Raw genomic sequence first — 115,343 nt, forward strand, 5'->3', positions numbered from 1 at the left:
GCAACTTTACATTAGGTTTGGGGATAGACTCAAGCTCAATAGAGGCTTTTAGGGTTAGATTAATTATCCACTGACACAGTTGGAGTTACACTCCCGAACGTTTAGCGGTTCCTAGTGCGCTATTGAACCACTATTGATCATCCTCATAAGTAAAACGAGCGCGGTTTTGCCGCGCTCGTTTTATTATTCGTTCCTGTTTTGCTTATCGCCAACCTCCGCCGAGTGCTTTATAAATCACGATTTCGTTGAGCAGTTCTTCTTTCTGAATTTCAACCTGATCAATTTCTGCAACGATGGCATCCTTCTGCGCTGTAATGATGTCTAAGTAAGACACCCTGCCCGCTATAAACAATTCATTGGCGGCATCGACCGCCCCGCGCAGCGCCACAACTTGATCTCGAATATGCTGCTCTCTATTGAGGATAAACTCCTGTGTATTTACTGCATTGGAAACCTCATTATAGGCTTGCAAAACCCGCTTTTCATATTCCAGAAAGCTGAGTCCGTACGTAGCCTTATACGTTTCATATTGGCTTCTTAATTGCCGTTGATTAAAAAGAGGCGCCGTAAGCCCGCCAAGCAAACCATAGGTTAGCGATTTATCGAAGTCCACAAGCTTACTGAAGCTAAAGGTTTGTAAGCCCATATAAGGAGATAAAACCAACGTAGGCAAAAAGGACGCCTTCGAAGCTTTAACATCTTGTTCCGCACCCAAAAGTAGAAACGAGGCCTCCCTAATATCGGGACGAGCAGCCAACATCTGGAAAGGGGTACCCACCTGCAGCTTTTCGAACAGCCGCTTATTGGCAAACCCGTCTGCGGAACGTTCAACCGGCTGGTTGTAGCGGCCTACCAAATAATTAATATGATTTTCTAAAATTGCAATCTCTTGCTTGACCTTTTCACGTTCCGCTTTTGCACCAGCTACGATTGCCGTAAATTGGCGAACACCCAACTCCGATTTACGCCCAGCTTCTTTCTGTAAAATGGAGATTTCCAAGGCGCGCTCGTTAAGTTCAATATTACTATCAAACACCTTGATTTTTGCATCCAGACTTAGCAAATCATAGTAAGCAGAGGCTACGTTAGTCACCAGCTCCGTCTCGATCAACCTTCTCGCTTCATTCTCTGCCAATAAGGAGTTAAACGCAGAATTTTTCTGGCTCTTAAGCTTACCCCAAAGATCCAGCTCCCAGGAGGCGCGCACACCGATGAAATAATCAGGAACCGCCGGTTCAGGAATTTTCTCATCATCCCGAAGGTTTTCAGAAAAGTTGGAATCGTAGTTACCAATCCCGGCTTCGGTATAAAACCCATACTTCCGCAAACCCGCTTCCGCGGCCAAATCTAAGCTCGGTAAGAGGGCCGCCTTGCGCTGTTTGAAACTTGCTTGCGCAATCTCGATACGCTTAATGGCCTGCTGCAAATCATAATTATACAGCAAAGCGGAGTCAATAAGCATTTTCAAATGCACATCCGTAAAGACTGCTTCCCAAGGTTGGTGAGCGATAGTGCTACTATCCATGTCCGCAGTCAAGCTGTCAAGGGAAAAAGCTGTAGGCAGCGATTGCACCTGTTCCTTCTCCAGCTGTTTAGGAACATTGCAGGACACGACGAAGCCAAGAAACAGCAATAGGGTGGCCACCGCCGGAATAGTCTTCTTTTTCTTTTTTTCGCGTGATACCAGAACGAATAAACCGGGGATAATAATGACGCCTAGTAGCGTACCGATTACCATACCTCCGACAGAAGCTGTACCGATGGTTCGGTTACCAATGGCACCGGCACCGGAAGCCACCATAAGTGGAATCAAACCGGCAACAAAGGCAAAGGAAGTCATCAAGATTGGTCGCAACCTCGCATAAGCCCCCTCGATAGAGGCCTGGATGATACCCATGCCCTGCTTCTGTTTTAACACCGCATATTCTACAATCAGGATTGCATTTTTACCCAATAAACCAATCAGCATGACTAGGGCCACCTGCGCATAGATGTTATTTTCCAACCCAAAAATCTTCAAAAACAAGAAAGATCCAAACACACCCGCCGGCAAACATAAAATGACAGGAAGAGGTAACAAGAAACTTTCGTATTGAGCGGAAAGCAATAAATACACGAAAACGAGACACAATGCGAATATATAGATTGCTTGGTCGCCGGAGATCACCTGCTCACGCGTCATCCCAGACCATTCTATGGAATACCCCTGCGGCAGGTTTTCTGCTACGCGCAAAACGGTCTCGATGGCTTGGCCGGTGCTAAAGCCGGGCGCTGGTTGTCCGGTGATCATGGCCGATGTAAACATATTGTATCGGGTAATCTGTTCTGGTCCGTAGATTCGTTTCATCGTGATGAATGAGGAATAGGGCACCATCTCGCCATCCGACGTTTTAAGATATAACTTCAAAACATCCTCCGGTGTCTGGCGGTAATTGGGGTCTGCCTGCACCATGACCTTGTACATCTGACCGAACCTAATGAAATTCGTAGCATAAAAACTGCCCATTAAGGTCTGCAGCGTGTTCATAGCATTCTCCACCGATATGCCTTTTTTCGCCGCTAAATCGTAATCGATATTTAACATATACTGTGGGAAGGACACGTCGAATCCAGAGGAAGCACTTTCTATCGCATCTGTTTCCGTTAAATCGGCCAAAAACTGGTCTAACACCTCAGCCGTTTTACCCAGATCTTCATTGCCACTTCGATCCAATAGCCGCAACTCAAATCCGGAAGCATTACCAAATCCCGGTACGGTGGGTGGCGGAAAGAATTCAATTTCGGCATCGGCAATATGCGCGGTCTTCAGCCGAAGTTCATTGATCATATCGTCAACGGTCTCCGCACGCTGATCCCATGCTTTTAAATTGATCATCCCCATGCCGTATGATGCACCGGAAACTTCCGTCAGTATGCTGTAACCCGCTAGCGTGGATACGGTCTCAACCGCCTCGAGATTTCGGGCGATAGCGTCCACTTCGTCCAATGCTTTCTCTGTCCGATCGACAGTAGCCCCGGGCGGTGTAGTCACGCTGACATAAATCATACCTTGATCTTCGGTAGGAATAAAGCCGGAAGGCAAAACACTGCTGGCTCCCCAGGTTACCACGAAAAACGCCACGAGCAAGCCAATCGTTATTATCCTTCTACCAACGATCCTGGCTAAAAGGCTACGGTAGCGTCCGGCCGTCTTATCATACGCAGCATTAAATGCTTTAAAGAATCGCGCCAGTAAACTGTTAGACTCCTTCTTATCGTGTGGAGAGCGTAAAATAATCGCACATAAGGCGGGTGTCAACGTCAGAGCATTGATTCCTGAGATCACGATGGCGGATGCCAGTGTTAAGGAGAACTGCCGGTAAAATATCCCGACGGGGCCAGATAAAAAGGCCACCGGCACAAACACGGCAGACATCACGAGCGTGATGGCAATAACTGCAGCGCCCACTTCTTTAATAGCGGCTAAGGTCGCTTCCATCGGTTGAAGATGTTCTTCCTCCATTTTTGCATAAACGGCCTCTACCACCACAATCCCGTTATCGACCACAATACCGATGGCCAAGACAAGCGCAAATAACGTTAATAGGTTGATGGAAAAGCCCATCATCAACATGAAAAACAGCGCACCAATTAAACAGACAGGCACCGCCAAGATGGGAATAATCGTGGCCCGGAAATCTTGTAGGAATATAAAAACAACGAGGAATACCAAGATAAAGGCTTCGATCAGGGTTTTCACCACACTGGAAATGGACGCGTCCAAAAAGCGGGATACGTCATAGCCCATCGTATAGGTCATGCCCGACGGAAAATTTGTCGTTTTCAATTCCTCCATGCGATCTTTTACCCGCTGGATAACGTCTTGGGCATTCGATCCCGGCAACTGTTTTACCATGATGGATGCTGACGGACGACCGTCCGTTTTGGAAACCATTTCATAATCCAGCGAGCCGAATTCTACATCGGCAATATCACGCACGCGGATAATGGAGCCGTCTGCATTGGCACGAATAGCGATGTTGGCATATTCTTCTGGTTCGGAAAATTTCCCTGGATAGCGAAGCACATACTGTTGCATGTTGGTGGTCTTATCCGAACTGATACCGGTCTGCCCGGGTGCAGCTTCGATGTTTTGCCTGCGCAAGGATTCGATCACTTCATCCGTAGAGATTTGATAGGCTGCCAAACGATCTGGCTTTAACCAAACGCGCATGGCATAGTCGCGCATCCCCATAATCTGGGCAAAACCAACACCTTCGATACGTTTTAGCTCCTTTAAGATATTAATATCCGTAAAGTTGTAAATGAAGCGTTCATCAGCCGTTTCATCCGATGTATAGATATTAAGATACATCAGCATACTATTCACTTCTTTCTCGGTAGTGACACCCGCCCGAATAACTTCTTCCGGAAGCTCATCCAGTACGGTAGTAACCCTATTCTGGACGTTAACCGCCGCAATGTCGGGATCCACGCCGACCTGGAATGCAACCTGAATTAATGTCGTACCGTTATTGGTTGTCACGGTATTCATGGATGTCATGCCGGCAACACCATTAATTGCTTTTTCAAGCGGAATGGCAACCGCATTTGTACTTACATCTGCATTGGCGCCCGTATAGTTTGCTGTAACAACCACAGAGGGTGGTACAATATCGGGAAACTGCGTGATCGGTAAGCTAAACAATGCCAGTAATCCCAGCAAAGTAATAAATATGGATATGACCAGCGATAATACTGGCCTTCTTATGTATGTTTCAAACATAGACTAAAACTCGTAAAATGTGTAACCTTCTATTTCTGTGCTATGGGCTTAATTTTCATACCGTCACGAAGGCCTTGTACGCCTTCATACACAATACGGTCATTTGCATCCAGACCGTCCGTAACGATATAATAATGTCCCACACGCTGCCCGGCAATAAATGGTTTCATTTTTACGGTTGCATCATCCATCACGACGTAGACATATGCTTTATCCTGAATTTCAAAAACCGACTTCTGGTGTACGAATTGAGTAAGACCTGTGGATATCGGCACCGCGATTTTACCGGAGGAGCCATGTTTTAACAAACCGGCCTCATTCGGAAATTTGGCGCGCAATGAAATGGAACCTGTGGTTGGTTCGAACGCGTTATCCACCAAACGGGCTTCACCCGTATGCGGATATTCTTGACCATTGGCCAACTCCAGCTTGACCTTCCTTTTAAAATTGCTGCTGCTAAACGTTGAGTCGGTAGCCAAGTTGAGATATTCGGCCTCAGAAATATCGAAATAGACATTTAAGTCGCTGACATCCGACAGGCTTGTTATAAGCGCACCTTCTTCTAAAAGTGATCCGGCTTTCAACAAGATCCTATTGATCCGTCCGCTAAATGGGGCTCTGATGAGTGTACGGGCTAAGCGAGTTCCAGTCTGATTGACAACAGCCTTGGCTTGCGCAACTTTGGATTGCGCAGCTTTATATTGCACAGCAATAAGCTCCTGTTCCGTTGTCGAGACGATATCTTTTTCAACAAGTTTTTGAGTGCGTTCTTTTTCCAGTTCCACTTTTTTTGCTTCAGCAATTGCGGTGTTTAACGCCGCTTCTGCCTTCGCATGATCCGCTCTGTACTCTTCGTCATTTATCCGAAAAAGAACCTGTCCGGCTTTCACCATTCGGCCTTCATCAACATAGATCTCTTCCAAAAAACCACTTAACCTCGAGCGCAGCTCAACATTTCGGGTGGCCTGTATGTCGGCTATATAATATTGATAAATAGTCGTATCCATGGTTAACAAACCACCAACGGGGACTTCACGTAAGGACGTAGATTTATTTTCGGCACTTTGTCCGTTACAACTGGCAAATAGCCACAGCATCCCCACGACGGGGAAAAACAAAAAGGATTTATTCATTTACTTTTTTTGTTAAAAACATATAATCACACAGGGATAAGACCCAAGAACTAACATCAACTCTTCGCCGTTGATGCCCAAAGCTAAACCTAGAATTAGGAAACTATTCGGAATAGCCGATGATTAAAATGGTTTTAACCGATATAAAAAAGCATAATAGCCGGGAATGATTTGACGCTTCTTCGCGTCATACACGGGGTGCTTTTGGTCTTGGGTTGGGGGCCTGAACAAAAACAGGGTACCCAAAATAAGCACAAAAATAGGAAGGATATAATCGGAATACGGAATGGCACGATACTCTTCGTACCTGATCTCTACATCATCAGTCTCTTTGTTGACCGGCAGGTCAAGCACATCATCCAGCACAAACTCTAAAAGGGATTCCCCATTTAAAAGATAATCATCTTCAATCTCAGGAATATTTGCGCTAGCTTCATATCCAAGGATATTTAGATAGCTCAACAAAACCAAAAAATGAATCAACTTGTGTAACATGCTTGACAAAACTAAGAAGCCTGTATCATGCTGGCAATGCCTATTTGTAAAAAACCTGTTAAAAGAGAAGCAGATTGGTCAAAAAAATGTTACATCGTGGCTGTCAAGACGAGATGGTGCGGACAGCCACGACTTATACCTGACTTTGCTTCGGTGGGAAACTCGACATATACAGTTTCTCCAATGGGCTAGTCGTATTGGTTTTCGAGGCGTAAACGTGTTAGCGTTTTCCGCCTCCGGCAACTTTTGCAATAATCCAAACAATAATCGCGATGACCACGACCACTAGAATAACACCAGACCAAACGCCAGCTTTAAAAATATCGCCTATAAGTTGACAACTCGTTAACATCGTGATTGCAAAAGCGAACACGGTAAAATAAGAGAATCTTTTCATCGTAGTTTTTTTATAAAGAACAACCGCGTGCGGAAAATGTTGCGCGCAAAACACTTTTTGTATCTAATCTAAAAAAAACAGCCTGAAATATACATTTCAGGCTGTCGCTTATTTTATAATTCTAATTGCTGATTTTACTCAGCGCGCAAGATTTTTGCGGCTTCCACCATGGATTCCAAGGCTGCTTTGGTTTCTGGCCAAGCTCTCGTTTTCAAACCACAGTCTGGATTTACCCAAAGTTGCTCTGCAGGAACTACGGCTTTTGCCTTCCGCAATAAGTTCACCATCTCTTCGGTACTAGGCACACGTGGCGAGTGAATATCGTAAACGCCAGGTCCAATATCATTTGGATATTTGAAATCAGCAGCGAAAGCATCCAACAACTCCATTTGTGAACGCGAAGTCTCGATCGTAATCACATCAGCATCCATAGCGGCGATATCTTCAATAATATCGTTAAACTCAGAGTAACACATGTGCGTATGGATTTGCGTATCGTCATCTACATTGGATGATGAAACACGGAAAGCACGTACCGCCCAGTTTAAATAATCTTGTTGATCAGCTTGACGCAATGGTAAACCTTCACGGATCGCAGGCTCATCGATCTGAATGATTTTGATTCCTGCTTTTTCCAAAGCCTGTACCTCATCCAAAATAGCCAACGCAATTTGGTAGGTTGTCGTCGAGCGAGGCTGATCGTTACGAACGAATGACCATTGCAAGATCGTAACCGGACCGGTTAGCATTCCTTTTACAGGACGATTGGTCAACGATTGCGCATAGGCAGACCAGCGCACCGTCATATCTTCCGGACGGTATACATCTCCATAAATTACAGGCGGTTTAACGCAACGTGAACCGTACGACTGCACCCATCCATTTTTCGTGAAGGCATAGCCGGCTAATTGCTCACCGAAATACTCGACCATGTCGTTACGCTCGAACTCGCCATGCACCAATACATCGATGTCTAGCTCCTCTTGCAAACGAATCGTTCTTTCTGTCTCTTCCGCAATTTCTTTATCGTATTCTTCTTGGCTGATAGCGCCTTTTTTAAGATCTGCTCTCCACTTACGCACATCTTTGGTTTGTGGAAATGAACCGATGGTCGTTGTTGCAAAGGATGGTAAGTTGAACTTCGCTTGCTGTGCTTCTTTACGCGCTGCAAAAACCGACGTACGTTTTGCGTCCTCGTCTGTGATGTTGCTTACACGCTCTTTGACTTCCGGTTTGTGGATCAACGGTGAGGTACGGCGACTTTCAGCAGCAGCTTTATTCGCTTCGAAGCGTTCGGCTGTTTTGGAGTCGACTTCACCATCAGCCAATACCGCTAGATCTTTTACTTCTGCCAGTTTTTGCTTCGCAAAAGCTAACCAGTTTTTTACTTCTGCGGGCAACGACTCTTCATTATCCTCATTGTCCAAATCAAAAGGCACGTGCAACAACGATGAGGAAGGAGCGACCCATACGCGTTCAGCACCTAAAGCATCCACCGCTTGCTTAATTTTACTTAATGACTTCTCGTAGTCATTTTTCCAGATGTTTCTACCTTCGACAACACCAAGGGAAAGGGTTAATGACGCTGGAACTTTTGCTAAAACGCTATCCAATTGGTTTTCACCACGCACCAGGTCAAGATGAAGGGCATGAACAGGAAGGTTCACGGCTGTGTCTTCGTTATCGCGAAGCGCTTCAAAATAAGTTGCTACAATTAATTTTACACCTTTCGCGGCTGCCGCCAATCTTTCGAAAACAGTCGCATAAAGACTACGCGTTGATGCATCAACATCCAAAGCCAAAAATGGCTCGTCGATTTGTACATACTGCGCACCCGCTGCTGCCAATTTCGTTAAAATCTCTTCGTAAACAGGTAAAAGCGCATCTATCAAATCAATTCGATTGAAATCAGCCTCTTTCTCTTTTCCTAATAGCAGGTACGTAATAGGCCCGATCAATACTGGCTTTGTTTCGATACCTAATGACTTTGCCTCGTTATATTCGTTTAAAAACTTCTCCGAAGTTAATTTAAAGGTTTGTCCTTTCGTAAATTCCGGTACGATGTAATGGTAATTGGTATCAAACCATTTCGTCATTTCCATCGCCGTAACGTCAACACCATCCTCCTGAAAACCCCGCGCCATGGCGAAGTACAGATCCAAATTGTATTGACGGTCAATTTTGTCCAATAAGGAGTTATAGCGTGCTGGAATAGCTCCTACGGTCAACGACAAATCCAACACTTGGTCATAAAATGAAAAGTCGTTAGAAGGAATCAGGTCGATACCTGCATCCTGCTGTGTTTTCCAGTTGTTCTCACGAATGTTGAGCGCGGCTTGCAATAAGTCATCAGCGTTAATCTTCTTTGCCCAATATGCTTCATTAGCCTTCTTCAATTCGCGGAATGCACCTACGCGAGGATATCCTAAATTGTTTGTTAATAACATAAATGTGTTTGTTAAATTTTTCTTTCCTTAAATATTGCTGCTTGGAGAGAAGGACACTAGGACTAGTGATCTCAGCTTATCTTTCCCCAGCTTATCCGGAGTAGAATGTAGCACCTTGTCTAGTGACAGGTTGCTAAGGCTTCAGCGGGTCTATTCCCTCGGCCTTTCTCTATAAGCGGTGCTAAGATAAGAATTAAGTTTTGATATAACAAAATCTATTTACACAAATCGTATAATACCTACCGGTACAGGATGGTATTTTCGCGAATAGTGCGTATCTTCGTCTGTTAAAATTTTAAACCGTCGTTTACATGAGTAAGAAAATTCTCTATAAGTACAATCCAAAATATCCGTCCATTGCAGATCTTAAGAGCAAGGCTAAAACGCGAATTCCTAAATTTGCATTTGATTATTTGGAAGGTGGTGCCAATGAAGAGTTAAACCTCGTAAGAAATGAAAGCGATTTCGACGATATCTTACTTAAGCCGCAATATTTACATGTCGCGGGTGATATCGATATGTCGGTCGAACTATTCGGGCGACGTTACAGCGCCCCCTTTGGGATTTCTCCCATTGGCCTACAAGGCCTAATGTGGCCTAATGCACCTGAGATTCTGGCCAAAGCAGCCGCTAAACATGACATCCCATATACGCTAAGTACTGTTTCTACAAGCAGCATCGAGCGCATCGCGGAAGTTTCAGATGGTAAAGCTTGGTTTCAACTTTACCACCCTACTGAAGACCGGTTACGCGATGACATCCTTCGCCGCTTGAAAGAGGTAGAATGCCCAGTATTGGTTGTGCTGGTAGACGTTCCGTCCTTTGGATTGCGATACAGGGAGATTAAAAGCGGACTGTCCATGCCTCCGAAAATGAACATAGCAAATGTGGTACAAGCGATGTTAAGACCCTTGTGGGGCATAAAAACCTTGCAACACGGAATCCCGTCTTTTGCGACCCTCAAACCTTATATGGAAAAAGGCCTGGACCTCAGCCAGCTTGGGCAGTTTATGAACCGCACGTTTACTGGGAAAGTAAACGTCGAAAAGGTAAAAGCAATCCGCGACATCTGGAAGGGGCCGTTGGTATTGAAAGGTATCACGACAGAAGAAGATATGCAGGCATCCATTGATATTGGTGTTGATGGCGTTATCGTGTCTAACCACGGTGGTCGACAAATTGACGCAGGCGAATCTTCTATCAACTCATTAATCCGTTTAGCGCAAAACCCATTGTATACCGGAAAAGTTAAGATCATGCTGGATGGCGGTATCCGCTCGGGTGTAGATTTGGCAAGAGCCCACGCCGTGGGCGCCGACTTCAACTTTATGGGGCGACCATTTATGTATGGCGTAGGTGCTTTGGGCGACGAAGGTGCAGAACACACCATCAATCTCTTCAAAGCGCAGCTTTATCAAGTTATGCAGCAGCTGACCTTGGAAAACATCAGTCAGTTTCCGGGGCGTCTTATTCAAAAATAGGCATACGACACATCCTTTGATTAAAAACAGCATGGCTATACAAGGCTTCTCCGAGTATAGCCATGCTGTTTTTTTAGACACGAGGCTCTAAAAATCAATTTGTATCTTTGCCCCATGATAGTTGCTGAACGATACCACGATATTTCCTGCGGCCACCGGGTCGTTGGCCACGAAGGAAAATGCCGCTTCCTGCATGGACATAACTACCGTATACACTTTACGATAGCCGCCGAACAGCTGGACGAGATTGGAAGGGTGGTTGATTTTTCAGTGATCAAATCAACCCTATGTGCATGGCTCGAAGAGCACTTCGACCATAAGTTTTTAATTTGGGAAGCTGATGAGTTATTGCCACAGCTGCAAGCTATTACCGAAGACAGCCTAGTTATCGTGCCCTTCAACCCGACAGCAGAAAATATAGCCCGTTATCTGGTAGAGGAAATCGGCCCGCAACAACTACAGGCACATGCCGTGACATTGCTCTCCTGCAAAGTAGAGGAAACGGCGAAATGCTCGGCTACCTTCACGCGAACTTCTTAAAAGCTTGAGCTAGCGCAGCTCAAGCAATACCGGGCAATGATCGGAGTGTATTGCGGTAGGGATAATCGCTGCGGATACCAAACGCGTTTCAAGCGGTTTGGATATCATGTTGTAATCGATACGCCAGCCCAGATTCCGCGCTCTTGCTCCCGCGCGGTAGCTCCACCAGGTGTAATGGTGAGGATCCGGATTCAGGTGTCGGAAGGAATCGATATATCCTGAATGGATAAAGTTTTCCATCCATTCGCGCTCCGCGGGCAAAAAGCCAGAACTATTAGCGTTTGATTTTGGGTTATGGATATCGATCGCCCGATGACAGATATTGTAATCGCCCGAGATGACCAGGTTAGGTTTCTCGGTGAGAAGCTTATCGCTGTATTCCTGAAAATCGGCTAAAAATTTATACTTAAAATCTTGACGAATATCACCGGTTGTTCCAGACGGAAAATAAACGCTCATTACGGATACATCGTCAAAATCTGCGCGAATCATCCTACCCTCAAAGTCATAGTCTTCATGGCCACATCCATACTCGACGTGCTTTGGTGTGATCTTGGTAAAGATAGCCGTACCACTATAGCCCTTTTTTTGCGCTGGGTACCAGTAGTGCTCGTAGCCCATCTCCTCTAAAAACAAAATCTCGGGAATCTGGTCTTGACTTGCTTTGATCTCTTGCAGGCAAATAACATCGGGATTAACTGTCTTCACCCAGCCTAGCCAATCTTTTTTCAAAGCGGCACGTAGGCCATTCACATTATAAGTAATAATTTTCATTAATATTTTTTTGAGGAAAACAGATCAAAAAATCGCGTAATCACATCGGTCTTTGGCGGCAGTCCAGCAGCCTCGCGTTCCAGGTTCAATGCTTCCCGACGTGTCAACAAGGTCATTGACATGCGTACATCCTGAACCGGACGATCGCTGTCATCTGTTTTTACCGCCGCAATATTGTCTATTGTTTCCACGCCGTTCAGTAACTCGCCGAAAACCGTATAGTTACCATCCAAATGGGGAGTACCTCCTACTGTCGTATAGGCTTTACGCTGTGCATCGCTAAGCTTCTTCCCGTTCAAGCGAAATTGCTCGAGCGAATCAAGCCCTGCGTTGCTAAACACTCGGCCCTGCACCAGGTAAAACTGAGATCCAGAGGATTGCTTAGCGGGATTGTTATCACGTGCCGCCCCAATAGTCCCCTTTTTATGGATAAGCCCTTCCTGCATTTCTGCCGGAATGGTATAATCCGGCCCGCCATTGCCAAGGGCTTGCTTCTCGGCTGCATATCTCGAGTCTGGATCGCCGCCCTGCACCATAAAGTTGTGGATGACACGATGGAAAAGAAGACTATCAAAAAAGCCGTTATCAACTAATTTGACGAAGTTGTCCCGGTGTTTAGGCGTTTCATTGTAGAGCTTTAATAAGCAATTACCCTTATCTGTTTTAATGACTACGTAATGGAAGACTGGCGTCTTCGCAAAAACTACGCTTCCAAAAAACAGCGTAAAAACGATGGTTAAAATTTTTCTTAAATGTTGATTCATCATGCTGCTTAATTGGTATACGTATCTTCGAAATAGTCTACGATTAATGACTTTATAATAAGTTCCTGCTCTAACAGCGTATAGTTCGGGATGGGTTTAACAAGTTCCCAGTGTGGCCAACCTTCCTCGTCCAACCCCCTGAGCTCATAAAAACCCATTGCACTGAACAGACGGCAGGTTGCGATGTGCATCAGCTCCTCTTTCTCGCGCTTGGAGAACGTTTGTGGTCCTTTGCCGAGCTCCTGTACACCAATTAGAAACAACACCACCTTGAGGTCTGGCGTGTCCATATCGAATTCCGTCGCTAATGTGCGCTGCAATTCACTCCATTTTTTATTTACTTCTGCTATTTTCATTTTTAATGTGCTATAGCCCGTGTAGGGTGGCCTGCACACAAAAGTAGGAAATTATTAAAGACTTTCTACTGTAAGCTGCCCGGCCGACCGCAGTCCTGCCAGAAAAGCCATCAGATAGATGAGCGGATAGTCCGCTAACGGTAGTGTTCACTCTTTAGCTCGTCAATAAGCTCCTGGCAACGATCTGCAATAAGCTGATAAACGGGTTCAAATTGTGTTTCATCAAAATACGGATCAGGAACAATACCTTCCAGCAAAAACATTTTTACCTTGTTGCGATCTGCCTCGTGTCGAGCAAGTGAGAGCACATCACGGTAGTTCTTATCATCCATCACAAAGATATAGTCGTATTGATCAAAAAACGTCTGCGCGAAATGGCGCGCACGTTGTGCAGATATGTCCACGCCATATTTTTTAGCTACGCTGACAGAACGCCTATCCGGTGCGTGCCCGATATGCCAATCACCCGTACCGGCAGACTCTACTATCCAATCCAAACCATTCTCGCGAACGAGGTGCGCCAATATACCGTGAGCAAGTGGTGAACGGCAAATATTGCCTAAGCAAACCATTAGAATTTTCATTCGGCTAAAATAGCATATTCTGGAAATAAAAAGGGCAGACCGCTCGCGCGATCTACCCCTAATCTAATCAACCAAATCTTCAATTAATACTCAATCGGAAAGTTGAATTCCACCGTTCCACTTTCGGATACACCTGTAATACGGACGATGTTGCGTTTTGTACTCGCTAGCGCAGACTCTACGTCGTCTACGTTATTCACCGGCTTACCGTTTACATGGGTAACCACCAACCCTTTTTCCACACCGAAATATTCAAACATGCCTCCGCGGTGTACTTGGGTAATCACCACACCTGAATTCGCGCCAAATTTCTTTTTCTGTGCATCAGATGCAGGCGTGAAGCTTGCTCCTAATTTGTTAAAAATTTCTGTCGCGCTTTTGCTGCTTGCCTCTTCTTCGGCAGACTTCTTCGTTTCTTGCGCTTTCAACGTTAGGTTCACTTCTTTCTCTTTACCATCGCGTTTGTAGGTCAATTTTAATTTGTCGCCAGGGCTCAACCTTGCTACGCGTTCTTGCAAGTCTGCTGAAGACAAAATGGTAGCTCCATCAATTTTAGTGATAATATCACCCTTCTTGATCCCTGCTGCCGCTGCAGCACCATCTTTAACCGTGTCAAAGACGTACAAACCATTAACATCCTCGAGATTAAATTCTTTACGGATACTCGCATCCATTTCGCGGAAGTTGATGCCCACATAACCGCGCTGTACCGCTCCGAATTTTTTGAAATCGTTAACGATCTTTTTAACCAAATTCACAGGGATCGCAAAGCCATAGCCGGCATACACACCTGTTGGAGAAGCAATCGCAGCATTGATACCGATCAATTCGCCTTGCGCGTTAACTAGCGCTCCACCACTATTACCCTTGTTAATAACAGCATCGGTCTGGATAAACGACTCTACAGCGGTACGTACCAGCGGCTCCTGCGGCTGTCCGTAGCCGTAAGGCGATCCTTGCCCCTGACCCTGCTCACCTAAAATACCGATCTGACGGCCTTTTGCGCTGACAATACCTGCCGTCACAGTTGATTGTAAACTTAACGGATAACCAACTGCTAACACCCACTCGCCGATCCGTACATTATCCGAATCACCGAATTTCACAAACGGCAGATCCTTTGCATTTACCTTCACGAGTGCCAGATCAAAATCCGGATCACGACCAATAACTTTCGCTTCTAATGTACGTTGGTCCGTCAACTGCACTTCTATTTTATCCGCGTCTTCCACGACGTGGTTATTTGTCACGATATATCCATCGGGAGACACCAGCACCCCCGACCCCGATGCCATAGCCTGGCGAGGCTGTGCACGTCGTTGCTGCGGCATACCAAAAAACTCTTCGAACATATCAAACGGCGAACCGCCCCCACCGCCACGTTGCGAGTTACGAGCTGACATCGTTACCTTAAGGTGAACTACACCGGGCGACACCGATGCTGCTGCCTGTGTAAAATCTGGGTTCCCCGTCGATGACACAATCTCCGCACCTGGATTGTTTGCAAAATAAACTTTCTGTTGCTCTTCGAAAGTCATCTTATCCATCTGCTTGTTCTCAAAAAACTTATACCCCCCAATTGCCACGGCTCCACCGACAAAAGCCGTCAATAAACTTACTCCTATCTTCTTCATGTTACTATTTGCTATAAATCTCTATATTAAAAAAAATCTTTAGTTTTACGTTGTTTAAAGGTTAGGTCAAATGTAATACCATTAGAAATGTTGTGTCTACTTTTGGCAGTTAAAAAATGTTAACTAAAATGCCGATACGAGCTTTTTAACATCATTTAACAAACGAAACTTCTTTTGTAACAAGAATATTAATTTTAATCGAAAATTTCAAGCAAATGAGCGGAAAACTGCTTTTCTCGAAATACCAGGGAGCTGGCAATGATTTTATCCTAATCGATAACAGATCGGCTATATTCGGCCCCACAGATGTAGATTTTATTAAAAAGCTCTGTGATCGAAAATTTGGGATAGGTGCGGACGGACTGATGCTACTTCAAGATATAAAAAATTTTGATTTTGAGATGTTGTACTTTAATGCCGATGGTCGGGAAGGAACGATGTGCGGCAATGGAGGACGTTGCATTGTCGCATTTGCCAGAGACTTAGGCATAATCAATAGTGAAACTGCCTTTTTGGCAGTGGACGGCGATCACGACGCCAAAATATCAGCTAACCAGGTAGACCTGGGTATGATAGATGTGCAGCAGGTCACAACCGATGGTGAAGCGTATGTACTGAATACCGGTTCGCCGCATTATGTATCGTTCGTCGAGAATCTTTCCGAACTGGATGTGTACACGGCGGGATATAGGATCCGAAATAACGAACGCTATAAAGAAGAGGGCATAAACGTGAACTTTATTGAAGCGGAAGGAAACGGCTATTTCGTTCGTACGTTTGAACGCGGTGTGGAAGACGAGACGCTGGCTTGTGGTACCGGCGTTACTGCAGCAGCAATGGCAGTCGCAGTGCAACAACAATGGGAAGGAGATATCGAGATTCCGATACGCGTACTGGGCGGACAACTGTATATCAGCTTTAATAAAAATGGTTCGCATTTTACCAACGTGCGTTTGAAAGGACCAGCAGATTTTGTATTCCGAGGGGAAATTACTCGGTAGTTCGACAAAACATCAACTGTTTTGGAGATAAAGCAGATGTTTTGCTCCAATTTATGTATATTAGAGCCTTTTTTTAGGGCTCTATTTCATTTAATGCAACAGGTCGACAATACATTACCATTTAAATTAGTTTACGCTTTAGGAGAACATCCTTACTTGGGCTTTCTGATCGAACCCCACATCGTCCAGTTAAACCCCAACGGCTCTTACTCATTAAGCTATAAGCGTATTTTCACCAACACCGCTGGTGATTTTGCGGCCGCATTGGACGAAACCGATCGCCAACTGATTCAACTGCTTGATGAAATAGAGCAGACAAATATCATCAAACGATACAATAAGAAGGCCATGCGACCGGTCGATTTTTTTGGTAAAATCTTTGATCAAAAGATCTTTGCCTTCATTCGCCCCAAGATCGAACAGAAAATGCTTTCGGTATTGGCCCTTCTCCCCGGAAAACCACTCTTTCTAATGAGTAAGGATGGCTATCCCGCCGATCAGCCGCTACAGATCGCGACACAACCAACATCTATCCTCTTTCACTTTAGACGGAATGACGAAGAAACGCGTTATTTCCCGACGCTGAAGTATGAAGGAAACAGGCTGGATTTCATGTACAAAGGCGCGCAGGTCGTGATTAATAAACAAGCTTGGCTGCTGCTGGAAAACACCCTATACCATTTTGATCAGGAAATTGACGGCAAAAAATTAAGTCCATTCCTTCAGAAACGCTATATCGCGGTGCCACGCTCGACGGAGAAGAAGTACTTTGAAACCTTTGTAACCGGGCTGATCGAAAAGCATAATGTCTATGCGGAAGGCTTTACGATCAAAACACACAAAGAAAATGCGACACCGCTTTTAAAGTTGTTCTATGTCTCGTCAGGGCAATCGTTTGTTCAGCTCTCCTTCTATTACGGGCCTTATGAATTTGCATCAGGAGCGGAGTATCCCGTTACGGTAAGGCTGGAACATATCGAGGAGACGGATGATTACATCTTTCATCGCATAAAACGATCATTAGCTTGGGAGCAAAAGCAGGTGAGCTACTTGGAACAATTGGGCTTGCAAAAAAAAGATGCCTTATTTGGCAGCTATATATTTCCTCAGGAAGGTGCCAGCATTTTGGAATGGCTAAACACCCATGAAGAACAATTGCTGGCTGTTGGTTTTCTCATCAAGCAGGCAAAAGGTGATAAACGTATTATCATTGGGAAGACCACGCTTGAAATTAGCATCGAGGAAGGAAATGATTGGTTTGACATTCATGCCGTTGCCTATTTCGGAACACACGAAGTGCCCTTCATTGAGCTGCGTGAGCATATACTCAATAAAATTCGCGAGTTTCAGCTGCCTACTGGAGAAATCGCGATTATACCGGAAGAATGGTTCTCTCAATACGAGCACCTATTTCAATTTACCACAAGAAAAGACAGCTTAAAGCTTAGCAAAACGCACATTGGCTTACTTTATGAAATCTCAGAACATACGCAGATTTCTTTTCACCGAAAACTGGAACAATTGCTTAACTTCGATCAGATCGACGAAGCCCCGCTTCCCCAGTCTTTTAAAGGTGAACTCCGCGCATACCAACGAGCAGGCTACAACTGGTTTCATTTTTTGCAGCATTATAAATTTGGCGGATGCCTGGCCGATGACATGGGCTTGGGTAAGACCGTACAAACTTTAGCTTTGCTCCAACAGCAGAAGGAGATGCTTCATAAAACCGACCAAACGAAAGTATCGCTATTGATCCTCCCAACCTCCCTCATCTATAACTGGCAAAAAGAAGCGGAAAAATTTGCACCGGAGCTGCGTTTGCTGATCCATGCCGGGAGCAATCGATTACGCGACCCATTTGGCTTCTCGCATTTTGACTTGATCATTACCACCTATGGCATAGCGCGTAGCGACGAACAATTGTTCAGCAAGTTCTTTTTTAACTACATTATTCTGGATGAAAGTCAGCATATTAAAAATCCAACATCCAAATCATTCAAAGCAATTAAAGCCTTAAAAAGCCGTAATAAATTAGCGCTTAGTGGTACACCAATAGAAAATTCTGTAGGCGATATTTGGTCGCAAATGCATTTCGCAAACCCAGGCTTGCTGGGGTCGTACAGTTATTTTCAAAAGGAATTTGTGACACCCATCGAAAAGAAGAAAGACGAAGATAAAGCAACCCGCCTACAGGCGATCATCAAACCATTTATCTTACGCCGCACGAAAGATCAGGTCGCGAAAGAACTACCGCCGAAAACGGAACAAACGATTTACTGTGAGATGCTTGAGGAACAAGCGGAACTGTATGAAAGCACCAAATCAGAATACCGAAATGCCATACTCGACAATGCGTTGAAGCAAAACGGCAAGGGGAACCAGATTATCTTGCTGCAGGGTTTAACGAAATTACGGCAGATTGCCAATCACCCGCACATGCTTGGCGAGGACCACGCGCTTCCGTCGGGAAAATTTGAAACGGTGGTCGAAATGATCAACTCCGTTTCGGCAGAAGGACATAAAGTGCTCATTTTTTCGCAATTCGTAAAACACCTGCATTTGTTTAGAACGTATTTCGAAGCGAAGAACATGTCCTATGCCTATCTGGATGGCAGCACCCGCGATCGTGCTGAAGCCGTTTCTACGTTCAAAGAGAACCCGGGCACGAATCTCTTCCTAATCTCTATCAAGGCCGGAGGCGTAGGCCTTAACCTAACCGAAGCCGATTACGTATTCATTCTAGACCCTTGGTGGAATCCTGCTGTAGAACAGCAGGCTGTAGACCGCTCACATCGCATCGGACAAACGAAAAATGTATTTATCTATAAATTCATTAGTAAGGATACCGTCGAAGAGAAGATATTAGCACTTCAAAACCGCAAGAAAGCAATATCTTCTACATTGATCACCACAGAAGAGAGCTTTGTGAAATCGCTTTCCACAGAAGATATACAGGAATTGTTACGCTAGCGGCAATGTTGACTTCGGCCGGCCACTAGCGTTTGTCAATAAAAGTAATAGGCTTTCGGCTCATGGGATTAAAGATTATCTTTTGCAACTCTTCCGCGGCACGCCATTCTATACGGGGGGTAACGCGCAGCTTAGCGCGAAAATGATCTTTAATATCGGACAAGAGCTCATCTGATGGATTTTTAGCGCTGATATATACGACAATCTCATCCGTTCCGATAGCATTGCCTAGTATCTCGATGACATGCTGGTCAATTTGCGGAAAACCCGCTAAAAGATCATGCATGGCTGGTGGATACAAGGTGGTACCCTTATATTTAACCATATGCTGTTTACGCCCTTCTACCGGGCCAATCCGGTAGGTATTGCGCCCACATGTGCACGGTTCGCTATAGCGCCTAACCACGTCGCCAGTTTTAAAGCGAAGCAATGGAACAGCCTGTACACCGAGCGTGGTAATCACAAGCTCACCGCTTTCGCCGTCAGGAACAGGGTTTTCGAATTCATCAAGCACCTCCGTGATGATAAGATCTTCATGTACATGCCCTCCCTGAAACGCAGCACATTCGGTAAACGCCGCGCCCATCTCTGTCGATGCATAGGTAGAATGCAGGTGTATCGGCCATTTTTCTCGGATGCGCTTCGTTAACAGCGTATCTTGAAGATGCTGATCGCGCAAGGACTCGCCGATGCAAAGCACACGCTCTACGCTGCTATTTCGATAATCTATACCATGTTGTTCTGCATATTCAATCATCTTCAAGAGGAATGACGGAACAGCGATCAAAAAACGAGGCTTGTATTGTAAAATAGAATCCCATTGCATTTGAGGTACGCCGGAACCCACGCGCAAAATACCGGCTCCCAACTTACGCAAGCCTAAAAAATAAGCAAGCCCAGCCATAAAGCGTCGATCCATCGTCGTCATCAGCTGTACGATGTCACCTTTCGCTATACCTATCGTTCTAAAGGAACGACTTTCATTGTAGGCCAAACGCTCCAGATCGTGCTCTGTAAGGCCGAACGAGACCGGACGCCCCAACGTGCCGGATGTGGAACAATAGTCAATGACCTCGCTCGGTTCTACGCAGAAAAATTCTTCGTTATGCTGTTGTATGTCGTCTTTGCTTGTCGTAGGAATACGGGAGAGATCTTCCAATGTCTGGATACGCGATACATCAATCTCGTGCTTAGCAAAAAGTGCCCGGTAATACGGGGATTTTTCGTTCAGATAATGTAGTTGCCTTCGCAACAGTTCTTCCTGATAAGCTTTTATCTCGACAGCTGTTTGCCTCTCCATCGCCATTTCTTCCATTTTCATATTTTTTGCTAGCCCGCATGTAAGGCTAAGAATTTTTGTTAAAAGCCCTCAAAACACATGCTCTGTGAAGATATAAAAATCTTCTTACATACCTCATACCGGAAATCTTATTGCGCGTAACTACAGATCTGTTTCTTGACTTGTTGCAGCTTTGATTTTTTCGAATAGATACGACTTTCCCAATATCTCGGAGCAGGTCGCCATCGCACCAACGGTAACTCCTAATATGCCGTGCATGTACACCGCATGGCCGGTCATATAGAGATTATCTATTTTCGTTTTGGGAGAGATGAAGGTTTTCAGCGGATCGTTTGCATCTTTTTGATGTCCATAGAGATTCCCTCTATGCACGCCGATGTAGTCACGGTAAGACAAGGGTGTTGATACGTACTGCTGGGCAACGCTGTCGCGCAGGCCAGGCAAATGCACGCTCGCTTTGTCGAGTAATTGCTGGGCTTTTTCATGTTTAAAAGCGGCATAGCTTTCACCACGCGAATCAGGGCTTACCGCCGTATTGAAACTATTTTCCCATGCTTTTACTTCGTCGAAATGCATGTAGGTAAGGATCGTTATCGTATCGGCGTATTCAGGTTGTGCTGGATCCGCAGTCATAGACAGCATAAACATCGTTGGCCAATCAGCTGGCGCGTAGCGCGTCGCTGTCCACACGGACTCGACACTATCGTGATAATACAGGTTTTGGGCCTGATAGCGTACTGCCTTTGGTTTGAGCACAAGGTGCAAACTAAAACAAGAGGTGGTAACCGGTAGATTTTGGATACGATCAAAATAGCTGCTTCGGAAATGAGATCTCCCGACGAGCTCTAGGGCGCGCTTGGGGTCAATATTCAAGACAAAAAGATCGGCGACAAAGCGCTTCTTATGTTGGGTGCTTACACTCGCAATTTTACCCGCCTCCGTTTCCACGGCCAAAACTTCGGCACGGTTGATCGCCACGCCACCAAGGTTCCGCAATTCTTTAACAAGCAATTTACTGATTTGACTTCCGCCAACCCTACAACGATAAGCACTAAGCAGGTACGAATTTACTGCAAGGGCATGAACATAAAAGGGTGTTTTATCATCGTCTCCAGCATATAAAAAATTGTTGCCGATCAAAACTGCACGTAGTGTTTCGTTGCTTGTCAACGCTTCCATATAGGCCTTCACACTCTGCTGCATAACCGCCGATTTGTATCCTTCACCCTCCGCTACGTAATACAGCGGAAAGGCATGGCAGGTGTATTCTAAATCGTCGACGTACTGCGCGAGTGCAGCGCGCTCGGCGGGAAAAGACGCAGCAAGATGTTCTATAAAAGCCCCGTAGCCTTGCGCAATGGGATAGCTTGCAGCCTCATCGCCAAATAAAATACGATCAAAAACAACCGGCATCTGCTGGAGCTGCAAGCGCGGCATAATACCGAGGTACGAAAAATATTGGAAAAGATTTTGTCCGGGCGCAAGCCCCCCAATGTAGTGTACACCGGTATCAAAAAGCTTTTTGTTGCGGGCAAAAGTCTGGAGGTTTCCGCCAAACTGATTGTTTTTTTCCAATACACAAACGCGTTTCCCCTCTTTTGCTAAAGTGACTGCCGTAACCAAGCCGCCTAGGCCACTACCAACGATGACAACATCATATTTCTCTTGATCCGGATTGTTTTTCATAGCGTATCAGCGTTGCGTTTAGCGTTACCGATTTCCAACCTTCATTTTGTAGCAGCGCTTCTTCCTTAAAAGTATATATTTCTTGAAATTCTCGCAATAGACCAACCGGAAAAAGAGCGAGGTCTGTCTCCGGATGTATCACCAATGTTTCTGCATCGCAAGCCCTAATACCTGAAAACCGAACCTGTCGCTGCTGCTGCCAATAGATACTACTTGCCACGGAACGCTTCTCTTCGTCTTGAATAAATCCAAGGATATGACGTCTGCCTTGTTGCAGCGATAACAGGTAATCAAAATGTCCATGCGTATCGGAGTAGTGAGCAATTTTTATCTGATCGGAGAGATACGCATCAAGCATGCGGTAATATTTCGCATACTGCTCGAAATCCTTTTTTACGGCATACACAATATCTTCATCTTTGAAATAATACGCTAACAGCAGTTTGTTCTTGAAGTAATTTGCATCTTCAATCTGATAGCGCCACTCCTTATATTGCTTGCGAAAGTAACTGTTGATACGCTTCGTACGACCAACGTAGTCATTCCCAAAACGCTGATCGTTTGGCGAAATACGGTCACCGATAACCGGGTTGAGTGCGCCTCCAAAGATCATCATATCGCCTTTGGGTAATACATCAGCATTGCCAAGTAAATAGACCGGAACGATATCCAGGTTAAATTCTTGTGCGAGGTAGAATGCTCCTTTATGAAAACGCTTGACCACATTAGTATACGATCGCGTGCCTTCCGGAAACACAATTAGTGAATAGCCCGCATCTACTTTATCTTTCAACACATTCTTGCCATTTTCCAAGCCTTGGCTTACAGGATAGAAACCTAAAGCTTTCACAGCACGCCCAAAAATTGGCGAGTTCCACACCCAATCGTTCACCAGAAAGATCCCTTTGGGGATCAGCATACCCAAAGATAAGGTGTCTAAAAAAGAACTATGGTTGGCGATGATCACGGCAGGTTTGCGAAACGACTCTTGATAGGGATTCCAAGTTTTGTTCGCTGTACGCGGATCCATATATAAAACAGACTTCATAAAAAGCGCCATTAGCTTTCTAAAGATGTAGTCTTTTCGTTCCGCTGTCCATGGCAGAATCATCAAAATGGTTCGACATAGAAACGACAGAATGATGGTGCCAAGCCCATAGTACACAAAAAATAACGTCGAAAACAACAGTGTCGTGATCGTAAAGGGAGATTTTCCCTGCTTCGCCCGGTTAGAAATAAAAAACCGAAATAAGATGGGGTAAAACACGAAGGTAATAACAACCGCTGCGAAAACCCCGATGAGGGATACCGACGCGATGGACAGCAAAGCCGGATGCTTTGCAAAAATAAGTGCGCCGATAGCCAATATCGTCGTAAGCACAGCCAACAGGATGGATGTTCGATAGGTTTGCAATTCATCTTTGCCTGTGCTGTACTGCTTTTGCAGTGCCGCCGTCATAAAAATGCTGAAGTCTACGCCGTGTCCGAAAACCAGCGTACACACAATCGCGCTAAAGATATTAAACTCCAAACCGAATAGGCCCATCAGCCCGGCAGTCATCAACCCCGTTAAAGCGATGGGGATAGCGCTCAGTAGCACTAATTCTACGCGCCGGAAAAACACCCATAAGATCAGCAGTACGGCGATGAACGAATAACCAATAAGGCGATTAAAATCGTCTCGTAACTGCCCAAGGAAACGTTCGTTCAAGTTTTGCCGATCGACCACCAAAACATCATTGGTTTTTTCGATCTTTTGTAAAAAAGTATCCCGCTGATCGGGGTCGACCTTCACCAACGTCGATATCGTATAGAAGCCATCACGAGCAGCCATAAAATCGCCAGCCCCCAAAAAATTGGCTTCCATCAACCCATCGAAGGTAAGCCCAGGTTGTTTACTGTTCAAGCGTGCGTAAAATTCATCGTGTGTATCTGGCGCGAAGTCATACTGTTGTCCTGCTGCTACCAGGCGAGAGCGCAGATCAGAAATGCGCGCGCTTGTCCAAAAGGATTGCCAAGCTTGGATATGCCTATGTTGAGCAGTTTCTGCAAGCGGCACCGCTGTTAGCCCGGAATAATTTAAAATTTCCCCGGCTTGCTTTGCCCGGGTCAGAGAAACGTAAAGTTGATCAGCCTTCCGTGCAACCTGCTGAAAGCTGTCTCCAGTGGCTACAAGATAAAGCGACTTGGATGAGGTATTGAGTAGTGAATCCAATTTCTGCTCCGCTTTACGCAAATCTTCCGGCATGAAGTTTAACGCGGCTAAGTTGTTATTGTAACCGACCCACCTGCTACTGAACACACTTATAACGAGCAGCAGCACACAGATCGCGATCAGCGGCTTGTTACGCTCAAACGAAAAGGCAGCGATTTTATCGATCAACGAATTGTATCGAAGCTCCTTTTTCGGTCGGTAAAGGTGAGGAATGATAAGCAATGTGAATACCGCAGAGGAGAAAATACAGATCGACGCAAATATACCAAGGTCAATAAGGGCGGATGAGTGCACAAAGAGCAGGCAGATAAACGCCACCGCATTAGTAGCGCCACTCATCAAAAGCGGACGTGTCAATTCCTTATAGAGCGTCTTTACATCGGCCGATTTCTTAAAATGTGTCAACACGTGTAGCGTGTAATCAATGGTAATACCTAGCAGTACAGCGGCGATACTGAGCGAAATGGCGGAGATCACTGGTTTATACATATACAAGCAAGCCAATGAAAAGGCCACGGCAAATATGGTCGGTATAAATACCAGGACAGGGATGTATATCTTTCGGTAAAAAAAGACCAATAGTACCATCAGCACCGCTGTGGAGATCAAAACCGTTGTTGAGATATCATGCTTTATCTGCTTAGCGTTTGCCACGGCAACAACGCTGGAGCCGTAATACGATATAGACTGCTTGGCAAACTTTTTTTGAAGATCTTCACGAAGCGACTCCAGATAAGCGACTAAGGCCGTATTGTGTTCCGTATCAGCTCCTTGAAAAACCGGATCGAGAAACAACAGGACTTTGCTGCTATCTTTACTGGCGATGAAGCCGTCAAGCAATATAAAATGCTCGCCGATACCCTGCCCACGGAGCTCTTGCAAGGCAATAAACCCTATCCCTAACGGATCTTTCTGAATAAATCGGCTTGTCACGAATCCGGTCGGTGCCATCAATGCTCGATAATTTCCGGCCGTTCGCTGCACGACAGAGTCCGGTTGAATACGCTGCTCAATCGTGGCGTAGGACGATGAGTCTAAAAAATACGGCAGGTTTCGGTATACAAAATCATAACTTTCTTCCACCTCGTCCTGCCCTACTTTGCCCGAGATACCTTTTATAAATGCGGTGTCGCGACCCAAGGAATCTATGAACGCATCCGCCATCGCCGTTAGACGATGTGTTGCTATAGCCCCCTCGACTTCGAAAATGACGGTAACTTTATCGGAGAAGTTAAGCTGTTTCAATGCTCTGGATAGTTCATCAGCATCTTCGTTTTTGGGCAGTATTTGGGTAATATCTTCTTCAAATCGAATCTGCACAGCCAGAAAGCTACAGCCTATTAAAAAAACGAGTGCGCAGATCGCAGCGAGCAATTTACGCCTTTGTACGGCTGTATAGATATGGTAGAATAGCGCTTCCATTACCGGGTTGAAATCGTTCGCTGCTGATTAAACTTCATAAAGAAGTAGCTGGAGAAGCCGATCAATACAGACATGCCGGCCGCCAATATAATGCTGCCTACGATATACTGCCAAAGATGCGACTTCACCGTATCCATCGTGATGCGATCCAAGTCGAGCGTCGCATCAGAAGGGTAAAGTAAACCGCCCACAAGCAGCGAAGCATAAATAACCACGGGAATAAATGGCGCAAAGCTGATGTTGGAAAAGGCGAATGCCAACACTTTGTTTAACCGCAAGAACACGGCTAAAGTAATGGTGATTGCTGTTTGAAAGCCCCAAACCGGAGCAATACCCATAAAGACACCGAGTCCTATAGAAAGTGCTTTCTTCTCTGGCGAATCCTGACTTCCTAAAATGTTTTGCTTAATAAAATCTTTTAGATTTTTTTTTTTGAAGCTTCTAAAAAAATTGCGCGGAAGGATATAGAAAAAGGTCAAAAAAACCAATACCGTATTCAAGATGCTAATACGCGTAAAATCCTTGAAAGGCCGAAAATGCGACACACGTTCTGCAGGATCATAAAGCACTTGGATAGGAATATTCCTCACCTCAATACCACGCCAGGCGGCGCGTACGATGATTTCGATTTCAAACTCAAACTTTTTGGTGTAAAACTTTTTGGAAATGGCCTTTAAGGGATAAGCACGAAATCCAGACTGGGTGTCTGTGAGCTTAATTCCGGTTTCAAACCAAAACCAAAAATTTGAAAAGCGATTGCCAAAGCTGCTTTTGCGAGGAACCGAGTCGTGGTTCATATTTCGGCTGCCAATCAATAACACTGGCTTCGTGGCCTGTTGTAGCACCTCATTAAACGCAGGGATATCTGTCGGAAAGTGCTGCCCATCGGAATCGATACTTATGGCGTAGTCATAGTCCTGTTTTCTGGCCTTGGCTATACCCGCCCGCAACGCAGCACCCTTTCCCTTGTTTTGCGCAAATGTAATGATATCTAGTCCCGGGTAGCGAAGAAGAATATCGGCCGTGCCGTCGGTAGAACCATCGTTGACCACAATAATGCGGTTCGTGTAAGCATGAATACCGTCCAAAACACGTACAAGCGTTTTCGCATTATTGTAGGTGGGTACAATAATGACAACGGCTTGCTTTTCTCTGGCTTCTGCTACCTCTTCCTGCATAGTTGAATACCCCTAGTTCCCTATTTTTTTCGCGTCTTCCGCCGTAAAAAATGCCGACTGTTTCGCATACCGCTTGATCATGGACTTCACCTCGGCAGGTTGCGCCGCAAAATTAGCAACTATCAGCTGCTTGTCTTCCTGCATGTTCATCTTGTACTTCAGAATTTTAGGAGAATTTTCTTGTACGGCTAGTCGTATCAAACGAAGTTCTATATTTTTAGGTGCTAATTTTATCGCCCCTTCTACTGTTTTAATCCCTTGCGCCACCATCTCTCGTTTTTCCGATCGTCCTTGCTCATAACGCGCCTTCAGCGTAAAGGAAGCACCTTTATAACCGATAAGCAAGGGATCGTCTTCTCGGTAGTTGCACAACATCGTGTAGAGTTTTTCTGTAACTGCCTTCGAATCTTTGGCTTCTTCAAAATTTTTTCTCACGGAAGTCAAATCTACCGCTCCACGCGATACCATTATTAGAAAAACCAACAATACCGTTTTCATTTGCTATGCTTCCTTATTTTTATAAACGTTTGTCAATTTCAATGCCACAGTGTCGCCAAATGTAGTCACGTTTTTAACCTTCAATGTGCCGTCGTCCCCTTCACTGAGATCGAGCTCCAGCCGCAACAGCGGATTGTGTTCCGGATTAATGAGCGCCATAAATTTTACGTTGGACGATTTGCATAAAAAAAGAGGCCGGTCCACAATAAGCTCGCTGAGCTCCTTTATGATATGCATCATGCACACGCCTGGCGTTACCGGATTACCAGGAAAATGACCTTGAAATATGGCGTGATGCGGATTTAAACGCACTGATGCCACATGTTTGCCAGCTCCCTGTTCAACAAATTGCTCCACTTGATAAAATCCCTGTAGTAAACTCATTCTTCGTATTATAAATTACTTTGTTTCCTGTCCAACTTAAAATCCAATGTGATCGGATACTTGGCATGTGTAACCCGTATAGCCTCCGCGATACGTTGGTCAACATCCAAAAATTCTATCGTAAATCTTTCTTTCCCTGCTTTTGTGCGCAAGATCTGCGCCACATGCCGCTCCTTTAGCGTATAATAAGTATGGTCGACCTCATAGACCGGAAAGTGCTGTTTGTCCATGAATAAAAGCGCAGACTGGGCATAGCGACGAGCGGTCAGCGTTCTAAAAATATCAGTAACCTCCCGTAAAAGCAGCTTTTTATTCAGGTCAGGCATCGCATAATGCAAATCATACCGATCCGGATAAATGCTGATATCAAAAAGTGTCTGACCGAAATCGCTGATCATCGCTATGCGATGAATTTCGGGTGCCTGCGTCTCTATTAGAAGATTACCGTTTTGCGCCTGCTTAAAGGCCTGCATATTGAACCGGTATACATACGTTTGCGTCGTATCTACATAGTAGCTATTAAGCTCCTGCTGCGTAGACTCCCGCACGCCAACAGCATTCGGAAATTTATACGTCCCACAGGAACTAAATGAAACAATAAGCACTACACTAAAGATTAAAAACCGCATCTTCAATTCCTGTATTTATTTTTCTATTTGTTAAAACAAAGCGGGTATAGTCATTGGATGGCTCAATCAGCTTCACTTCTTCTACCTGCCCATCCTTCGTCGAGAATAAAAGCTCGATTTCTTTTACATATTTTTTGGCGTCATTCAACTTCGGAATAAGTTTCACCAGATCGGCATTTCCTTTTTTGAAATAGGATACTGCAAACTCTTTCTCATCATAACCGCCGCCCTTCATGCTGGAAGAAATCAACGTACTGATCTTCTCAAACTGCTTGCTATTTCCAATGTCGAGCGTTTTTTTATTACCCTGATCATTGATAAAGACCTTCCCATCTCTAAACACCATTTTGTATTGAAACGGACTTACATACGCCCAACTCAATTTATTGGGTTGCTTGACGTACACCTTTCCTGCGGATTCTACAGGCTTTTTCATAAAGCTCACATGTTTATACTGAACAAAATCAGCAGACAGGCTCTTCACTTCGGCCACCTTCTTAAGCTTTTGCTGAAAAGTGGTGACCTCTGCCGCGGTCATCTTTCGTGTCTGCGCCCCGAGAAAAAAGGGGACGAAAAAAAGAAAAAAATAAAATGCGCTAGTCTTCATATAAGGGCAAATTTAACAAATCATCTACAGAAACGCAGGCATAACCTTCAGCTTTCATATCCGCCAACAGCTTTGATACTGCATAAACACTACGCTGCGATGTGTCGTGCAATAAGATAATATCACCAGAGCGAAGCCTCGACTTTACGCGTTCGTAAATTTTATCCGCATTCGTGATGACGGTATCCAATGAACGATTACTCCAACCGATAAGCTGCTTATTCAATACTTCGACTGCTTTCGCCACCGAAGGATTAGTCACGCCGAACGGCGGGCGGAACAAAGCCGGCGTATGGCCTAAAAATTGGGCGATAATGGTATCACAATTTTCGATCTCAGCGATAACCTGCGCGGTATTTAAAAAACCAAAACGATGCGAATGTGTACGGGTATGGTTTCCAATGCTGTGCCCTTCTTCGATAATCCGTTTAAAAATAGTGGGGTATTGCTCGATCTGCTTGCCAATACAGAAAAAAGTGGCCTTAGCCTGATAGCGAGCCAAAAGATCAAGTATCTCAACGGTGTGCGACGATGGCCCATCGTCAAAAGTCAAGGCGATGACCTTTTGCGGTGGGTTGTTTTTCCGGAACTTCGCGGTAGTAAAATACCCTAGGCGGATGTCAAAAGAGCCCCATGCAGTAACAGCAAGAGCCACACCAATAGTTGCAATAAAAAAGCCCCACGTTCCGGACCGCAGTGCATATAGCAAAGCGGCAATGCCAAGCACCGCAAATACCGGAAACAGAAGCTTATGCTTTAGCATGACCTGACAAGAACCAATGAATGATCTTCACCACGAAACTGGTTGTACAGCAATACATTTTTAAGTGGTCTATCTAAGGTTGTGGTGTTATATTGCGCAGTCTCCGGTATAGCTTGGTCGCTAACAAACTGTGCAGCCATAGCTAAACCAAACGCGGAGCTCGTATCGCACTGCCCAACAAGATGTTTGTAGTATAACGATACTGTAGCATCAAAAAGCTGCTCTGCCTGTTCATACCATCCATCAAAATCGGAATCACCGCTGTAACCTAATACGAGAGCGTCTATATCCTGTAGCTGTAAGCCATTCTTTTTCAGAAATTTGTCTACAAATGTAGGAAGTTCGGACTGCGACACCTTGTTTTGCAAGCACAGATCCAAAATTTCGCAATACGATTGCGCCGTCTTTTCTTGCGACAGCGTAAAAAACGTCGCGGATTCCGCGTAATTTGCGCCCGGGCTTTTACTTTCCTTCACCGTTTCATGCACATCCGATGGTTTAATATACCCGATAAGCTGCAGCAAACGAGCTGTATGATCCGAAATTTCGTCTACCGCACCGACAAGAATGGAGCTTGCCTCCCCATCGTGTAGCTGCATCAAGGCGTCGAGCACAGCAGATTCGAAAGACACCGAACGATTGACGTAGGTAAAATTATATCCCTTGCAGCCTAAACGCAACGCAATCTGCGCAGCTACTGTGTTATGTGTAGACTGGATGAAAGCGGTTGGGGTCAGAAACTGCTCCTCGTTATCTAAAACATTGCGTAAGAATTTTTCGGAGTCTTCCGAGCAACCTAAACCGGTTCCCGTGATGATGGCATCAGGGATGGTAATATGCGCCTCATCAAGGGCTTGCTGCGCGGCATAGATCCCCATTTTGATACCCCTCGACATGCGCCGCGCCATGGCTGGACTAATCAGCTCCTTGTAAGATGGCTGTTGTACAGCGTTCACAGCATGCTGTAGGGGATGCGATTCAACAAAGAAATCTGCCCGCCAAACACCTTGTGCGGTCACCGCTCCTATGCCGTTGATGTATATACTTCTTTTCACGCCTTTGAAAAAATTAGAGATGAACAGTTACCTCCAAAGCCAAATGAGTTTGATAGCACGTGCTCCAACTGCGCGGGACGCGCTTCGGTCTGGGGAGAGCAATCCAGTTCTTCCATCTGCGTTTTGAAATTAAGATTTGGAAACACGATTTGCTGTTGCAGCGCCACGATACAAAATACGGCCTCTATGGCCGCGGCCGCCGCCAACGTATGTCCGGTAAATGCTTTTGTCGAACTGAAGAGAGGCATATCATCCGAAAAAATACGCTGCAAAGCTCGTCCCTCCGATAGGTCGTTATTCGGGGTAGCGGTGCCGTGTGCGTTGATGTAGTCAATCGCCGAAGCTGACAAACCTGCTACGGTAAATGCTTTCTCCATCGCTAAGAACGCCCCTTCTCCATTGTCAGATGACGCGGTTTGATGAAATGCATCATTCGCATTACCATAACCAGCAAGATAGGCCAGTGGCTTGCGATTTTCCTTACGAACCACTTCCTCAGATTCCAATACCAAATAAGCGGCGGCTTCACCAAGATTAAGCCCCTTACGATCTTGGTCAAATGGCTGACATAGCTCATCACTCAAGATCATCAACGTATTAAAACCGTTGATGGTAAATTTGCTCAGGGCATCCGTTCCACCGACAATCACGCGGTCTAATCGTCCATGTTTAATTAACCGCGCCCCCATCATGATGGCGTTAGCGGCAGAAGAGCAAGCCGTGCTGATTGTAGTCACCAATCCCTGAATGCCCAGGTAGTCGGCTATTTTGTGCGAGGAATCACCTGCATCATGCGTGCTGATATAAGGATGTAGCGCCGGATCTTCCAAGTATTTATAAAAATATCGTTCTGTGTAATCCATACCTCCCACGCTGGTGGACGAAATAAGACCCGTTTTGTAGGCATCCATATCGCAGCTTCCTAAAGATGCTACTGCTGCTTGCGCGGCATAGCACCCCAACATGGCTGTGCGTGTGTAATTATGCCCAGCCGGTAGTTTCAAAAGGTCGGCAAGCTCTGCGTTGGAGTATTTGATCTCCCCAACCCATATATTGTCTCGCAGCTTGGTGTCAACATGTTCAATACGAGAAATGCCATGAGTACCAGACAATAGTGCCTGTTGACTCTCTTCCATCGTTTTTCCTATCGATGAAATGATCCCTATTCCGGTGATGGCAACGCCCGCCCCCGCCATTACTTCGTGCGGTTTTCGGCAATGTAAGCCGCCATGGTATCGATTGATTGAAAAATCGATTTTCCCTGTTTCGGGTCTGACAACTTAATACCGTATTCCTTATCCATCAATACGATTAATTCCAATGCATCAATAGAGTCTAAGCCCAAGCCTTCGCCAAATAATGGATCGCTATCAGCAATATCTGCCACAGCGATATCTTCAAGATTCAACACTTCGATAATCTTCCCCTTTAATTCTTCTTTTAACTCTGCCATTTCTATTTTATAAATAATATTGTTCGGTTGTTGCATCGCACAATTTCGTAAATGCCTATGCAAATAACGCTTTAATGTTTTCTGCTGTGTGTTTTTTGGTTCCTTTAGGGGAAACAAGATACAAAACAGCCTCATATTTTTCTTCAAAAAGTTCAACCCAGCCGCACAGCACCTGTGATGCCTTTCCGGATTTCAACAGGTATTCGGTATAGGAAAACGCCGTATCGATCGGATAGTTTTCCGAAACAAAGAAGGCATTCTCGGTCTGCAAACCATGCCGAATACTTATTTCACCGGCGCATATATTGGCTAAGGTGTACACAAAGGTCGCCGGGCTAGGGAAATATTCCCCTTCATGCTGAATAGCTGCTTGATGACGAACATCGGTATCTAAGCTCCCTGAGCGATTCGCCAAGACCAATGCCAAATCATCTAGGCTTTCACCTTCCAGCAAATATTCGGCGGCTAAAACGGCAAGCTTGCTGAGGGCATCCATCTTAAAGAACTTTGGATAGTCGGGGTTCAGCTCTCGAAAGGCTTTTTTGTAAAAATCCACGAATGATGCATCGTCGGACGAGAAACGCGAAACCGCATCCACGACAACCTCCTTTGCACGCACGACACACACCTTTTGTATATACGCTGCTTCTACCATATCTTCTCGATCAATATTGCTGCATTGCTACCTCCAAAACCTGAGGCCGTTTTTAAAACACGTTGAACCTTTTTTTCCGTCACCCCGCCCAAAACGTTTAGTGGCTGCGACGTTCCTAAACGTTCAAAGCCCAACGTAGGAAGTAAAATTCCTTCCTGCATGGATTTCAACGTGATGACCGTTTCCAATAGTCCGGAGGCACCAAGGGTATGACCATAGTAGCCTTTTAAACTGTTTATCGGCACGCCTGATAGGCCTAAGCGATTAAAGGCGATGCTTTCCATTTCATCGTTATAGACTGTTGCGGTGCCATGCGCAGCAATGAATTCTATCGCGCCTGCTTCCCATTTAGCCTCATGTAATGCGGTGCCAATACTTCTAAAAAGACCTTCGCCTGTACGTGACGGTCCGGAAATATGGTTCGCATCATTGATTGCCCCCTCACCGCGGATCGTAAACATACTGGGCTCCCGAGATAAGAACAAACATGCGCTGGCCTCTCCTAAAGAAACTCCTGCCCGATCCGCATCGAACGGCTTACAGGGAAAAGGACTTAGGGCCTGAAATGCTTGAAATCCGGACAGCACAAATGCGCTCAATTCATCTCCCGCCAAAACAATGGCTTCGTCATATTGATTCATTTGAATCAGCCTTTTCGCCGCATTGATGGCTAAAACGCCGGAAACGCAAGCATGGGACACCACAATAGGCTCTGTCCGTATGCCTGCTTTTGCCGCTATCTTTTTTGCTAGTCGATAAAGCTCAGCTTCTTTTTTCTCTCCTTTTTCCAAATAGCCTATTTCACCTTTTGTAGACGCTAATACCAGTGCCGTACGTGGCGTGGGCCTATGTTTGTCTAATATCGGTGCCATGGCTTGCGACAGCATATAGGCCAAACGGCCTTCCCCAACTGCCTCATCCACTTCCGCTATGGAAGTGCCGATCTGCGAGGCATACACCTCGTCTAGAAAGCCAATCTTACGGGGTTTGATGGCGCCATAGCCTGCCACAAGCGCTGCCCAGTTTGCGTCAGCATCCTTGCCCAGCGGCGTGAAGCAGTTAAAATCATGGATATATACAGCGCCCCCGAAGCTCAAAGCAAACCTACCTTTCTTTTCCAGTCAAGCATAAAATCTGGCGTGTTTAATACCAAATTGTTATCCCGGTCTAAGAATACCTGTATTGTTTCACCTTGGCAAACCAAGTCGTTTTGTTCATTGAAAATCTGATAGGAGAAAATCATCTTCGCAGCCGGTGTATCCGAGAAGGTGGTCACAATACGTGCGCTCTCGCCATACCGTAGGGGCAGTTTATGTTCACATGTCGATTTTACTATCGGCGTTGTATAGCCCATTTTCTGAACCGTCAGGTAATCGATTCCGTATGTCTTACCAAATGCCTCTCGACCTTGTTCAAAATATAAAATATAATGCCCATGCCACACGATACCTAAGGAGTCTACCTCACTAAAGCGCACCGGTATAGTGACGCTCTCGGTCAAGGCCGTTTTTACATTATATGGTTTTCTTCTTTTTATCATAGGTTACGGCAATAAATAGGGTCAGTATAAAAAACGAAAATAACAAAAGTATAGCAGGAACAATTGACATAATTCCTCCCTGCCGCAGCAGCACATCATAAAAAGCGCTTAGGGCCCAGTTCATCGGCGATAGCACGGCCAGTTTTTGCATCATTGTCGGCATTAAGAACACCGGCACCCAAACGCCGCCAACAGCAGCCAAGACTACGGTAAGCGTAGCACCAAGCGGTGCTGATTGTTCCTGTGTGCTGGCAACTGTACCAATCAATATACCTAAACCTACGGCCGCCAAACCGCTGAAAAGCGCGATAAGGCTTAATAAGAAAAAATAATGGCCGACCTGAAAAGGGTGCAGCCCCATATAGGGAAAAACGTATACCCCTACGAGCAACATCAGATAAAACTGGATGAGGCTTATCAACACATAGCTGACTGTCTTCCCGAATAAAAAATGTGCGTAAGAAGTTGGACTGGTTCGAATACGAACCATCGTTCCTTGCGATTTCTCCTTTACAATATTGATGGAAAGCGGAACGACAATAAAAAAAATAGCGAAAAGAGCCCAAGCCGGCACGTTGTGTTGAGCGGCAGTGGGAATGGTCTGTATGGTATCGTCTGCATCATCGACCTCCTTAAAAGAAATGAATTGCTGTTCCTGAAAATGCCGATCAGCACCCTCACCTAGTTCTTCTTGGAACATACGGTAGATGGTCTGGGATTCAATATTAGACACTAACTTGTCGATGGACATCTTGACGGCCGTTTTGAAAGAGGCCTGCGTTGCCGGATCAAAGTAGAGTTTAATTTCTTTTGGGGCCACAGCGATAGGCTTTTTCTGCGTACTGTCACTACTGAAATCAAATTCCGCTAAAATGTTATCAACGTTCTGTTTAACGTGTACGTTCAGATCGCTACTTAACTCCCGCGGTAACACAATGGCAAGTTGATAAGCACCCTCGTGCACGAGCCGTTTAGCGGCTAGCTCATCGATGGGTTTTCCATCAAGAGTGGTCACCAATGACAAATTATCATCATCGCTAAAGCGGTCCTGTATGCGTTTAGCGATGTCCCCCCCATCGTTATCCACCAATAGCACGTCCATATGGCTTCCCAAAAGGGAATCAAAGGAACCGCTTTGCACCATGGTAACCGCTAGCAGCAATATCATGGGCATAACAAAAAGAATGACAATACCGCCCGTATCGCGAGCTAGTAAAAGCATTTCTTTGCGGATAGACATCATAAACTTAGACATCCCGAAATCCCTTTCCTGTTAGATCAATAAATACATCCTCTAAACTCTTCGCGCCAGGAACAGATGAAATAAGGCTATCGGGCGTGCCGATACGCCATAACTGCCCCGATTCGATAATACCCACCCGGGTACAGAACTCCTGTGCTTCCATCAGATGATGTGAGGTATACACAATGGTTGTCCCGCTTTCATTGAGCCTCTGGAGATAATCGAGGATAGCTTTTTTGGAATGGACGTCTACACCTACGGTCGGTTCATCCAAAAAAAGTACAGCAGGCTTATGTAGCACCGCCGCCAATAGATTCACCCTTCTTTTCATTCCTCCGGAAAATGTCTGCACGCGTTTGCCGCTATGAGCGGCAAGTCCTAAGCTTTCTAATGCCTGATCGACTTCTGTCGATAGGGCTCTGCCCTTGAGGCCATACATCGCTCCGAAATACAGCAGGTTTTCCTTCGCCGTTAACGAAGGATACAATGCGAAATCCTGCGGCACGATGCCAATAGACGCTTTTAGCTGTGCCGCAGACGTTCCGTAGGAAAACCCCTGAATAGTGAACGATCCGTAACTTGGGCTTATCAAACCACATAGAATAGAAATAAGCGTAGTCTTACCAGCGCCATTCGGACCCAACAACCCAAAGACTTCACCTCGAAAGATATCCAAACTCAGCCTTTCCAGGGCAAAACTATCGGCGCCTCGGTACTTTTTAGAAAGCTCGCTAATATGTATAACGATTTCGCTCACACGGACTTTTTCAATTTTCTAAAAAAAGCTTCTTCTAAATCTGCTAAGTGCAGCAAATCATTGGATAGCTTATTATACACATCATCATGATTGCTTCTGTTCTTGTATACGCGAGAAGCATCCACGGCAAAATCGCGCCACAGATCACCGATGCTGGTCATCTCTTGCGAAAGCGCTACCAATGCCGGATTGTTGATTTTCTGACCCGCCTCCTGTAAGAAAGCCGAATAGATGTAGCGAAATCCGCCGCCGCCGGTCCCGATCTCTTCTTGCATGCGTACCATTTGCGCTAAATAATAGTTCGCTTTCTTTACACCTACCTTTTTAGGCCAATTTCGTATCGCGCGAGCCACCATACGCATGCCGCGAACGCCTATAATAGGTACCGGGGCCAACATGTCGCTACAGGTTTTCTTTATCGCTTTCGTAATAGCTTTCTCCCAGTCAATTTTCTCTGGAATGTATATCGGGTAATAAATATGTCCTCGCGGCGCGAGTACCCCTTTTGCAAAACGCACTTTCTCCAACTCGGCTTCGGTAAGTGTATGTACGCTTTCCATAGTCGGATCACTAATGAGGTACTTACCATTTTCTTTTCCATAAACCACAAGGTTATGCGCATTGAAATGAAAGCGGTAATCTTCCGGAAAATACGGAAGATGGTACACGCCCACTTGCAATCCACTAGGAATATTATTGGCCAGATTCTCATCGAGCACCTGTTGCGCCTTTTTCTTGTCCGAGAATTTGAGTCTTTTGATCTTCAGCCCAAGCCTTTTCGCCAAACGATTAAAGATCCATCCCGGGGCGGGGCGGTAACTTAAACCTGGCGCATGGTTGACCTTGAGAAAGGGTAAGTACACATAAAAAAGTCCGGATCCGATACCGAAAACCATAGGCTCGCTAATGGGCAGCCCTTTATTTTTAAGTAGATTGGATGCAACGCCGTTCTCACAATGCGCCGTTATCTGGTGTTCAAAATTCAGTTGCATTAATCGCCTTTATAATTTTTTAATTCTTCCACACTGATATCGAATGTATCCGCATATTTCGCGAGTGTCCGATCGTTCAACTTTTTAAATACCGCCGGCTTAGCATGTCGTTTTACACGCCATTTCCAAAAGCCGGTGTAATCTGCTAACAACTGCCAATCCATTCGACGCAACTCCATAAAGTATACGATAGGACTTACCTCACCTTTGCGGACATCTTGCTGAGCTTTGTCTATCCGTTCCTGCAGCGCTAACATCGTCTGATCTTGAACAACGGTTTTCGCATCCCAGCCGGTACTTAACTGCGTGGTATACTGCCCGTCGTCGTCAACTGCGTAATAGAGCTCCCTCGATCCTTTTTCAAAAACCCGCCCATTATCTTGAGGTACTTCTGATTTTTTCATCGCTGTTATTGCTTTTTTAAATACAAATTTATCTCGGCTGTAGACAACAATTCCTGGTCTTGCTTCGCTTTTACAACCATGGTGCAAATGGAGTAATCGTCGCCATCAAATTTTGATGTTAGCGTTGACTCGGTCAAAATCCGCTGGCCTACCACAGGCAGCTTCAGGATCGTCATGTTTTTCACGCCCGAGATAAATCCTATTATTCTCTTGTCAGAAGCAGGATCATAGTCTGCACTGTAGAATCGCTGTCCCACAATGGACGAACAGGTTTGTGCCATATTCTCCATAAGGCCGACTTCCTGAAAATAACCATCTTCTAAAAAAATATTATCCGACTGAACAACAAAGCTACAGACTACATGGTTTTCTGAAATATCCAAAATAGAATCGACCATCAGCATGGGCGATCTATGGGGGAGAAAATCCTCGATATGGATAAGGGTATTGTATACGTATTCAGCCATTATGTTTCTGCTATTACCGTCTTCATTTGCGATTTGGCAATGATCACTTCATCTAATTTAGTAATAATTTCTACCAAAGTGACACCCATAAACTCTTGAATGAGTTGCACATTCGTGTAGATCTGCTCGCCAACCGTTGGCAAAGCAAAAATCTCCACCTGCTGCATCGCACCGATGTAGCCTACAGGAGCCGTCTCGCCACGCAAATGGTAACCAAAGCCCGTATGCAGGGCAACCGATTGTGCCATATGCTCCAATAAACCGCTCTCGACAAGGGTGTTTTCCTGAACAAAAATATTGTCAGCTTCGATGAGGAAACTCGCCGTCAAATCGGCTGCAGAATACAATTCCAGACCGGATACCATCACCATCGGCGGACGTTGCGGGATAAGGTTTAGGAGCTGGGGCCCGGCTATCGGCAAATTCATTAGCACACGGTTAGATAAGCGTAAGCGTACGTAAACCGAGCGCTTTCCGGAACACAAAGCATGATGTGTTGCCCTTTTTTCAACTTTCCACTATGGAAAAGCTCTTCTAAAACCAAGTACACCGATCCCGCACCGACATTACCCACGTCACGCAAATTCATATACCATTTACTTCGTTCTATTTCAATACCCGCATCGGCAAAACCTTGGTATAAACCGTCGACGAAATACTGCGAAGAAACATGAGGAAGCAGGTAGTCAATATCAGCAGGGCTAATGTTGTTTTTTTCCATAGCAAGCTTCATGCTTTCCACGCCCTTGGATAGAATATGTTTATCCAACAGCTTGGTATCCTGCTTCACGGCGAATATGGATTTCGACAACCATTCCTCAGACGTATAGTCCGAAAATGATTTTAAAGCGCCCGTTTCGGTTTTGTCGGCGCCTGCGTACATACATACGTCGAGTTCATGCGCATAGGAGTAGCCTTCCATCCATTCGATTTTTAGAGACATCTCGCCTTTGGCTTCGTTTTCCAAAAGCATAGCTCCAGCACCATCAGACAACATCCACCTTAAAAAATCCTTATTAAAACCGATGATAGGCTGTTGCTCCAATTGTTTAAGATTCTCGACCTCTTTATTGAAATGGTCTGCTAACATCCAGGAAGACATTCTTTCCGAACCGGTACAAACAGCATTGTTCGTATTACCTGATTTTACAGACAAAAATCCAAATTTCAACGCATTCATACCTGCACAACAGTTTCCGGCAGCAGAATTCACTTCTACATTTCGATTTCCGAGCTCGCCATGTACCATCACCGCATGCGAGGGCATTAAATAATCGGGCGAAGAGGTGCCACAGGACAGCAACTCCATATCCGTTGCTTTAAAAGCATCGTCGAAAAGGCCGTTGATCGCCTCAGCGGTAAGCTCAGCATTCGTATGGGTGGGTGATCCGGATTCGGTCAACGCGTAATAACGGGTTTTTATACCATTGTTGCGCAGCACAATTCGTCTGGCTTTTGATTCCCGGTCATTTATCTTCCCGAGAAAAGACTCCATACCCTCATTGTCAACAGGAGCGTTGGGCAGAAATTTCGCTATTTTATTTATATAAACTTCGTTCATGTTAAATTCCTTCGTAATGTTGCCTTTCTCGCCTATACTTCAAAAAGTATAAAAGCGGATAAAGGAACAGCTCTATGAGATAAACTATCGGGGAAATTCCATAAATGGCAAACACCACATAGTATTTAAATAGGCTGATGAGGCGCTTCCTTTTCCTTGGATTTCGGAGAATAAGGGACGACCAAATTTTAAACATTCGGTTTCCTTTTTGATCCATGGATACCAAAAAAAATCGGTAGTCAATTGCGCCTTCTTGCACCAGTTGCTTTTGCAAACCTTCAAAAATACCTTTTTTTAGGCATGTTAACACAACTTTCCCATATTTATCTGCTGTTTGTATTTCTTTTTCTGAAACACCCGGCTTCGGAAAAACCCCGTAAGCCTTTCGTTTCTTGCCAGAAAACATCCAATCTACAATGGTAATCACCGATACCAAATTGTGGTGGCGATCCGTTAGGGCAATGTTGCCCACTAAAAGCGCTTCATTCTGCTGCAGCAAAACCTTGACCTTATCTTGTGCCAACGCCCACATATTTCGGCTGCCGCTCACGGTGACTACCGGCGTATTGGCCAATATCTTCTTTGCGTAGTTGCTTTTCAAAAATGAATTTATAGGGATAGACGGACTCAAATACCAAACCTGATAATGCAAAACGACCAGATCATAAGGTGTATCAAGCACATGATTTGCTGGGGGATGTATCTCCTCCGGAATTTGTGCAAATGTCTCCGGGAACGTATTGAAAAAAGCGTCGGATGTCCAAGGAAAAGGAAAACGATGCACCATCTTTATTTCGTAAAAGTCGACCGCTATGGATGCATCGTCGAAAAAGGGTTTTGCGATAGATTTAGCAATCTCTTCGAGTTGCCCGGATTGAGAAAAATAAATAAACAGAACCCTTTTCATTGTCTCTTTTAATTGTTTTTGTTCGATGACCAAAAATCGAAAAAGTTAAACCACTGCAGCGGGTATCGTGCTAACATCTGCTCCACGCTAGTGCGATAGGCTTCCAAGTAAGATTGTGGATCTCTTCGCTTGACCTGCTCTGCGCGACGTGCGTACAAATGATAATGTAGATTCTTCTCTTTCATTACATAGACAAAGATTACCGGCACACCCAAGCGCGAAGCGATATGGAAGGGCCCGGCAGGAAACGAAGTCTCCTTGCCAAGAAAGCTACACTCCAATGTCTTCATACCCTCGAAATATCGATCGCCAGTGAAACAAATGAGCTCGTTATTGGATAACGCATCCCCAATTTCGAAAACATGTGACATATCTTCTTTGATATGGATAAACTTCACAGACGACTCCGCATTTATCCTTTCCAGATACTCTTTGATTAGTGTTCGTTCTTGATCCACCGTCACCAAATTGATCTGAAAATTAAGATCGATATCGGCAAAGAACTTATCGGCTATCTCGAAGTTGCCGACATGCGCAGATATTAAAATACCCCCACGTTGGGCGTCTAACGCGTCCTTCAGTGTTTCAATGCCATCAAATTCGTACGTGAACCGATCACGCAACCCTGCAGAAATAGCGACTTTGTCAATGATGGTCTGACCGAATACAAAATACAAGCGATAGACAGCGCAAAATGCCGTCCAAAAGCCGTAACCTTGACGCTGCCGGAGGTAATAGTATACCGCTCGGAAACTTTTCGGATTGAAGAGGAAATAGTACAGTGCCACGAAGATAAGGAGAGCATACGCCGCCCTGACACCTGCTTTTTTTATCAGAAATACAAATATCTTATAGCCAAGGAGTGTTCCTTTAGATTTTCCGTCCCATTGGCTCATTGCACGTTGTTAGTTTTTTGCTCCTATCTTGCGTGCTACTACATCATAAAAATCCTGGAACGTTACCATCTCTGCGAAATCTGCTTCAACGAGTTTTACGCCAAAATTCGATTCAATAATAACAACCAAATCAACATAGTCCAAGCTATCTAGGTCGAGCGATTCTTTCAAAGATGCATCCGGACTGATAACCTCCTCGTCAACCTCAAACTCCTCAATCAATATTTCGTTTATCTTTTGATGTATGCTCACCTTATTATTCATTATTAAATTTCTTGACTACCAATGCGGAATTGGTTCCTCCAAAACCGAAAGAGTTAGACAAATATATATCAAATTCTTGTTTTATTGTGTGGGAAACGAAATTTAAATCGTGTAGATCATCATCGGGTTCTTCCAAATTGATGGATGGTGCGATAAAGCCGTGCTGCATCATCAACGTGGAGTAAACAATCTCGGATGATCCTGCCATCCAGCACTCATGCCCTGTCATTGACTTTGTCGAGCTTACAAATGGCCTACTGCCAAAAACCTCCAATATGGCTTTCGCTTCATTGGCATCGCCAATGGGTGTAGACGTAGCGTGCGCGTTAATGTAATCAACGTCTTCAGGTTTCACGTTAGCTTGTTCCAGAGCCCTTCGCATAGCCTTTGCGGGGCCTTCGATATTGGGCGTAGATATGTGGCCAGCGTTGGAGGAAAAACCATAACCGAGTACCTCTGCGATGATGGGCGCGCCACGCGCGATTGCCGATTCGTAGCTTTCCAAGATAACCGTTGCCGCACCGCCACTAGGGACCAAGCCTGTACGCTTTTTATCAAATGGGCGCGAGGCTTGTGTAGGGTGTTCGATATCGGTAGCAAAAACGCCAAGTCCGTCGAAACTTGCCATTGCATAGGGGTTGATTTCTTGCGCCCCTCCACAGATGATCAGATCTTGCAAGCCCTGTTGAATAAACATAAATCCCAAGCCGATCGCGTGTGAACCACTGGCACACGCCGCACTAATCGTCATATTAACACCCGATAAACCAAAAATTGTCGCCAAATTCATCGTCACGGTGGAGTTCATGGATTTGAAAATAGCGCCTGAACCAATCAATTGTGTATCTTTCTTTTCTCGAGCGATATCCGTGGCATCGATAACAGCTTTTGATACACTGTCGTTGCCGTACAGGATACCCACTTCTCGGCTGAGGACGCTTTCTTCATCGAGATGCGCATTCCGAAGAGCTTCCACCGTCGCCATATAGGCATATTCCGATTCTTCACCCATGCTAATGCGCTGTCTCCGGCTCAGCACTTTCTTGAGGTCGGGCGTGGGCACCATACCGGTTAATGGCGACTTAAACCCGAAATCCAAACGCTCCTGATCCACAACAATTCCCGATTTTCCATCAAAAAGGGACTGCCTGACTTCGTCTAAGTTTGTTCCGATACAGGAATAGATCCCCATTCCAGTGATCACCACGCGCTTATTCATATGTTCTCTTACGAATAAATTCCACCATTGATATTAATCACCTCGCCGGTGATATAGCTTGATTTTTTGGACGCCAGAAAACAAACGAGGTCGGCAACCTCATCCACTTCTCCAAAGCGGTTTAGCGGAATCATTTTCGTAAGTTCCTTTTCGTCCATATCTTGCGTCATATCTGTCCGTATAAATCCGGGCGCTACAGCATTCACGGTAATATTACGTTTGGCAACTTCTTGTGCCAATGCTTTGGTAGCACCAATCACGCCGGCCTTCGCCGCCGAATAATTCACCTGCCCTGCGGTACCCTTTACACCAGATATCGAGACAATATTGATAATCCGACCGTACCTGTTACGTAACAGTTTTTGAATAAAAAAGTTTGTGACGTTATAAAAGCCTTGTAGGGAAATGTGTAAAACGGAGGACCAATCTTCCGGAGTCATCCACATAAACAAACCGTCTTTCGCAATACCGGCATTGTTCACAATCACTTCCACTATCGCATCCGCATTTTTGGCCGACCACGCCCCAAGCACATCCAACACGTCTTTGGCGTTGCTCACATCGAATTGTAGCAATTCTCCCGAGCCGCCGGCCGCCTGAATGTGGTTCAAGGTTTCCATCGCCGCCGCCTCATTTCCTTTATAATTTATCAGTACGTGATAGCCTAACTCAATAGCCAATTTGTGACAAACTGCACGACCTATACCACGTGACCCCCCTGTTACCAATGCACTTTTCATAATTATTTCATCAAATATTCTTTTACCTGCTGTATTGCCGGGTAGAGCGGTTTATCCTCAGAAAATGCTGGAATGATGGTTCTAACATCTTGATAAACCTGCTTTGTTTTTGAAGATACAAAATTTTGATAATTTAACAGGTCGATCGCCTGGCATACCGATATCATCTGAATAGCTAGTACTTCAAACGCATTGACAATGACCTTATGGGCGATAACAGCCGCATTGGTTCCCATACTCACGATATCTTGATTATCGTTGTTATTCGGGATACTGTGGATATACATGGAAGTAGAAAGCGTTTGGTTTTCCGCGGTGGTCGACGTTGCGGTAAACTGGGCACCCTGCATTCCAAAATTGAAACCAAGCTTGCCCATATTCACAAATGGAGGCAAAATCTCGTTTATCTTACTGTTCATTAAATAATTGAGCTGCCTTTCGGACAACATGGTCAACCGCGTTACAGCAAGTTTTAACTTATCCATTTCCAATGCAATGTAATCGCCGTGGAAGTTTCCGCCATGGTATACGTTTCTATCATCCACAGCGATGATCGGATTGTCGCTGACGGAGTTTAATTCATCTTCCAGAATTTGTCCAGCTTGTGTAATGGTCTCCAACACGGGTCCTAAAATCTGCGGCACACAGCGCAGGGAATAGTATTCCTGTACTTTGTCTTTAAAAATCTCTTCTTGGTTATTTCCAGAGTATAGATCCTCTTCTCGCTTCTTAATAAGCTTACTATCCGCTAGATGCTCACGCATTGCGGAAGCCACGGCCTGCTGCCCTTGGTGAAGTTTAACTCCGTTTAACGTGGCCGAGTAATGGTCATCATGTGCTTTGACCACTTCATTCATCGTACACGCTAGCCAAATAGACCAGTCGTAGAGTTTACGCGCGTAAAAGAAATTGACCAGTCCAATCCCCGTCATCACCGAGGTGCCATTGATTAGGGAAAGCCCTTCGCGAACCACCACTTCGATCGGCTTTAAACCTAGCTCTTCAAAAACCGTTGAAGTAAGTCTGCGCTCGCCCTTATACAGCACCTCGCCCTCGCCTATTAATACCAAGGCCAAATGCGCAAGTTGTACTAAATCGCCGCTCGCTCCTACGCCACCGTGCGCAAAAATAACAGGCGTAATGTCTTGGTTGACAAACACCTGCAAAAGATCTATAACGCTCCTGTGCACCCCACTTTTCCCTTTCGAGATATTGGTGAGGCGAGTCAACATTGCTGCCTTAACTTGCAGCGGCGAAAGCAAATCACCTGTGCCAGCGGCATGACTTCGTATTAAATTATATTGTAATTGATGCGTATCTTCATCTTTAATACGGTACTGCGCCATCGGGCCGAAACCAGTATTTACACCATAAATTATTTTATTTGCAGCAAATTCTTTTAGAAACGAATGGCTCTTTTCAACAACGTCGATCACCTCGTTTTGTACACGTAGCGGTTCATCATTAAATAGCACCTCATAAACTTGAGATAAGGTAAGTTTTTTATCAACTGAAATCATCTGATTGCTGGTTCTTTTCTACTTTTTAGATTAACGCCCAAAAAAAGCACAAATATAACTCTTACATTTGTGGGATATTTAGACACCTGCAAAAGTAATATAATTTAATAGTAATCTGTTACCTATATGCATATCGAGGAAGTAGATATTTTAATTATCGGGGCTGGTCCGTCCGGATGCGTTGCTGCAGGTTATCTCCAGCAAAAGGATGTTCGTGTGAAGGTTATTGAAAAATCGAAATTCCCCCGGCTTGTTGTGGGTGAAAGCCTTATACCGCGTGTGATGGACCATTTTGCAGAAGCTGGTTTGATGGATGCCTTGCAAAAGCAAAATTTCCAGAAAAAACCGGGGGCACGTTTTATTCGCGGTGAAGTGATCAGCATCTTTGATTTCAGCAATAAATTTGGTGAAGGCTGGGATTATACTTGGCAGATTCCGAGAGCTGATTTTGATTTAGCGATGACGCAAGAATTACAGCGCAAAGGTGTGGACATTGCTTTCGAAACCACCGTGACGGCAATCGCATTTCACGGCGGGGAATCGGTTACGACTATCCAGGATCAATCTGGCAATGTTTCCCAGATTCGCGCTCAATTTGTGATTGACTCGAGTGGTTACGGTCGTGTGCTGCCGCGCTTATTGCATCTGGATAAGCCATCACAACTTAATCCGCATTCCGCTATTTTCGCACATGTTAAGGATATTAACCGGCCTGCCGGCATCGAGGGCACACAAATATCGTTCGATGTCTTAGAAACAGAGGTGTGGCTTTGGGTGATTCCCTTCTCAAACGGAAACACCAGCTTGGGTATTGTCGCCCACACCGACTTTATAGAGAAATTGAAAGGGGATTCCAGCACCGCTGAGGCCTTGAAAAAAGCGATTCTTCTATCTGATTTTTATGTCAAGCGCTTCGCCGACACGACATTTGAGTTTGAACCTATTCACTTGAAGAACTATTCGGCGGCAGTGAACAAAATGTTTGGAGATGGGTTTGCCCTGACGGGCAATAGCTCGGAGTTTCTGGATCCTGTATTTTCTTCAGGTGTATGTTTTGCTACGGAATCGGGAATCCTGGCAGCAAAGCTAGCGTTTAGACAACTAAAGGGAGAACGCGTAGATTGGCAAGTAGAGTTCGCGGACTATATGCAGCGTGGTATCGATGTGTTTACGACCTATGTGCGGGAATGGTATACCGGAAATTTGCAAACACTATTTTTTCATCGGCCTGAAAACCAAGATGTTAAACGAAAAATATGCGCTGTTCTTGCTGGTTATGTGTGGAACGAGGAAAATCCGTTTGTCAGGAAACATGATCGCGTAATACGTACGATGGCCTATATGCTAGAAAACAATAAAACGTTTTCGCATGATATGCTTTAGCCTGCCCTTATCCTCTACATAAGCAAAAAACCGCGGTGCCTTGGAAAAAGCACCGCGGTTTTTTGTTGGACAACGCCGTTTGCTTTACCCCAGGTGAGGCAACGCCAACGACACACGTGATGCAACTTCTTGTTTACCCAGCAGCTGAACAATGGCAAACACGTCGGGGCCGAACTTTCCGCCAACCAACATAATTCGAAAAGGCATCATCAATTCGCCAAGTTTAATACCCGAAACGGAAACCTTTTCTTTGAAAAACTTTTCAATTTCCGGCGCCTCCCAGTTATCAATCGCTGTGAATTCCTGCACAAACGATTCAAAAAAGCTTGCTTTCTCCGCATTCCACTTAGGTTTTACAGCATCAAAATCATAGGTTACGGGCCTGTCTATAAAGAACGAAGCTTGTGCCCAAAAATCTTCAACAAAAGTTAGTCGTTCTTTGACTAGGGAAAGAACGGCTTGTAAATAATCATCGGATACCTTTTTATCGCTATGGGCAGCAACAATGTCTTTGATCTGTGGCAAAAGTTGGTCGTTTGTTGCTTGCTTAATCCACTCATGATTGAACCATTTTGCTTTTTCGAAATCAAATTTTGCTCCTGCTTTGCTGATCCTTTCGATGGAAAATTTTTCGATAAGCTCTTCCATGTTAAAGATTTCCTGTTCGGTGCCATCATTCCACCCTAATAGCGCCAACATGTTCACAAAAGCTTGCGGTAGAAACCCCATCTCTCTGAAACCTTTTACTACATCACCCGACTTTGTATCGGCCCAATTCATAGCGTATACAGGAAATCCTAAGCGATCACCGTCGCGCTTGCTTAGCTTGCCATTTCCGTCGGGCTTTAAAATCAATGGTAAATGTGCCCATTGTGGCATCTCGGTCTTCCAACCCAAATAATCCCACAAAAGGATATGCACAGGTGCCGACGGCAACCATTCTTCACCCCGGAAGATGTGCGAGATATCCATCGCTTTATCATCAACAACAACGGCCAAATGATAGGTTGGCATACCATCCGCCTTTAACAACACCTTATCATCCACCAAATTAGTCTCAAAAGAAACACGACCTCGGATCAAATCGTCGAAGTATACGGTTTCGTCGATCGGTATTTTAATACGGATTGTGTGCGGTGTCTGCGCGCTTAAAAGCGTTGCCGTTTCCTCTGCGGATAAGCTTAACGAGTTCCGCAAACGCATTCTATTTTCATGCGAATAGCGAAAATTAGGTTGTGTTTTTCGCTGCTCATCCAATTCCTCCGCTGTATCAAACGCATAATAAGCGTAGCCTGCTTGTACCAGCTGCTCTGCATATTTGCGATAGGAAGGCTTCCGCTCGCTTTGTCGGTAGGGGCCGTATTGTCCTGGTTTTTCGGGGCTCTCATCCGGCGTCATACCGCACCAACTTAAACATTCGGAGATATATTCTTCTGCGCCGGGCACGAAACGTGTCTGGTCGGTATCTTCAATTCTCAACACAAAATCGCCACGGTGCTGGCGCGCAAAAAGGTAATTGAACAAGGCGGTGCGCACGCCCCCAAGATGTAAACCGCCCGTTGGACTAGGCGCAAAACGGACTCTAACTTTTCTTTGCAAACTCATAACCACAAAACTACACATTTCTCCGTGAAAGAGAACATCGCACTTAATGCATCCCCTTCTTTTCGGAATCCCAAAAAATGTCTATTTTGCATTCCATGATCATCAATAAGGACCGTCTTTATCAATACGAGGCCAGACAAAGGTGGAAGGTGTTTCTCTTTACATTTGCCGCACTCATCGCGGGCGCGTCGTTGTTTTACACCAACTACCTCGTCAAAAGCCTTTCGCAGTCAGAAAGGACGAAAGCTGAAGTATGGGCAATGAGTACGCGCAGCATCGTGACGATGCCGGATGTCGACGACCAGTTTATAAGCTTCGTGTATGCCGTTCGAGACAGCCTATCTATCCCGGCAATCATTACGAACGAAAAAGGAAACATTATATTTTGGCGAGGGCTCGATTCTACAAAAACGAACATTAAAGAGCTGGTGGATACTGCAGATCAGAACCTTGTCTATGACCCCATCTATTTTGAAAAGCAATTGGCGAGGATGAAGCGAAACCATAGCCCTATCGACCTTCAGCTGGATACGGGAGAAGTGTGGTCGGTTTACTATCGCGATTCCGATGCACTGCGCCAGCTGCGCATCTTTCCGTATCTACAACTATCGCTTATCGCGCTCTTCCTCATCATCGCGTACACGGTTTTTAACTCTATTAAAAAAACGGAGCAAAACCTCGTGTGGGTAGGTATGGCAAAAGAAGCTGCACATCAATTGGGCACGCCCATATCGTCGCTTATGGGCTGGCTGGAGCTCGTAAGAACAAAGTTTGACGCCGAGGAGGATAATATATTGAACGAAATGGAACGGGATGTAAAAAGGCTGGAGATTGTTGCGGACCGATTTTCAAAGATCGGATCCACGCCAACGCTAAGTAGCCATATGGTTTTCCCCGTTATTCAAGATTTTGTACAGTACTTCCGTGTTCGAACAAGCGAAAAAATTACGTTCCAACTCACGGGTGACAAGACGGTGGAAGCGAAACTAAACGTGCCCCTGTTTGACTGGATTATAGAAAATTTGTTAAAAAATGCCGTTAATGCGATTGAGTCAGAAGGAAAAATAGTGGTTAACATTATCGATAACATTGCAAAAGAGGAAATTTTTATAGACATTAGCGATACGGGAAGAGGCATTCCAAAATCAAATTTTGATACCGTCTTTCAACCCGGATTTACAACACGAAAACGCGGATGGGGATTAGGTCTTAGCTTAACAAAGCGTATGGTAGATTATCATCAAGGCCAAATATTTGTGAAGGAATCAGAACTAGGTAAAGGAACAACATTTAGAATTATACTTAAAAGCAATCTTCGATATGAACCCACTCAAGTCTGATGAATATCCAGCAATATACACAGATTACATAGAAAATGTAGTCGGCTCTGTACTAGAGGAACTCCAACATCAGCTGACAACTTTCCCGGAATTTATACAGGGCATACCTGAAGACAAAGGCGATTTTACCTACGCAGAAGGAAAATGGAGCGTTAAAGAGGTGCTGTGCCACATCCTTGATACCGAGCGTGTGATGGCTTATCGTGCTTTGCGATTCGCTAGGAACGACATGACCGAACTCGCACCATTCGAGCAAGATGAGTTCGTGCAAAACGCGCGACACAATGAACGTTCCTTTGAAAGCATAAAAGAAGAGTTTACCTTCTTACGCAAATCGAACCTCCTCCTATTTGATACATTCAATGAAACCGAGTTGTCCCGCAAAGGCATGGCATCCGGTCGTTTAGTGACTGTTAAAGCCTTCCTCTATGTTATTGCAGGGCATCTGACACATCACCGCATCATCCTTCAGGAGCGTTATTTAAACAATGAAAGCAAAGAGCATGCAGAAAATTTGGTTTAAAGATCACTCCATTGCGGAGATTAATCTTATTTTCAAAACATACATGACAGGTTATCTTGAGATAAAAGCAACAGCGATCCACGATAATATGCTGATCGCTAGTATGCCTATAACCGACAAAGTCAAGCAGCCTTTTGGCATTTTGCACGGTGGCGCCTCCGTGGTCTTAGCTGAATCCGTAGGGAGCGTGGCGTCCAACCTCGTGGTTGATGACGAAAAATATGCGGGCGTGGGGATGGAGGTCAATGCAAATCACCTTAAATCCGTCCATGAAGGGACTTTATTTGCTTATTGCACACCCTTACACTTAGGAGCAAAAAGCCACGTATGGGATATTAAAATAAAAAACGAAAAAGACGTGCTGATCTGTGTATCGCGACTGACGGTGGCGGTCATTGAAAAAAAATAATATTTTTTTAAAACAATATGCGCAGCATCGTTGTACTATATACAAATACCATTAATTGGTTTTATGATACGGTTTAGGTTTTAGAGAGACTCCGCCCAACGTAGTCTCTCTAACTTTTTACATAGAGCAACCGTTTGATCACGACTTCCTATTCTAAATGTCAATATATTTTATTAGTCTTGTATAAACAAAGAAGTGCGTAAGCGCTTACCGTATCACGACACACAAAGACTAACAAATTAAAAGAATGAGTTCAACAACCTCCGGAAAAACTGAGTTCCGCCCCATGGCTATATGCTGTGCACTTTTTTTTATTCTTGGCTTTATTACATGGGCTAATGGCACACTGATTCCATTTCTGAAAATTGCCTGTAACCTTGAAACGGATTTGCAAGCATTTTTTGTGACATTTGCCTCTTACATCGCCTATTTTTTCTTGGCAATACCAAGCTCTTGGATTCTCAAAAAAATTGGCTTTCAGAATGGGTTGGTGGCCAGCTTGATCATCCTTGGATTAGGCTCGTTGATCTTTATTCCTGCTGCGGATAACAGAAGCTACGGACTTTTCTTGACGGGCATCTTTATTCAGGGATCCGGAATGGCTTTGTTGCAAACGGCAGTTAACCCCTATTTAAGCATTATCGGACCTATCGATAGTGCCGCACAACGGATTTCCATTGCCGGATTTTTTAACAAAACTGCCGGTATTATTGTTCCTATCCTTTTTGGTACATTGTTTCTGAAAGATGCCGGCAAGGTAACCGCGCAGCTTGAGGCTGCTACGAATGTGGCAGAGCAGAATGCTATTTTAGACGTACTTATTGCTCGCGTGCACACGCCATACATTTCCCTCGCCGTTATATTTGTCGTCTTTGCGATTTTCTTAAAGTTCACGAAGCTACCAGAGGTAGACGTCGATGCGGAAGAAGAGGTGGATCCTTCACAAGTTGTGCTGCGTAAAACCAGCGTATTTCAGTTTCCTCACCTTTTCCTAGGGTCGCTAGCTATTTTCTTTTGTGTAGCCGTCGAAGTAATGGCCGGAGATATCATTGGGGTGTATGGTAGAGAGTTGAATGTGAGTAGCTTCTTCGTGACCTATGCTACGGCCTTCACATTACTGTGTATGCTAGTAGGATACATCATTGGTATCATCGCAATTCCAAAATTTGTTTCGCAGCAATTTGCCCTTCGTATCTGTACCCTTGTAGGTATACTATTCACAACGATTTCTGTCTTTACTACAGGTACTATATCTTTTATTTTTGTGGCACTACTTGGGATTGCGAACTCTTTGATGTGGCCTGCTATATTTCCTCTAGGAATTAAAGGTCTAGGACGATTTACAAAAACAGGGTCTGCCATTATGATTATGGGAATCGCCGGAGGAGCGATATGGCCGCTAGTGTATGGATATTTAAAAGATTCTTTGCAAGTTGATTTCCAACATGCTTTTCTGTACGCCATGATACCAGCATACTTATACATTTTGTTTTTCGCTGTTAAAGGACACAAAGCCGGAAAATAAATCAGCAGTTACATACTCCCAATGTTTACGGGAAAGCGGCCCGATGAGCTTAGCGTAAAATCGTTAAGCTCATCGGGCTTTTTTACACTCCTCTTCAACAGCTGCCACGAATACCCTCATGAGCGCTTGGCTCCTCTACGCGCGCTTACGCTCCGCAGATATCTGGCTGAACAACGAGAACGCGCAAGCGCATAACATGCATGCGTACACCACCACCGTCCCTCAAAAAACAAACGTTTACGTTAATCTGGAGTAGTTGGAGCCGTTACCCCGTTCCTTGTAATCACAACCTTATACCTGTAATTGGTTGGCGATATGCTTAAGCGAACAGTCGTCCTGCTAATGAAAAAAGGGAGCTACTCGCGTTGAGCAGCTCCCTTCGGTAAAACCAACATTGCGTTGGATAATGATTATTTCTTGACCAAATTTATCATATCGGCCATCACATTTAAGCTTTCATCCAATACGAAATCGAAATCGGTTTTGGGCTGTGCTTCGCCTTCTTTCCAGAGTGGAAGGCCACGCAATTCCAATCCCTTATTGATACGTGCGCGGTTTTTTGCCTTGGCTTTATCGCGTTCCTTTTGTAACTCCACTTGATTTAAACTGATCTCTTGGAGCGAATCAAGCTTTTTAAATTCATCGATATCTTCCAAAAGATATTGGTATTCAGGTGATTTTTTCATTCGCGCTTGATGGATGCTGTTCAGCTTTTGATTGACACTGGCCAAATCAGCTACACGTTTAAACGACGAAGGCTTTATTTGATCCCACGGAAGGGCGGATGGCTCCGAACTCTCACCAAACTTCTCAGCGGTATACTGCGTCGGGAATACTACATCCGGCGTTACGCCCCTATGCTGTGTACTGCTACCCGTCACACGATAGAATTTACCCATCGTGATGTTGATCTGCCCAAATTCTGGCGCGCCATTCGGGGTATCAGGATCTTTGTCTTCGCCTTTCGCCTTTAACAGGAGTTTGTTGGTTGCGCTGATAAACCTGGACATTTCAATGGCCGATTGTACGGTTCCCTTTCCGTATGATTGCGAGCCTAATACCACCCCTCTTCCGTAATCTTGAATTGCACCAGCAAAAATTTCAGATGCTGAAGCGGAAAAACGGTTAATAAGTACGCCGAATGGTCCGTCCCATGATACACCAGCTTGTTCGTCGCTATCGACCTCAACGCGATCACGCACATCGCGTACTTGAACAACCGGTCCTTTATCAATAAATAATCCGGTCAACTCTATGGCTTCCTGCAACGATCCGCCACCATTGTTGCGCAAATCCAACACGACCGCATCAACCTTCTCTTGGCGCAGCGTATCCAAGATTAAACGTACATCACGCGTGGTGCTCTTATAGTTAGGATCGCGCTTGCGGTAAGCGTCGAAGTCGATATAAAACTTCGGCAATTTGATAAGCCCAACTTTATAGGTTTTACCATCTTCACCTTTGATCTGTTTGATCTCCTTCTGCGCGGACTCCTCGGCGATAACGATCTTTTCACGCTTTAATGCCACTATTTTGGGCTGCGCCGTTAACTCTTGTCCGGCAGGAATGATTTTAAGACGCACGGTTGTGCCTTTCGGGCCCTTTATTTTGGCTACCGCAGCGTCCAGCCGCCAGCCAATGATATCATCAAACTCCCCATCCCCTTGTGCGACACCAATAATACGGTCATCCACATTTAGACTTTTGTCTTTAAAAGCCGGACCGCCGGCAATGACTTCTTTGATCGTGACCATTTCATTTTCCATTTGCAGGCGGGCACCGATTCCTTCGAACGTATTGGACATCCCTTCGTTAAATGCCTGCGCAAAAGATGGATTGTAATATGTGGTATGCGGATCAACAGCATCGGTCAATGAGGTCATCACCAATTGAAATGCATCATTAGAATTTGTCTTCTTCGCCTGCGAGATAATATTTTGGTAACGCTTGCGCAACGTTTCTTTGTGTTTTTCCACATCAACGGAATCTTTTTCCGTACTTGTCAACCGCAAGTTTAACAAATCATATTTCACCCGTTTACGCCATTGATCTTTCAATTCTGCATCATTCTTGAAATAGGGAAGTTTCTCCCTATAGGCTACATAATTCTCGTTCACGTTGAAATCATGCTTGGCATCAATTTGCGTGAGTGCGTATTCCATCGCTTCCAAATAGCGCTTAGAATAAACATTAAAGATATAGAACGGAGCAGATAGATCTCCCTTTCTAAAGTCCTGGCTGATGGTATTTTCAAATTTCTTGAAATCGTCTATATCAGACTGCAGCAGGTAGTTGCGACCTTGATCCATAGACTTTAACAGATTGGCAAAAACAATACGTGACAGCGAGTCTGTCATCGGCACCTTCTTGTAGCTGTAATTTTCCAGAAGATTAGCGACCTCCGAAGCAATCACCTGATGCTGGGCAGAAGGCTTTAATTCCAACATCCCTTCTTCCAAATTCACACGGGGCTTTGATCCACAGGCTACGACCGAAATCAAAGCCAGACCAAATACTATATTCTTAAACATATAAGAGATTTTATTTAAACACATGTACTGCAATATTTTCAGTATACAAGCACCATATCCGGTTTTTGCTTGCGCTAAAAATACTGAAAACGAACTATAAAATAACGGCTGACTTTTAAAATAATTTCATCAAGATACCGATTTCAAGTTATATTACGTTCAGATAACCAAATATCCAGCCAAAATTTATGTAAATATTCAATTACAACAACTTGAAGGCACTTTTAAGCATCTTTCATGCAGATGTTAAAGTAAGTTAAATCACCGCTACAGTTGTATGCAGTATGTTCATTTAGCGTAGCACTGGCGATAATTGTTGTTTAATGACCCTATGCATCCACAGCGTCAATAAGAAACTTTTTATACATTTGATAAAACAGCAAACGATTAAACTATGCAATCATTCGTGAAATACGTTATCTATATATCCTCGATCACGCAGTGCCTAGCGGCAGCAATACCTGCCGTGGCTCAGAAAAAAAACGAGCCGCTAGACCCCGCAGGCTATATCACGAAATATGACACAACATTTCATGGAATTGGTCCCGCCGTGTATGTCTTACCTGCACCGCGCACGCGGCAAGAGCTTCTGACAGACTCTTACGCGGCCAAAGTCGATTTCCAAGACAGCATTGACCGTGCGCTGGACTTTCAGCGCCTTTTGGAAGATTTTAAGCCGACAGGCAATTTGTCTAACATACAATATTTATTAAGTCCGCAACCTGCTTCTGCCTTAGCTTGGAATTCCCTGATCGAAAAAGAGCTCAAGCGCGGTAACTACAATACGGCTTATGGGATCATACATGCGTACGCCGCCGCGTCACTCCGCGATGGATCGGTTTCACAAACACTTGGCTTGTTGCAAACTGCACTTCAACACGCTCAAAAGACCACTAATGCGGTTGACGTGGGTATTATACAATACAACTTGGGCAATCTGTATCTATTTGATAAAAACATACAGCAGGCCGGATATTTTCAGGAAGCGTTTTATAACAGTGCCATGAAACAGCATAGCATTGTGGAGCAGGCGAATTCATTGGTCAAAATTGCATTGATACAAGCACATGACAAGGACTATCGTTCCGCGGAAAACAATATCATTCGAAAAGCGATTCCTCTCCTCAATCGTGCCAAAGCGTACGACAGAAAGATTATCGCTTGGGAAAGCTTGGCAAAAATCTATCAAATGCAAAATAAGCATACAGAGGCGCAATGGTTTCTGATCCAGGCAAGAGACCTCGCTAAAAGTAAAAATTACATGAGTGAACTGGCGGAGATTGAATACATGTTAGCCTTTTCTAAATTCATCCAACAGAACTATCGAGTAGCGCAAAAAGAATTTATTCAAGCCAATGCCCTTGCCGAAACAGAGGATAATAAACTTTTGCAGCTGGCTATAGCCGATAAGCTAGGCCAAATTTATATGCAGCAGCTTGACCTAAACCAAGCAGAGGATGCACTTGAACGATACAAAAGCCTTCGTCAAGAATTATTTAAGAACTAATATCATCAACGACATAGCCCAGCATATAGTCCTGAAATTTTTCGTAGTATACCTGAAAGGCAAAAGATTTCGACTCTTTCCGCAACAACAGTGTCATCACGCCCTGCGGCCGGTATTGAAAGGGTAATATCGTCATATCGTCCAAAAACGATACTCCTTTATTCCCTTGCAATTTATACACCGCTTCTTTTGCACACCAACAGGCATACAATTGCTCTACATTATGCTCTTGTATAAATGCCAGTTCGTTGGGCTTCAGAAATTTTTCCTTAATACGCAGCACCTTATCTTTTATAATTTCTAAATCTATCCCGCACTTACCGTTGCCACTCATCAATACCCCGGCATACTCGTAGGAGTGCGTTAGGGAAATCTCAAAGGGATAATCCGGCAGGAAAGGCTTTCCGTTTTCGTCAGATGGACACGCGATGTAACCCTCCGTTTTCAGCAAATAACGCAACAAAACACGCGTCGTTAACCAATGTAAAGTACGCTTGCCTTTCGATAAACTCTCGAGTTTCGCTTTCTCCCTTTCGTCAAGTTGTAAGCGGCCCAACAGCTCCTCTACGGTTTCCTCAATTTTCCAAATCGCAAACTTGGTATCACTATTTAGCTCCCGGAGATATACTAGCCCCATATCATAAAGTAAATTAGAAATTTAACGCCCAATATATGTTTAAAAATTGAAGATTGGTAACAATGAATGGCGTGCTACAAAATTAAAAGTTAAAGTTGCTGAAATTGAAGCAATAGTGTATTTTTGAAGTCCCCTTTCAGAACCTGAAAGCAGGGGTCTTGACGTATGACACATGATATTATCAGATAAAAGAATTTTAGAAGAAATCGATAACGGGATGATTGTTATCGAGCCGTTCGATAGAAAATGCTTAGGAACAAATTCTTACGATGTCCATCTGGGAAAATATTTGGCAACGTACAAAAGCGAAGTACTCGATGCGAAAAAGCATAATGAAATCCATCACTTTGAAATTCCTGAAGAGGGCTATATATTACAACCTGGCACCTTGTACCTGGGTGTGACGGTGGAGTATACAGAAACACATGCCCACGTTCCCTTTCTCGAAGGCAAATCCAGCACCGGCCGTTTAGGTATTGACATCCACGCGACAGCCGGCAAGGGCGATGTAGGTTTTTGTAATACGTGGACATTGGAGATCTCAGCGGCACAGCCCGTGCGCGTATACGCAGGAATGCCCATAGGTCAGCTTATTTACTTCGTTGTGGAAGGTGATATTGAAACGCCATACAACAGTAAGGGCAACGCGAAATATAATAACAAGACCATTCGACCCGTCGAAAGTATGATGTGGAAGAATTCCTTTTAATAAAAAGAGACGCGGTTTGCACGAGCACACCGCGTCTCTTTCGATAAGCCTCTAGCCTCCAAATTCCATTAAGTACGATTTCAAAAACTCATCCAGATCCCCATCTAATACCGCCTGCGTATTAGACGTTTCCGTACCTGTTCTTAAATCTTTGATCAGCTTATAGGGATGTAATACATAGTTTCGAATTTGCGAACCCCATTCTATCTTTTTCTTGGAACCTTCTATTGCCGCTGTAGCTTCCTGCCGTTTCCGCATCTCTATTTCATAAAGCTGCGATTTTAGCAACCGGAGTGCATTTTCCTTGTTTTGCAACTGCGAACGGGACTCCTGGTTTTTGATAATGATACCTGTAGGTTTATGGTGCAAACGAACCGCCGTTTCCACTTTGTTCACGTTTTGTCCACCTGCACCGCCCGAGCGGAAGGTATCCCATTCTATTTCGGAATCCTTCACATCGATTTCGATGTTATCATCCACTAATGGATAAACGTAAACCGAAGCAAATGATGTGTGTCGCTTTGCATTTGAATCAAACGGTGATATGCGCACTAGCCGGTGCACACCGTTCTCCCCTTTTAAGTAGCCATAGGAGAAGTTTCCTGAAAACTGCAGCGTAACCGTCTTGACCCCCGTAACGTCACCTTCCTGATGATCTTGCTCGGTAACTTTACAGCCATGCTTTTCGCCCCACATAATATACATCCGCATCAACATGGCCGCCCAGTCACAAGACTCGGTACCGCCGGCACCAGCCGTTATCTGCAGAATGGCATCAAGTTGATCTTCTTCGGCACTGAGCATGTTCTTAAATTCCAGCTCTTCAACTTGATGTAAAGCCTCTTGATACTGCAACTCTACATCGTTTTCCGTAGCATCGCCGGACTGCAGAAACTCATACATCACCCCGGCATCCTCCACGGCAGCGCTGACGGCATCGAAATGTTCGGTCCAAACCTTCAGGTTCTTTATTTCGTGCAACACCTTTTCCGCCGCTTTAGGAGCATCCCAAAAATCAGCTTGTAACGTAATCTCTGTATTCGCAGCTATCTCTTCTTTCTTGGCATCAATGTCAAAGATGCCTCCTTAGGGATGTTACTCTATCCCTCAAGTCCTGAATCTGTTCTTTGGTCATAGCCAAAAATAGAAAGTAAAAACGGAAAAACGTAATCGGGCACAGGTTATCTTTAAATACCTGCTATTCCCATAAAATTTTAGAATTGACTGTTGCAATACTTATCTTTGGTACAAACAACATCATGATCATGTTTCCAAACGTAGACTTTACAACAACACAAGCTTACAAATACCTAGCCGATCACTATATATCGGTCAATGAGAAATCCCTAAAACAACTTTTTGAAGAAGATCCCGAACGGTTTCAAAAGTTCTCGGTGCAACTGGAGGATATTTTACTTGATTTTTCCAAGAATAGAATCACCGACGAAACGTTCGCGCTGCTTATCCAGCTCGCGAAGGAATGCCAATTGGATAAAGCTATAGATGCGATGTTCAACGGCGAAAAAATAAACCAAACCGAAGGCCGACAGGTATTGCACACGGCGCTAAGAAACCAATCTGGGGAAGCGCTGATCGTGGATGGCGAAGATGTTATGCCTAAAATCAATGCTGTTTTGGCTCATATGAAGGACTTTACCGACCGAATTTTATCCGGCAGTTGGAAAGGCTTTACGAACAAAGAGATTACAGACGTCGTGAACATCGGTATCGGCGGCTCTGATCTGGGGCCAGTCATGGTAACGGAAGCCCTAAAATCGTATAAAACGCGGTTGAACCTACACTTTGTCTCCAATGTGGATGGTACACATATCGCCGAAACATTGAAGGGTTTAAACCCAGAAACAACCTTGTTTTTAATCGCTTCAAAGACATTTACCACGCAAGAAACCATGGCCAATGCGCAGTCGGCAAAGAAATGGTTCTTAGCAGCTGGCGCCATTGAGGCTGACGTCGCAAAGCATTTTGCCGCGTTAAGTACGAATGAGAAAGGTGTTTCCGAGTTTGGTATTGATACAGCAAATATGTTTGAGTTTTGGGACTGGGTAGGCGGCCGTTATTCTTTGTGGTCGGCGATAGGACTCTCCATTTCCCTCGGCATTGGGTTTGATAACTTCGAACAATTGCTGAAAGGAGCCTACAGCGCCGACCAGCATTTCAAAACGACGGAGTTCGAGCGAAATATCCCAGTTATATTAGCTTTACTAGGCATCTGGTACAATAACTTCTTTGATGCCGAGAGCCACGCTATCCTACCCTACGACCAATACCTGCACCGCTTTGCGGCCTATTTCCAACAAGGCGACATGGAAAGTAACGGAAAATACATCGATAGAAACGGAAATCGCGTCGATTATCAAACCGGACCAATCATTTGGGGTGAGCCAGGAACCAATGGGCAGCATGCTTTTTACCAATTGATTCATCAGGGTACAAAGCTTATCCCTTGCGATTTTATCGCGCCTGCCGTTTCGCTTAATCCCTTAGGAAAACATCATCAGCTCCTGCTTTCCAACTTCTTCGCGCAAACAGAGGCCTTGATGAATGGAAAAAATGAGGAAGAAGTGGTCGCCGAACTGAAAAAAGCTGGTAAATCAGAAGACGAAATCGAGGCGTTAAAGAACTTTAAGGTTTTTGAAGGAAATAGACCCACAAACTCCTTCCTACTTAAAAAGGTAACCCCTTACAGCTTGGGTACGTTGATCGCGCTTTATGAACATAAAATCTTTGTACAAGGTGTTATCTGGAACGTGTACAGTTTTGATCAGTGGGGCGTGGAATTGGGCAAGCAGCTTGCCAACAATATCCTTCCAGAACTTGCTGATGAAAATGAAGTAAGTTCACATGATGCGTCGACCAATGGGTTAATCAATCAATATAAGGCCTGGCGCTAAGACGTATTGCATACTGTCCAAGAATAACTTCACGTTGAAAAAGAGGGCTATCTGCTTTTTAGATAGATAGCCCTCTTTTTATTTCCAGGAGTACCCTATTCCTACACCGATCCAGAAGGGCATCGCACCGTCGACCGTATTAAATAGCGGCGTGTAGGTCGCCTGAAAACCAAAGCCATTCGTTGTAGGCGTATACCTGTACCCTATGTCAGCCGAAAAAATAACCGATTTGAAATCGCCTGATTTTTTCTCTTTGGGCTCGCCGTTGATGGCGAAAACACTATTTGCCCCAACGATAAGACCGCTTTTCCCTTTTCCAAACACGTAGTTTATTCCTACCGGAGCCGTGTATATTTTATCCATATCGAACGCGCCGAAACTACTCCCAAAACCTACACGAAAGCCCAAGCCATCCGGGTTCTCTTTATTAACTCGCATGTCGAAATTTAGGGAAGTAAAAACACTTGTGCCGCCTAACTCAACATAGCCAAATTTTCGGTGTTGTGCAAATAAACTAAAAGACACAACGGATAGTAAAAATAGTAATGGTATTCTTTTCATTTATACAAATTTAAGTCCTTGAATGTTTTTTAATAAATTGAATTCTTTCATCTAGGGTTGGGTAGCTTAATGATTTTTTGTTTAACAATCCTTGAGTAGCTGTATTCATCCGCTTTAAGGCGTCTATTACATAAGGTTTGCCAGTCGAGTGAAGGGAGAACAGGTCTGCCACATGCTCTTGTTTCTTCGAAATCAGACCGACTAGGGTCACGTTTAATCCGCCGTACAATCCCCCCATAATGGCGGTTAGCAAATATTCATCTATTATATCAGATTGATTAGCGGAATACATGCAAAAAGCAAACACGATCGTTAATCCAACTTGTAGCATATACCTTTTAAGCAAATCATGATGTTGAAAATGAGCAACCTCATGCATAATTATTCCATATCGCTCCTCTTTATTTAATAATTCGTATAGCTTTTTAGAAAAAAGGATCTGCCTTGTATTAGAAAACACCCCGGTAGAATAAGCGTTAAATTCTTTGTCATCGTATTCATATACGCTGATGTTACGGTTAACCAAATTTGCTTCCGAAAAGAGCTCCGTTATTTCCTTCTTTTTGTTGAGATAGGTGTCAATTGTATAATAAAAAAAATAGGAATAAAAGTGAACAATAACTGACACCACACTCAAATAGAGGATATATTGGAATTCGGAAGAGAGGGCAAAAACAGACGAAACTAGCGTACAACAGGAAATCAAGACACATAACGCAAGTAAATTAAAGAAGAATTCTATGACAAGATTGATTAGTGCAGTCTTTCGAAAAAAAGTGGCAACCCGTTCATGTGGGTTGAGCACTAAAAACATGAGCCGGGTAAAAACGGAAACAATAAGAATAACAAGATTTATTTCAATAATAAATTGCATACTATGAGCTGTTGAACATTACAAAAAGCAAGAACCAAACAATCCTTGCTTTTCCTAGCGGCTTAATGGCTTATAGTGCTCCAGCCGTGCGTCCAAGAACGGAAAGTTTTGCCCGAGTCTTTATTCAGAAATATTATCAAATCAACAATGCAATAGCAATGGCTAAGAGCGCGACTAGCGCGTAGTCGGCTGCTCCAACATGATTGATTTTTATTCCCTGATTATATTTATACGCCGTTCGTATTAAAACAACAACGATCACACATACGATTAATCCTGTAGACATATATAATTCTGTATTAAATGGTTTCAAAAATGAATTTTTAAAAAGCGTTAAGGGCATTGACAATGAGTATCGTTGCCTTTATTTGCTTTTTTGTCAAATTCATGGAAGACAATTCTTATCTTGCTTATTCATAATTCAGTATTTGCGTTTGGCTATTCACACTTCTGCAATCGGGTTTCTGAGATAAAAATCGTTTGTTTTCTATCTGCTTCGCTCGTGCGGTAAATCAGTTTACGAAATGTCTTTATTACCAAGCATTTCATTCAACATACCGCACACACAAACCAAGCAAGGGTTAAACGACTAAACTCCAATGAACTAAATATAGCGAAAAATAGCAATTAAGTCAATTTATTATCTTATAAGAATTATTTCAACTAAAATAATTCAACATACTTTCTACTTAATGTTCCGCTAATAAAAATCAACGAAGAAGACAAAAGACATTTTGGTTAACCTAATTAGTCAAAACACGGATGCGAATGATCTTGTTAAATAGCGAACCAAAAATTTAATTATAACATTGCCATAAACTTGGCTATTTCAGCTTACGTAATCTTAACGCGCTAAGATCTTAGGATCGAACATTTGCGGCCATTTGCGGAAGAATTTGCAGCTTTCGCATGCGCATCGCGCGCTAGCTTATTAAAGGATCGTAAAAATCTAGTCACAGACTGCCATTTTCCGTAAAAATTAGCGAGATTTAAAGCGACAACTAATCAACGCATACATGATCACACATCAAAAACTACGAATAGCGCTCTGCGCTATGGCTCTCTTTGCTTACGGCAGCTCCTTCGGACAGTACGGGCGGCAAGAAGCGCAGCAATTGGACCCTATCGTACAAAAAATTGTTCAAGAAGCTAATGAAAACTCGCAATTAGAAAACCTGGCTTTCCAATTACTGGACGTCGTCGGACCACGACTCGTGGGTACCCCCCAAATGAATAAAGCCAATGATTGGGCAGTAAAAACCTTCCAAAGCTGGGGGATTGATGCGGAGAAACAACAATTCGGCGAATGGCGCGGCTGGGAGCGCGGTATCTCTCATATTGATATGACATCGCCGCGGTTAAAAACACTTGCCGGAACGCAGCTAGCTTGGAGCCCGAGTACGAAAGGAAAAGCCATCGAGGGTGAAGTAATTGTTTTGCCTACATTTAAAGACTCTGCTGATTTCGTCGCTTGGCTTCCGAAGGTGAAAGGGAAATATGTCATGACATCGATGTACCAACCAACAGGTCGACCAGATCACGACTGGGAAAAATACGCCCGCCCAGAATCTTTTGAACACATGAAACAAGAGCGCGATTCGTTGGTTCGCGTGTTCAATGCCAATATCGCCAAAACAGGATATTCTGCTAATTCCATCCCGGCGAAGCTGGAGGAAGCCGGTGCCTTAGGTGTCCTTTCCAGCTTTTGGTCGCGAGAATTTGGGGCAAATAAGATTTTTGGCGCACGCACCAAAAAAGTGCCTTCTGTCGATATCTCCCTAGAAGATTACGGTTTACTCTATCGCTTAGCGCAGAACGGAATTATTCCCAAAGTGAAGATAGAGACCAGCTCGAAAGATCTTGGCACCGTTCCATCTTTCAACACGGTGGCGCAGATAAAAGGAACCGAGCTACCCAATGAATACGTTATCCTATCTGCCCACTTAGACTCTTGGGAAGGAGGTTCTGGCGCAACAGACAACGGCACAGGTACACTCGCCATGATGGAGGTTGCGCGCGTGCTTAAAGCGGTATTCCCGAACCCAAAACGTACCATTTTAATCGGACTTTGGGGTAGTGAAGAACAGGGGCTAAACGGCTCCAGAGCCTTCGTGTTGGATAATCCGGAAATTGTCGAAAAAACACAGGCCGTCTTTAACTTAGATAACGGTACCGGACGCGTAGAAAATATCAATGGTTCTGGTTTTGTACATGCTTACGACTTTATTGGTCGCTGGATGCAGGCTGTTCCTAACCACATCACCAAAGATATTAAGACCACGTTTCCTGGCAATCCTGGCGGCGGCGGCTCTGACCACGCCTCATTTGTGGCTGCTGGAATTCCAGCATTTATGCTCAGCTCATTATCTTGGGGATATTTCAACAATACTTGGCACACAAATTTAGATACCTACGATAAGTTGGTGTTTGATGATCTGCGCTATAATGTCATCTTGACTGCTGTAATGGCCTATATGGCTGCACAGGAGGGTGAGCTCGTGAACCGGGAACAACGGGTGATGCCTACCGGCGGCACTCGCGGAGAAAGCAGCTGGCCTGCGATTCGGCAGCCTAGGCGCTCTGGCGTTGGCTACTAAACAATATTACTGCCTATCTTCTAACTGCGCCTTTCTTAACGAGAGGCGCTTGTTGGTTTTATAGACCTTGACCGCAATCAAAAAATAGGCTAATAACAAGGGGCCATACACCAACCCCATGATCCCAAACAACGGTAGGCCGATAATGACACCCACAACGGTAATGAGGGGATGTATATCACCTACTTTCTTATTGATGATAAAGCGCAACACATTATCGATATTGATCACAAGGCCAAAGCCCCAGACGAGCAGGCCAACTGCTTGCCAGGTCTGCCCTTGCGAAAGAAGGATCAATGCGGCGGGCACAAAAATCAGCGGCGGCCCCAGCAAAGGAACAAACGATAATATAGCGCAGATCACGCCCCAGAAGAGCGCATCGCGCACACCAAAAATCCAAAAGCCCAAGGCTAGACATCCGCCCTGCACAATAGCGATAACCGTTTGCCCTACAATATTGGAGTATGTTATATTTTTCAGTTCCGTACCAAAGACAGACGCTTGCTGCTCATCAAAAGGCATATAGTGAATAACACCTCGCTCAAAACCCCGATAATTCACAAACAAGAAATACAAGATGAAATACATGACCGTGATTTCGATAAACACATTGGCCGCGCCGCCCAATACGGATGTTAATAAGGTGCCGAAGAATGCCGCACTCGCTTCAATTTGCTCTTTGACCAGATCAGGTTTGCCAAGCTTATCGCCAGCGAAATCATTGATCGCATCGATCATTTGGTTGATCCAAGCCGGATCTTGTTGCAGCTGCATGGCCTTCTTCACCAACATGCTTCCTATGCCAAAAAAAGGGAGAACAATGATGAAGATCGAGGCGAGGATAATGATCACCGCCGAGAGGGGCTTTGGCCAACGCCATTGCTCTATCAGAAAGATATTGAGCTTTCTAAACAGCGTATACATCACTAACGTACCTAGAAAGGCGCCGTATATCCCCCGTGTGGCGTAAAGCAAAATTAAACCCAACGCGATAACGATAAGGAGGATAATAATATTACGCTCTTTTTGGGAAAATACCGGATGATTCATATAGTTAATAGCTCTATCAACTATAGGAACAAACGCTTAAAAGTTTGGTTTTCGCTTTTCGAGAAATGCGGAGACGCCCTCTTCAAAATCAGCAGTAGAAAACGCTGCGCCAAAGGCATGGATCTCCGCTTGATATCCATCTTCGGGTTTTGCTAAACCGATATTAACAGCGCTAATAGCTGCCGCCGCAGCCGTCGACGATTTTGCATAGATCTTCTTTAAAAGCTGCTCGCAGGTGGAGAGCAACTCCTCTTGAGCAACAACATAGTTGACCAGCCCCCACTGCAGCGCATCCGCTGCAGAAATCATTTCTCCCGTCAGCATCATTTCCAAAGCTTTGCCCCTTCCCACGAGTTGCGGTAGTCGTTGCGTGCCGCCATATCCCGGGATCAACCCTAATGATACCTCCGGAAGTCCCATTTTCGCCGTATCGTTGGCAACACGAATATGGCAAGCTAAAGCCAGCTCGAGTCCACCACCTAGCGCAAATCCATTTATCGCTGCGATAACAGGCTTCGGAAAATTGTACAGCACATCCATGACTTCACGGTGGCCCCAAGCGGCTAGTTCACGAGCATCATCTTCGGAAAGATCACGAAATTCAGCAATATCGGCTCCGGCAACAAAAGCTTTATCACCAGCACCGGTTAAGATAATTCCCCTTACCTGTTTATCGTCCTTAAGCCGTTGCAAAATCGATGATAGCTCCACCAAAGTCGCTCGGTTCAACGCATTTAATTTCGCCGGTCTATTGATCGTCAGATAAGCGGTATGATTCGGAATATCTATTAAAAAATTAGTCGATTGTTCCATTCGTTTAAAAATTAAAGTGCACACTAACGCGGTAAGCATCGCGCTGCACATCCGGTAAATCTAAATAGTTAAGGCGCTTTATATACTCAACGCGTAAGATGCGAAAGATATTATCAATACCCACTTTTCCTTCCCAATATGGCGACCTGTCCATCACATGCGTCAATGTTTGTCCTTCTGCATTTTGATCAAATCGAATGACCTCGTCGCTTACATAAGGATTGTTATTATCCATCAAACTTCCATAAAACATCTTCACCCCCCAGATCTCCCGCAGGTTTAGCCGTTTGATCAATGGAATTTTATTAAAGATAAATCCTTCCAATTTATGCTCTAACGATAGTCTAACGTATTCATCCGCGACGAATTCTGTACTGCGCATCAACGTAAAATCAATCACGTGCCGATCTTCTTCCCGAAAGACATCTGGGATTTCCAACAAGGGATAAGGAAGCGTGCCCCAGATCTTTCCTCCGGCCAATGTGAAATCGGCAAACCCCAGCTGCTTTAAGAAAAATCGCTTAGACACGGATGCCCGTAGCGCATCAAAAGCATAATCGCCACCACGGAAGCCATCCAGTCCCCGATTGTACTGCAGGTTAAAAACCGGATACTTCTCAATGATCGTATTACGCGACAGGTTTCGGTAGTAAAACTTTTCATTCGGCGCCCAGCGCAAGATAAACTGTAATTCATTGGTGTTAATCTGGGGCATAGGTGTGGCTTGGTCAGCCGACGATATAAACCGCAAATCACCAATCGCGCGACGCTGATGATGAATAACAGAGCTGGATAAACTGACGTGATTCCCAAATTCGATCAAATGCGTGATTTGATAAGCATCAGTATCCATCCATTTTGTCGGACGATTTCTACGGATGGATTGGAAAAAACTATCGCCTTTTCTAAAACCAAGGTTTCTACCCGGATCAAATATATCATGCTGCACGGCAGCCTGTATATAGTGGGCTGGAAACTTAGCTACAGATTCACCATTCAGCGATAGCGTGGGGCGTACAAAATACTTCAATTCACCGTCCCGCATGCCATAGGCTAGGTAGCCCTCTATAAATAGCTTCTCCGAAAAGGCAGCTGTCGTTCTACCGCCAATGCGTATACGGTTCCCCTCAATATTATTGCGGGAGTAAAGGTATTCCAAAGGGCCGAACTCTACAGGGCCAACCGGATAATAGCCTAAGCCCAGTAAATAGCCTATCGCCAGCATCGTCTTAAACGTCCTGTTGTTATTGAGCGAATCGATATTGCTGTATACCCGACCTTCGACAGGTGAAAGCTGTATCGGCCGCTGTTGGGCAACCAAGGCATCATTTTCCTTCGCGGAGGGTAGAATCTCCGTTGGAGCGCCAGCAAAAACATCGTCGGCAAGCACTGGAGAAAAATCATAATCGTAATTCAGGGACGATTTACGGCCATAGACCGCATCTCTTCTGTCCGTTCCGAAAACGATACTAACATTGCTTCTTTCCAGAAACATAAATTGCTGCTCATTCGGGCGGTATACCAATTCGATTTCGACATCATTGACCCAATTGAGGTTCGATTCCTTATTTGTATGCAACTCGGCAAGCCGCACGGCAAAGCGGTCGTCCATCGTAATCTGCAACTTACCGCTCAGCAACAGATCCGTCTTATTCCGTGGTTCAAATGCTAACTCAATAAAACGCCCGTCTGCGGTCTGAACCGTATCCGTGATATAGTACTTATAAAATACAGGAGCGTTGTTTGCAATGGGGCTTAAAAACAACTTGTTGATCATAAAGATATTCTCATCATATATCTCTACATCTTGAAAAAGATATGATAGATAGGACTGAATATTATGATTATTGATGTAACGCGGATCGAAATCAGTCTGTTTGATAGATTTCACCCGTTTCTTAAAGGCTTTCGGATTATTTTTCGAATAAACATCGCTGAGCTGCTCTTGCATAAAAATAGTGAGCAACTTTTTCCCGGGTACCGTGATCGTGTCCACATTGTCAAAAACGAAGCCTATAGGCCCCAACCCCTTTTTATAGCCTTGAGGTGGGTTGACCATCCCGAATTGCAACTTGTCGTATTGCTTAAAGGCGAGAGGCGCTTGATTCTCTAAGCGATTGATCCGCTTGTTTTTTATCACCTGTTGAATGAGGTCCACCGCTGGATTGCGGTTTTTGTATTTTACTTTTCGCGATATTTCGACGGCATCTATGACCTGTTCGTTATTCTCCAGCGCAACGCTAAGCGTTCCTTGAGCAGCTTTGTAATCAATGATTTCATCTTTATATCCAATAGCTGAAACAAGAAGCTGAAACGGAGGCTTCCTATTTGTTATCAATTTAAACCGGCCGTTGGCATCGCAGGATGTACCCTCCGCTGAGCCAATAATCGCAATGCTTGCCAATGGTATTTTATGCGCGTTACGCTTATCAGCCACTACCCCTTCGATCGTGCGTTGCGCCTTCACCTGCCCAACACACAAGCATAATGAAAACAAACACAAGACAACCGCTAACAACCTGTATATCCGCATAATTAAAAGTGACCCCGTATAAAGATACAATTTGTAATATAAGATAGAAATGAAATTGGAAAAAACAGATGAAAACTAAATCGCAATCCCTATAGCATAAAAAAGCTCACCAGAGTGAGCTAAGATCTTGCGTAAGCGTACTTACTTTTCCATATATCCTGTGTGCAAATTTTGCTAAATCAAGCCAATGATAACATCTGGATAAACGCCGAATACAATAGTAAGCACGGCAGCTATGCCCAATACTATCGTATAGCTGTTTGATATCATTATACGGTCTGCTGGTTCTTCGTGCCCACGCTTAAAATACATATTCACCACCACATGCAAGTAATAGTAAACGGCTATTGCTGCGTTGATCACAGCAATAATTAATAACATGATATTATAATTGCCCATTACGTTGTTGAACATCATAAATTTACCAATAAATCCAGCCGTTAGCGGCACGCCAGCGAGGGAAAGCATGGCCACCGTCAATACCAATGCTAGGAGGGGCTCTCGTTTCGCCAAGCCGTTGAACGACTCAAATTGCTCCGATCCCGTTTTCCGCTTCACCAAAATCAAAGCTCCAAAGGCAATGACCGAAGCGAAGCAATACGCCACAGCATACATCAATATACTCGATGCAGAAGCCGGCCCTATCGACACGATTGCAAAGAGCATATAGCCGGCATGCGAAATGCTTGAATACGCCATCATTCGTTTAAAGCTTACCTGCAGCAAAGCTGTTATATTACCTATAGATAGTGTAATGATCGTAATCATGAGCAGGACAGGCGTCCAGAATTCACTGACAGGAACCATGACCATGCTGAAAAGACGAAAGAAACCAACAAATGAAGCTACTTTAACGACCGTGCTCATAAAGGTCGTTATTAATATCGGAGCGCCATCATACACATCTGGCGTCCAAAAATGGAAAGGAGCCGCTCCCACTTTAAAACATAAACCGCAAAGCATCAGCAATACACCTGCGTAAAACAACGGGGATATAGCGGTGGATGACATCACATATTCCCGAAGGCCACTTAAGTCAAATGTTCCGGCCGCACCATAAATGAGTGTAATGCCAAACAATAGAAAGCCGGTCGAAAAAGCACCCATCAAGAAATACTTAAGCGCCGCTTCGTTCGAAGCAAAATCACTTTTTCGTATCCCGACCAAAATATAGAGAGCCACGGACATAATTTCAATGCCCACGAACAGCATGGCAAAATTGTGGTACGCCGCCACCAATAAAGCGCCCATCAGCGAAAAGACGATTAAACAATAGTATTCGGCAATATTGTCGCTGATACTTCGGAAGTATTCTTTTGAAAGAAGCAAAATCAAAACTGTCACGATAATCAGCAAAGCTGAAAATGCAATAGCATAGCGGTCAAATATTACCATGCCGTGATAGAGTGCCGTAGCATCCTTCGTCCATAGCGACAATGAAAATCCAAGTGCGACTAGAAGGCCAATGATCGTGGTTGGCAGTAGCGCTTGTTTAGCCTTGTAGAGTCCGAGATATAGTAATAGTATTCCTAATATACCCAATGTAATTATCGCTCCCATAGTACGTTCAATCGCTAAAATTTAATGTTATTTAATAAACTGGTAACCGATGCTTCCGACAGATGCAATATTGCCTGAGGCCAAACCCCTAAAAGCAGGGTAAAAAAAGCGATTACACTTAAGACAAGTAATTCATTCCCTGCAATATCCGACACCACGTTCACGTTATCGCGGACTGTACCCAGCATGGACTTCTGGTAAAATCGAAGCATGTAAACTGCGCCTAAAATCAGTGTCAGTCCGCCAAATGCAGCATACCACACTCCAAAATCGAAAACCCCTTTGAGTAACAGGAACTCACCCACAAATCCATTCGTCAGCGGCAGCCCAATGGCGCCCATCAAGATGATCAGAAAAACAATTGCTAATCTCGGCATTTGTGTGGCTAATCCTCCCCAAGCAGACAGGTCGCGGCTTCCCGTTCGTTGTTGCAAAATATCGATAATATAAAACAAACCGACCACGCTCAGGCCATGGTTTACCATCTGTAATACCGCCCCTTGCAGTCCTTCAGTATGCCAAGAAAAAACGCCTGCAGCTATAAGGCCTACGTGTGCAATAGAAGAGTAAGCGATTAATCGTTTTGCATCCTGCTGTTTAAAGGCTATAATCGATGCATACACGATCCCTATAACGCATAAAACCATCAGTATCGTACTGTATGATAACACAGCGAAAGGGGTAATAGGCAACAGCCATCGAATCAATCCATAAACACCCATCTTCAGCATAATGCCGGCAAGCAACATTGTTCCGCCCGCGGGTGCATGGGTATACGTATCAGGCTGCCAGGTATGGAAAGGAAATATAGGAATCTTAATCGCGAAGGCGAAAAGAAATCCCCAGAACACCCATCGTTGGCTGGACTCTGATAATTGCAATGTGGTTAGCGCGTCCCATTCCAAACTACGCGTTGTGCCTTGATTATATAGGTAAACCAAGGCAATCAACATAAATAAACTCCCTAAAAAGGTGTAGATAAAAAACTTGAGGTTCACGCGTACACGATCACCATCGCCCCAAAGCGCACATATAAAATAGATGGGGATCAAGGCGGCTTCCCACCCGACGTAAAACGAAAAAGCGTCTTGCGCTAGAAAGACTAGCAATAGACCCGCCTGCATAAAAGAAACAAGCGCATAAAACCCACCTTTATACTCCTTTTTAAATGAAGTGAGGATAATTAAAGGAATAAGCCCATTCGTCAGCAGCAGCAAGGGCATGCTTATTCCATCCAAGCCTAGGTGAAAATCAACGCCCAATGAGGCAATCCATGTCCAGCTTTGCTCAAATTGAATTGTCGCATCAGGGACGAATGACGCCAGAAAAAGAAGAGACAATCCTAACGATAGCAGGGCCATCATTAAAGCTATCCATTTAGCTGTCGATGCTTGCCGCACAAAACTTAAGATGAGCGCCGAAACAATCGGTAGTAACAATAAAATAAATAGGTTATCCAGCAACAAATTCATAGTGTATAAGTCTAAAAGCTAAGCATTTTTCATTTGTGTATCGATGCGATCCGCTTCTTTACATGTGCAATATTCCATAAATTAAAATAGCGACGGCACTAAAAACCATCATGATAATATAAAATCCAACATGCCCGCTTTGCAATAGACGAATTCCTTTTCCTGATCCAATAAAAAACTCGCCGACACCGTTTACAAAACCATCAATACCCATCTTGTCTACATATTTAAAAAATATGACCGAGAGCTGCCGCAGGGGCTTGACGATAACCGCATCGTACAACTCATCGACATACAATTTATGGTAAGAAAGTTTATACAGAATTCCTTGTTGGCTATTGTCCGCAGCCGGAACTTCCTTGTTTTTACCATATTTAACATACGCCCATGCTGCCATCGCAATAGCAGCCAATACAGACAACCCCATCAGCACATATTCGGTCATATGACTCAAGTGCATACCTGCCGCGCCCATATCGCTATTCGCGAACACCGGAGCAAGAAAATTAGCGAGTTTTTGCTCTCCGCCTAATACCTCAGGAACGTTCACCAATCCGCCAACAACAGAAAGTAAGGCTAAGGTCACGAGCGCTGTCGTCATTTGCCACGGTGATTCATGAATCTTCTTTTGCTGCTCCTCTGTACCACGGAATGTACCGAAAAACGTCAGAAAGAGCAGTCTAAACATATAAAAAGCCGTAAAGAGCGCGGTAACAAAACCTAATACCCAAAATATAGGATGATGCTGAAAAGCATGGGCAAGAATCTCATCTTTAGAGAAAAACCCCGCAAAGGGCGGAATACCACTTATCGCAATGGTACCAATGAGCATCGTAGCGAAAGTAATGGGTAATCCTTTGCGCAAGCCACCCATCTTTCGCATATCCTGCTCGTCATGAAGGGCGTGTATCACAGATCCCGCACCAAGAAAAAGCAACGCTTTAAAAAAAGCATGGGTTAACACATGGAAAAAGGCTCCTGTGAAAGCCCCTACGCCCAGGCCTAAGAACATGTATCCTAGTTGAGAGACCGTAGAATAGGCCAATACCTTCTTAATATCATTTTGCGTAATGGCGATAAATGCCGCTACTAATGCAGTAACCACGCCGACAACAGCCATAATCTCCATCGACAAAGGGGAAAGTATGAAAAGTACATTGGATCGGACGACCATATAAATTCCTGCAGTAACCATCGTCGCTGCATGAATTAATGCGGATACGGGTGTAGGTCCAGCCATGGCATCGGGAAGCCAAGTAAAAAGTGGAATCTGCGCAGATTTACCGGTGGCCGCCACAAATAGCAATAGGGTAATAACAAGAATCGTAGTGTCGCCAACCGCCATACCACCAGCTTCGGAAAACACGGCAGCATACTCCAAGCTGCCAAATGTTTCTAGCATAAAAAACAGGGCCAATAAGAATCCTAAATCACCAATGCGGTTCATTACAAAAGCCTTCTTGGCTGCTGATGCATAGGATGAATGTTGAAACCAAAACCCAATCAACAAGTAGGAACATAGGCCGACGCCTTCCCAACCTATAAACATCACCAAATAATTGGATCCTAAGACGAGGATCGTCATAAAAAAGATAAATAGATTCAGGTATGCGAAAAACTTACCAAAACCTGCATCGTGGGCCATATAGCTGCTGGAGTACAGATGAATAAAAAAGCCCACGCCAGTAATGATCAGTAACATAATAGCACTCAGTGGATCCAATAGAAAGGATATGGCAATCTGTATATTTCCTACGGTGAACCACTCAAACAGTGTCGAGGTGATTGCAGCCACTCCGCCCGCCTCGCGTAGCTCCGCAATCTCCAAATAGCCCAGTATACTCAGCACAAAGGATCCCAGCACGGTTCCACAACCTATAACGGCGATCAATGCTTTAGAAGCATGATTTCGTATGACGCCATTGATTAGAAATCCAACGAATGGGAGGAGGGGTATAAGCCAAATTAATTCAGACATACTATTTAGTTAAGCTATAAAGTCTATAATTCAATTACCAACGAAGTTTACTTAGGGATTCGATGTCCACAGATTTCGTATTTCGATACACCATTATGATAATGGCCAGCCCCACCGCGACTTCAGCCGCCGCCAGAGCCATAATGAAGAATACGAATACCTGACCGCTAGCATCTCCCCGGTATACGGAGAAAGCCGCTAGCAACAAGTTGACGGCATTTAACATCAACTCTATAGACATCATGATAATGATGACATTTCTGCGTATCAAAACCCCCGTAACGCCGATAGCGAAGATAATACTGCAAAATATGATGTAGTGATTGAGCGGTACGCCCTGCATTTGCGTGACAAAATTTTCCATTATACTTTTTTCGGGTCTTTCTTCGCCAATAAAACAGCTCCTATCATTGCGGTAAGCAATAAAATAGATGATATCTCAAAGGGCAACAAAAATTCATTAAATAATACTTTACCGAGATTTTTCACCAAGCCTATCTCTGCATTCCCGACAACCATTTCATTATTCGGGGTGATCACTTTAAAGGCTCCCAGGAAAGTCGCTATCAAACACATTCCGGCTACCGCCCCCATGATCTTCACGAGGTTCGACTTCATCGGCTCACTCTCTTCATTGAGATTTAAAAGCATGAGCACAAAAAGGAACAATACCATAATAGCACCCATGTATACAATGAAATTAACGACCGCTAAAAATTGCGCATTGAGCAAAATGTAATGGATCGTCAGTGTGAAAAAGGTAACGACCAAATATAAAACGCTGTGCACTGGATTTTTCGTGAAGATGGTCATCAGCGCGAAAATTATAGCCAGAAAAGCCACCAAATAAAATATAGACATCCTAATTTGATTTATCTTGGATTAGTTTTTTAATATCAAATGCTGGCTCCACCAATTTATCTTTCCCGTAGATAAAGTCCTTCCGGAGATATTCTGCTGTCACATGTGGCCCATCTAGATAAATAGCCTCCTTTGGACAGGCTTCTTCGCACAGTCCGCAGAATATACAGCGCAGCATATTGATTTCATAAACCGCCGCATATTTCTCTTCTCGATACAGCGCTTCCTCGCCTTTTTTTCGTTCGGCTGCAATCATCGTAATGGCTTCTGCCGGGCACGAAAGGGCACATAAACCACATGCCGTGCATCGCTCTCGGCCAGCCTCGTCCCTTTTCAACGAATGTTGACCCCGGAAGTTTTTGGAATACGGGCGCTTCTCTTCTGGATACTTGACCGTTGGAATTTTTTTGAAAAAATGGCGAATCGTAATCCCCAATCCTTTCGCGATCGCCGGTAGATACATGCGCTCCCAAAAATTCATGGGTTTCTGTTCGAGAACCTTTTTCCTATTTGATAATGACTGCATAGTTATCTTTTTTTAATCTTGCATACGATATACTCACTCCTTTTTGTTTTCTTGAGCCTACGCAAAGTAGGTGTCTTTCACAATCGTAATTATTCCTGTCAGCACAATGTTGGCAATAGCGAGTGGAATCAACATTTTCCATCCCAGATTCATCAGTTGATCGTAGCGAAAACGAGGTAAAGTCCAGCGTATCCACATAAAAAAGAAAATGAATCCGAAAATCTTAATGAAAAATGCGACCACCCCTAGAATCGTAATCCAGTTTGGAGAAAGACCAAGATCATGCATAAACGGGAAGTTGTATCCTCCAAAATACAGTGCGGCCATCAGTGCGGAGGAAACAAACATGTTGATATATTCCGAAAACATATACAAGCCAAGCTTCATCGATGAATACTCCGTATGATAACCGCCAACAAGCTCTGTTTCACATTCCGGCAAATCGAAAGGCACACGGTTACACTCGGCAAACGCACAAGTCATAAAGATCAAAAAGCCGAGGGGTTGTACCCAGATATTCCAATTGACAAAGCCTGATTGTTGGGCAACAATTTCACTCATCGATAAGGTTTGCGTGACCATCAGCAAAGCAATAATGGATAGCCCCATCCCGATTTCATAGCTTATACTTTGGGATGCCGCACGAATAGCACCTAGTAAAGAAAATTTGTTATTAGATGCCCAACCACCCAACATGATGCCATACACACCCAAAGCCACGACGCCAAAGATGTACAACACACCGACGTTGATATCTGCCACTTGTAAGGTTATCTGCCGTCCGTTAATATCCAATGTTTGCCCCCAGGGAATCACCGCGGAACTAATGCAAGCTGTAATGATTGCCAACGTAGGTCCCAAAATAAATAGTGATCGATGTGCGCCGGCCGGAATAATCTCTTCCTTGAAAAAGAACTTACCCCCATCACACAGCGGCTGTAAAAGCCCGCCAAATCCAGCCCTGTTCGGCCCATAGCGATCCTGCATAAATCCCGCGATCTTGCGCTCCGCCAAGGTCGAATACATCGCAATGACCAAAGACACGGTGAACACAATAACCACCAAAATTAATTTTTCTAAAATGAATGCTCCTTCCATGTTCTTGATCTTATTTTAACCGTTCTACCCGAGCCAGCTGTTCTACATTAGCGGCTTGCAGTTTCGTATCTTCCTTTATTACTGCTGGCGGTGTAAAGTTTTCGTAATGATTGGCGTTGATAACCGATTGCTTGTCAACCGGCGTAGGCTCTTCCAACGTCCAGTCTGCTGTTTTCTTTTTATCAAAACGACAGGTATTACAAATAAATTCATCGACCTCATTAAATTCGTCCTTTCGTCCGGTAACGCGCAAAACCTCTTCTCCTTTGTACCACAGGGTCACCTTGCCGGAGCACGATGGGCAGTCACGGTGTGCCTCAACCGGTTTGGTAAACCACACCCGATTTTTAAAACGAAAGGTTTTATCTGTTAGCGCCCCGACCGGACAAACGTCGATTACATTGCCGATAAAGTCGTTATCTAGCGCGTTCTCAATAAACGTGGAAATCTCGGAGTGGTCGCCGCGATGAATCACACCATGCTCTCGGCCTTCAGTCAACTGATTAGCGACATACACACAACGGTAACACAATATGCATCGGTTCATGTGCAGTTGTATTTTATCGCCGATATCAATCCGTTCAAATGTGCGTCTTTCAAACTCGTAGCGTGTTTGATCGGCGCCGTGCTCATAACCAAGATCCTGCAATTTACATTCTCCCGCCTGATCGCAAACTGGGCAATCCAGTGGATGGTTAATCAACAGCATCTCCACCACGCCTTTTCGCGCTTCTACCACATCTGGCGAGGTGATGTTCTGTACTTCCATACCATCCATCACTGTCGTACGACATGAAGCTACCAGTTTTGGCATCGGCCGTGGATCCTTTTCTGAACCCTTAGAAACCTTTACCAAACAGGTCCGACACTTACCCCCGCTTCCTTCCAACTTCGAATAATAGCACATCGCAGGAGGTACAATATCACCTCCTATCTGACGAGCAGCGTTCAATATGGTCGTTCCTGGTGCTACATCAAGCGCAATACCATCTATCGTAACCTTAAATTTTCCTTCTTCAGCCATCGTTTCTTTCTTACATTATCTATGTACAAAACTCTACTAAACAACAGGTGCCAGCGGATCCGCATAGTGTGCTAATCCAAAATTTCTCGTCTGTGACTCCTCTGGATGCAAAATGTGCCATTCAAATTCGTCTCTAAAATGACGTATTGCACTCGCTACCGGCCATGCCGATGCGTCGCCAAGCGGACATATCGTATTGCCATCTATCTTACGCTGGATATCCCATAAAAGCTCAATATCGCTTACATCGCCTTGTCCGTATTCAATTTTGTGCAAGACTTTTTCCATCCAACCCGTTCCCTCCCTACAGGGCGAACATTGACCACAACTTTCGTGGTGGTAAAACCGGGTAAAGTTTAAGGTATTCCGTACGATACATTGGTCCTCATCAAATGCGATAAACCCGCCAGATCCCATGGCCGTTCCCGTAACGAAGCCCCCATCAGCCAACGATTCATATGTCATAAGCCTTGCTTCTCCTTTAGCAGTTGTGGTGGCCAGATTGGTTGGTAAAATAGGTACCGACGAACCACCCGCCACAATAGCTTTCAGGCGTTTGCCATTGGCAATACCACCGCAATATGCATCGGAGTATATAAACTCCTCAACAGGGAGCCCTAACTCGATCTCATACACACCTGGGCGTACTAAGTTACCTGAAGCAGATATAAGCTTCGTTCCCGTACTGCGTTCAATACCTATTTTCGCATATTCTTCACCGCCATCATTCACAATCGGCACGGTAGCCGCGATAGACTCTACGTTATTAACAACCGTCGGGCAGCCGTAAAGACCAGCAACGGCAGGGAAGGGTGGCTTGATGCGGGGATTGCCCCTTTTGCCTTCCAACGACTCTAACAGCGCCGTCTCTTCACCACAGATATAAGCGCCGCCCCCGGGCTGTACATATATTTCCAAATCATACCCCGAGCCCAATATATTCTTACCTAAAAAACCTGCAGCTTTTGCTTCGGCTATCGCCTGTTCTACGATCCTGATCTGCGGCATCATCTCGCCACGTATGTAGATATAGGATGTATTGGCACCTAAAGCATAACTCGACACAATCATCCCCTCGATCAGGGCATGCGGTATTTTGGTCATCAAAAAGCGATCTTTAAACGTTCCAGGTTCCGATTCGTCTCCGTTGCACACCAAGTAACGTGGAACGCCTTCGGGCTTGGCAAGAAAGCTCCACTTCATGCCGGTCGGAAACCCAGCGCCACCTCGCCCGCGAAGACCTGATTTTTTAACCTCCTCCACGACATCGTCCGGAGACATTGTCTTCAACGCCTTTTCCACAGCGCGATAACCTCCCTTTTGCCGATAAACCTCTAGGGTGTTTATGCCGGGAACATCAATATGTGTCAGTAATAGCTTACGTGCCATGTCTTATTGATTTTTTGCCTTTTGTTTCAGATCATCGATCAAATGATCGACGCTATCTGCTGTAAGATTTTCGTAAAACGTGTATTCAGGGCCAATTTGCAGCACCGGTCCAAAACCGCAAGCCGCTAAACACTCTACCCCGCGCCATGAGAAAAGCCCATCAGGCGTAACCTCACCCTCTTTTACACCAAGTCGGTTTTCGAGATGCTGCATCATACGCTCTGCTCCCACCAAACAACAAGGCCCTGTCCGGCAGATCTCCAAAACATATTTACCTTTGGGCTGCAAAAAATACATGCTGTAAAAGCTTGCAACCTCGTACACCTCAATCGGCTTTATCTGTAAAAATAGCGCTACTTTGTCCATAGCATCAACACTCAACCAACCGAAATCTGCTTGAACCAAATGCAGTATCGGCAGCAGCGCTGACTTTTGCTTTCCTTCTGGATAGCGAGATACCACATCGGCGAAGCGATCAAGCAGCGCCGGCGTGAATTCTACCGTCATATTTTCTTGGATACTAAGCATCGAGTTCTCCTGCAATTACGTTTAAACTACTCATGTTAATTATCGCATCAGATATTAGCATTCCGCTACTCATTGGAGCAAACATCTGGTAATTAATAAAAGATGGTCTGCGGAAATGTAATCGGTATGGAGAGCGCCCTCCGTCATGAATCATGTAAAAGCCCAGTTCGCCATTCGCGCCTTCGACAGCATGATACACTTCTGACTGCGGGGTTTCCCACTCACCCATCACAATTTTGAAATGATAGATCAAGGCTTCCATATTGGTATAAACCTGTTCTTTCGGCGGAAGATAAAAAGCGGGGACATCCGCGTGGAAAACTCCCTTCGGCTCCTTCGCGATCTTCGCTAACGCTTGCTTGATAATTCGTAGCGACTGCCACATCTCTTCATTCCGCACCATGAACCGATCGTATACATCACCCGAAGTCCCTACCGGAACATCAAACTCAAACTCTTCATAAGAGCTGTATGGATCAACGACACGAACATCATAGTCGACGCCTGTAGCGCGAAGAATAGGACCGGACCAGCTGTAGCTCAGCGCCTCCTCCGGCGTCACCGCAGCTACGCCAGATGTACGCTCGATAAAAATTCTATTCCGCACAAAAAGTTGCTCAAACTCTTTCAACACCGGCGGAAACCGCTCTAAAAATTCCTCAATTTTACGAAAGGCGATATCGTTAAAATCGCGCTCAAAGCCACCAATCCGACCAATGTTTGTGGTGAGACGTGCGCCGCAAATTTCTTCGAAGATTTCATATATAAATTCGCGCTCCTGCATCACATAGAGGAAACCGGAAAACGCCCCCGTATCCACGCCGAGAATACCATTACAAATAATATGATCGGCGATACGCGCCAGCTCCATAACAATCACGCGCATATATTGCACCCGCTTGGGGATCTCTATCTCCAACAGCTTTTCGACCGTCATGTGCCAGCCCATGTTGTTTATCGGAGCAGAACAGTAATTCAGTCGATCCGTGAGCGGCGTGATTTGATAGAAGGGCCTGTGCTCGGCGATCTTTTCAAAAGCACGATGTATATAGCCTATCGTAGATACGCCGCTTACGATACGCTCGCCGTCAATCTGCAGCACGTTTTGAAATACGCCATGTGTTGCGGGATGGGTTGGCCCCAAATTAAGGGTGATTAGCTCATCCTGCGGGTCGTTATCATAAAATACGCCAGCATTTGGCGTTATCTTGGTGATGGGTTTACTCATTTCGCAGTCTCATTACAGGTTTAACGTCCAAAATAAAAGTCTTTTTTATCAACACGATTAGGATCTTCCAATGGGTATTCTTTTCGCATCGGAAAAACCTCAAGCTCATCCATATTTAAAATGCGTCGCAAATCTGGATGCCCATCAAATATTACCCCGAAATAATCGTAAGTTTCGCGTTCCATCCAATTCGCGCCGTTCCACAGCACAGTGGCCGTAGGCACCGTTGGCGTAGGGCCGGAAACCAAGACCTTAAGACGAAGCCTTACGTTATGCAGCATGTTATGCAAATGATATACGATACAAAAATCTTTTTCTTGCTTGGGGTAATGAACAGCCGTGATATCGGTCAAGTAATTTAATCGAAGTGTAGGATCATTCTTAACGAATTCCAGGAAAGCGATGAGCTGATTGGATTCTACACCTAGCGTTAAAAGACCATGTGGCTCGCCCAATACCACAAATGTCGCCCCAAATCTGTCTTGAAGCGCTTCGAGGATGATTTGGTTATCCAATTTATCCATTTCCATTATCTGTTGCGATACCGTACTTCTCCAATAAGGCTTTATATTCTGGAGTATTCCGACGATTTAACGATTCATTTTTCACAATCTCCTGCAGTTTTAGAACACCATCCAAGATAGCTTCAGGGCGCGGCGGACAGCCGGGCACGTACACATCTACCGGAATAATTTCATCAATTCCTTGCAATACAGAGTAGGTATCAAATATACCGCCGCTCGACGCACAGGCGCCTACAGCGATCACCCAGCGCGGTTCTGCCATTTGTATGTAAACCTGCCGTAACACGGGAGCCATCTTCTTCGCTATGGTGCCCATAACCAATAACATATCGGCTTGCCGCGGGGAAAAACTAGGTCGCTCAGCCCCAAAACGTGCTAAATCATAGGTTGAACCCATCGTGGCCATGAACTCAATTCCACAACAGGAGGTCGCAAAAGGCAATGGCCATAGCGAATTCGCCCTTGCCAAGCCAATAGCTTTGTCCAATGTTGTTGCGAAAAATCCTGATCCCTCTACGCCTGGAGGCGCTTCTGCCAATGTCACTTTACTCATGGCTTTGTTTTTTAGATGTATACTTCAGTTTATATGGATGGTGAGATGGACGTTTTAAATCCCTGCAGCGCGACTAACTAATCCCAGTCTAACGCTTTTTTCTTGATAACGTAGATAAAGCCTAACAACAGCATGCCCATGAAAATGAACATCTCGATCAAGCCCTCGAAGCCAAATTCGCGAAAATTTACCGCCCAAGGGTACATAAATATAACCTCCACATCAAATATGACGAACAAGATCGCAACCAAGAAATATTTGATAGAAAAGGGATGACGAGCGTTACCAACTACCTCAATCCCCGATTCAAACGAGCCCAGTTTGCTCTCAGTACGAACCTTAGGCCCAATTAAATGGGTTCCGATAATTGTTAAAACACCGAATCCAACGGCTACACCTAATTGTAATAAAATAGGTATATAATCTACTGGAGTGCTGCTTAGGTTTACACTTTCCATAATTACTAGTTTATTATCTGTTCTCAATAACAAATATATCATTTTTTCCCAATAAAAAAAGGGACTGCAAGCAGTCCCTTCAAATTTTAATGGTATTTTAATACTATAACTGATCAACAAATTGCGTAGCAATTTCGTCATCTGGTCTTACTTTCAACGTCTCTTGGAAATAGGTTTTTGCTTTCGCATTATCTCCTTTAAAGTAGTAGTAGTAACCAATATAGTTGTTGGCATCCGCTATGTAAGAGTTCGTCGTTTCATCTGATTTACCAGAGGCCTTGATCACTTCCAATAATTGGTTGAACGAATCCAAGTACAAACCTTTCACGTTTTCCGGATCGTAAACAACGTTATCTAAAGCGAGCTCGGATAGACCTTTGAAATAAAGACCGTTTACGAGGTATTTATCTTTAACGTCTTGTTTGGTCGCAGCAGTCACAAGGCCAAGAGCTTTTACAGCTTCATCCAAAAGAGGTTTTGCTTCCGCTAGTTTTGTCTGACCCAATTCGGGTGTTACCTCTTCGCCTTCAGCTGGTGAAATGATTCTAGACCCTTTTTGATATTGACCGACACCCAAATAGTAATTTGCATCGTAGTAGTAATCAGAAGCTGTATCAACAGCTACCACGCGGAAGATTTTGATCGCATTATCTACGTCTCCGTCTTGGTACTTCGCAAACGCGGATTCCGCGATTTCTGTCTCCAAGTTATCATCTTCTGTTTGTTTCTCTACCGCTTGCTTCAATAGCTCGCCTGCCTTCGCTTCATCGCCGGCACTCAAGTTAGCCAAACCTGCGTACAAATAATCACGTGGGATTAAACGCTCGGGTTGAACCTTTGAGAATAACGTATTCATATACTCCGCAGCTTTCGCGTAATCTTTGTCTTGGTTGTAGGCGATGTATCCCAAATAACGGTATACTTTCGCATCAACCCCAGGCGCATTAGCTAATTCTTCAGCAACGGTTTTCAACTCGGCATAGTTACCTGAGTATACCAAAAAGTCAGCATAACGTGTTTTCGCCTCAACCGAGTTATCACCTGTCAGCTCAAGATATTTCTTGTAGTTCTCTACACCTTTTTGGTTGATCTCACGATACTGATCTTCTGGAGCCTTTAGTGACGACAGATAGTAGGTCTCAGCAAGCTCACGGTAAAGCGGCGCATAGTCAGCATGCTCTTGTGTCAAAGCTGTTAATTGCTCCAATACGACGTCATAAGCCTGTGCTCTTCTGGAGATTACTGCCTGGCCGATTTTCGGTGCCAATAATGCAGGATCCATATATTCAGCATCACGGTAGTTCACATAAGCTTGACTACTTTCACCTAAGCCGGCATAAGCATCACCAAGAGCAACTAAAATTGTCGCATCTTTCGCATTTTTAGCTTTCGCTTGCGTTAGATATTCAATCGCTTTTGTGTAGTCAGGCTTAGGAGCGTCGATATAGGCTTCACCAATATACAACAATGGCAAATAATCTTTTTTACCTAATCCAGATACTGCTGTGGCGAACTTCGTCTCCGCTGCACTTTGATTGCCGCTCATTAAATCGACAATCCCCAACCCTACATTATTCAACTGTTCTTTGGGAGCGTTTGTCAACCCTTGGTTAAACACAATGGCTGCAGAGTCAACCTTATCATTGATTAAATGAACTCTACCCAGGTAGAAATAATTCTCCCCATCTTTTGCCTTTTTCTCCACCAAGTTCTTAAGAATTCCTTTTGCTTTATCGTACTGCTCTGCTGTCAACGCAGCTTTCGCATCTTTTAAGCTTTGGGCACTTACAGAACCAATTGTTCCAGCCAATAATAGACTTAAAAATAATTTGCTGTTTGTCATAATCTATTTGTGTTCTATTTTATTCTTCTATTGTTAAATATTATCTCGTACAATGATCTCCCGCCCTGGCATGGTAGCCGGCACTAAACCAGCCTTCAGCACGATGCGTTGACCACGATCACCGGTTAAGAAAGCAGAGAAACCTATGCCCAACCCTAAATTCGGTTGATAATTCAGTACATAAAATGTGCGTTGCAAGGGATACTGTCCGGCGGCTATAGTTGATTGATTTGGTATATAAAATCTGTTATCAGCCTTTTCTCCAAGCGTATTCTGCACGCTCAAGATACGAATATTATTTTTATTTGGAAATGATGCGATCAAATCTCTGTATTCGTTATAGCCCAATATACCCAATTTATCTGGCGATTGCGCAACCGCCTCAAGCACGCTTTTTGCTCCACTTCCCGCCTCGACAAAGGTGGAAGCTGCCTTCTCCATTTGGCCAAGCTCTCTTAGGAACCTAAAGCTACTGGAGTTGATGTTATCAAACACAATTTTCCGGCTATCCACACTTTTCCCTTTCATTGCATTTGTTAAATACGATATTGTAACGCTCGTATCGGCCGATTTAGTATTGCTAACAACAACTATTCCATCTGACCAAACAGCGAAGGTTCGAGGGGTGATGGACCGCTGTTTGAAAGATGCCTCTTCTTCTTCGTTTAGCGGCCTAGCTAGGATAGCAACACTTGCTTTTCCCGACACCAACTCGCGGATAGCTAAAACCTCAGGCTTTGTAATAAAGCTAAGCTTGGCATTGGGATAGGCCGATAAAAAAACCTCCTCCTGCTCTTTTAACAAGGGCATAACAGATTCATCAACAGCCACCGAAAGCGTACCAACCAGTATGTCCTCCTGACTTTGTTCTTCCCGCGTGCGGCCCGGATCAGCGAGGCGATCTCCGTCTTGCCTATTGGGGGAACAAGCGGCAACCAGAAGTCCTAGAACTACACCTGCCTTTATGATACTTTTCATGCTCATCATCTCTATTTGTTTACCAATTTTTTGCTTTTATTAACGACACCACTCCTACGATGGTTCTGTTTACATACTTATTAGATAGTAGAAAACCGCAGAAAGTTTAATCCACTAAGCAGATTATCGCCTAAAATTGTTTTGCCATAATCGGGCAAAACGCATAAAGGAATACACGATCAGCAAGATTCCGAATAACTTTTTGTAGGTAGGGTCTATTTCTATAGGAAATCCATTCCAAAAGATGATGAGAACGCCCAATGTAAAATAAAAGGCGAACATCGCTAGCCCTAAAATAGACAGAAATCGCTGGGTTGGCGATTTCTGACTAAATTTTCTTGTGCTGTTACGCAAACCGTTCATACTATTGCTGAAGGTTTAATGAGATAGGTAATGTGTAGGCAACACGAACCGGACGACCATTCTGAATACCTGGCTTCCATTTTTTCGCTTTTTTCAACACATTTACCGCAGCTTGACCTGTACCGTATGACAAATCCTTCACGACTTTCACATCTGTTAAGCTACCATCGCGCTCAACAACAAATGATACGACAACTTGGCCTTTCACACCAGCGTCAATTGCGCTTGGTGGATATGTGTAGTTATCACCTACCCATTTACGAAAGGCAGCAAGTCCGCCAATTGGCTCCGGATTTACCTCTACCGCTGTAAAGATCTTATTGGATTCATTACCGTCTGGATCGCCTGTAGCACTTCCGGTAATTTGTCCTTCCACCTTTTTAGGACCAAATTCGCCTGTCGGTACACCGGCAGCCCCTTTAGTTCCCTTTAACGTAATACGTGCAGGTGTTTTATTTTCTTTTTTAATTTCTTCTTGAGAAACGACCTCTTCCTTCACTTGGTTTTGAGGCACCACTTTTGGCTCCGGGAAACGCACTAAATCTTCTGCTGGCGGCTCCTGCGCAATACGCTGAGGTGGCTCTTCTTCCTGTGGAAGAGGTTCTTCTTCTTCTTCTGGCTCCGGAATATCCAAATCCTCTAGTGTAACCTCGGTAATGACCGGTGCTTCTTCTACAGGTTTATCTGGAAAAACCTTAATGTTAAACATTTTTGGAGCACTCAAAACAAGAACGCTTGCAGTGATCGCGAGTAGACCGATATTGGTCGCCTTCGGCGCGTATTTACGCAAATCGTAGGCACCATATTCTCTGTTTCTATTCGCAAAAACGACATCAAGCCATTCTTTTTTGAATATATCTAATTTAGAACCAAACATATTTTACTTAATTATGCAATTAGTCGTTAAATAGACCATCGCGTTTTAACACCTCTATTTCGTCATTGTTGATCTTGGAAATCATATAGCGCTTCACGTCTACAATTTTCATCTCGTCTAAGATATCGACAAGGTTACGTTGTACCGATTTCTCACTAGGTCTGATTACGACGATCAAATCTTTACCGCCAGAACGCGCTGGTACCTCTTTTTGCATTTTTAGCAAAACCTGACGGATGCCTTCTTTACCATAATCTACCGTTACTGGTGGATAAATCGGCTTCGCTAATTGTCCGTAGTACCAAGAGATTTTATTGTCTGATCCTAATAAAAGCGTGATAGAACGATTATCGGCAATCTCTAGATTGTCATTCGCGTCCATCTTATTTTTATCAGGCATCGCAACGTCCATCGCCTGTGGTTTATTTAATGACGTGGTCAACATGAAGAAGGTGATCAACAAGAACGCTAAGTCTACCATGGCGGTCAAATCGACCTTACCACCAGCTTTCTTGGCTCTAACCTTGCCGCCTTTGCCTCCTTTACCACTATCCTGATTTAATTCTGCCATTTTTTATTTCAATTAAACGACTATTGCTCGGATGCGCGTAAGCCTGTTACAAAACTAAATTTGTTCTGCTTTTGGTTACGCAACGTTTCAATAATCAAATTAACAATTGGATACTTCTCATTTGCATCGGCTTTGATAGCAACCTTCATCGGTCCTGGATCGACAAAGTCTCTCTCTCCTTCGCGTGAACGATTGTATTCAATTGTTGCCTTCCGTGCTTCCTGAACCCAAGAATACAATTCATTTGAAGCTGTTTCTGTACTATCTACAGGAACACCTGGCTGAATCTTCTCATCGCGTTGTTCATTAGGCAACGAAAGTAGTTGACGCAAATTTTTCATAGGAACGCCAAACTCGTCTAGTTGTTTAAACTTCTCATATTCCTCTGCTGAAAATGCAACACCGTACTTTTGCGACATATTCTTCAACGTGATCTCGCGTACCGTTGGATTTTTCACGCCGAAGAAGATTTTGCCTTCCGCTACCGAGATAACACCAAGGTTATCATCCGGTAATTTATCCGGCGTGGTTGATTGTGGAGTATCCACGACCAACACTTCAGGTTGACGAGCAGTAGCCGTTAATACGAAGAACGTAAGAAGCAAGAACGAGACGTCACACATCGCCGTCATGTCGATGGAGGTACTGGCTCTTTTTACTTTTGCTTTACCCATTTTTCTTTACTTCTTTAATTAACAATTCTTATTCCTTTTAATGATGATGATCTTTCCTCACAAATTCCATAAAAGAATTTGAAAAAATATCATGTTTTCTTACTTGTGGTTTGCAGCGTACGTTTGTACGATTGAGAAACCAGCTTCGTCGATAGAATAAGTTAAGTTGTCAATTTTTGCAGTCAAGATGTTGTACATGACGATAGCGAATGTAGAAGTCGCGATACCTGTAGCCGTATTGATCAAGGCTTCAGAGATACCGTTTGCTAATTTAGCTGAATCTGGAGCACCACCTGTTGCAAGAGCGGAGAAGGCCTTGATCATACCTGTTACCGTACCCAATAGACCTGTCAATGTACCGATAGAAACTAATGTAGCGATAACGTTCATGTTTTTCTCTAACATTGGCATTTCTAATGCAGTTGTTTCTTCGATTTCTTTTTGGATCGCTACTACTGATTTTTCAGCATCTAATCCTGTGTTAGCAGAAACATCTTTGTATTTCAATAAACCTGCTTTTACAACGTTCGCTACAGAACCTTTTTGTTTGTCACACTCAGCAATAGCTGAATCAATATTACCGCCATTAATTAATGACTGAATTTTTCTAACGAAGTTACCAACGTTGCCTGTTCCAGCTGCTCTGCTGATTACTAAGAAACGTTCGATAGAGAATACCCATACCATTAAGAATAAACCGATCAATACAGGTACGATCACACCAGCGTGATAAACCATTCCTAAATAGTTTCCTGGTTTTGGTTGGTTTTCTGGATTTTCTTCCAAGAAATTCGAAGGTGCTCCCATAACATATGCCCATACTACGTAACCGATGATGAAACAAATGATGATTGCTAAACTCGCAAATAAATTACCTGAATTTCCGCTTTCATTCTTAGCAGGAGTAGTAGTTTTTGGTGCGTTTGCCATTTTTTTACTAATTTTTAGATTTTTACTGTTGTTTAATATTACTGTTTAATTCAATTTGTGCAATGTATTGCCATCTATCTTGCTGTTAAGCAAAACAAATATACTATTTTGTGTTAAAAATAAAATTTTCTGTGCATTAATTTATACATCTTTCAATAGGCTCCATATTAGATAAACCAGCCGCGGTTTCCTCTCCTTCCTAACACATCGTCGCCTCATGCTTTAACGCCGTTTAATGCGATATATTTTACAATGAAAACTATTTTTTTTGGTTTATGCAAATTAAAAAATCATTAACTACCAAAAATAAGTAAGTGTTCACTTAGTGGTAAATAAGGTCTGTTCGGGTTCTATCCCTAACGGATCTTCATTTATGCGCACCGCCAAATACATAGCAACGGTTTAGCTCCAAATTACGCAACCGGTTGTAACTAATTAACCTCCAACCAATTTGACCTGATAGGCAGCCGCCTTAAGCATGTCGAATATCCGGTTTTTAAAATCGCCTTGAATTAAAATGATTCCGTCCTTTGCTGAACCGCCAACACCGCATTTTTGTTTTAATTCTTTTGCTAAATCATTTAAGTCTTCTTCCGTGCCTACAAAACCTTCGACGATTGTAACAACTTTTCCTTTACGGGCTTTCTTATCGAGCATGACTTTTAGCCGCTGCTGATTATTGGGCAGGGTGGTAACATCTTCCGAAGGTGTGGATTCTACATAATCAAAGTCGTTGGCTGTTGAATAGACAATGCCTTCAAATCGTTGCTTTTTTTGTTTCGCCATCGTGTTAACAAATAATTTTTAAAGATTTATGCTTGATACCGATCTCGAGCTCTCGACCCATTTCTACGGGTTCGCCATCGACATGCACAGGTCCTTTCTCATCACGAATAATTCTAATATTCTTTCCCGGAAGGATTTCCACGTACTCAGACTGATCGGCACTCTTAGTAAACAAATGGAAGACCATCTTCGGTAGCAAGTAAAGTGGAAACTTATGCACCACGCAGACGTCCAAGATACCATCGGTAATAGATGCTTGCGGAGCGATATAGGCATTGTTACCATATTGGGGCGAGTTTGCGACACTGATCATAAAGGCTTCCTTTTTATATTCTTTCCCATCAATGATAAGGGTATAGGTGCTCGGTTTGAAATCCCCCAGCACGTTCATGATCGAGCGTAAATAGCCTACTGGTCCACGGATGTTCTCGGTCGCAAAATGGTCACTCACTGAAGCATCAAACCCGAGGCCGGTGATATTGAAAAAATTGCGTCCGTTAATTTCGCCCGTATCAACATCTACCGTTTCAAATCTATTGATTCGACGCAGCGCAGCAGACTCATTCAACGGTATCCCTAGATACAACGCCAATCCATTTCCAGAACCTTCCGGAATAATTCCCAAGGGCATATCCGTGCCTAGGATAGCCGAACCCACCTCATTGATGGTACCGTCCCCGCCAACAGCTACTACAGCGTCGTACCCTTCCAGCACAGCAGATTTGCCCAGTTCGTAGGCATGATTTGGATGATCCGTTATTTTGAATGTAGGGTCAAACTTTTCCAGATCAAGTACTTCCAACACCTGCTTGTTAAAGGCGGTTTTCTTCTTACCGCCCGATATCGGATTGACGACAAACAAAATTCGTTTACGTTGACGCATCGTATACTTCCATTTTAAGGTTATAAAGATATAGAATTGCGACCACCAATTTATATACCTCCATCGTTTATTTATTTCCTGCACGCGTATAGACGGCATGCCGATGAATGTGTTTGGCCATCGAAATACGCTGCAGACAAATGTGGCATAGCTTTTACAAAACATTTTTGCTTTCGGTTTCCTTTATCAGGGAAAGGTTTGTATTTTTGCTAACAAAAAATGTGGACTGATTTGCGTATGGCATAATGAAAGATGTCATAGGAGATTGCAACCACAGTAAAAAAGTGCTAAAACCAACATTTCTGTTTTTCCACTTTCGTTGCATCTCTCCTGCTCTCGCAATCTAAAAAAACGCTTAATGGCATATTTATTTACTTCAGAGTCGGTGTCCGAAGGGCACCCAGATAAAGTAGCAGATCAAATTTCTGACGCTTTGATCGATAATTTTCTGGCTTGGGATGAAGATTCCCGCGTAGCCATAGAGACGTTGGTTACGACCGGGCAAGTGGTTTTGGCTGGAGAGGTGAAATCAAAAATCTATTTGGATGTTCAAAAGATCGCGCGATCTGTCATTCAAAAGATCGGGTATACGAAGTCAGAATACATGTTTGAAGCAAATTCATGTGGTGTACTGTCCGCTATTCACGAACAATCTGCCGAAATCAATCAAGGTGTCGATCGTAAAACAAAACAAGAACAGGGAGCCGGTGATCAAGGCATTATGTTTGGATACGCAAACAACGAAACCGAAAACTACATGCCGCTTGCATTGGACCTTGCGCACCGCTTGTTATTCGAATTGGCAGCCTTACGTCGAGAAAATGGAGAAATTACGTACTTGCGGCCTGACGCGAAATCGCAGGTGACGCTTGAGTATAGCGACGACCATAAACCCCAGCGCATCGACACTATTGTGATCTCTACGCAGCACGACGACTTTGCTCCTGAAGCAGAGATGCTTAACAAGATAACCGAAGATGTGAAAAACATCTTGGTTCCCCGTGTAAAAGCTCAATTAAAGCCGGAACTTCAGGCTTTATTCAACGATAATATCAAGTTTCACGTGAACCCTACCGGAAAATTTGTGATAGGTGGTCCTCATGGCGACACAGGCTTGACAGGCCGTAAGATTATTGTGGATACCTATGGCGGCAAAGGAGCACACGGAGGTGGTGCTTTCTCTGGAAAAGACCCGTCCAAAGTAGATCGTTCCGCAGCTTACGCCACCCGACATATTGCTAAAAACCTTGTCGCGGCAGGTGTTGCAGATGAAATTCTTGTACAAATTTCGTACGCAATCGGTGTTAAAGACCCGATGGGCATCTATGTAAATACCTATGGAACCAGTAAGGTTAATCTTTCCGATGGTGAGATTTCAAATAAAATCGCAGAAATTTTTGACATGACCCCTTACGGTATTGAAACCCGTCTTGGCCTTCGGAACCCGATATATGCGGAAACCGCTGCCTATGGACATATGGGCAGAACGCCAAAAACGGTTAGCAAAACGTTCGAAAGCTCCACGGGCGAAACAAAAACTGTCGAGGTGGAATTGTTTACATGGGAAAAGTTGGACTACGTCGAAAAAATAAAGACAGCATTCTCGCTGTAATAAAGTGAAGTATTCAAGATCAGTGTCTAAAAACGGTGCTGATCTTGCTTCTTTTCATTCTTACAATAACCCTCGCGCCTTTATCTCTAAATACTTATTTATAGCGTTGATCGTCAGATCCTCTGGCGCGGTATAAATCGTTTGAATGCCTTGTCTATTCAATTCTTGAATAACCAAATTCTTTTCGTAAACGAACTTCTCTGCTATGACTTGATTGTAGACATCAATCAACTTCGCCCCGCCCGCGTTGGACATCGCGATAAGTTCCGTGTTTTTAAATACCACAACAACCACGATATGTGTTTTGGCGAGCATGCGCAAATACGGCATTTGCCTAGCCAAGGCATCTACTGTCTCGAAGTTGGTATACAACATAAGCAAGGAGCGCTTGTTAATATGTCGATTGCAAAATGCATAAAGGTTGCCAAACTCAGACTCTTGGAAATCTGTTTCTATGCCATACAGTTTCTCTGATATAATCCGCATTTGATTGTTTCGCTTCTCAGCAGAGACATGGTTTCCTACGTCTTTTGAAAATGTCAACATGCCCGCTCTATCTTGTTTGATAATCGCTGCATTAGCAAGCACCAAAGTCGAATTAATAGCATAGTCCAATAAGGTGAGTCCTTGGAAAGGCATCCGCATAACCCGACCGCAATCTATCAAAGCGTAGATAGGCTGCGATCGCTCTTCCTGATATTGATTGACTTGCAATTTTTTATGTTTTGCCGTAGCCTTCCAATTGACGTGTCTAAACTCATCCCCCCTAACATAGGAGCGAATATGATCAAATTCCAACGTTGCCCCAATTTTCCGAACCCGTTTAATCCCCAGCTCGACCAAGCGGTCTGTTGTTGCCAATAGCTGGTACTTACGCATTTGTATGAACGAAGGATAGCAAGATATCGTCTGTGGATCTTGCAAGGTAAATTTTCGTTCAAAAAGACCCACATGATGAACAAGCACGTGACAACGTGTAAACGTATACACACCTCGACTGGTGGGGCGTATGGTATAGCGAAGACGTTTTGTTTGTCGAGCGGCTAACGGCAAAGCGAAGCTGATATCGCGCAATTGGAGTTGCGCGGGAAACTCCTCCAGCACGCGTATACCGACTTTTAACGGATAAAAGCTCTGCACGATAATGCCCATTTCATTCTCGTCACCATTGGAAAGCTTTTCAGGATAGTCGCGAGCGATAACAATAAGGTTTTTCTTCGCATAGAGCACAACAATATCCCATGCGCAAGATCCTACAAAAATCCAAAAAAGAAGCGAAGCAACGATGAAAAACGCTTGTATAAAAAATGACAGCACGAAACAGGTGGCGAGAAGCAGTACGCCATAAAAGAAAATATTTGTAAGATACAGGTTTCGTATAAAACGCATTATCGTGGTATTTCTATACTATCTACAATTTGCCGAATGATGTAATCGCTTGTAAAGCCCTCCATTTCCTTTTCAGGAGTCAATATGACGCGGTGCCCCAACACGTTAGGAGCGACATACTTTACATCATCAGGTGTTATAAAATCCCGGCCTTGTAAGGCAGCGCAAGCTTTAGAGGCCTCTAGTAATGCAATGGACGCTCTAGGCGATGCGCCCAAGGTAAGATTCGGATTGGAGCGTGTATTGAAAATTACCTGCACGATATAGCTGAACACTTCGTCATGCACAAAAACCTGCTTGATAAGATCTTGGAAGTGGAGGAGCTCCTCCGTATCAACCACAGGCTGTACCAATTCTTCCTTGTTTTTTGCTTTTTGCGCATGGTGTTCACGAAGGATATCCATTTCTTCTTCGAAAGCTGGGTAGCCGACGTTGATCTTAAACAAAAAACGGTCAAGCTGTGCTTCGGGAAGGCGGTATGTGCCCTCGTGTTCGATTGGATTTTGGGTCGCGAAAACCACAAACGGGCGTGGTACCGCATAGGTGTGTCCGTCAACCGTTACTTGATATTCGGACATACATTCAAACAACGAGGATTGCGTTTTGGCAGGTGCGCGGTTGATTTCGTCAATTAAAACAATGTTTCCAAAAATAGGCCCTTTAAGAAAGCGAAATTCATTTGTTTTAAGATCCAATATCGAGGATCCGGTCACGTCTGACGGCATGAGGTCGGGCGTGAACTGAATGCGTTTGAAGTCTCCATGTGTACTTTTTGCAATCAGTTTTGCAGTCAACGTTTTAGCGACGCCGGGCATACCTTCTATCAACGAATGTCCTGCCGCGAGTATGGAAATAAGTAATTTCCGGATCACATCATCCTGCCCGACGATCACCTTTTTAACTTCCGAAGCAACAGCGCCCATCTTTGCCTCCAATACAGTTAAGTCAATCCTGTTTTCAAAATCAGGCGCATATTTACTATCTAGCTCGCTCATAATATATTGGCTTTATTTTTAAATTCTTCAATCTGTTTATTGATTTCGATCAGTTCGTCGTCGGTTGTCGCGGTGACTTTGCGATACTTTATGACTAACGCTATGATGTACTCACAGTCCGCAAGCGGGACCCCGCTTTTCGTAGAGAGATGCTTGGCAAACCCAGGCTCGTCCAGTGTCAGCGTATCCAATAGAAAATTGATGCGAATGTCGTAAAGAAAATACTCAATTTTCTTTTGTACCAAATTACCTGGATTACCACTTTCGTAATATAACGTGGCGATAGTCTTTGCAAACTCTTTCGACATGTTTTTCTCCGGCTCTATAACCGGTATCGCCATCTGTTCGCGTTTGCTCCGAAACAGCAAAAACAAGAGCAAGCCAAATAGCAAGATGTACCAAGCTTGTTTTAGACCTTCGTTTTGCAACAAAACACGCAATGGTGTCTGAACCGCATCATTACTTTTAGCCCGTGCGTCGTACCAAAAAACATCGGGGCGCTTTAATAGTTTCAAAGCAGTGGCGGCATAGTTGTAGTTCGGCTCCTTCAACATGTAATAGTTGGTGAACATGAGGGGTTCGAGATGGAGCAAGAAACGTCCTTTTTTTCGCCTAACTTCCACAAAATTAGGAACTTCCCGACCTTCGGCTTGAAAATAGCCGATCTTACTTATACCAACAGAATCAATCTCATAAAACAATCCGGGATAGTCCAAATCTTTGTAGAAAGCCTTTGTTCCGTCTGTCAACGTGAAAGGCCGATCTTTAATATCTATCGCGTCATTGAAGTCTCGTGGATAATAGTATTCTTGATCTAGACCAAGCGTATCCAGCAACGCTATGGATAAGCTGTTCGCGGAAATAAAAACTTCGCCGCCCCGTTCTACATAAGCAACAAGTTCGGCAACCGCTTCTTTTCCATCATACATTCCATCAACGATGTAGACTAGGCTGCCCCTTTCTTTTCCGCGGAGGAAACCCTTCAAGTCTGGATAATTCATGGCAGTAAAGTCGCGGACTTTAGCCTCATTGCCTAATATTTTTGAAAGCTCCGTTCGGGTAAAAAACAGTCCGTAAGGGATCTTGTCTCGTTGGTCATATGTTCTCGTCCAGTCGATTTGTCTATCACGGGTCAGGTCCACGAGGGCAATCGTTAAAAAAGTCAACACAAGTAAGATGACACCCAATTTCCCTGAACTTTTCATTGCCATTTTGCTTGAAAATTTAAGAAATAATGTGAAAAAGCCTCGTACTTCTTATCATCGAGCGACATCCCTCCATACCATACCCGGTTGAGGATGTCCACGTTGCCTGCAAACTCTTTCTTGAGTTGATCATCTTTCAACTCATCGATGAGTTCCACGTGCGATTTCGAGTGTTTCCAATCAATTAACCCTTTCTTTGCCAAAAGCTGTATGTTCAGTAAGTTCAAGTAACGTATCGCACGGACAAAATCACCTTCCGTTCTCGCTTGGTCAATATAGCGCGTCAAATCAAGATCCAAGAGATTTTTCTCGACGAACTTTATTTCTTCTACATCGTCGTCCTTTTCATCGCTGGGGTTTAACCAGCGCTTGCGGGATATGACTACACGATACACGATCCATATTAGCACGACGATGGCAATTACCGCCAAAAGTTTGTAGAAAATGTCGGAAAACTGGAATGCGTTTGTATTGGGAAACAATTGATCCAACCACCTGCCTATACGATCGAAAATCCGTTTGAACAGACTTACCTGATTGACATGTTCTTTGTCGTAATCAAACTCCTCTGTTTTATAGGGTATTGAGCGTATGGAAAATTCGGCCGTATCCACCTTTGGCATATTCTGGAAAGATGGTACATGATCATAGTAGCCTTCTGCTAAAAAATCGACATCTTCTGGATAATCGGTAGGAAGGCTATCTGGGGAAAGTTGGCTGGGTATGGTATCTTGGGCATGACAAAAGAGGAGCATCATACCATAGATGATGCCTAAACACTGCATTTTAACGGACATCATCTCGCCCTCCCAAACGCTCTATTTTTTCGTAAATATCTTGACCATACTTAATTTCTTTCGCTGTTTCGTAAATAATGCCGTAAACCAATACGGAAGACATGTAATATACGATAGAAAGAAATACGACCACCGTTGCACCTAAAGAAACCAGCATCCGCCCTAAAAGCGTATTGAAAAAAGTGTCATCAAAACCAATGGTGTTGTAAGCGATCAAACCGAATATGATGGTAGGCATCAGCGAAAGCATCATTAACAAAATTTGAAATACAAAACTGACGATATACGAAGAGACGCTGTAATCAACTATCTTTTTTCGCAGGATCGAAAAAGTTTCTTGCAGACTGCTTGTTGCGTCGAAATAGCCTTCCCGATAGAATAAAAACGAACAAAAGAACCAAACACCAATAAAGGCGCTTAAAATCCCAATCGCAAAGCTTCCTACAAGCGGAATAAACGCTAAGATGAGCACACAAATCATAAATGGAATAGCCAGAATTAGCGTTGCCACGATAGATACCGCTAAAAATTTAAGGTATAGGGCGATATGTTGCACAAAGGCCTGCCAGACATCAGCCGAATTGAAATCCGTATTTCGATTGTTCTTAAGCAGAATAAAGTACTCGATGGCTAGTCCAAAGAAAACCATACCGACCAACAACAACAATCCGATGGCTATAGAAGCTATCCCAAAAATATCCAGCGACTCGCTAAAGCGCGCTGTTGAAGTCAGATTGATCTTCGTGGTAATATAGTATACCAAAACCAACATGCCGCAGAGCGGTATAACCGCGAGTCGAAAAATGGTATAAAAGAAGTGCTTTAAGACAATCCGCAGGAGATTGATAAAGTCTTGCACGATTTCGCCGAGCTTCCTTTCTCTTCTAAATTCAAACGCTATGTCCATCCTTTAATTTTCGCCAAATGATATGGTCTGATCACATAAAAGTATCCGATGCAGAGGAAAGATACGATAATGATCGCTATACACATCCAAATAGAAACTTGGTAATATCTGGTGATAAAGCCCTCTAAAAAACCAGCCACAATAAAGAAAGGAACCGTACTGACCAATACTTTTGAGGCGGTTTTAATTGTTCGCTTGAAGGACTCCAGCCGCGTAAACGACCCTGGAAAAAGAATGCTATTACCAATGGCTAAACCACATCCGCCGGCAATAACAATAACCGACAGCTCAATGGCTCCATGTATCCAGATAGCCGACATCGCTTCCTTCAAGACACCATGCTGATAGAACATATAATGGAAGGCGCCAACCATGATCCCGTTGCTAAAAAGAATGTATCCAGTCCCGATACTATAAAAGATTCCTAAGGCAAAGGCCAGGAACGCCACCCGCACGTTATTTATGGTAATAGCTAAGGCAGAACCGATTTCACTCCCTCCTTCATATACGCCTGCTGGATTACCAGCCTCAATATTGCTGATGCTCATATCCACATAAAAGTCACCTAAGATCAAACGGATAAAATTCACATCATAATGTGCGGAAATAACGCCGATTAGTATTGAAAAGCAGAATAGCAGAAGCGAGTACAGCAGTGGTCGGCGTAGCTTCCAAATAGCCTCGGGAATTTCATGCATAAAGAAACGCTTGATCTGGCTTTCGGAAGATTTTTGATCACGGTATAATTGCTGGTGAGCCAATATCGCTAACTCATTTAGATAGTCCTTCGTCTTAGATTTCGGATAAAAGGTTTGGGCGTATGCCAAATCGTTAGTCAATTCCATATAATTGGAAGCCAGCTGATCGGGCGCCACATCTGCTCTGTTGCGCAGGTTGTGCTCAATCAATACCCACTTTTCCTTATTTCGATCGATAAAGGACGCTTCTCTCATGTGTTAAATTGATAACCGATTTACCAAACTTAATAAATGTTGCATGTAAATGCAATTCTTTTTGTATGGAAAAAAATCTCTTTGATAGTCGCAAAATCAGTGACTTTCGCAGTAGAAGTCCGCGGAATAATTTGCGCTTTCAAAACAATTTCTTACATTCAGCTATTTCTTATGCGTATGCGATGAAGGTTAATGCGGAGAACAAACAGCAGGGAAGCGTGCTCCAGGGAACTACGACATTTAAAAAAGCGCTGCCGCCTGATGAGATAATGTATGCACCGATGAATAGACTACAAATAAACACAGCACAAAACGTCAAGTTCGAATATAAACTAGCCTCGCTTGGTTCAAGAATCATTGCGTTTGGCATCGATTATTTCATTATCATCTGTTATTCGATATTGATTGTTAGTGTTTTGAGCAATATCGGCCTGTTTAAAAGTGCAGATAGCTGGTTGGCCGCAGGCTTATACATGCTTTTTTTGCTACCGGCTTTATTTTATACATTTTTTATGGAAAGCTTTTTTCATGGGCAGACGGTAGGGAAGATCATCATGAAGATCAAGGTAGTGAAGGTAGATGGAACACGCGCTACAATTTACCAATACTTTGTACGCTGGGTTTGCACCATCGTGGATATCTTTCTTTGCATGGGCGCACTGGGCATTAGCAGCATTATTGCGACGCGAAACGCACAGCGTATCGGGGATATTGCAGCAGAAACGGCTGTCATCAGTACCAAGCAGGATATCGCTATTCAACAAACGCTCTTCTCAGAGATTACCCAAGAATATACCGTTACATTCCCGCAAGTGATGCACCTCACCGACGACGATGCAAACACCATAAAGGAAGTCTATAAAAAAGGTTACGAGCGAAAAGATTACAATATCATCCTCGCACTGAGTAACAAATTAGTCGCCTTGCTCGATGTTAAACCGCAAATGCGGCCCGAAGAGTTTGTCGATATCGTGATCAAAGACTACTACTACACATTCCGAGACAAGTAACAAACGACGCGCTTATTAGAACGACCATTGTACATAGTTGATGTTTTTGCTATGGGCTAAGTATTTCCGCTCATAGTAGGTTTTTATAGAAAGTACATCATCGACCAAATCAGATTTGTAAAGATCCTTTGTTTCTTTTCGCTTATTTAACTTAAGCAATGCTATTTGCTCCAAGGTATACGCAAAAAAATCGTCGTTATCCGTCTTAAGATGCATAAGGCCATCTTCCGCCAAAATAGCTTTATACTTGTCTAAAAACCTAGGATTTGTTAATCGCTTTTTTTCACGACTGATTTGAGGTTGGGGGTCAGGGAAGGTGATCCAAATTTCGTCGATCTCGCCGGCAGCAAAATATTCCAGTATCGTTTCGATCTGTATACGTAAAAATGCCACATTAGCTATCCCTTCTTCCAATGCCGTTTTTGCACCACGCCAGATGCGGTTACCTTTGTAATCTACGCCTATAAAATTTTTTTCGGGGAATAATTTTGCCAAGTTGACGGTGTATTCGCCCTTGCCACAAGCCAATTCCAAGATGACTGGATGATTGTTTTTAAAAAACTTCTCAGACCATGATCCTTTAAATACCTTTCCTGCGTCCAACTGTATGACGTTGTCAAAGGTGGCTACTTCGGCAAACTTTCTTAACTTGTCCTTACCCATTTTTCATATTTTGTGCGCAAAAATAACCTTATATTTGCACTAATCAATAGATTACCGTGGAAAAAGAAGCTAAAATATTCGTAGCCGGCCATCGCGGCATGGTCGGGTCGGCAATCGTTAGGGCCTTAGAAAACGAGGGCTACGTTAACATTATCAAAAGAACGTCCAAAGAATTGGATCTGCGCAACCAAGCTGATGTTGCCGCATTTTTTGCGGACCAAAAGCCCGACTATGTGTTCTTGGCCGCAGCCAAAGTTGGTGGCATTATGGCCAACAACACGTATCGTGCAGATTTCTTGTATGAGAATATAGCTATTCAAACGAATGTCATCCACCAAGCCTATATTCAGTCTGTAAAGAAATTATTGTTCTTGGGGTCTAGCTGTATTTACCCGAAGCTTGCTCCTCAACCTTTAAGGGAGGATTACCTGCTTACCGGTACATTGGAATCGACAAACGAACCATACGCTATTGCGAAAATAGCGGGAATAAAAATGTGTGAAGCTTATCGCGCCCAGTATGGCTGCAATTTTATCTCGGCGATGCCAACCAATCTTTATGGCCTAAATGACAACTATCATCCCGAAAATTCTCATGTGTTACCTGCTTTGATCCGTCGGTTTCATGAAGCAAAAATAAACGGGTTGCCGAGCGTGACCATATGGGGCACAGGCACGCCGTTGCGCGAATTTTTGTATGCCGATGACTTAGGTGAAGCCTGTATCTTCCTTATGGATAATTACAGTGACGAACAGTTTATAAACGTGGGTGTGGGAGAAGATCTGAGCATCGAAAATCTTGCAAAATTGATCAAGAAGATTGTAGGTTTCCAGGGTAACATAGCCTTTGACAAAAGCAAACCTGACGGAACTCCCAGAAAGTTGATGGACGTGAATAAGCTTCATGACCTAGGTTGGAAACATAAAACCTCTTTAAAAGAGGGGATAGCTTTAGCTTATGAAGACTTTTTGGCGAAACATACGCATTAGTATGTTTCGCTCGGAGTTGTAAGACCCAAGTCAGCATTTGCATCATCTGCAAGCACATGAGGGGGCAACAACTCTTTTTTCTTCTTTTTCTTTTTGCCCTTCGGCCTTATAAAACTGGTGATCTTGCCTATCAAACCGCTGATCTTGCTTTGGTTCACTTGACCGACAGCCGTTTCAGAGGCCAATAAAACGACGGCTTTCTTCAACCATCCGGCGTTGCGGAGGAGGGTAGAGTTCAATACCAAGGGTGTGCCTATTTGTAAAACATTTGTTAGCCAGTCCGCATCCTTCCCTTTCATCGCTTTGCTTATATTAGACGCTACACCTTTCACGATCCCGGCTCCGGGAACAACCGTGGTAAAGTTTTTAAAAAAGCGGATCGGACTTTCTACTTTTGCTTTTAGCAGCTCATACTGATCAAGCAGATAAAGCTCTTGCTCCTTCTTGCGAACACTAAGACGAGCAATCTCTACCTTCAAATCTTCCAGATTATTTATTTTTTGTGAACTCTTCATGTATATCCGTTTTAACTTTCTCCTGTATTACATCTTCGTCTTCATCGCCATCCCATTTATTCGCTAGCTTACTGATGGTGATATTCATAAAAATAGCTTCCAACTTTGGCTCAAAGGCACGGATTAACAACAGTATCACGAAGAAAATAACCCCCGTCAGTAAAAATCCTAGAGCATTACTATGCAATAGCTCTCCAAGAAAAAAACCAAGCGCCAGCGAACAGAAAAATACAATAAACAGAGTAAGTACAACTTTAGAAACGTCAAGTACTAAGGAACCCAAAATACGCGATCCCTTCGCTAATGCTTTTAATTTCAGAAGCTTTATTTGGGTGTCTACGTATTCTTTCCCTTTTTGAAACGTACCGCTAAATGAGAATTTTTCTTCTTCCATGAATAATAAATTTGTGAGAGGCGAACGCCCACATGTATACGTGTGCGGCCCAAAAATTGGGGCGATATCATTTCATGATTTCGACCTCTTTTGTATTTAAATAATGGGGCCGCCGAAGCGACCCTCGAATACTATGCGTGTTCTTCTATCTCGTCGTCAATCGCAGATTCCACATGAGAAACTTTTGATTTGACGGCTGCAACAAGCTTTTCTTTTAAATCATTCAGTTGATCGAGTTGTTCCTCGGCACGTTCCTTTATTGCATCGCCAAGATCTGCCAGAGAATCATGAAGCTTATCTCTTGTCTCCGAACCCTTATCGGGTGCAAACAACAACCCCAAAACTGCTCCCGCCGCTAGGCCGGCCAACAGTGCTGTAACTATTTTACCGTTTTCGTTCATAAGATTTGTCTTTTAGTAATGAAAGATATATAGACGATATATGTTTAACAAATGATCGTTCTAAACGTTTTAAAAATACAAAACTATTTTGGCCCACACGATCGACATAAGGAATATCGACAAAACTCTGACCCAATTACTAACTGCCGATAAAAAATAAAATGGTATTCTTCTACAATTTTTTTATCTTTAAAGAAACCATTGTAATCCATATGCTCGTAAAAACATTTAGTAGTGCCGTACACGGCATCGAAGCCACATCCATAACCGTCGAGGTTCACATATCGACTGGAACAAAGTATTACATTGTTGGACTGCCCGATAATGCGATAAAAGAAAGTTGGCAACGTATTGAAAGTGCGATTGCTACGATTGGTTTTCGGATGCCGCGACAGAAGATCGTTGTTAACTTGGCACCGGCAGATATCCGAAAGGAAGGTTCCGCCTATGACCTATCTATGGCCGTAGGCATTTTAGCGGCGTCCGGGCAAATGCCTGACCGGCTACTATCCGACTACCTTATTTTGGGTGAGCTATCCCTGAATGGCGAAATTCAACCCATCAAAGGCGCGCTGCCCGTTGCCATACAAGCACAAAAAGATGGATTTAAAGGCATTATGCTCCCCGAAGTTAATGCACGAGAAGCGGCTGCTGTGCAACATATTGATGTATTGCCCGTCAATAATTTGAAAGAAATTGTCTCCTTTTTAAGTGAGGAAGAAACGATTGTCCCCTTGCGGCTGAATATTCAGCAAGAGTTCCTTAATCATATAAATGATTATGACGTAGACTTTGCAGACGTAAAAGGGCAAGAAAACATAAAAAGAGCGTTGGAAATCGCTGCTGCTGGCGGACACAATGTCATCCTAATCGGGCCACCCGGGGCTGGAAAAACCATGTTAGCAAAACGTCTCCCGACCATACTCCCGCCATTGACGCTAGAAGAATCCATAGAAACAACAAAGATTCATTCCGTAGCCGGGCAGCTCAGAGCACAATCCGCTTTAATGACGATTCGCCCCTTTCGAGCACCGCATCATACCATCTCCGATGTTGCCCTGGTGGGTGGCGGCTCGCATCCACAACCCGGAGAAATATCGTTAGCACACCATGGTGTTCTTTTTTTAGATGAGCTGCCGGAATTTAAGCGTACGGTACTGGAAGTGATGCGGCAGCCTCTAGAATCGCGAAGTATCACGATCTCCCGAGCCCGTTCATCAGTAGACTACCCGGCAAGCTTTATGCTTATTGCGGCAATGAACCCCTGCCCATGCGGCTATTACAATCATCCGGAAAAAGAATGTATCTGCGGCAGCGCCGTTGTACAGCGGTATCTTAGTAAAATATCAGGGCCATTGCTCGATCGAATCGATCTGCATGTGGAGGTTACGCCCGTCGAGTTTAATGAATTGGCAAGCAGCAGAATAAGTGAGCCTAGCACATCCATACGTGCTCGGGTGATACTGGCAAGGAAAGCGCAAGAAGAACGTTTTTTTTCCTCGCGCGCTATTCATTGCAATGCACAAATGGGAACGAAGGCGGTTAGAGATGTTTGTAAAATCAATGAGGTAGGTAAGCGACTATTGCAGGCTGCAATGGAAAAATTAAACTTATCTGCCCGCGCTTATGATAGAATACTTAAAGTAGCGCGAACGATAGCGGATATGGAGGGGGTACAAGATATACAGAACCACCATATCGCGGAGGCCATACATTTTAGGAGCTTGGACCGGGAGAATTGGGCAGGATAAGGTGTTAAAAGCTGGCGACGAAATGTTGCAATACCCAAGGGTACAAGACCAATGTCAGGACAACCCCCGTCAACGCGCCATACAAATGCGCTTCGTGGTTGATACCATCATTGGATTTTCTGGATGCCCAAATGCTATAGCCAAGAAACAACGCGGCAAAAACGTAGGCAGGCATCGGGATAATCATAAAAACACCTAACGGCGCCTTCGGTTGAAACAGAATAAAGCTAAAGAGTACGGCACAAATTGAGCCGGACGCTCCAAGGCTGTAATAGCCCGGGTTATTTTTTTGCTTTAAGATGGTCGGGATATCACTTAAGACCAAGCTGATGAGATAGATTGCTGCAAAAAGCAGATGGCCCAATGATCCACTTAGCTCGACGAATAGCGATTCCAGCGCAAAGCCAAAATAGTAGAAAGTAATCATATTGAACAGGAGGTGCATCCAGTCTTTATGAATTAACCCGCTACTTAAAACAGTGTAATATTTATCTTTATTCCTGTAAATGGTATAAGGATGTAGCATGAACTTGCCATACCATTGCGGGTTGGAAAAAGCAAAGATACTCGTCCCAATCGTCAAAGCAAATATCAAAGAGGAAACAGGTGTAGAATATAGGCTATCAATCATGGTATGGTGTTCGTGTCGTTAAAATCTATCTTCTAGTAAAAAAACGTAGAGTTCTTTGGAGCCTTGCCCTACGGCTAGGGTCTGATCTATAAAGTTGGTATGCAAGCTCGGGCCACTTATTATCGTCAACACGCTGGGGAGTCTATCGGCATACTTCTCCTGCACCTTACGCAACGCATGTTTTACATCCATAACGAGTTGAGACGCCTTAGCAATAACGATATGCACAGGCGGATAAACGCTGAGCGACCTACCCGAAGCATCGGCATTGGATATCAACACGCTCCCGTTTCTTGCGATGAGCGCCTCGCAAATCGTAATGGCTGCATCGGCCTGTTGAAAATTGTTGGGCGTTGTATAAACGGGGAAGCCATATTGATCCAAAAGCTGCTGCACAGGATATTCCCAGGCATGTATTTTCTTAATTTTCAACGACTCAGCCAGCAATATCAGATTTTCGATCAATGCAATTTCGCCATCGCAGTACACGAAATTTCCTGCAACAGCGGTCAATTCACGGGCAAAAGTAAGGTCTAATGGCTCGGTCTCGTCTTTATAAAGAGGAGAATCTTCAAAATCCAGATAGGGATTTTCCCGCTTTTGAAGTAGTGCCTGCCGAATTTTCTTCAACATGCGTTCCTTAGCTGTCGTGTTTCTGATATTCATGTTTACAAGTAAACCTTTACGCTATAAAAAGAGCAACCCTAGAGGAAGGATATTAACTTGGTTGCGTCTAGGATAAACGATGACCAAGTAATCTGCATGTTTAAAATACGAAGATTGCTTCGTTATAATTCCCTACCGTAACGCGTAAGCTGTTAGTAATCCTTGTCCTCTCCAGGTTGCCCTTTCTTATGCCGATGTCTCGTTCTTAGCCTTTGAAATTGTCTTTATCCTCAGCTTTAGCTTCAGTAGAACCACCTTCCGGAGGTAAGTCTAATGGTAAGTCAGTCTGCGGCACTCCGCCACCATCGACGCCGCCGTTTACGAATTCATCATAAGTGGTCCTGTTCTCAAATGGACGTTTGCCCAAGATTTCTTCCAAATCACTTTGAAACAGGATCTCTTTTTCCAATAGCTTCTCGGCGATCTTGATCAGACCATCTTGTTTATCAACCAACAACTGTTTCGTTCGCTCATAGACTGCTGAAATCAATATGCGCACTTCTTCGTCGATAAGTTCAGCTGTTTGGTCTGAATAGGGCTTTTGAAACTGCGAATCTCCAGAGCTATCGCGAAAAGACACGTTACCGACCTTGTCGTTCATCCCATAAACAGCTGTCATGGCATAGGCCAGCTTGGTGATCCGTTCCAAGTCGTTCTGCGCACCTGTACTGATCCGTCCAAACGTGATATCTTCGGCCACCCGACCGCCCATAGTCATACACATGCTATCCAACAATTGTTCTGTAGTATACAAAAACTGCTCTTTAGGAAGATATTGTGCGTAGCCCAAAGCGGCAACGCCACGCGGTACGATAGAGACTTTTACCAATGGATCAGCATACTCTAAGAACCAACCTGCAATCGCATGCCCGGCCTCATGGTAGGCAACAATTTTTTTCTCATCTGGTGATATGATTTTATTCTTTTTCTCAAGCCCTCCAATCACACGGTCTACCGCATCTTGGAAATCCTGCATATCTATGGCAGTTTTGTTTTTCCTTGCAGCAATAAGTGCGGCTTCGTTACACACGTTCGCAATCTCTGCACCCGCAAAACCAGGTGTTTGAGCCGATAGTTTTTTAGCATCCACTTCCTCAGAAAGCTTCAGCGGTTTCAAGTGTACACTAAAAATATGTTCACGGCCAATTAAATCGGGTTTATCAATAGAAATTTGTCTATCAAATCGTCCGGGTCTCAACAACGCAGAGTCTAAGACATCTAAACGGTTGGTTGCGGCCAATATGATAACACCTAGGTTCGTGCCGAATCCATCCATCTCTACCAACAATTGATTCAATGTATTTTCGCGCTCATCGTTGCCCCCCATGACCGAGTTTTTACCACGGGCACGACCGATAGCATCGATCTCGTCGATGAAGATGATACAGGGTGCTTTTTCTTTAGCCTGCTTGAAAAGGTCGCGTACACGAGAAGCACCTACACCGACAAACATTTCCACAAAGTCAGAGCCAGAGAGCGAAAAGAAAGGAACCTGTGCCTCACCAGCCACCGCTTTTGCCAATAATGTTTTACCAGTACCCGGAGGGCCGACTAGCAATGCGCCTTTCGGAATTTTACCACCTAAATCCGTATATTTCTTTGGGTTTTTTAAGAAGTCGACGATTTCCATAACCTCTGTCTTCGCCTCTTCCAGCCCCGCCACGTCATTGAATGTGATATTGATCTGCGATTCTTTGTCAAAAAGCTGCGCCTTCGATTTACCGATATTAAAAATAGCACCGCCACCGCTGCCGGCTCCGCCACCCATTCTACGCATGAGCAGCATCCAAATTGCCACGATGATCAATAGCGGCAGCATAAACGAAATAAACCAACCCGCCCAAGGGTTTGAGCGATCCTCATAGTTCACTGCAACTTTTGCATGGTCGGATGATAAGCTATCTTGCGAAGCGTTTAGTTTTTTCTCCAATATTTCCGCAGAAGGTTCCGTGAACACATATTGAGGGCCCGCAGACGGTGTGAGCATCAGTGAATTGGAATTGGGCGTTACTTCTTTGTACTTATCTTCACTAAGTTTATCTTTTTTGATATATACCTCAACATCAATCAAATCGTTATTCTTGAAAGCTACCAACCGCTCCACATCGCCAGGACGAAGCATCCTTTCTTCAAAATCCGCGTACGTTATTTTTTTAGTAGACTCGCTGCTAAAGAAGTACTGTAGACCGAAAAAACCAAGGATAATCAATATCCAGAGCCACATCATATTAAATTTTGGCGGAACGGGTGTCACTTTTTTATTCGGAATTTTCTTCATTATATTTTGTTATATCTGTCTATTATTTGTTAAAAGTGTCACGCACTTTGATACGACTGCACTTGTGCGTCTCCCCACAAGTCTTCTATGCCATAATGGCTTCTTTTTTCTGTTTTGAAGATATGCACAACCACATCCACGAAATCCAATAAAATCCATTCTCCGTTACCGTGCCCTTCTTTGTGCCAAGGCTCTTGTCCAAAGGCCTTATAAACCTCATCTTCTACACTCTTTGCGATCGCATTAACTTGTATCGTAGAGTCTGCATGACAAATAACAAAATAATCTGAGAGGGTAGCATTCACGCTGCGCATGTCCATTCGCACAATTTCATTTCCCTTCTTCTCCTGCATGCCCAAGACTACCACTTCAGCAAGCTTTCCCGACAATTGCGTTTTTGTATTTTTACTCATTAAAAAATATTAGTTTTGAATAATATTTTACTGTTTTTAATTGTTCTCCCTTGCAAAATAACACATTTTCCCGACTTTACCTTAGACAAAATTTAATTGTATTGGATGAGGTATCATCTACGAATGATTATTTGAAAGAACTTTTGTCAAATATTAAGCCACTTGCCGAAGCGACTGCCATTATGGCAAGGAATCAAACGCATGGTAGAGGGCAGCGTGGCAGCACCTGGCTCACGTCAAAAGACGAAAACCTCACGTTCAGCTTTGCGCTCTACCCTAAGAACTTCCCTAGCAGCAAATCGTTTGATTTAAACATGATCGTATGCCTTGGTATCCAGACGGGGTTGAAACAATATGGTTTAGACGCCCGCATCAAATGGCCGAATGATATCTACATCAATAACAGAAAAATATGTGGCATATTAATAGAAAACAAGTTAGCCGGTGCAAACATACACACCTCCATTGTCGGTATTGGCGTTAACGCCAATCAAATTTCCTTTCCGGATTCCATTGCAGGTAAAACCACATCTATGCGCCTGGAGAGCATCGCAAAAGATGAAATAGATCTTCAAAATCTATGCATCGCGCTGCTAACAACTATCTTAACAGTATATGAAACTTCTGCACGCGCTGATGGGATTTCCCTACTTCGCTATTATAACAATCAATTATTCCGAAAAGGTATTGTCGCTGCGTTTCTGATTGATGGGATAGAGACAATGGCGGAGATCAAAAAAGTGGATGAGCAGGGTCGATTACATGTCTTGGTTGATAATCAAATACGTACATTCGACAATAAGGAAATTACCTTTATAATATAACAGTAAATTTACTTTCCCATTAACGCCTCTGATTATTAATATTCGCAAATGTTTTCTAGCTTTGATTTAAACTTTACGATGTGCGAGTAGTCCATCAAGTAAACAATATGTATATGAAAAAATTAAGTTTAGTAATTATTACGGTTTTATGCACGGTTTTTGGTGCGGCTGCGCAAATTTACAACCCCGTAAAATGGACCGTAGCTTCCAAAAAACTCAATAGTAAAGAAGCCGTTGTTTTTGTTAAAGCTACCATACAAGAAGGTTGGCACATCTATGGCTTGAACGTGCCTGAGGGGGGGCCGATCTCGACATCGTTCCAATTTACACCGTCCAAAGACTTCGCGTTAAACGGAAAGGTCGCAGCACCTAATCCGCAATCCAAATATGAAAAAGACTTTAAAATGAATGTCCCTTTTTATGCGAAGGAGGTAACGTTCCAACAAAAGGTGAAGTTAAATAAAGACCAGACAACAGTAAAAGGCGTTGTTGAGTTTATGGCCTGTGATAAGAGTCAATGCCTCCCTCCGGAGGAATATGCCTTCAACGTCACAATTAAGTAGTATTTGTACATATAAGAATGAATAAGGCAGTGGGTTTTACTGCCTTTTTTTTATTTTAGCGATTTATCAATAATAGGCATGCGTTTACTAACAAAGTGTGTTGTACTTCTACAACTCGTAACATTTCTCTCTCTCCATACTGCATTAGCTCAACAAGACAGTCTTATCTCAGCGGAAGATGTAACGTTTACGGATGGTTCTGTAAGCGTCGATGAATCTACCACCGCTGCGGATACGCTATTGAGCGTGCCTGAAGATCTGGTATTCAGCGAAAGTCCAGCGGATACCGTGTCTCCGGATAGTTCCGCCGCCGCCGCCGCAAGCCAACAGGCTGATGCCGGGCAGCAAAAACAATCGTTGTGGGGCATCTTTATCGCCGGGCTGTTGGGTGGCTTCGCTGCTTTTATTATGCCTTGCATATTTCCTATGGTCCCTCTTACCGTGAGCTTCTTCACCAAGCGTGCAGGGTCGAGGCTAAAGGCCGTTTCGCAGGCGCTGCTTTATGGCCTATTTATCGTTGTTATCTATGTTGCCTTAGGCATGCTGATTACCATCACCTTCGGTTCGGATGCACTCAATGCGCTTTCTACGAATGGCGTGTTCAACTTTATTTTCTTTTTAATATTGGTGGCCTTTGCCGCGTCCTTTTTCGGCGCTTTCGAATTGACACTGCCCAGTTCTTTTGTCAACAAGATCGATGCCCGGTCTGACCAGGGAGGCTTACTCGGCTTGTTTTTCATGGCTTTCAGCCTTGCATTGGTATCGTTCTCTTGCACCGGGCCGATCATCGGTACCCTATTGGTGGAAGCGGCCTCCAAAGGCGAGCGCTTAGGGCCTGCTGTAGGTATGCTCGGTTTCTCCCTTGCTCTAGCGATCCCTTTTGTCATCTTTGCGGTATTCCCTTCCATGCTCAAATCGCTGCCCAAATCAGGTGGTTGGCTTAATAGTGTCAAGGTGGTCCTCGCTTTTTTAGAACTGGCGTTGGCCCTCAAGTTCCTATCGAATGTCGACTTGGCCTATCACTGGAACTGGTTAGATCGCGAAGTGTTTTTAGCGCTATGGATCGTCATCTTTGGCATGATGGGGCTTTACCTCATCGGCAAGATCCGCTTTGCCCACGATAGTCCGCTCACACATCTTTCGGTTCCCCGCACGATCTTTGCCATCATTGTATTTTCTTTCGTGGTGTATATGGTGCCCGGTATGTGGGGTGCTCCGCTAAAATCCATATCAGCCTTTTTGCCACCATCGGCAACACAGGATTTTGATCTATCCGTAGCGGGGTATGCAACCACGCCACAAACGGATAAAGCGGGCGGACAAAAGAAAAAATACTACGAGATTTTCCATGAGCGGGGCACGCCAAAAGGTTTCGAGCCCTACTATGATTATGAGGAGGGACTTGCAGCCGCCAAAGACCTTGGCAAACCCGCCCTTATCGATTTCACAGGATGGAACTGCGTAAACTGCCGTAAAATGGAAGCCAATGTATGGACAGATCCGCAAGTGGCCACACTGCTTCGGAATGAGTTTGTGATGATTGAACTGTTTGTAGACGACCGCACCGAGATGCAGGCCGAAGAACAGTATGTGTCGAGCTATTCGGGAAAGAAGATCAACACCATTGGTAAAAAGAATAGTGACTTTCAAGCAGCGACTTTCAACAGCAACTCGCAGCCTCTGTACGTCATTGTAGACACCGAAGGCAAGGTACTACTTCCTCCTACGGGTGCAAATTATGATATTTCGGCCTATAGCGCTTATCTACAGCGGGGAATTGATTTGTTTAAAAATAAATAAGACACTTTCAACTTATAACATGAAAACGATAAAAAATATTGCAGTTTTAACATCTGGCGGCGATTCTCCGGGAATGAACGCAGCCATTCGGGCGGTAGTTAGAGCCGGTATTTACAATGGCCTTAATGTTTTTGGTGTCCGCAGAGGATACGATGGCTTGGTGCAGGGCGATATCATTTCTATGGATGCTAAATCTGTAGCAAACATTATTCAACGCGGCGGAACAGTCTTGAAAACGGCCAGAAGCGACGAGTTCAGAACATATGAAGGCCGTAAGCTAGCATTCGAAAATGTTAAAAAGCTGGAAATTGATGCCCTTGTTGTTATCGGCGGCGATGGAACGTTCACAGGCGCCTCCAAATTTATTGAAGAGTTTGATATCCCAATCATCGGGATACCCGGAACGATTGATAATGACCTTGCCGGCACAGACTTCACTATTGGGTACGACACCGCAATAAATACCGTTGTTGACGCCGTCGACAAAATCAGAGATACTGCGGAATCGCATGACCGTTTATTTGTGGTCGAGGTGATGGGCCGCGATTCTGGATTGATCGCGCTACGTTCCGGTATTAGTACCGGTGCTGAAGCTGTTTTGATTCCAGAGCTGCAAGTAGACTACGACGCCATTATGAAGAGGCTGGACAAAACCCGCAAAAATAAATCTTCTCGTATTATCATCGTGGCTGAAGGCGATAAGGAGGGCGGAATTGTTGTTGCTGAACGGATTCAGGAGAACTTCCCGCATTATGATGTACGCTTATCTATCCTCGGACACATTCAACGGGGCGGAAAACCAACCTGTATGGATCGCGTGTTAGCGAGCAGGCTTGGTGTAGCGTCTGTAGAGGCTTTGATTGCGGGACGCCGCGGAGAAATGGCGGGTTTGATCTGTGGCCAAGTGCAATTCACCCCTTTCAACAAAGCGATCAAGCACATTAATAAGATTAATGAGAATCTGACAAGAATCGTGGAGATCCTGTCGTTATAACAGGTATAACAACACAGGCACAAAAAAAGGCTATCTGTCTCAGATAGCCTTTCTTGTGCTTTACTTTAAGTTCTTATTTCAATATTTCCTGTAGTTTTTCTTCCAGAGCTTCGCCGCGCAAATTTGAGGCGACGATTTTCCCATTAGGATCAAGTAAATAGTTTTGCGGAATCCCGCGGATCGAATAGAGCTCCACTACCGGAGAATTCCAAAATTGGAGATCGGAGACCTGAGGCCACTGGCCCAATTGATCGTCCTGGATAGCTTTTAACCAATCCTCTTTCTTACCCGGACGATCTAGGGAAACTCCCAATACCGTAAAATTCTTGTCTTTAAATTTATTAAAGGCGGCCACCACATTTGGATTTTCATGGCGACAAGGGCCACACCAGCTGGCCCAGAAGTCAACCAAAACATATTTACCTCTTAGCGACGATAATTTAAGCTCTTTACCCGTGGTATCAGGAAGCGAAAAATCAGGCGCCAAAGCACCAACAGCCAATTTTTCCATAGATGCCACCTTATCGGCTAATCTTTTGCCTAATGTGGTCGCTTTCAAATTCGCGGCAAGACCGTCGTATGCCGGTTTGACAAAAGAAGTTAGATTCTCCGGCGAGGCCAGTTCATCTAAGATCGACAAAGCGACATAGCTATTGGGGTTGGCTTTAACAAAATCTTGATTGACAGCCTCTTGCTTTTCGTAGATCACAGCAGCCTTCGCTTGTAATCCTTGAATAAACGTTTCGTCTTTCTTTTGTTCATCGGAAGCGGCTTGATATTCGGCATCTAATGCGGCGAATTCTGTCTCTAGACCTTTCAGCAAACCTTTGTACTTCGCATAATCGTCGTTGATTGTATTCCCTTTACTTACTGCCGATTCAAAATCTGTTCCTTCAAACTGGATGACGCCTTTAGATAAATAAACCGAGTTCATTGGCGGACGCTGGCTGCCCTCTCGTAGTTCGGACATCGTTTTTCCTTCTGCGGAAAGAAACATACGGGCTTGTGTGGGTTCAGCAACAGCACCTTGGTATTTGAAGGCTCCGTTTGTTATGTTCGCCGAATCTATAACACCCTGACCGTTGTCTTGATATTGGATGAACACTTTTGCTCCCGGCTGCGTATTTCCAATTTTACCGTTTAGGGTGAATTCCTCTTGTGCGAATAAAAGCGCTGGAATCAACCCCATGTATGTTAACGTTATTTTTTTCATGTGTATAAAATTTATTCTTGTATGGTCATCGTTAATGCGCTGATGTTTGCTTTTCAACACACATTTCATATCACTATCTCGACTTATCTCCTATGTATTGACTGTATTAAAGCCAAAAAGTCAACTTTGGCCTGTTACCAATTTCCACTGGAACCGCCGCCTCCGAAGCCACCTCCGCCGAAGCCGCCAAATCCGCCGCCGCCACCACTACTTCCGCCGCCAAAGCCACCTCCGAAACCGCCGCCTCCGCCGCGACGTCCACCACTGCCTCCTAAGCTATTGAGCAAGCTCCACCAAAATAGATCAGACGCACCGCGTCCAGTGAGTACTCGTCCGCCACGATTACCGCCGCCACCATTTTTGGAGGCGATGGATATGATAATGATGATCACAATAATAATCACCACAAAAGGCACGCCCCCGCCCTCACTCTTACGGTTTCTTTCCCGTGGATCTGCCTTATATTCTCCCTTTGTATAGGATATTATCGCATCAGTAGCGCGGTTTAAGCCTTCAAAATAATCCTGCTGGCGGAATGCGGGCGTAATTTCATTTTTTATAATCCTGTAGGTGATCACGTCTGGCAACGCTCCCTCTAGGCCATATCCTGTTTGAATGGTTACGGCGCGGTCATCGATCGCAGCCAGTAGCATAATCCCGTTATTGTATTTCTTCCCGCCAACACCCCATTTTTTAGCCAAGCGAACCGCATAGTCAGCGATTTCGTAGCCATCCGTGGTATTGATAAGTACAACCGCGATCTGTGTTGAGGTACTATCTTCAAAAGCCAGAAGTTTATTTTCCAGCGTCTGTATTTCATCGGCATGTAATGTGCCTGTGTAGTCCGTAACCAAGTGATCTGGTGCGGCTGGCAAATCCTGAGCTTGTACAAAAAAGACCGATAGCCATGACGCTATAAAAAAGAAGACCAGCTTCCTTTTAGCGGGTAGGAACCCTGTTAGTACATGCATGAATGAATTAGTTTTTTCCAAAATAAATGTCATCGGGAAGTTCGTTCACATCGTCGGGTCGACTAGGAAAAAAAAGTTGTAATTGCTCTCCGGCATGATGAATACCCGCTACCAATCCTTCCACTAAGCTCCCTGCTTTAAACAGCGTAGCCATTTGCTCCTTTGTTTCGTCCCAAAAATCGTCTCCGACCTTTGTATTGATTCCACTGTCGCCTATGATTGCAAATTCGTGATCTTCGACGGCCAAATAGATCAATACGCCATTTTTGAGAGCAGTTTTATCCATCTCCAGCTTGCGAAAATAATAGACTGCTGCCTCGATTACCGAAGCGCCAGCTACCTTCTGATCAACCACCAAGCGAATTTCGCCCGAAGTTTTGCTTTCCGCCACGCTGATGGCTTGTACCACGCGCTCCTGTTCACTTGTTGTTAATATATCCGTCATCTTTCAACAAAAACGGCTAAAACGACGTTTTGCAATACGCTACCGCCGTTTATCACCTGCATGTGCTTTATTAAAATGCAACCGTAGGGGCTTTATCAGATCCTTCCGTTGCTTTGAATGTTCCTTTGGCTTTGAATCCGAACATACTGGCCATAATATTATTTGGAAAACTGCGTACGGTCGTATTGTAATCTTGCACGGCATCATTAAAAGCTTTGCGTTCCACAGATATCCGGTTTTCTGTTCCCTCTAACTGCACCTGCAATTCCTGAAAATTAGCATTAGCCTTGAGGTCAGGGTATGCCTCTACACTAACCAATAACCGACCGATAGACTGGGATAGTGCGTCCTGGGTTTGCTGAAAACTTGCAATTGCCTCATCGGAGAGGTTTGACGGATCGACGTTAACTGAAGTCGCTTTAGCGCGCGCTTCAACAACCGCTGTTAGAGTGCCTTCCTCGTGCTGCGCCGCACCTTTTACGGTGGCAACTAGATTGGGAATAAGATCTGCGCGACGCTGATAGGCATTTTCCACTTGTGCCCATTTCCCCTTCACGTTTTCATCTTTCGATACCATCGTATTATAACCACAAGAGCTGAAAGAAAGAGCGGTGAACAGTCCAACAAAAACAATTAGTAATCTTTTCATGTGCAA

General features: G+C 44.2%; 109 protein-coding genes and 1 riboswitch. Of the genes, 21 read left to right on the forward strand and 88 right to left on the reverse strand.

What is annotated here, in order from left to right; genetic code table 11:
* Nucleotides 1–202: 202 nt before the first annotated feature.
* The 5 genes from B0I21_RS06000 to metE all read right to left on the reverse strand — a co-directional run bounded on the left by B0I21_RS06000 (nucleotide 203) and on the right by metE (nucleotide 9,237).
* Nucleotides 203–4,765 (reverse strand): efflux RND transporter permease subunit, encoded by a 4,563-nt coding sequence (locus B0I21_RS06000; protein ID WP_133639576.1) that lies wholly within the window; start codon nucleotides 4,763–4,765, stop codon nucleotides 203–205.
* Between the two features lie 29 nt (nucleotides 4,766–4,794).
* Nucleotides 4,795–5,898 (reverse strand): efflux RND transporter periplasmic adaptor subunit, encoded by a 1,104-nt coding sequence (locus B0I21_RS06005; protein ID WP_133639577.1) that lies wholly within the window; start codon nucleotides 5,896–5,898, stop codon nucleotides 4,795–4,797.
* Nucleotides 5,899–6,021: 123 nt separating this feature from the next.
* Nucleotides 6,022–6,393 carry a hypothetical protein gene (locus tag B0I21_RS06010; protein WP_133639578.1) on the reverse strand — a complete coding sequence of 124 codons (372 nt, stop codon included), beginning with the start codon at nucleotides 6,391–6,393 and terminating at the stop codon, nucleotides 6,022–6,024.
* Nucleotides 6,394–6,613: 220 nt separating this feature from the next.
* Nucleotides 6,614–6,790, reverse strand: a complete 177-nt coding sequence (locus B0I21_RS20025; RefSeq protein WP_166637783.1) for a hypothetical protein — start codon at nucleotides 6,788–6,790, stop codon at nucleotides 6,614–6,616.
* A gap of 134 nt (nucleotides 6,791–6,924) precedes the next feature.
* Nucleotides 6,925–9,237: a 5-methyltetrahydropteroyltriglutamate--homocysteine S-methyltransferase gene (gene metE / locus B0I21_RS06015; RefSeq protein WP_133639579.1), complete on the reverse strand. Its 2,313-nt coding sequence runs from the start codon at nucleotides 9,235–9,237 to the stop codon at nucleotides 6,925–6,927.
* Between the two features lie 73 nt (nucleotides 9,238–9,310).
* Nucleotides 9,311–9,415, reverse strand: a riboswitch (SAM riboswitch).
* Between the two features lie 133 nt (nucleotides 9,416–9,548).
* On the opposite strand from metE, the gene B0I21_RS06020 reads away from it, so the two are divergent.
* On the forward strand, nucleotides 9,549–10,718 hold the full coding sequence (locus tag B0I21_RS06020; protein WP_133639580.1) for an alpha-hydroxy acid oxidase: 1,170 nt from the start codon (nucleotides 9,549–9,551) through the stop codon (nucleotides 10,716–10,718).
* Nucleotides 10,719–10,832: 114 nt separating this feature from the next.
* Nucleotides 10,833–11,258 carry a 6-pyruvoyl trahydropterin synthase family protein gene (locus tag B0I21_RS06025; protein WP_133639581.1) on the forward strand — a complete coding sequence of 142 codons (426 nt, stop codon included), beginning with the start codon at nucleotides 10,833–10,835 and terminating at the stop codon, nucleotides 11,256–11,258.
* A 9-nt stretch (nucleotides 11,259–11,267) separates the two neighbouring features.
* Here B0I21_RS06025 and B0I21_RS06030 read toward each other — a convergent pair whose 3' ends face one another.
* The 5 genes from B0I21_RS06030 to B0I21_RS06050 all read right to left on the reverse strand — a co-directional run bounded on the left by B0I21_RS06030 (nucleotide 11,268) and on the right by B0I21_RS06050 (nucleotide 15,370).
* Nucleotides 11,268–12,032: an exodeoxyribonuclease III gene (locus tag B0I21_RS06030; RefSeq protein ID WP_133639582.1), complete on the reverse strand. Its 765-nt coding sequence runs from the start codon at nucleotides 12,030–12,032 to the stop codon at nucleotides 11,268–11,270.
* Entirely contained in the window at nucleotides 12,032–12,799 is a 768-nt protein-coding gene (locus B0I21_RS06035; RefSeq protein WP_243835963.1) for a peptidylprolyl isomerase, read from the reverse strand. Before B0I21_RS06035 ends, B0I21_RS06030 begins: the two co-directional genes overlap by 1 nt.
* Before the next feature lie 5 nt (nucleotides 12,800–12,804).
* Complete coding sequence (locus tag B0I21_RS06040) at nucleotides 12,805–13,152, reverse strand: hypothetical protein (RefSeq protein ID WP_133639583.1); 348 nt, start codon at nucleotides 13,150–13,152, stop codon at nucleotides 12,805–12,807.
* Between the two features lie 134 nt (nucleotides 13,153–13,286).
* The gene (locus tag B0I21_RS06045) at nucleotides 13,287–13,736 is read right to left on the reverse strand and encodes a low molecular weight protein-tyrosine-phosphatase (RefSeq protein WP_133639584.1); all 450 of its coding nucleotides are present in this window, start codon (nucleotides 13,734–13,736) and stop codon (nucleotides 13,287–13,289) included.
* Between the two features lie 83 nt (nucleotides 13,737–13,819).
* On the reverse strand, nucleotides 13,820–15,370 hold the full coding sequence (locus tag B0I21_RS06050) for a Do family serine endopeptidase (RefSeq protein WP_133639585.1): 1,551 nt from the start codon (nucleotides 15,368–15,370) through the stop codon (nucleotides 13,820–13,822).
* A 215-nt stretch (nucleotides 15,371–15,585) separates the two neighbouring features.
* Here B0I21_RS06050 and dapF point away from each other — a divergent pair, with 215 nt between their 5' ends.
* Together dapF and B0I21_RS06060 are read left to right on the forward strand one after the other, a co-directional pair.
* The gene (gene dapF / locus B0I21_RS06055) at nucleotides 15,586–16,371 is read left to right on the forward strand and encodes a diaminopimelate epimerase (protein WP_133639586.1); all 786 of its coding nucleotides are present in this window, start codon (nucleotides 15,586–15,588) and stop codon (nucleotides 16,369–16,371) included.
* Between the two features lie 93 nt (nucleotides 16,372–16,464).
* Complete coding sequence (locus B0I21_RS06060) at nucleotides 16,465–19,341, forward strand: DEAD/DEAH box helicase (protein ID WP_133639587.1); 2,877 nt, start codon at nucleotides 16,465–16,467, stop codon at nucleotides 19,339–19,341.
* Between the two features lie 25 nt (nucleotides 19,342–19,366).
* On the opposite strand, the gene B0I21_RS06065 is transcribed toward B0I21_RS06060, so the two are convergent.
* From B0I21_RS06065 to B0I21_RS06200, 28 genes are all read right to left on the reverse strand, one after another.
* Entirely contained in the window at nucleotides 19,367–20,662 is a 1,296-nt protein-coding gene (locus B0I21_RS06065; RefSeq protein WP_243835964.1) for a phenylacetate--CoA ligase family protein, read from the reverse strand.
* Between the two features lie 120 nt (nucleotides 20,663–20,782).
* Nucleotides 20,783–22,327: a phytoene desaturase family protein gene (locus B0I21_RS06070; protein ID WP_133639588.1), complete on the reverse strand. Its 1,545-nt coding sequence runs from the start codon at nucleotides 22,325–22,327 to the stop codon at nucleotides 20,783–20,785.
* Nucleotides 22,296–25,964 (reverse strand): 1-acyl-sn-glycerol-3-phosphate acyltransferase, encoded by a 3,669-nt coding sequence (locus tag B0I21_RS06075; RefSeq protein WP_133639589.1) that lies wholly within the window; start codon nucleotides 25,962–25,964, stop codon nucleotides 22,296–22,298. Before B0I21_RS06075 ends, B0I21_RS06070 begins: the two co-directional genes overlap by 32 nt.
* Nucleotides 25,964–27,142 carry a DUF2062 domain-containing protein gene (locus B0I21_RS06080; RefSeq protein WP_133639590.1) on the reverse strand — a complete coding sequence of 393 codons (1,179 nt, stop codon included), beginning with the start codon at nucleotides 27,140–27,142 and terminating at the stop codon, nucleotides 25,964–25,966. Before B0I21_RS06080 ends, B0I21_RS06075 begins: the two co-directional genes overlap by 1 nt.
* A gap of 12 nt (nucleotides 27,143–27,154) precedes the next feature.
* The gene (locus B0I21_RS06085) at nucleotides 27,155–27,640 is read right to left on the reverse strand and encodes a hypothetical protein (protein WP_133639591.1); all 486 of its coding nucleotides are present in this window, start codon (nucleotides 27,638–27,640) and stop codon (nucleotides 27,155–27,157) included.
* A 3-nt stretch (nucleotides 27,641–27,643) separates the two neighbouring features.
* Nucleotides 27,644–28,024: a hotdog family protein gene (locus tag B0I21_RS06090; RefSeq protein ID WP_133639592.1), complete on the reverse strand. Its 381-nt coding sequence runs from the start codon at nucleotides 28,022–28,024 to the stop codon at nucleotides 27,644–27,646.
* A gap of 8 nt (nucleotides 28,025–28,032) precedes the next feature.
* On the reverse strand, nucleotides 28,033–28,653 hold the full coding sequence (locus B0I21_RS06095; RefSeq protein ID WP_133639593.1) for a hypothetical protein: 621 nt from the start codon (nucleotides 28,651–28,653) through the stop codon (nucleotides 28,033–28,035).
* Nucleotides 28,634–29,260 (reverse strand): outer membrane lipoprotein carrier protein LolA, encoded by a 627-nt coding sequence (locus tag B0I21_RS06100; RefSeq protein ID WP_133639594.1) that lies wholly within the window; start codon nucleotides 29,258–29,260, stop codon nucleotides 28,634–28,636. The genes B0I21_RS06095 and B0I21_RS06100 overlap by 20 nt, the downstream gene beginning before the upstream one ends.
* Nucleotides 29,250–30,023 (reverse strand): polysaccharide deacetylase family protein, encoded by a 774-nt coding sequence (locus B0I21_RS06105; protein ID WP_133639595.1) that lies wholly within the window; start codon nucleotides 30,021–30,023, stop codon nucleotides 29,250–29,252. Before B0I21_RS06105 ends, B0I21_RS06100 begins: the two co-directional genes overlap by 11 nt.
* Nucleotides 30,017–31,078 carry a beta-ketoacyl synthase N-terminal-like domain-containing protein gene (locus B0I21_RS06110; protein WP_133639596.1) on the reverse strand — a complete coding sequence of 354 codons (1,062 nt, stop codon included), beginning with the start codon at nucleotides 31,076–31,078 and terminating at the stop codon, nucleotides 30,017–30,019. Before B0I21_RS06110 ends, B0I21_RS06105 begins: the two co-directional genes overlap by 7 nt.
* Nucleotides 31,075–32,274: a beta-ketoacyl-[acyl-carrier-protein] synthase family protein gene (locus B0I21_RS06115; RefSeq protein ID WP_133639597.1), complete on the reverse strand. Its 1,200-nt coding sequence runs from the start codon at nucleotides 32,272–32,274 to the stop codon at nucleotides 31,075–31,077. Before B0I21_RS06115 ends, B0I21_RS06110 begins: the two co-directional genes overlap by 4 nt.
* On the reverse strand, nucleotides 32,274–32,531 hold the full coding sequence (locus B0I21_RS06120; RefSeq protein WP_037496944.1) for a phosphopantetheine-binding protein: 258 nt from the start codon (nucleotides 32,529–32,531) through the stop codon (nucleotides 32,274–32,276). The genes B0I21_RS06115 and B0I21_RS06120 overlap by 1 nt, the downstream gene beginning before the upstream one ends.
* A gap of 55 nt (nucleotides 32,532–32,586) precedes the next feature.
* The gene (locus tag B0I21_RS06125) at nucleotides 32,587–33,186 is read right to left on the reverse strand and encodes a beta-ketoacyl-[acyl-carrier-protein] synthase family protein (protein ID WP_133639598.1); all 600 of its coding nucleotides are present in this window, start codon (nucleotides 33,184–33,186) and stop codon (nucleotides 32,587–32,589) included.
* Nucleotides 33,180–34,283, reverse strand: coding sequence for a beta-ketoacyl synthase N-terminal-like domain-containing protein (locus B0I21_RS06130; RefSeq protein WP_133639599.1), 1,104 nt, complete (start codon nucleotides 34,281–34,283; stop codon nucleotides 33,180–33,182). The genes B0I21_RS06125 and B0I21_RS06130 overlap by 7 nt, the downstream gene beginning before the upstream one ends.
* Nucleotides 34,280–34,726, reverse strand: a complete 447-nt coding sequence (locus B0I21_RS06135) for an acyl-CoA thioesterase (protein WP_133639600.1) — start codon at nucleotides 34,724–34,726, stop codon at nucleotides 34,280–34,282. The genes B0I21_RS06130 and B0I21_RS06135 overlap by 4 nt, the downstream gene beginning before the upstream one ends.
* On the reverse strand, nucleotides 34,701–35,981 hold the full coding sequence (locus tag B0I21_RS06140; RefSeq protein ID WP_166637784.1) for an ABC transporter permease: 1,281 nt from the start codon (nucleotides 35,979–35,981) through the stop codon (nucleotides 34,701–34,703). The genes B0I21_RS06135 and B0I21_RS06140 overlap by 26 nt, the downstream gene beginning before the upstream one ends.
* Nucleotides 35,974–36,726 carry an ABC transporter ATP-binding protein gene (locus tag B0I21_RS06145; RefSeq protein WP_133639601.1) on the reverse strand — a complete coding sequence of 251 codons (753 nt, stop codon included), beginning with the start codon at nucleotides 36,724–36,726 and terminating at the stop codon, nucleotides 35,974–35,976. Before B0I21_RS06145 ends, B0I21_RS06140 begins: the two co-directional genes overlap by 8 nt.
* Complete coding sequence (locus B0I21_RS06150; RefSeq protein ID WP_133639602.1) at nucleotides 36,723–37,718, reverse strand: BtrH N-terminal domain-containing protein; 996 nt, start codon at nucleotides 37,716–37,718, stop codon at nucleotides 36,723–36,725. Before B0I21_RS06150 ends, B0I21_RS06145 begins: the two co-directional genes overlap by 4 nt.
* Nucleotides 37,718–38,122 (reverse strand): hypothetical protein, encoded by a 405-nt coding sequence (locus B0I21_RS06155; protein WP_133639603.1) that lies wholly within the window; start codon nucleotides 38,120–38,122, stop codon nucleotides 37,718–37,720. The genes B0I21_RS06150 and B0I21_RS06155 overlap by 1 nt, the downstream gene beginning before the upstream one ends.
* Before the next feature lie 5 nt (nucleotides 38,123–38,127).
* A complete protein-coding gene (locus B0I21_RS06160) occupies nucleotides 38,128–38,589 on the reverse strand; it encodes an ABC transporter permease (RefSeq protein WP_133639604.1) in 462 nt (153 codons plus the stop codon).
* Nucleotides 38,589–39,017 (reverse strand): hypothetical protein, encoded by a 429-nt coding sequence (locus tag B0I21_RS06165; protein ID WP_133639605.1) that lies wholly within the window; start codon nucleotides 39,015–39,017, stop codon nucleotides 38,589–38,591. Before B0I21_RS06165 ends, B0I21_RS06160 begins: the two co-directional genes overlap by 1 nt.
* Nucleotides 39,017–40,150 carry a beta-ketoacyl-ACP synthase III gene (locus B0I21_RS06170; RefSeq protein ID WP_133639606.1) on the reverse strand — a complete coding sequence of 378 codons (1,134 nt, stop codon included), beginning with the start codon at nucleotides 40,148–40,150 and terminating at the stop codon, nucleotides 39,017–39,019. Before B0I21_RS06170 ends, B0I21_RS06165 begins: the two co-directional genes overlap by 1 nt.
* A 1-nt stretch (nucleotide 40,151) precedes the next feature.
* Complete coding sequence (locus tag B0I21_RS06175; protein ID WP_133639607.1) at nucleotides 40,152–41,057, reverse strand: NADPH-dependent FMN reductase family protein; 906 nt, start codon at nucleotides 41,055–41,057, stop codon at nucleotides 40,152–40,154.
* 8 nt (nucleotides 41,058–41,065) lie between these two features.
* Nucleotides 41,066–41,953 carry an LpxL/LpxP family acyltransferase gene (locus B0I21_RS06180; protein WP_133639608.1) on the reverse strand — a complete coding sequence of 296 codons (888 nt, stop codon included), beginning with the start codon at nucleotides 41,951–41,953 and terminating at the stop codon, nucleotides 41,066–41,068.
* Nucleotides 41,954–41,962: 9 nt separating this feature from the next.
* Nucleotides 41,963–42,217 (reverse strand): phosphopantetheine-binding protein, encoded by a 255-nt coding sequence (locus B0I21_RS06185; protein ID WP_133639609.1) that lies wholly within the window; start codon nucleotides 42,215–42,217, stop codon nucleotides 41,963–41,965.
* Nucleotides 42,210–43,436, reverse strand: coding sequence for a beta-ketoacyl-[acyl-carrier-protein] synthase family protein (locus tag B0I21_RS06190; protein WP_133639610.1), 1,227 nt, complete (start codon nucleotides 43,434–43,436; stop codon nucleotides 42,210–42,212). Before B0I21_RS06190 ends, B0I21_RS06185 begins: the two co-directional genes overlap by 8 nt.
* Before the next feature lie 8 nt (nucleotides 43,437–43,444).
* Nucleotides 43,445–44,176, reverse strand: coding sequence for a 3-oxoacyl-ACP reductase FabG (fabG, locus tag B0I21_RS06195; protein WP_133639611.1), 732 nt, complete (start codon nucleotides 44,174–44,176; stop codon nucleotides 43,445–43,447).
* A 2-nt stretch (nucleotides 44,177–44,178) separates the two neighbouring features.
* A complete protein-coding gene (locus B0I21_RS06200; RefSeq protein WP_133639612.1) occupies nucleotides 44,179–45,696 on the reverse strand; it encodes an HAL/PAL/TAL family ammonia-lyase in 1,518 nt (505 codons plus the stop codon).
* A 126-nt stretch (nucleotides 45,697–45,822) separates the two neighbouring features.
* Between B0I21_RS06200 and B0I21_RS06205 the strand changes: the two genes are divergently transcribed.
* Nucleotides 45,823–47,079 (forward strand): NAD(P)/FAD-dependent oxidoreductase, encoded by a 1,257-nt coding sequence (locus tag B0I21_RS06205; RefSeq protein ID WP_133639613.1) that lies wholly within the window; start codon nucleotides 45,823–45,825, stop codon nucleotides 47,077–47,079.
* A gap of 84 nt (nucleotides 47,080–47,163) precedes the next feature.
* On the opposite strand, the gene gltX is transcribed toward B0I21_RS06205, so the two are convergent.
* Entirely contained in the window at nucleotides 47,164–48,684 is a 1,521-nt protein-coding gene (gene gltX, locus B0I21_RS06210; protein ID WP_133639614.1) for a glutamate--tRNA ligase, read from the reverse strand.
* 95 nt (nucleotides 48,685–48,779) lie between these two features.
* On the opposite strand from gltX, the gene B0I21_RS06215 reads away from it, so the two are divergent.
* The 4 genes from B0I21_RS06215 to B0I21_RS06230 all read left to right on the forward strand — a co-directional run bounded on the left by B0I21_RS06215 (nucleotide 48,780) and on the right by B0I21_RS06230 (nucleotide 52,481).
* A complete protein-coding gene (locus B0I21_RS06215; RefSeq protein ID WP_133639615.1) occupies nucleotides 48,780–50,024 on the forward strand; it encodes a sensor histidine kinase in 1,245 nt (414 codons plus the stop codon).
* Nucleotides 50,005–50,547, forward strand: a complete 543-nt coding sequence (locus B0I21_RS06220) for a DinB family protein (RefSeq protein ID WP_133639616.1) — start codon at nucleotides 50,005–50,007, stop codon at nucleotides 50,545–50,547. The genes B0I21_RS06215 and B0I21_RS06220 overlap by 20 nt, the downstream gene beginning before the upstream one ends.
* A complete protein-coding gene (locus B0I21_RS06225; protein WP_133639617.1) occupies nucleotides 50,528–50,956 on the forward strand; it encodes a hotdog fold thioesterase in 429 nt (142 codons plus the stop codon). Before B0I21_RS06220 ends, B0I21_RS06225 begins: the two co-directional genes overlap by 20 nt.
* 247 nt (nucleotides 50,957–51,203) lie before the next feature.
* Complete coding sequence (locus B0I21_RS06230; RefSeq protein ID WP_133639618.1) at nucleotides 51,204–52,481, forward strand: sugar MFS transporter; 1,278 nt, start codon at nucleotides 51,204–51,206, stop codon at nucleotides 52,479–52,481.
* A 410-nt stretch (nucleotides 52,482–52,891) separates the two neighbouring features.
* Here B0I21_RS06230 and B0I21_RS06235 read toward each other — a convergent pair whose 3' ends face one another.
* Nucleotides 52,892–55,012, reverse strand: coding sequence for a carboxy terminal-processing peptidase (locus B0I21_RS06235; protein WP_133639619.1), 2,121 nt, complete (start codon nucleotides 55,010–55,012; stop codon nucleotides 52,892–52,894).
* 394 nt (nucleotides 55,013–55,406) lie between these two features.
* On the opposite strand from B0I21_RS06235, the gene B0I21_RS06240 reads away from it, so the two are divergent.
* A complete protein-coding gene (locus B0I21_RS06240) occupies nucleotides 55,407–56,519 on the forward strand; it encodes a tetratricopeptide repeat protein (protein ID WP_133639620.1) in 1,113 nt (370 codons plus the stop codon).
* Here B0I21_RS06240 and B0I21_RS06245 read toward each other — a convergent pair.
* Nucleotides 56,509–57,156, reverse strand: a complete 648-nt coding sequence (locus B0I21_RS06245) for a 4'-phosphopantetheinyl transferase family protein (protein WP_133639621.1) — start codon at nucleotides 57,154–57,156, stop codon at nucleotides 56,509–56,511. The genes B0I21_RS06240 and B0I21_RS06245 overlap by 11 nt on opposite strands.
* A 172-nt stretch (nucleotides 57,157–57,328) precedes the next feature.
* On the opposite strand from B0I21_RS06245, the gene dcd reads away from it, so the two are divergent.
* Nucleotides 57,329–57,865, forward strand: coding sequence for a dCTP deaminase (gene dcd, locus B0I21_RS06250; protein WP_133639622.1), 537 nt, complete (start codon nucleotides 57,329–57,331; stop codon nucleotides 57,863–57,865).
* Nucleotides 57,866–57,916: 51 nt separating this feature from the next.
* Here dcd and prfB read toward each other — a convergent pair.
* A protein-coding gene (gene prfB, locus B0I21_RS06255) for a peptide chain release factor 2 (protein ID WP_133639623.1) occupies nucleotides 57,917–59,000 on the reverse strand; the annotation gives its coding sequence in 2 pieces (ribosomal slippage) (nucleotides 57,917–58,939 and nucleotides 58,941–59,000; 1,083 coding nt in all).
* A 130-nt stretch (nucleotides 59,001–59,130) separates the two neighbouring features.
* Here prfB and pgi point away from each other — a divergent pair.
* Complete coding sequence (pgi, locus tag B0I21_RS06260) at nucleotides 59,131–60,777, forward strand: glucose-6-phosphate isomerase (protein ID WP_133639624.1); 1,647 nt, start codon at nucleotides 59,131–59,133, stop codon at nucleotides 60,775–60,777.
* A gap of 78 nt (nucleotides 60,778–60,855) precedes the next feature.
* On the opposite strand, the gene B0I21_RS06265 is transcribed toward pgi, so the two are convergent.
* The 3 genes from B0I21_RS06265 to B0I21_RS20030 form a co-directional block, all read right to left on the reverse strand.
* A complete protein-coding gene (locus tag B0I21_RS06265; RefSeq protein WP_133639625.1) occupies nucleotides 60,856–61,338 on the reverse strand; it encodes a hypothetical protein in 483 nt (160 codons plus the stop codon).
* A 10-nt stretch (nucleotides 61,339–61,348) separates the two neighbouring features.
* Nucleotides 61,349–62,212 (reverse strand): M48 family metallopeptidase, encoded by an 864-nt coding sequence (locus B0I21_RS06270; protein WP_133639626.1) that lies wholly within the window; start codon nucleotides 62,210–62,212, stop codon nucleotides 61,349–61,351.
* A gap of 136 nt (nucleotides 62,213–62,348) precedes the next feature.
* The gene (locus tag B0I21_RS20030; RefSeq protein WP_166637785.1) at nucleotides 62,349–62,498 is read right to left on the reverse strand and encodes a hypothetical protein; all 150 of its coding nucleotides are present in this window, start codon (nucleotides 62,496–62,498) and stop codon (nucleotides 62,349–62,351) included.
* 730 nt (nucleotides 62,499–63,228) lie between these two features.
* Here B0I21_RS20030 and B0I21_RS06275 point away from each other — a divergent pair.
* On the forward strand, nucleotides 63,229–64,809 hold the full coding sequence (locus tag B0I21_RS06275) for a M20/M25/M40 family metallo-hydrolase (protein ID WP_133639627.1): 1,581 nt from the start codon (nucleotides 63,229–63,231) through the stop codon (nucleotides 64,807–64,809).
* A gap of 6 nt (nucleotides 64,810–64,815) precedes the next feature.
* On the opposite strand, the gene B0I21_RS06280 is transcribed toward B0I21_RS06275, so the two are convergent.
* The 25 genes from B0I21_RS06280 to B0I21_RS06405 all read right to left on the reverse strand — a co-directional run bounded on the left by B0I21_RS06280 (nucleotide 64,816) and on the right by B0I21_RS06405 (nucleotide 90,309).
* Nucleotides 64,816–65,859, reverse strand: a complete 1,044-nt coding sequence (locus B0I21_RS06280; RefSeq protein WP_133639628.1) for an AI-2E family transporter — start codon at nucleotides 65,857–65,859, stop codon at nucleotides 64,816–64,818.
* Between the two features lie 36 nt (nucleotides 65,860–65,895).
* Nucleotides 65,896–66,672 (reverse strand): enoyl-CoA hydratase/isomerase family protein, encoded by a 777-nt coding sequence (locus tag B0I21_RS06285; RefSeq protein WP_133639629.1) that lies wholly within the window; start codon nucleotides 66,670–66,672, stop codon nucleotides 65,896–65,898.
* Nucleotides 66,673–66,676: 4 nt separating this feature from the next.
* Nucleotides 66,677–69,205, reverse strand: coding sequence for a DUF5686 family protein (locus B0I21_RS06290; protein WP_133639630.1), 2,529 nt, complete (start codon nucleotides 69,203–69,205; stop codon nucleotides 66,677–66,679).
* A gap of 174 nt (nucleotides 69,206–69,379) precedes the next feature.
* On the reverse strand, nucleotides 69,380–70,765 hold the full coding sequence (locus tag B0I21_RS06295) for an NADH-quinone oxidoreductase subunit N (RefSeq protein WP_133639631.1): 1,386 nt from the start codon (nucleotides 70,763–70,765) through the stop codon (nucleotides 69,380–69,382).
* Nucleotides 70,766–70,779: 14 nt separating this feature from the next.
* On the reverse strand, nucleotides 70,780–72,237 hold the full coding sequence (locus tag B0I21_RS06300) for a complex I subunit 4 family protein (RefSeq protein ID WP_243835965.1): 1,458 nt from the start codon (nucleotides 72,235–72,237) through the stop codon (nucleotides 70,780–70,782).
* A 58-nt stretch (nucleotides 72,238–72,295) separates the two neighbouring features.
* Nucleotides 72,296–74,215, reverse strand: a complete 1,920-nt coding sequence (gene nuoL / locus B0I21_RS06305; RefSeq protein ID WP_133639632.1) for an NADH-quinone oxidoreductase subunit L — start codon at nucleotides 74,213–74,215, stop codon at nucleotides 72,296–72,298.
* 34 nt (nucleotides 74,216–74,249) lie between these two features.
* A complete protein-coding gene (gene nuoK, locus B0I21_RS06310) occupies nucleotides 74,250–74,579 on the reverse strand; it encodes an NADH-quinone oxidoreductase subunit NuoK (protein ID WP_037497025.1) in 330 nt (109 codons plus the stop codon).
* Nucleotides 74,579–75,076, reverse strand: a complete 498-nt coding sequence (locus B0I21_RS06315) for an NADH-quinone oxidoreductase subunit J family protein (protein ID WP_133639633.1) — start codon at nucleotides 75,074–75,076, stop codon at nucleotides 74,579–74,581. The genes nuoK and B0I21_RS06315 overlap by 1 nt, the downstream gene beginning before the upstream one ends.
* Nucleotide 75,077: 1 nt before the next feature.
* On the reverse strand, nucleotides 75,078–75,602 hold the full coding sequence (locus tag B0I21_RS06320) for a NuoI/complex I 23 kDa subunit family protein (protein ID WP_133639634.1): 525 nt from the start codon (nucleotides 75,600–75,602) through the stop codon (nucleotides 75,078–75,080).
* Nucleotides 75,603–75,659: 57 nt separating this feature from the next.
* Nucleotides 75,660–76,700 (reverse strand): NADH-quinone oxidoreductase subunit NuoH, encoded by a 1,041-nt coding sequence (nuoH, locus tag B0I21_RS06325; RefSeq protein WP_133639635.1) that lies wholly within the window; start codon nucleotides 76,698–76,700, stop codon nucleotides 75,660–75,662.
* 10 nt (nucleotides 76,701–76,710) lie between these two features.
* The gene (locus B0I21_RS06330) at nucleotides 76,711–77,724 is read right to left on the reverse strand and encodes a 2Fe-2S iron-sulfur cluster-binding protein (protein WP_133639636.1); all 1,014 of its coding nucleotides are present in this window, start codon (nucleotides 77,722–77,724) and stop codon (nucleotides 76,711–76,713) included.
* Nucleotides 77,725–77,760: 36 nt separating this feature from the next.
* Nucleotides 77,761–79,113 (reverse strand): NADH-quinone oxidoreductase subunit NuoF, encoded by a 1,353-nt coding sequence (gene nuoF, locus B0I21_RS06335; RefSeq protein WP_133639637.1) that lies wholly within the window; start codon nucleotides 79,111–79,113, stop codon nucleotides 77,761–77,763.
* 3 nt (nucleotides 79,114–79,116) lie between these two features.
* Nucleotides 79,117–79,641 carry an NADH-quinone oxidoreductase subunit NuoE family protein gene (locus B0I21_RS06340; protein WP_133639638.1) on the reverse strand — a complete coding sequence of 175 codons (525 nt, stop codon included), beginning with the start codon at nucleotides 79,639–79,641 and terminating at the stop codon, nucleotides 79,117–79,119.
* Nucleotides 79,634–80,869: an NADH-quinone oxidoreductase subunit D gene (locus B0I21_RS06345; protein WP_133639639.1), complete on the reverse strand. Its 1,236-nt coding sequence runs from the start codon at nucleotides 80,867–80,869 to the stop codon at nucleotides 79,634–79,636. The genes B0I21_RS06340 and B0I21_RS06345 overlap by 8 nt, the downstream gene beginning before the upstream one ends.
* A gap of 20 nt (nucleotides 80,870–80,889) precedes the next feature.
* On the reverse strand, nucleotides 80,890–81,393 hold the full coding sequence (locus tag B0I21_RS06350) for an NADH-quinone oxidoreductase subunit C (protein WP_133639640.1): 504 nt from the start codon (nucleotides 81,391–81,393) through the stop codon (nucleotides 80,890–80,892).
* A complete protein-coding gene (locus tag B0I21_RS06355; RefSeq protein WP_133639641.1) occupies nucleotides 81,386–81,946 on the reverse strand; it encodes an NADH-quinone oxidoreductase subunit B in 561 nt (186 codons plus the stop codon). The genes B0I21_RS06350 and B0I21_RS06355 overlap by 8 nt, the downstream gene beginning before the upstream one ends.
* A 77-nt stretch (nucleotides 81,947–82,023) precedes the next feature.
* Entirely contained in the window at nucleotides 82,024–82,404 is a 381-nt protein-coding gene (locus B0I21_RS06360; RefSeq protein WP_133639642.1) for an NADH-quinone oxidoreductase subunit A, read from the reverse strand.
* A 103-nt stretch (nucleotides 82,405–82,507) separates the two neighbouring features.
* Nucleotides 82,508–84,247, reverse strand: coding sequence for a tetratricopeptide repeat protein (locus B0I21_RS06365; RefSeq protein WP_133639643.1), 1,740 nt, complete (start codon nucleotides 84,245–84,247; stop codon nucleotides 82,508–82,510).
* Nucleotides 84,248–84,280: 33 nt separating this feature from the next.
* The gene (locus B0I21_RS06370) at nucleotides 84,281–85,225 is read right to left on the reverse strand and encodes a PstS family phosphate ABC transporter substrate-binding protein (RefSeq protein WP_166637786.1); all 945 of its coding nucleotides are present in this window, start codon (nucleotides 85,223–85,225) and stop codon (nucleotides 84,281–84,283) included.
* 364 nt (nucleotides 85,226–85,589) lie between these two features.
* Nucleotides 85,590–86,465, reverse strand: coding sequence for an energy transducer TonB (locus B0I21_RS06380; protein ID WP_133639646.1), 876 nt, complete (start codon nucleotides 86,463–86,465; stop codon nucleotides 85,590–85,592).
* Nucleotides 86,466–86,484: 19 nt separating this feature from the next.
* Nucleotides 86,485–87,036 (reverse strand): ExbD/TolR family protein, encoded by a 552-nt coding sequence (locus B0I21_RS06385; RefSeq protein ID WP_037497047.1) that lies wholly within the window; start codon nucleotides 87,034–87,036, stop codon nucleotides 86,485–86,487.
* A 20-nt stretch (nucleotides 87,037–87,056) separates the two neighbouring features.
* A complete protein-coding gene (locus B0I21_RS06390) occupies nucleotides 87,057–87,710 on the reverse strand; it encodes an ExbD/TolR family protein (RefSeq protein WP_133639647.1) in 654 nt (217 codons plus the stop codon).
* Nucleotides 87,711–87,809: 99 nt separating this feature from the next.
* On the reverse strand, nucleotides 87,810–88,640 hold the full coding sequence (locus B0I21_RS06395) for a MotA/TolQ/ExbB proton channel family protein (protein WP_133639648.1): 831 nt from the start codon (nucleotides 88,638–88,640) through the stop codon (nucleotides 87,810–87,812).
* Between the two features lie 435 nt (nucleotides 88,641–89,075).
* Nucleotides 89,076–89,426: a translation initiation factor gene (locus B0I21_RS06400; RefSeq protein ID WP_133639649.1), complete on the reverse strand. Its 351-nt coding sequence runs from the start codon at nucleotides 89,424–89,426 to the stop codon at nucleotides 89,076–89,078.
* A gap of 4 nt (nucleotides 89,427–89,430) precedes the next feature.
* Nucleotides 89,431–90,309, reverse strand: coding sequence for a diacylglycerol/lipid kinase family protein (locus B0I21_RS06405; protein WP_133639650.1), 879 nt, complete (start codon nucleotides 90,307–90,309; stop codon nucleotides 89,431–89,433).
* Between the two features lie 358 nt (nucleotides 90,310–90,667).
* On the opposite strand from B0I21_RS06405, the gene metK reads away from it, so the two are divergent.
* Nucleotides 90,668–91,921, forward strand: coding sequence for a methionine adenosyltransferase (gene metK, locus B0I21_RS06410; protein WP_133639651.1), 1,254 nt, complete (start codon nucleotides 90,668–90,670; stop codon nucleotides 91,919–91,921).
* A 60-nt stretch (nucleotides 91,922–91,981) separates the two neighbouring features.
* Here the strand turns inward: metK and B0I21_RS06415 are convergent, their stop codons facing one another.
* The 6 genes from B0I21_RS06415 to B0I21_RS06440 are packed head-to-tail and all read right to left on the reverse strand — an operon-like array spanning nucleotide 91,982 to nucleotide 98,167.
* Nucleotides 91,982–93,310 (reverse strand): DUF58 domain-containing protein, encoded by a 1,329-nt coding sequence (locus B0I21_RS06415; protein ID WP_133639652.1) that lies wholly within the window; start codon nucleotides 93,308–93,310, stop codon nucleotides 91,982–91,984.
* Nucleotides 93,310–94,305: an AAA family ATPase gene (locus B0I21_RS06420; protein WP_133639653.1), complete on the reverse strand. Its 996-nt coding sequence runs from the start codon at nucleotides 94,303–94,305 to the stop codon at nucleotides 93,310–93,312. The genes B0I21_RS06415 and B0I21_RS06420 overlap by 1 nt, the downstream gene beginning before the upstream one ends.
* Nucleotides 94,302–95,510, reverse strand: a complete 1,209-nt coding sequence (locus B0I21_RS06425) for a DUF4350 domain-containing protein (protein WP_208292275.1) — start codon at nucleotides 95,508–95,510, stop codon at nucleotides 94,302–94,304. The genes B0I21_RS06420 and B0I21_RS06425 overlap by 4 nt, the downstream gene beginning before the upstream one ends.
* On the reverse strand, nucleotides 95,507–96,310 hold the full coding sequence (locus B0I21_RS06430; protein ID WP_133639655.1) for a hypothetical protein: 804 nt from the start codon (nucleotides 96,308–96,310) through the stop codon (nucleotides 95,507–95,509). The genes B0I21_RS06425 and B0I21_RS06430 overlap by 4 nt, the downstream gene beginning before the upstream one ends.
* Entirely contained in the window at nucleotides 96,297–97,214 is a 918-nt protein-coding gene (locus tag B0I21_RS06435; RefSeq protein WP_133639656.1) for an ABC transporter permease, read from the reverse strand. Before B0I21_RS06435 ends, B0I21_RS06430 begins: the two co-directional genes overlap by 14 nt.
* Nucleotides 97,205–98,167 carry a stage II sporulation protein M gene (locus tag B0I21_RS06440; protein ID WP_133639657.1) on the reverse strand — a complete coding sequence of 321 codons (963 nt, stop codon included), beginning with the start codon at nucleotides 98,165–98,167 and terminating at the stop codon, nucleotides 97,205–97,207. The genes B0I21_RS06435 and B0I21_RS06440 overlap by 10 nt, the downstream gene beginning before the upstream one ends.
* A gap of 65 nt (nucleotides 98,168–98,232) precedes the next feature.
* On the opposite strand from B0I21_RS06440, the gene B0I21_RS06445 reads away from it, so the two are divergent.
* A complete protein-coding gene (locus B0I21_RS06445) occupies nucleotides 98,233–99,177 on the forward strand; it encodes an RDD family protein (protein WP_243835966.1) in 945 nt (314 codons plus the stop codon).
* Between the two features lie 15 nt (nucleotides 99,178–99,192).
* Here the strand turns inward: B0I21_RS06445 and trmB are convergent, their stop codons facing one another.
* A complete protein-coding gene (gene trmB / locus B0I21_RS06450) occupies nucleotides 99,193–99,840 on the reverse strand; it encodes a tRNA (guanosine(46)-N7)-methyltransferase TrmB (protein WP_133639658.1) in 648 nt (215 codons plus the stop codon).
* A 56-nt stretch (nucleotides 99,841–99,896) separates the two neighbouring features.
* Here trmB and fcl point away from each other — a divergent pair, with 56 nt between their 5' ends.
* A complete protein-coding gene (fcl, locus tag B0I21_RS06455) occupies nucleotides 99,897–100,829 on the forward strand; it encodes a GDP-L-fucose synthase (RefSeq protein ID WP_133639659.1) in 933 nt (310 codons plus the stop codon).
* Here the strand turns inward: fcl and B0I21_RS06460 are convergent.
* The 3 genes from B0I21_RS06460 to B0I21_RS06470 all read right to left on the reverse strand — a co-directional run bounded on the left by B0I21_RS06460 (nucleotide 100,826) and on the right by B0I21_RS06470 (nucleotide 102,139).
* The gene (locus B0I21_RS06460; protein WP_133639660.1) at nucleotides 100,826–101,344 is read right to left on the reverse strand and encodes a hypothetical protein; all 519 of its coding nucleotides are present in this window, start codon (nucleotides 101,342–101,344) and stop codon (nucleotides 100,826–100,828) included. The two genes, fcl and B0I21_RS06460, sit on opposite strands and share 4 nt — an antisense overlap.
* The gene (locus tag B0I21_RS06465) at nucleotides 101,319–101,738 is read right to left on the reverse strand and encodes a hypothetical protein (RefSeq protein ID WP_133639661.1); all 420 of its coding nucleotides are present in this window, start codon (nucleotides 101,736–101,738) and stop codon (nucleotides 101,319–101,321) included. The genes B0I21_RS06460 and B0I21_RS06465 overlap by 26 nt, the downstream gene beginning before the upstream one ends.
* A 131-nt stretch (nucleotides 101,739–101,869) precedes the next feature.
* A complete protein-coding gene (locus B0I21_RS06470) occupies nucleotides 101,870–102,139 on the reverse strand; it encodes a YtxH domain-containing protein (RefSeq protein WP_133639662.1) in 270 nt (89 codons plus the stop codon).
* A 212-nt stretch (nucleotides 102,140–102,351) separates the two neighbouring features.
* Here B0I21_RS06470 and B0I21_RS06475 point away from each other — a divergent pair, with 212 nt between their 5' ends.
* Nucleotides 102,352–103,890, forward strand: a complete 1,539-nt coding sequence (locus tag B0I21_RS06475; protein WP_133639663.1) for a YifB family Mg chelatase-like AAA ATPase — start codon at nucleotides 102,352–102,354, stop codon at nucleotides 103,888–103,890.
* 4 nt (nucleotides 103,891–103,894) lie between these two features.
* Here the strand turns inward: B0I21_RS06475 and B0I21_RS06480 are convergent, their stop codons facing one another.
* The 4 genes from B0I21_RS06480 to rsfS all read right to left on the reverse strand — a co-directional run bounded on the left by B0I21_RS06480 (nucleotide 103,895) and on the right by rsfS (nucleotide 107,878).
* The gene (locus B0I21_RS06480) at nucleotides 103,895–104,521 is read right to left on the reverse strand and encodes a rhomboid family intramembrane serine protease (protein WP_133639664.1); all 627 of its coding nucleotides are present in this window, start codon (nucleotides 104,519–104,521) and stop codon (nucleotides 103,895–103,897) included.
* 18 nt (nucleotides 104,522–104,539) lie between these two features.
* The gene (locus B0I21_RS06485; RefSeq protein WP_133639665.1) at nucleotides 104,540–105,187 is read right to left on the reverse strand and encodes a LutC/YkgG family protein; all 648 of its coding nucleotides are present in this window, start codon (nucleotides 105,185–105,187) and stop codon (nucleotides 104,540–104,542) included.
* A 205-nt stretch (nucleotides 105,188–105,392) separates the two neighbouring features.
* Entirely contained in the window at nucleotides 105,393–107,465 is a 2,073-nt protein-coding gene (gene ftsH, locus B0I21_RS06490) for an ATP-dependent zinc metalloprotease FtsH (RefSeq protein ID WP_133639666.1), read from the reverse strand.
* Between the two features lie 38 nt (nucleotides 107,466–107,503).
* Nucleotides 107,504–107,878 carry a ribosome silencing factor gene (gene rsfS / locus B0I21_RS06495; RefSeq protein ID WP_037497090.1) on the reverse strand — a complete coding sequence of 125 codons (375 nt, stop codon included), beginning with the start codon at nucleotides 107,876–107,878 and terminating at the stop codon, nucleotides 107,504–107,506.
* 101 nt (nucleotides 107,879–107,979) lie between these two features.
* Between rsfS and B0I21_RS06500 the strand changes: the two genes are divergently transcribed.
* The 4 genes from B0I21_RS06500 to pfkA all read left to right on the forward strand — a co-directional run bounded on the left by B0I21_RS06500 (nucleotide 107,980) and on the right by pfkA (nucleotide 112,059).
* Complete coding sequence (locus tag B0I21_RS06500) at nucleotides 107,980–108,702, forward strand: biotin--[acetyl-CoA-carboxylase] ligase (RefSeq protein WP_208292276.1); 723 nt, start codon at nucleotides 107,980–107,982, stop codon at nucleotides 108,700–108,702.
* A 113-nt stretch (nucleotides 108,703–108,815) separates the two neighbouring features.
* Nucleotides 108,816–109,265 carry a protein-disulfide reductase DsbD domain-containing protein gene (locus tag B0I21_RS06505; protein ID WP_208292277.1) on the forward strand — a complete coding sequence of 150 codons (450 nt, stop codon included), beginning with the start codon at nucleotides 108,816–108,818 and terminating at the stop codon, nucleotides 109,263–109,265.
* Between the two features lie 78 nt (nucleotides 109,266–109,343).
* Nucleotides 109,344–111,065, forward strand: coding sequence for a protein-disulfide reductase DsbD family protein (locus tag B0I21_RS06510; RefSeq protein ID WP_133639669.1), 1,722 nt, complete (start codon nucleotides 109,344–109,346; stop codon nucleotides 111,063–111,065).
* Between the two features lie 19 nt (nucleotides 111,066–111,084).
* Complete coding sequence (pfkA, locus tag B0I21_RS06515) at nucleotides 111,085–112,059, forward strand: 6-phosphofructokinase (RefSeq protein WP_133639670.1); 975 nt, start codon at nucleotides 111,085–111,087, stop codon at nucleotides 112,057–112,059.
* 73 nt (nucleotides 112,060–112,132) lie between these two features.
* Here the strand turns inward: pfkA and B0I21_RS06520 are convergent, their stop codons facing one another.
* From B0I21_RS06520 to B0I21_RS06535, 4 genes are all read right to left on the reverse strand, one after another.
* On the reverse strand, nucleotides 112,133–113,272 hold the full coding sequence (locus tag B0I21_RS06520; protein WP_133639671.1) for a TlpA disulfide reductase family protein: 1,140 nt from the start codon (nucleotides 113,270–113,272) through the stop codon (nucleotides 112,133–112,135).
* Between the two features lie 134 nt (nucleotides 113,273–113,406).
* Nucleotides 113,407–114,243 carry a TPM domain-containing protein gene (locus B0I21_RS06525; RefSeq protein ID WP_133639672.1) on the reverse strand — a complete coding sequence of 279 codons (837 nt, stop codon included), beginning with the start codon at nucleotides 114,241–114,243 and terminating at the stop codon, nucleotides 113,407–113,409.
* A 7-nt stretch (nucleotides 114,244–114,250) separates the two neighbouring features.
* The gene (locus B0I21_RS06530; RefSeq protein ID WP_133639673.1) at nucleotides 114,251–114,688 is read right to left on the reverse strand and encodes a TPM domain-containing protein; all 438 of its coding nucleotides are present in this window, start codon (nucleotides 114,686–114,688) and stop codon (nucleotides 114,251–114,253) included.
* 70 nt (nucleotides 114,689–114,758) lie between these two features.
* A complete protein-coding gene (locus tag B0I21_RS06535; RefSeq protein ID WP_133639674.1) occupies nucleotides 114,759–115,337 on the reverse strand; it encodes a LemA family protein in 579 nt (192 codons plus the stop codon).
* Nucleotides 115,338–115,343: the final 6 nt, after the last annotated feature.

The organism is Sphingobacterium paludis, assembly GCF_004364125.1.
GTDB lineage: Bacteria > Bacteroidota > Bacteroidia > Sphingobacteriales > Sphingobacteriaceae > Sphingobacterium > Sphingobacterium paludis.

Bases quoted from the DNA above. Each gene is read 5' to 3' on its own strand.
- B0I21_RS06020 (WP_133639580.1), top strand. From the start codon at position 9,549: ATGAGTAAGAAAATTCTCTATAAGTACAATCCAAAATATCCGTCCATT.
- B0I21_RS06075 (WP_133639589.1), bottom strand. From the start codon at position 25,964: ATGGAAGCGCTATTCTACCATATCTATACAGCCGTACAAAGGCGTAAA.
- B0I21_RS06240 (WP_133639620.1), top strand. From the start codon at position 55,407: ATGCAATCATTCGTGAAATACGTTATCTATATATCCTCGATCACGCAG.
- trmB (WP_133639658.1), bottom strand. From the start codon at position 99,840: ATGGGTAAGGACAAGTTAAGAAAGTTTGCCGAAGTAGCCACCTTTGAC.
- dapF (WP_133639586.1), top strand. From the start codon at position 15,586: ATGAGCGGAAAACTGCTTTTCTCGAAATACCAGGGAGCTGGCAATGAT.
- B0I21_RS06510 (WP_133639669.1), top strand. From the start codon at position 109,344: ATGCGTTTACTAACAAAGTGTGTTGTACTTCTACAACTCGTAACATTT.
- B0I21_RS06300 (WP_243835965.1), bottom strand. From the start codon at position 72,237: ATGAATTTGTTGCTGGATAACCTATTTATTTTATTGTTACTACCGATT.
- B0I21_RS06040 (WP_133639583.1), bottom strand. From the start codon at position 13,152: ATGAAAATAGCAGAAGTAAATAAAAAATGGAGTGAATTGCAGCGCACA.
- B0I21_RS06225 (WP_133639617.1), top strand. From the start codon at position 50,528: ATGCAGAAAATTTGGTTTAAAGATCACTCCATTGCGGAGATTAATCTT.
- B0I21_RS06345 (WP_133639639.1), bottom strand. From the start codon at position 80,869: ATGAGTAAACCCATCACCAAGATAACGCCAAATGCTGGCGTATTTTAT.
- rsfS (WP_037497090.1), bottom strand. From the start codon at position 107,878: ATGAGTAAAAATACAAAAACGCAATTGTCGGGAAAGCTTGCTGAAGTG.
- nuoH (WP_133639635.1), bottom strand. From the start codon at position 76,700: ATGGAAGGAGCATTCATTTTAGAAAAATTAATTTTGGTGGTTATTGTG.
- B0I21_RS06185 (WP_133639609.1), bottom strand. From the start codon at position 42,217: ATGAATAATAAGGTGAGCATACATCAAAAGATAAACGAAATATTGATT.
- B0I21_RS06150 (WP_133639602.1), bottom strand. From the start codon at position 37,718: ATGCAACTGAATTTTGAACACCAGATAACGGCGCATTGTGAGAACGGC.
- B0I21_RS06035 (WP_243835963.1), bottom strand. From the start codon at position 12,799: ATGATGAATCAACATTTAAGAAAAATTTTAACCATCGTTTTTACGCTG.
- B0I21_RS06090 (WP_133639592.1), bottom strand. From the start codon at position 28,024: ATGAGTTTACTACAGGGATTTTATCAAGTGGAGCAATTTGTTGAACAG.
- B0I21_RS06460 (WP_133639660.1), bottom strand. From the start codon at position 101,344: ATGAAGAGTTCACAAAAAATAAATAATCTGGAAGATTTGAAGGTAGAG.
- B0I21_RS06200 (WP_133639612.1), bottom strand. From the start codon at position 45,696: ATGATTTCAGTTGATAAAAAACTTACCTTATCTCAAGTTTATGAGGTG.
- nuoF (WP_133639637.1), bottom strand. From the start codon at position 79,113: ATGGCACGTAAGCTATTACTGACACATATTGATGTTCCCGGCATAAAC.
- B0I21_RS06175 (WP_133639607.1), bottom strand. From the start codon at position 41,057: ATGAAAAGGGTTCTGTTTATTTATTTTTCTCAATCCGGGCAACTCGAA.
- dcd (WP_133639622.1), top strand. From the start codon at position 57,329: ATGATATTATCAGATAAAAGAATTTTAGAAGAAATCGATAACGGGATG.
- B0I21_RS06115 (WP_133639597.1), bottom strand. From the start codon at position 32,274: ATGGCGGGGGCGGGCGTTGCCATCACCGGAATAGGGATCATTTCATCG.
- B0I21_RS06405 (WP_133639650.1), bottom strand. From the start codon at position 90,309: ATGCGTCAACGTAAACGAATTTTGTTTGTCGTCAATCCGATATCGGGC.
- B0I21_RS06505 (WP_208292277.1), top strand. From the start codon at position 108,816: ATGAAAAAATTAAGTTTAGTAATTATTACGGTTTTATGCACGGTTTTT.
- B0I21_RS06160 (WP_133639604.1), bottom strand. From the start codon at position 38,589: ATGGCTGAATACGTATACAATACCCTTATCCATATCGAGGATTTTCTC.
- B0I21_RS06205 (WP_133639613.1), top strand. From the start codon at position 45,823: ATGCATATCGAGGAAGTAGATATTTTAATTATCGGGGCTGGTCCGTCC.
- B0I21_RS06165 (WP_133639605.1), bottom strand. From the start codon at position 39,017: ATGAATTTGCCGATAGCCGGGCCCCAGCTCCTAAACCTTATCCCGCAA.
- pgi (WP_133639624.1), top strand. From the start codon at position 59,131: ATGTTTCCAAACGTAGACTTTACAACAACACAAGCTTACAAATACCTA.
- B0I21_RS06100 (WP_133639594.1), bottom strand. From the start codon at position 29,260: ATGAAGACTAGCGCATTTTATTTTTTTCTTTTTTTCGTCCCCTTTTTT.
- B0I21_RS06275 (WP_133639627.1), top strand. From the start codon at position 63,229: ATGATCACACATCAAAAACTACGAATAGCGCTCTGCGCTATGGCTCTC.
- B0I21_RS06290 (WP_133639630.1), bottom strand. From the start codon at position 69,205: ATGCGGATATACAGGTTGTTAGCGGTTGTCTTGTGTTTGTTTTCATTA.
- B0I21_RS06435 (WP_133639656.1), bottom strand. From the start codon at position 97,214: ATGGACATAGCGTTTGAATTTAGAAGAGAAAGGAAGCTCGGCGAAATC.
- B0I21_RS06350 (WP_133639640.1), bottom strand. From the start codon at position 81,393: ATGGATAAATTGGATAACCAAATCATCCTCGAAGCGCTTCAAGACAGA.
- B0I21_RS06365 (WP_133639643.1), bottom strand. From the start codon at position 84,247: ATGACAAACAGCAAATTATTTTTAAGTCTATTATTGGCTGGAACAATT.
- nuoK (WP_037497025.1), bottom strand. From the start codon at position 74,579: ATGGAAAATTTTGTCACGCAAATGCAGGGCGTACCGCTCAATCACTAC.
- B0I21_RS06155 (WP_133639603.1), bottom strand. From the start codon at position 38,122: ATGAAAAAATCAGAAGTACCTCAAGATAATGGGCGGGTTTTTGAAAAA.
- gltX (WP_133639614.1), bottom strand. From the start codon at position 48,684: ATGAGTTTGCAAAGAAAAGTTAGAGTCCGTTTTGCGCCTAGTCCAACG.
- B0I21_RS06420 (WP_133639653.1), bottom strand. From the start codon at position 94,305: ATGAGCGAGCTAGATAGTAAATATGCGCCTGATTTTGAAAACAGGATT.
- B0I21_RS06125 (WP_133639598.1), bottom strand. From the start codon at position 33,186: ATGGTAGAAGCAGCGTATATACAAAAGGTGTGTGTCGTGCGTGCAAAG.
- metK (WP_133639651.1), top strand. From the start codon at position 90,668: ATGGCATATTTATTTACTTCAGAGTCGGTGTCCGAAGGGCACCCAGAT.
- B0I21_RS06010 (WP_133639578.1), bottom strand. From the start codon at position 6,393: ATGTTACACAAGTTGATTCATTTTTTGGTTTTGTTGAGCTATCTAAAT.
- B0I21_RS06470 (WP_133639662.1), bottom strand. From the start codon at position 102,139: ATGAACGAAAACGGTAAAATAGTTACAGCACTGTTGGCCGGCCTAGCG.
- B0I21_RS06000 (WP_133639576.1), bottom strand. From the start codon at position 4,765: ATGTTTGAAACATACATAAGAAGGCCAGTATTATCGCTGGTCATATCC.
- B0I21_RS06480 (WP_133639664.1), bottom strand. From the start codon at position 104,521: ATGATTGATAGCCTATATTCTACACCTGTTTCCTCTTTGATATTTGCT.
- B0I21_RS06285 (WP_133639629.1), bottom strand. From the start codon at position 66,672: ATGGAACAATCGACTAATTTTTTAATAGATATTCCGAATCATACCGCT.
- B0I21_RS06030 (WP_133639582.1), bottom strand. From the start codon at position 12,032: ATGAAAATTATTACTTATAATGTGAATGGCCTACGTGCCGCTTTGAAA.
- B0I21_RS06530 (WP_133639673.1), bottom strand. From the start codon at position 114,688: ATGACGGATATATTAACAACAAGTGAACAGGAGCGCGTGGTACAAGCC.
- B0I21_RS06065 (WP_243835964.1), bottom strand. From the start codon at position 20,662: ATGAAAATGGAAGAAATGGCGATGGAGAGGCAAACAGCTGTCGAGATA.
- B0I21_RS06135 (WP_133639600.1), bottom strand. From the start codon at position 34,726: ATGATAAAAAGAAGAAAACCATATAATGTAAAAACGGCCTTGACCGAG.
- B0I21_RS06320 (WP_133639634.1), bottom strand. From the start codon at position 75,602: ATGCAGTCATTATCAAATAGGAAAAAGGTTCTCGAACAGAAACCCATG.
- B0I21_RS06050 (WP_133639585.1), bottom strand. From the start codon at position 15,370: ATGAAGAAGATAGGAGTAAGTTTATTGACGGCTTTTGTCGGTGGAGCC.
- pfkA (WP_133639670.1), top strand. From the start codon at position 111,085: ATGAAAACGATAAAAAATATTGCAGTTTTAACATCTGGCGGCGATTCT.
- B0I21_RS06235 (WP_133639619.1), bottom strand. From the start codon at position 55,012: ATGTTTAAGAATATAGTATTTGGTCTGGCTTTGATTTCGGTCGTAGCC.
- fabG (WP_133639611.1), bottom strand. From the start codon at position 44,176: ATGAAAAGTGCATTGGTAACAGGGGGGTCACGTGGTATAGGTCGTGCA.
- B0I21_RS20025 (WP_166637783.1), bottom strand. From the start codon at position 6,790: ATGAAAAGATTCTCTTATTTTACCGTGTTCGCTTTTGCAATCACGATG.
- B0I21_RS06265 (WP_133639625.1), bottom strand. From the start codon at position 61,338: ATGAAAAGAATACCATTACTATTTTTACTATCCGTTGTGTCTTTTAGT.
- B0I21_RS06475 (WP_133639663.1), top strand. From the start codon at position 102,352: ATGCTCGTAAAAACATTTAGTAGTGCCGTACACGGCATCGAAGCCACA.
- B0I21_RS06370 (WP_166637786.1), bottom strand. From the start codon at position 85,225: ATGAAAAGTATCATAAAGGCAGGTGTAGTTCTAGGACTTCTGGTTGCC.
- B0I21_RS06395 (WP_133639648.1), bottom strand. From the start codon at position 88,640: ATGGCAAACGCACCAAAAACTACTACTCCTGCTAAGAATGAAAGCGGA.
- B0I21_RS06060 (WP_133639587.1), top strand. From the start codon at position 16,465: ATGCAACAGGTCGACAATACATTACCATTTAAATTAGTTTACGCTTTA.
- B0I21_RS06280 (WP_133639628.1), bottom strand. From the start codon at position 65,859: ATGAATCATCCGGTATTTTCCCAAAAAGAGCGTAATATTATTATCCTC.
- B0I21_RS06535 (WP_133639674.1), bottom strand. From the start codon at position 115,337: ATGAAAAGATTACTAATTGTTTTTGTTGGACTGTTCACCGCTCTTTCT.
- B0I21_RS06520 (WP_133639671.1), bottom strand. From the start codon at position 113,272: ATGAAAAAAATAACGTTAACATACATGGGGTTGATTCCAGCGCTTTTA.
- nuoL (WP_133639632.1), bottom strand. From the start codon at position 74,215: ATGTCTGAATTAATTTGGCTTATACCCCTCCTCCCATTCGTTGGATTT.
- B0I21_RS06190 (WP_133639610.1), bottom strand. From the start codon at position 43,436: ATGAATAAGCGCGTGGTGATCACTGGAATGGGGATCTATTCCTGTATC.
- metE (WP_133639579.1), bottom strand. From the start codon at position 9,237: ATGTTATTAACAAACAATTTAGGATATCCTCGCGTAGGTGCATTCCGC.
- B0I21_RS06230 (WP_133639618.1), top strand. From the start codon at position 51,204: ATGAGTTCAACAACCTCCGGAAAAACTGAGTTCCGCCCCATGGCTATA.
- B0I21_RS06440 (WP_133639657.1), bottom strand. From the start codon at position 98,167: ATGAGAGAAGCGTCCTTTATCGATCGAAATAAGGAAAAGTGGGTATTG.
- B0I21_RS06045 (WP_133639584.1), bottom strand. From the start codon at position 13,736: ATGAAAATTCTAATGGTTTGCTTAGGCAATATTTGCCGTTCACCACTT.
- B0I21_RS06400 (WP_133639649.1), bottom strand. From the start codon at position 89,426: ATGGCGAAACAAAAAAAGCAACGATTTGAAGGCATTGTCTATTCAACA.
- B0I21_RS06445 (WP_243835966.1), top strand. From the start codon at position 98,233: ATGGAAAAAAATCTCTTTGATAGTCGCAAAATCAGTGACTTTCGCAGT.
- B0I21_RS06340 (WP_133639638.1), bottom strand. From the start codon at position 79,641: ATGCTTAGTATCCAAGAAAATATGACGGTAGAATTCACGCCGGCGCTG.
- B0I21_RS06380 (WP_133639646.1), bottom strand. From the start codon at position 86,465: ATGTTTGGTTCTAAATTAGATATATTCAAAAAAGAATGGCTTGATGTC.
- B0I21_RS06085 (WP_133639591.1), bottom strand. From the start codon at position 27,640: ATGAAAACGGTATTGTTGGTTTTTCTAATAATGGTATCGCGTGGAGCG.
- B0I21_RS06095 (WP_133639593.1), bottom strand. From the start codon at position 28,653: ATGCGGTTTTTAATCTTTAGTGTAGTGCTTATTGTTTCATTTAGTTCC.
- B0I21_RS06415 (WP_133639652.1), bottom strand. From the start codon at position 93,310: ATGCGTTTTATACGAAACCTGTATCTTACAAATATTTTCTTTTATGGC.
- B0I21_RS06245 (WP_133639621.1), bottom strand. From the start codon at position 57,156: ATGGGGCTAGTATATCTCCGGGAGCTAAATAGTGATACCAAGTTTGCG.
- B0I21_RS06315 (WP_133639633.1), bottom strand. From the start codon at position 75,076: ATGTCTATATTTTATTTGGTGGCTTTTCTGGCTATAATTTTCGCGCTG.
- B0I21_RS06485 (WP_133639665.1), bottom strand. From the start codon at position 105,187: ATGAATATCAGAAACACGACAGCTAAGGAACGCATGTTGAAGAAAATT.
- B0I21_RS06220 (WP_133639616.1), top strand. From the start codon at position 50,005: ATGAACCCACTCAAGTCTGATGAATATCCAGCAATATACACAGATTAC.
- ftsH (WP_133639666.1), bottom strand. From the start codon at position 107,465: ATGAAGAAAATTCCGAATAAAAAAGTGACACCCGTTCCGCCAAAATTT.
- B0I21_RS06355 (WP_133639641.1), bottom strand. From the start codon at position 81,946: ATGAGTAAAGTGACATTGGCAGAAGCGCCTCCAGGCGTAGAGGGATCA.
- B0I21_RS06080 (WP_133639590.1), bottom strand. From the start codon at position 27,142: ATGCAGGAAGAGGTAGCAGAAGCCAGAGAAAAGCAAGCCGTTGTCATT.
- B0I21_RS06330 (WP_133639636.1), bottom strand. From the start codon at position 77,724: ATGGCTGAAGAAGGAAAATTTAAGGTTACGATAGATGGTATTGCGCTT.
- B0I21_RS06270 (WP_133639626.1), bottom strand. From the start codon at position 62,212: ATGCAATTTATTATTGAAATAAATCTTGTTATTCTTATTGTTTCCGTT.
- B0I21_RS06385 (WP_037497047.1), bottom strand. From the start codon at position 87,036: ATGGCAGAATTAAATCAGGATAGTGGTAAAGGAGGCAAAGGCGGCAAG.
- B0I21_RS06070 (WP_133639588.1), bottom strand. From the start codon at position 22,327: ATGAAAAACAATCCGGATCAAGAGAAATATGATGTTGTCATCGTTGGT.
- B0I21_RS06025 (WP_133639581.1), top strand. From the start codon at position 10,833: ATGATAGTTGCTGAACGATACCACGATATTTCCTGCGGCCACCGGGTC.
- B0I21_RS06360 (WP_133639642.1), bottom strand. From the start codon at position 82,404: ATGGAAAGTGTAAACCTAAGCAGCACTCCAGTAGATTATATACCTATT.
- B0I21_RS06170 (WP_133639606.1), bottom strand. From the start codon at position 40,150: ATGAACGAAGTTTATATAAATAAAATAGCGAAATTTCTGCCCAACGCT.
- B0I21_RS06005 (WP_133639577.1), bottom strand. From the start codon at position 5,898: ATGAATAAATCCTTTTTGTTTTTCCCCGTCGTGGGGATGCTGTGGCTA.
- B0I21_RS06180 (WP_133639608.1), bottom strand. From the start codon at position 41,953: ATGAGCCAATGGGACGGAAAATCTAAAGGAACACTCCTTGGCTATAAG.
- B0I21_RS06390 (WP_133639647.1), bottom strand. From the start codon at position 87,710: ATGGGTAAAGCAAAAGTAAAAAGAGCCAGTACCTCCATCGACATGACG.
- B0I21_RS06465 (WP_133639661.1), bottom strand. From the start codon at position 101,738: ATGGAAGAAGAAAAATTCTCATTTAGCGGTACGTTTCAAAAAGGGAAA.
- B0I21_RS06105 (WP_133639595.1), bottom strand. From the start codon at position 30,023: ATGCTAAAGCATAAGCTTCTGTTTCCGGTATTTGCGGTGCTTGGCATT.
- B0I21_RS06215 (WP_133639615.1), top strand. From the start codon at position 48,780: ATGATCATCAATAAGGACCGTCTTTATCAATACGAGGCCAGACAAAGG.
- B0I21_RS06525 (WP_133639672.1), bottom strand. From the start codon at position 114,243: ATGCATGTACTAACAGGGTTCCTACCCGCTAAAAGGAAGCTGGTCTTC.
- B0I21_RS20030 (WP_166637785.1), bottom strand. From the start codon at position 62,498: ATGTCTACAGGATTAATCGTATGTGTGATCGTTGTTGTTTTAATACGA.
- B0I21_RS06425 (WP_208292275.1), bottom strand. From the start codon at position 95,510: ATGAAAAGTTCAGGGAAATTGGGTGTCATCTTACTTGTGTTGACTTTT.
- B0I21_RS06430 (WP_133639655.1), bottom strand. From the start codon at position 96,310: ATGATGTCCGTTAAAATGCAGTGTTTAGGCATCATCTATGGTATGATG.
- B0I21_RS06140 (WP_166637784.1), bottom strand. From the start codon at position 35,981: ATGTCTAAGTTTATGATGTCTATCCGCAAAGAAATGCTTTTACTAGCT.
- B0I21_RS06120 (WP_037496944.1), bottom strand. From the start codon at position 32,531: ATGGCAGAGTTAAAAGAAGAATTAAAGGGGAAGATTATCGAAGTGTTG.
- B0I21_RS06295 (WP_133639631.1), bottom strand. From the start codon at position 70,765: ATGGGAGCGATAATTACATTGGGTATATTAGGAATACTATTACTATAT.